Raw genomic sequence first — 115,343 nt, 5'->3', positions numbered from 1 at the left:
TACAACAAGCAGAAAGTCTTAACGTAGCTACCGCTACCGCTATTTTATTAAGTGAATTGAAACGAAATTCTTAATTTTTTGTAAAATTTAAAAATATCTCCTATTTCGATTATGATTGAATCAAAAATAATAATTACATTTGCAGTATAAACAAAAAAAGAAAAAAATTATGGCAAATCAAACAGACAATACGCCTCCTATTTTTGTAGATCCAAATTCAACAGAAATGCCAAATAAAACAGAATCTTTTTATGGAGATGAAGGCGAAGAACCTAAAAAATCAAGTGGAATTGTCTCAAAAGTTATTATTGGAATTTTAGTGGTTTTGGCTGGTGGTTTAGGTTATTTTTCTTATAACTTGAATGAGGAAAAAAAGAGAAATGAAGCAGAACTTAATCAACAAAAAGAACAGATTATCAAAGAATTAAGTGTTCTCAAAACAAGTTATGATAAAGCGGTGGAGGACAATAAAGCGGTAAATCAAGATTTGGTAGATGCTCGTGACAAAATTACGCTTTATATTGATTCTTTACAAAAAATGAAAGTTTCTATATCTTCATTGGTAAAGTATAAAAACCAAGTAATTACCTTGAAAAAAGAGCGGGAGCGTTTGCTATCTATCAACGATTCACTACGTCGTTCTAATGCTTTAATGAAACAACAACGTGACAGTATTTCTGTAGCCTTGCAAAATGTGTCTTCTTATTTAGATTCACTTGTCCAGCAAAATACAAAACTCAAAGAAGTTGTTGAAAGTGGTGAAGATTTGCAAATCAGCAAATTAACTACTGAAGGAGTTAAAGTGCGTTCAAGTGGTAAGTTGGTTCAGACAGCTCGTGCAAGAGCCACTGACAGAATCAAAATATGTTTCACAGTCGTAGCTAATAAAATAGCAAAAAGTGGTGGCAGAACATTTTACGTTCAAGTGATTTCTCCTGACGGAGTTACTTTAGGAAAAAACAATACCGAGTCCAATGAACAAACTACCGTTAATTATAGCCTTGCAACCAAGTTTATCTATGATAATAGAAATATTGATGTTTGTGATTTCTTATCAGCTCCTAAAAATGATTTTGATAAGGGTAAGTACCGAGTGGTTGTTTTTGACGACAAATTAAGTGCTGTTGGAGAAACAGAGTTCATATTGAAATAACATATTACTTATAAAATTTAAAATTAATATTTGAAAAAGGCTATTTCTTAAGGGAGTAGCCTTTTTTGTAAGAACTGTAATTCATGGAAATCTATAATGTCATCGGACTGATGTCTGGCACTTCGTTAGATGGATTAGATATTGCTTATTGTCAATTTTCGTACAACGGACAGTGGCGTTTTAAAATACTTAAAACCAAGCATGTAGTATATGAAGATAAACAAAAAAATGAATTAAAAGAGGCTGTAAAGCTATCTGCAATTGATTTATTAGCTTTACACCATTCCTACGGGCAATGGCTTGGCGAACAAGTCAAACAGTTCATAGATGATGAGCAATTAATCGTAGATTTTATCGCGAGTCATGGACATACGGTTCATCATCAACCACAGCGAGGTATTTCTTGTCAAATTGGTTGTGGACAATATCTGAGTAATATTTCTGGTTTACCTGTGGTCAATGATTTTCGTTCCGGAGATTTGGCTCTAGGTGGGCAAGGAGCCCCGTTGGTACCTATTGGGGACAGATATTTATTCGGGGAATACGATTTTTGCTTAAATTTGGGTGGTATTTCAAATATTTCATTCGAAGAAAATGGTCTACGTATTGCTTATGACATTGGGATTGCGAATATGTTATTGAATTATCTTTCGCAAAAGATTGGCAAACCATATGATAAAAACGGAGAAATAGCTCGTCATGGAACCGTAAATAACGTAATTTTTGAACAATTAAATTCGCTAGAATATTACAAATTAACTTATCCAAAATCAACAGGTTACGAATGGTTTCAAGCTAAAATACGTCCTGTAATAGACAGTTCTGATGATAGTATTGAAAATCTACTATGTACCTCGGTTCATCATATTGCGTATTCTATATGCCAAGAGGTAACCTCTTATTCAAAAAACACTGATAATCAACGTTTATTAGTTACAGGAGGAGGTGCTCTAAACACCTTTTTGATAGAAACCATGCGTGACTATATGAACAAATCTGTTCGAATTGTGATTCCTGAACGTGCTATTATCGACTATAAAGAAGCTTTGATTTTTGGCTTTTTGGGAGTTCTAAGAAAACGACATGAAATTAACATTCTCCGTTCAGTAACAGGAGCTACAGATGATTCCTGTGGAGGCGTTTTCTACTTTCCAAATAAGAAATAAAATTTAACCCGTAAAGCCTTATCCCATCAAATAGAATATAATCATAACCACACCAGAAGCCCCTAATGCTAAAGGTAATATATTTTTACTATATTTAATATTTTTCCCTTTTTTCAAATATATCCAAAAACTTACAAGGATCATGGCTCCAAGCGCACTCATTTTATACTCCCAAGCTATTTGGCTTTTATAGATGAAAAAATAGTAAAATATCAACAAAATAAACGGAAATGAATTTAATAATTTTTTGTTTGCCATAACGTTGATTTTATGTCATCACAAAGATATTATTTTATTTTATATTCTCAAAATAAAACAAAACAACTCCGAACACAAAAAATGTATTCGGAGTTGTTTATTTTACTTATTTTTTAGCTTCTGAAAACGTTTATTTTCTTTCGTACATCGTTTTGCGAAGCTCTTGAATGTTTTTATCGTCCATATATTCGTCAAAAGTCATATAGCGGTCGATAACTCCGTTCGGGGTAAGCTCAATAATTCGGTTTGCAACGGTTTGAGCAAATTCGTGGTCGTGTGTGGTAAACAAAACATTCCCTTTAAAATTCTTCAACGAGTTGTTAAAAGCCGTAATACTCTCCAAATCAAGGTGATTGGTAGGTTCGTTAAGCATCAAAACGTTAGCACGAAGCATCATCATACGGCTGAGCATACAACGCACTTTCTCTCCTCCCGATAACACTGATGATTTTTTCAACGCTTCCTCTCCGCTAAACAACATTTTACCCAAAAATCCGCGGATATACACCTCTTCGCGTTCTTCTTCCGTTTTTGCCCACTGACGAAGCCAATCCACCAATGAATAATCGTTATTGAAATATTCCGAATTATCCACCGGAAGATATGATTGTGAGGTAGTTACGCCCCATTGGAATTTTCCGCTGTCGGGTTGTTGTTTTTCGTTCAGAATTTGGTAAAAAGCTGTCGTAGCTCGCGAATCTTTTGAAATGACAGCCACTTTATCGTCTTTCGCCAAGTTAATATCTACATTTTGGAACAAAATTTCATCATCAATAGAAGCCGAAAGGTTTTCCACGTGCAAAATTTGGTCGCCCGCCTCACGTTCTTTATCGAAAATAATGGCAGGATAACGACGCGATGAAGGTTTTATTTCGGCAATATTGAGTTTTTCCAACATTTTTTTACGCGAAGTAGCCTGTTTTGACTTTGCCACGTTGGCACTGAATCGGGCGATAAATTCCTGCAATTCTTTGGCTTTTTCCTCCGCTTTTTTGTTCTGTTGAGCACGCTGACGAGCGGCTAACTGGCTACTTTCATACCAAAAAGTATAGTTCCCCGAATAGTGGTTAATCTTTCCAAAATCAATGTCAGAAATGTGGGTACACACAGCATCTAAAAAGTGTCGGTCGTGCGAAACGACAATTACCGTGTTATCGTAATTTGCCAAGAAGTTTTCCAGCCAACCGATAGTTTCAAAATCGAGGTCGTTGGTAGGCTCGTCCATAATAAGCACGTCAGGATTTCCGAAAAGAGCCTGAGCCAAAAGTACACGAACCTTTAACTTTCCGTCCATTTCGCTCATTAAAGTGTAATGATCGCTTTCTGAAATACCAAGGTTAGAAAGTAAAGTAGCGGCATCACTTTCAGCGTTCCACCCATTCATTTCGTCAAATTGATGTTGCAACTCACCAATACGGTCGGCTTTTTCATCCGTATAGTCGGCATACAGTGCATCCATCTCCTGCTTAATCGCAGAAAGCACTTTATTTCCAAGAATAACGGTTTCCAAAACCGTAAATTCATCATAAGCATAGTGGTCTTGCTCCAAAACGGACATTCGTTTGCCAGGTTCAAGGATAACACGCCCACTGGTAGGCTCTATTTTTCCAGAAAGGATTTTTAAAAAAGTGGATTTTCCTGCTCCGTTTGCTCCGATAATCCCGTAGCAATTGCCCTGTGTAAAGGTTACATTTACCTCATCGAACAAAACTCTTTTCCCAAACTGAACCGATAAATTTGAAACTGTTAGCATTGTCTTTAAAAATTAAATCGGGTGCAAAGATATTACTAAAAATTGAATCTTTACTTGAAAAATGATATAAAATTTCGTGTTTTTCCATCGTTGAGATATGGTGCTTCCTGCAAAAAAATAATTAGAATTTATAAAAAATAACCTACCAATATATCTTTCATATCCTAAATTCAAAATATATTCACAGCTTATATTTTTATTTTTTCTATAAAAACACAAAATGTATATTATTAAAGAGGAATTTATTGTGCAAAAATAGTAAATAAATTATCTCTTAACAAGTTTATTTTCTTTTGACTCAAAGAAGTCGTACGAAAACTATGAGTCGTGTTGTTTTCTTCGGTAATGTTTAATGTCCAAGCATTATTTGTGAAAATTTCTTTCAGATGTGGAGTTTCTAGTTCAAACGAAAAACGTGATTCAAATTTGTCTTTCTTTTTTTCGATAAACATAAATTCTTTATTTGTCAAAGAAAAATTATTTCCATTTACAACTATTTGACAATTAATGATTTTGTGTATAGGTTTATCAGTATGAAAGCTAATATTTACTCGAGTATTTCCCTCTAAAGTTTGTTTACTTTTGAATGTAAAATCCATGAAGGCTTTTTCTTCGTTTCCTGTTAATTCAATGGGTTTTATAAAGTATAAAATTCCTTGTTCAGCAAAGAAAGATGCGTACAAATTTTTCCCTCCTTTACCCAAAGAGGAACAGCTAACCATCAGAATTACAGAAAAAAAGGCAAGAATGATTTTTTTTCTTTGCATAGCTTTATTGGTTTATGAGTATTTTTTTATCAATGTTATTTTTATCGGCTTCTTTTCGAAAAGACTCTTCTTCTTGTCCCGACACGATAATACAAAAAGTATTATTTTGGAGTTTTCTCAAATAAATAGCTGTGTAGGTTTTGTCACATCTGTAAGCAATGTATTTTACGTCTGTCGTTTCTTGAGTTTGCAGAATTTCACAATTTTCCGGAGTATCAATAAGTTTTTTTTCATCAAAAACAATTCCCGTAGGAATAGTTAAATATATTTTATTTGTACCAGATTCAATAGTTCGGAAAATAGGTAATTGTTCCTCTTTAAAATATGTTGAAAGCACTTGTCTATGTATTTCGTTATCAGGAACATTTTTAACGATGCGTTGATTGAATTCCAACGAATATTGAGCTATTCCAAAGAGATCGATAGATGATTTATTAGTTGATTTACAACCAATAAATATTAAAAATAAACCTACGAAAATCTTTTTCATTTCTTAAATAACTTTGAATTAATAAAAATAAAAAACTACCTGAAATCTTTCAGATAGTTTTAATGATTTTTTTTCGGCGATTACTCTCCTGTAACGATTGTTTCAAAAGTAACGATAAGCCCTAAAATGTTTTTTTGTTTAATATCAACAGTTGAAATTTTTGTGATACCTGCATTTTTAGCCGCTGTTTTGATACTTGCGTCAGCATCGAAGAAAAGTACTCCCAAATATCCAGTAGCTGTAGATGTTCCTGTTTTACTACCTACTGAATTACTTGTAGCGTTTACTGGTAATGTTAAAGAACAACTTGTTAAAGCTAATGCAAGTACTGAAGCTGTGATAAATTTTTTAAGCATAATTATTAAAATTTTAATAGTGAATCTTACTCTTTTGGATTTTCAGTTCCTCCCTGTTTTTAGTTTTCAGCTCTACGTGGGGGCAAATATATAAAAACAAATCAGAAACTTCAAAAAAAATTAACAAATTTAAGGTAATAACTTAACAAAGAATAGGATTATTAGTTAGTGTAAAATTTCACTACCCTACGAATGGCTCGTTCACAAACTGGACAAAATCCTTTAGGTACGTTTGATTTCATTCGGCAATCTTGTACTGGACTAAAAATTCCTTTCGAAACATAACCACCTCCCTCAAAAACGCCTATAACATCTCTATATTCAGCTGTTCGAGGTGTAGGAACAGGTGTTTTTTCGTGAACCATATCCTTCCATTTCTTATCAAAATTAATCATTGAAGTAATGTTTTCCTCCCACGGCTCTACATTGAGATTATAGTAGGAATCAAACGCTGTAGAAGTATAATATTCATCCGCTAAGCCTACTAATCCGTGTCCAAACTCGTGAACAAATACTTTATCAGACAAATCATGATCGGACGTAGCTAAATTCAAGTGATTGTAAAATCCACCTCCTCCGTAGGTTTTTGTATTTACCAAAATGTATATCTGATCATAGGGTACAAGTGAAGCCGCATCAGCTATAGCTGTCATATTATTGGTTGTTAAATATCGTTCCATATCAAATGTATAAAACGATGCATCGAAAGCCGTTTTTTTAAAAATATATTTCCCAGGAATGTCTGTTCCTGATTCTTGCGAAGGAACTCCTATCGCATAAACATTAAAATCTTTTTTGAGAACATCAAATGGCGGGATAGTAAACATATAATCGGTCATACGTTTTGCATCAGCATAGAATTTTTGCATTTCATCGGCTGTATATCCCTCTGCCAATATCACCAAATCAACTTTTTTAGATGGCTCACCGTTTTTGAGGATCTCTATCACAGGGTGTGTTGCTACTTTCTCTTTTTTGATGAAATAATCGGTACGTTTTATGGTTTTTTCAAGAATTTTATCAAAATTCCCTTCAGAATTTCGCTTATCAATATGTAATTTTAAGTTTTTTACAGGAAAAGGCACTTGAATAGCATGTGAGAATATTTTTTTTTCCGTTTTTGCAGCTTCTACGTGTAACCATTCACTAAAAAGGGAGTTAAACCCTTTTGAAAAAACTACTTTTTTAGTATCAATATCAATTAATTGTAATCGAAATGTTCCATAATTTGGGAATATTAGATTCTTTTTTGAGCCTCCCCAAAAAGGTTCTTGTTTGAGTTGCGTGACTATTACATCTAAGTTTTCTGAATCACCAATTAATTGAAAATCAACACGAAGACTTTTACTAAAGTCAAATACACTTTTGGATTGTGAATAGGATTGCACAAAAAATAAAAATCCGAAAATAAATAAAAAACGTCTCATCTAATAAAACTTTAATATATTTGTACCTCTATCTTTAGAAAAGAGCATGTCGAGATTTTTTAATGCGTTGTGCCACTCCTCTCTAAAGAGGAGCTGATAGTTCGCAGAAAAAAGATTTTTAAACAAACTCTTTTTTAAAGAAAACATCGTGTCAAATGTACTAATTAATTTCAAAAAAATCAAAAATATGACGAAACATATCGCTGTAATTCGAATGTCTGCTATGGGTGATGTTGCCATTAGTGTTCCTGTGCTTACTGCCTTTGCAGAGCAATATCCACAGATAGAACTTACCGTGGTTACGCGTCCTCTTTTTGCTCCGATATTTTCACATATACCTAATTGTAAGATATTTACTCCTGATCTGAAAGGAAAGCACAAAGGTGTTGTTGGTCTGTTTCGCCTGTACAAGGATTTAAAAAAGCAAGGGATTAACGTTGTTGCAGACATACATAATGTATTAAGAACCAATATATTAAAATTATTCTTCTGCCTATCTGGAACTCCTTTTGAACAGATTAAAAAGGGTAGAAAAGAGAAGAAAAACTTAATACGAAGTAAAAATAAAATTTTTAAACAGTTAAAACCTTCTTATGAACGTTATGCAGACGTATTTGCAGCCTTAGGCATGCCCATTTCGTTAGAGAAAAAATATTTTGCTCCTCAACCTAAATTGTCAAATTCTGTAAAAAATATACTTTCTAATGGAAAAAGAATAGGAATAGCACCTTTTGCGGCTCATTTAGGAAAGCAATATCCATTTGAAAGAATGAAAAAAGTGATTTTTGAGTTATCACAAAGCTATCCAAATGGTAAAATATACGTTTTTGGTGGGGGAAATCATGAAAAAGAAAAAATAAACGAGCTTATCGAACTAAAAAATGTAGAAAATATAGTTGGAAAATATAATTTTTCAGAAGAATTACAACTAATCTCCCGACTTGGTGTGATGGTTGCAATGGATAGTGGCAATGCACACCTGTCGGCTATGTACGGTGTACCCACCATTACACTTTGGGGTGTAACTCACCCTTATGCAGGATTTTATCCGTATCAACAACCAGTTGAAAATGCCCTTTTAGCAGATAGAAAACTCTATCCACTTCTCCCAACATCCATCTATGGGAATAAACATCCGAAAGGCTATGAAAACGCCATCACGACCATACAAATTGAAGATATTTTGAGAAAAGTAAAAGAGATTCTTGGGGAATAAAGGCTATATATTGGACTGATAAATATGGTTATATTCATTTGCTTACTCTGATATTTTTACTTTTATCAGTTCTGTATTCCCTTGATCGTCATCTGTAATAAGCACCAATTCAGAATCCTTTGCTGAAGTCGAAATGACCGCAACCGACTCTACTTTCAAGTTTTTTTCCAAGTTAGATATATTTCTAAATTTCAGCACTTTAGGTTTTTCAAAATCAGAAAAATCTAACAATCCGATAAGACTTCCCATGATTTCCCCATCATTGTAAGCATCATCCGTAGCTTCTACTGAAGCTGTGAAAACGAATGTTTGGTCTCTCAAAATAGTAGCTCCCGAAAAACCTGCTTCTACCCCTTCAATGGAAGGCAAAGGTACTCGTACGTAACTCAGATTTGGTTTTTCTTGAGTTTTTAAACTCTCCAAAAAATCCTGATAAAAGACTTTAATGATAACATTATTACTTCTGTTAAACAGGTACAAAAAACCATTAGCAAAGGCTGTAGCTTCGATGTTAAGTTCTTCATTTTTCAGTAAATCACTATTTCTAATAAGGTCATAAAAATCTGAAATTGAGTATTTTTCGACGATGATATTTTTATCTAAAAGCACTCGAAAAAACATATCACGCTGAGGAGACTTGGATCCCGAACCAAAAATTACTAATTCCTTTTCCGAAATTACTTCTAAAGTTTCGAAATCCATTTTTCTTTTCTTTTTAATACGATTTCCTTTGAAGTTTTCTTGATTTTCTTCATATAAAAGAATCTTTTTATCTAACTTAAAATCAGAATTAATAACGTATAAGTAGGGAGAGTCGTCACCTATGGCATATATTTTATTATTTATATATGCTACTCCCGAACCACTCGGGAAGTCAACTATTGTTTGGATGTTTTCTATGGAAATATTCATGTTTTTGGGTGTAAATGTACAGTTTATAAAAAAAAGAAATAAACTCAAAACAATTCGCATAATTCTAATTATTAATGTAAAACAAATCAATTTAAGGCTCTTAGGTTCTATTCCTAGATTCAGCTTACAAGAAGTAATGCTTTCGGAAATTACAAACAAGAATAGTTATCGATAGTATCAATTACTTTTTTCATCCGTTGCTCGTGGTTTCCTTCTAAAAGTATATACGATTTTTTATGTTGGTTGAGCATTTGTTTGAATTGCTGAAACATATATTCCCTTTCGTTGGGTTTGTCACGTAAATCATCGGGCAACCAAGGAACATCAATATAGGTTAGAAAAATGAAATCATATTGATTATCAATGGCATACTTCTCAATTAAAGGATCACATTTTCCGTAATAAATATAGGAATAGGTCATCAACTCAAACAAGTTAGTATCACAAAAAATAAATTCGTTTGCTTTTTTGATCAATTCATTTTCCATAACCATCTGTCCTTTTGCAATAGGAAGTAAATCCTCCCAATCACAACCTTCTCGTTTTTCGTCCCATTTTTGTTGTAAATATGTACGCATAAACTCAGGTACCCATTCCGTTTGGTACTTTTGAGCCAAAGCCTGACTGATAGTTGTTTTCCCCGTTGATTCAGGCCCTACGAATGTAACTCGACAGATGTTCGTTGCTGTTTGTTTAAGTTTTTTTTCCATTCAATGTATCCAAAAATAGCTATTACTGTGAATAATAAATACTGAAACGAAGTGAAAAACAGCCCTTTATATGCGTAAACAGGAACAGAAATTACATCGCCAATTATCCAAAAAATCCAGTTTTCTAACTTGCGTTTCGCCATGAGCCACATTCCTACTAAAAATATCGCCGTAGTAAAAATATCTACGCACTCTACCCAACTAAAATACTGAAAACCCATGACAATATTTTTTGTTGAAAATCCATTTTGGATATAGGGTTTTAGGTAATACACCGTTGTGACTAGTACGAAACTGAATAGAGCTAACAGAGAACAAACAAGTACATCATACCGAGTAGTTTTAGAAACATCCACATGAATGTGATCTTTACTGCTTTTTGTCCACAGTATCCATCCGTAAATACTCATTATGGTATAGTAAAAATTGATAAGCATATCTCCCCATAGAGTAAAAACAGCAAGTAAGTACGTGAATATCAATGTGCTAATAATCCCAGTAGGATATACCCAAATATTTCCTCTTTTGGCAAACCACACGCTGAGAAATCCAAAAATTACCCCAATAATCTCTAATGCAATCAAATGGGTATCAATACCTTTATACTGAGAAAAAAACCAATCAAAAATGAGGTTCATAGTCATGTCTGTCGGTCTTAACTATTTTCATATACATCAGTCCTATATCTACGAGTTCCATCGCTTCTTTAATTTCTACCATAAGTACCCTCATCACCTGATCATAGTCTCCATAAACTTGTGTACTTAGCGGATTTTCAAGTATTGTTAATCCTGAAGCTCGTAGTTTCTTGATAAAATGAATTATTGGTAGTTCAAAATCGTTCTGTAGTGGACTGAATGTTAGTTCTACTGATATTTTCATTTTTTCTCTTCTGTTTATGACTTTGTTATATTATAAATCTTTCTGATTGTTAAATATTTTTTCACTTACTGAGACTCTCGGCTTCGTATAGTTTTCTCGTATAATTCTTCATAGATAGGTATAATTTTTCGTTCATCGAAACGAGAGGCTGATATCTTAGCTTGTTGTTTAAACCGTTGTAAGCGTTCTTCATCTTCCAAAATATAAATAGCGTTTTTACTCATATCATCGACATCACCAATTGGACTTAAGAATCCTGAAAAACCGTTTTCATTCACCTCATGTAACCCACCTGCATTGGAGGAAATTACAGGTACGCCCGATACCATTGCTTCTAATGCTGAAAGTCCAAAACTCTCTGATTCTGAGGGAAGTAAAAATAAATCGGACATACATAAAATACGGTCTATGTCAAGTGTATTTCCTAAAAAAAGTACTTTGTCTTTAATTCCGAGTTGTTTACATTGATACTCCGCATGTTCCTTTTCAGGGCCGTCTCCCACCATGATAAGTTTGGCTGGTATTTTTCGCTGGATACGATAGAAAACATTTACCACGTCCGAAATACGTTTCACAGGGCGAAAGTTGCTAATATGCGTGATGATACGCTCTTCTTTTTTTGCCATAATAGAGCGTTTACACGGGATAATATTAGTTTCTTTTTCTACACTAATAAAATTCGGAATCACAACTATATCTTTTTCTATCTCAAAAAGTCGTAATGTATCTTGCTTCAAACTTTCTGAAACCGAAGTTACTACATCCGAAGCATTAATACTAAATGTAACAGCGTGTTTATAGTTTGGATGATTTCCTACTAAGGTAATGTCTGTACCATGAAGCGTGGTGACCATCGGAATATCAATACCTTCTTTTTTAAGCATCTGCTTTGCCATATATCCTGCGTAAGCATGCGGAATAGCATAATGTACATGTAGAATATCTATATCATAATTTTTAATTACATAAGCCATTTTGCTTGACAATGCTAATTCGTACGGTTGATAAAGAAACAACGGATACTCCTCCACATGCACTTCGTGAAAGTGAATATTTGCCTCTAAAAAATCCAAACGCACAGGAGAACTGTACGTTATAAAATGCACTTGATGTCCTTTACGAGCCAATACTAATCCCAATTCAGTAGCTACTACCCCACTCCCTCCAAAGGTTGGGTAACATACGATTGCTATATTCATTTTGAATGTTTTTATTCCAAAGCGTAAAAGTAGAAAAAAATGTCGATATAGCAGAAATTTTTCTTAGTATTTTATTTTTCCGTATGGCTAAAAGCAAAGTATCTAGGTTTCTTATTAGTTTCTTCAAGTGTAATTTAAAAAATTAAATGTAAGTTTAGAAGTCTTGTCTTTCTTTCGAGAGTTTATGTTTTCATAATTTCTAAATTCCATAAAATATTCAAAATTTCGGTAACCAAATGAATTTCAACCTTAGAAGTATTCAGTTGTTCTGTAGATAGAGATTTATAGAAAAATCCTGCTGTGAAAAAAAGAGCATGAGTTTTTTTGTTACACAAAAAAGGGATATTTTTGTCGCTCAATTTAATATAGTTTTAAGCAATGAAAAAGAATATTTTTTGTTTTATTTTAGGAGGAATGACTTTCTTCTTAGGGACGGCTCAAACTCAAAATCCTTCCCCTGATTTATACACAGCAAATAACAAAGGGAAATTTTTTATTTTTTGGGGAGGAAATCGCGGTTATTATTCCAAATCTGACATTCAATTTAAAGGAGAAAATTATGATTTTACAATTAAGGATGTAGCTGCCATTGACCGTCCAAAAGGTTGGCACATTGATTATATCAATCCACTTCGGATGACTATTCCTCAAACCAATGCTCGTATTGGGTACTTTATAAATAATAATTATGCCATTTCAGCAGGGGTTGACCACATGAAGTATGTTATGAAACAAGATCAAACTGTAAAAATGAATGGGTACATTAGAAACTCAGGTACAATTCATGACGGCGTTTATAACAATGTTGATAAACAACTTACAGAGGATTTTCTTACATTTGAACATACAGACGGACTGAATTATGTAACAATTGAAGCCTCTCGTGTTGATGATATTTCACGTTGGTTTGGTATTCGCAACACTGATTTTTTTCAAGCAAATCTGACCGAAGGAATTGGCATAGGAGCATTGTACCCTCGTTCCAATACCAAATTGATGAACAAGGAGCGTTATGATCAATTCCATATTGCAGGGGTTGGAGTAAGTGCTAAAGCAGGATTACATTTAGTGTTTTTTAAACATTTTATGATTATTGGAGAGTTAAAAGGAGGATACATCAACATGTACGATATTCGAACAACTTATGATATAGCCGATAAAGCTAATCAGACCTTTTATTTCTTTGAAACAATCATTGCTTTTGGAGGAATATTCAGATTGTAGTTTCCGGAAAAGAAAAAAGTTGTCCGAAAAATAAGAATCATAAAGATTCTACTTTCGGACAACTTCAATTATTATAGCAGAAAATTACAAGGTGTTTACATTATTCAAATCCTCAAACGCTTTTTTCAAACGAGCTACAAACGTTTTTTCGCCTTCTCTAAGCCATACGCGTGGATCGTAATATTTTTTATTAGGTACTTCCTCACCTTCTGGATTTCCAATTTGGCTCATTAGATAATCCTTTTTAGCTAAAACGTAGTCTCTAACTCCTTCTGTAAAAGCATATTGCAAGTCAGTGTCAATATTCATTTTAATTACTCCGTAAGAAATTGCCTCACGAATTTCCTCTACTGATGAACCAGAACCTCCGTGGAAAACGAAATCAACTGTGTTGTGAGGAACGTTATAATTTTTAGAGATGTATTCTTGAGAGTTTTTCAAAATTTTTGGTGTCAATTTTACGTTTCCTGGTTTGTAAACTCCATGAACATTTCCGAAAGCAGCTGCTATGGTAAACTGTGGGCTTACTTTCAATAACTCTTCGTAGGCAAAAGCTACCTCTTCAGGTTGCGTATAAAGTTTTGAAGATTCTACATCCGAGTTATCCACACCGTCCTCTTCACCACCTGTAATTCCTAATTCAATTTCCAATGTCATACCCATCTTACTCATTCTTTCAAGGTATTTTTTGCAAATTTCGATATTTTCATTCAGAGGCTCTTCCGAAAGATCAATCATATGCGAACTGAATAAAGGTTTACCCGTTTCTGCAAAGTGCTTTTCAGAAGCATCCAACAACCCATCAATCCAAGGGAGTAATTTTTTAGCACAATGGTCCGTGTGAAGAATAACGCTAACTCCGTAAATTTCCGCTAATTGGTGAATATGTTTTGCTCCTGCAACTGCACCAGCAATGGCTGCTTTTTGGTTTTCATTTGACAAACTTTTTCCTGCCATAAAAATAGCTCCTCCATTTGAAAACTGGATGATTACAGGTGCATTCATTTCTTTTGCTGTTTCCATTACAGCGTTAATTGTACTTGAGTTTACCACATTGACAGCTGGTAAAGCAAATCCTTTTTCTTTGGCATATTGAAAAACTTCTTGTACTTGTTTTCCAACGATTACGCCTGGTTTAATGTTATGTGCCATCTGTTATATAAAAAATTAATATTATAGTACTGTTTTCAAAAATCGTAACAAAGATATGAATTTTTGATTATATAATCAAACACAAATTCTATTTTCCTTTTTAAGCAGATTTATAAAAATAAACATGTCTAATTTTTTGTGTAAAATTCATTTTCTCTAACGTATTCAATACCAAAGGAATTTATAGAGCCTAGTATGCGTTTTGTACGCAAGTATCGGTTGGTATTAAAAGCGTCGTACAAAGGGTCATGTGGATAAAAACTTGCTATTTTGACATAATCCGAAGCATGTATGAATCTACCGTTTCCGAGATATATTCCTACGTGAGTTACACGCTCTTGAGGTTGTGACTCATCGGCTTTTGTTCCGAAAAATACCAAATCACCCACTTGAAGTTTAGAAAAATCACCCTTTTCATCGACCAATTTTCCTGTTTTTACTTGTTGTGATGAATCTCGTAAAAGGATTACCCCATGCATAAAGTAAATCAATTTGGTAAATCCACTACAGTCCAATCCTTTGGAAGAAGTACCTCCCCAAACATACGGAATACCCGCCATTTGTTGAGCTAATGACGCAATGCTTTGTTCTGTTAACTTTATATTATTCAGCCATTTATCAAAATGCACAGCATCATTCTTTTTGATGTATGCTTCTCTTCCATCAGGATATATTACTTTGAAAAAATTTCCTTTACGACCTTTCACTTCTAATATATTTCCCATCACTAAATCTGAAATAATAGCCGATTTCAATGAATTTTCTTTATAAGAATGGGTGTAGAGACTGGTAACGATAATTTTCCTCTTTTGATTATATTCTTTTAGTTCCGAGTGCGTCATTTCAACAATAGATTCTGAAATCCAACCTACATACCCCTCAGAGGTTTTGATTTTTCGCCAACCTTTATCTCTATTCAAAACCATTACTGGCATTCCTAATAGCACTTCAGTAACTATTTCGCTACGATGATTACTTTCAGCATGTATTTTCCCTACAGAATTATAGACTACACCCCATGTTTTCCCTTCAATAGGTTCGCAGTTTTCTGAAGAATTTTGTGCCGTAAGAAAACTAAATTTTATAGCACATATCATGCAGAATAGTATTATTTGTTTATTCATTTTCAGTTGTTTCGGATAATTGTCAAAATTACTGGTTAAAACCTACATTTTCAAAAAATAGATAGGCATCGTATTCCCTAAAAAGGACATAGTATAGAAAATTTAATGTTTTATATAGCCTCTTCGTAGTTATTTTTTACTTTTTTGACTGTAATAAATTCGTCAGATGAGCAAACGTACTCATTGAATTATCTCCGTAATGAATTGCTTGTTTAAAAGCATATTCCGATGATTTTGAGTCATTTAAAATTACGCATATTTCACCCATACGCCTCCAATAATGAAAATTATCATCCTCAATCAGTAGCGCTTTGTTGATATATTTTAGAGCCTTTTCATAATTTTTCTGTTTATAGTAAAAATCTGATAACGTAACCCATGCCTTACTCAATTGAGGATCTTCGTGAACGGCTTTCAGATAATAGCGTTCTGCCATTGAACAATCATTCATCTTTTCATAGCAACGACCTATGTGCAAGTATGTCAAAGGCGAAGCATCATCCAAGGTAAGTGTAATTTTGTAATTTTCAATAGCTTGGGTGTAGTTTTGTATTTTTTCCAATACCTTAGCTTTTTCGAAATATGCTCCTGTAAAAGTGTCATCACTTGCGATAGCAAAATTGAAGCAATTTAAGGCTTCCGTAAAATTTTCTTTGATAAGATGTTGCTTTCCAAGATAATGCCAAGCTACTTCACAATATGGATTTCTGTCTAAGTAGGCATTTAAAAAAGAAATTGCTTCATCATTTTCTTCCAAGATATCATAGCAGAATAGCAGTTGCTGCAATGACATATAATCTTCAATATCCTCCGTTAAACATTTTCTAAAGTATTTTTTGGCCTTTTCATAATTTTCAATGAATAAGTATTCCATAGCTATTAAAGCATAAATATCCACCAAATCATCTGTCAGAGGCAAGGCGAATTTCAAGAGTTCAATAGCTTTTTCATGGTCATTAAGTTTGGAATAAAGATTCGCTTTCTGCACATAAACCTCTGAATTATAAGGTTCTACTGCTTCGAGTTCGGCAAGTAAATGAGATGCTTGTTGCAAATTATCTTCAAAAATCATTACTTCAATCTCAAAGAGTTTTAACGAACTTGCTGACGGGTGTTGATTTCGACCAATTTGCAAAGCATGTTTTGCCTTAGTCATCTTACCTAATTCTAAATAATATTCTACAATTTCTTCAAATTCATCAACATCAAAGAAAGAAATATGATTTTTTTTCAACATTGACTCGAATTTCGATACAGAATAGTTTTCTTCTTCTGAGAAATGATGCATAAAATACTGCTTTATTTTAAATTTTATGGGTAAAGGTAAGAAAGTTAGTCTGAATAGTCAATTTTTTAGAGAATTATTTATTAACAGAAGTTTACAGCGAGAATATACAACCAAGAGTTAATAATAATACATCTTGTGATTTACTAACATTAAATTCAAAAAGAGGTGCTTAAAAAGTTGGATTTTTGCTCTAACTTTCTAAGCACCTCGTGTTTACTAAGAATTTAAAATTCCGGATTATTATTTTTCTTTCGTTTCGTTACCTCCGATTGGCTTTGCATCTTCAGGATTTTCACCTTTCAAATAAGTAGGTAGATTCAACCCTGCCATATTGAACAAGTCATTTAAAGGAGGAACAGTTTTCATCATCCCTGATACGAAATTAGCTGTTGAATTAGCTCCATTTTCGTTATTACCTGAATCCCAAACGGTAATTTTATCAATTTTGATATTTTTAACCGCTTCCACTTGTGTTTTAACCAATTCAGGAAGTTTTTCAATTAATAGTAATTGGAAAGCTTTTGTAGGATCACCACCAGCAGCTCCAACCACATCTCTATATCCTTCAGCTTGTTTGGTTAAAATTTCGAACAAACCTTTAGCTTCGGCTTCCATTTTAGCATAAATCGCATCGGCTTCCCCTTTAGCTTTCTCACGAATACGTTCAGCTTCAGCTTGAGCTTCTATAATAGCTTGTTGTTTAGCAATTTCCGTTGGAACGATGATATTTGCAATTTGCGTTGAGCGTTCTCTTTCCGAACGGGCTAACTCTGCTTTTTGTTCTGCTACATATGCTTCCTCTAAAGCTTTTGCTTGTTGCACTTTCTCTGCAGTAATTGCAATACGTAACGATTCAGCTTCTTTTTCACGTCGCAACGCTTCTGAGTTTGCAATGGCTATTTTAGCTTCATTTTCCCCTTTTATGGCTACCGCATTTGCTTCTGAAATTTTAATACGACTATCTCTTTGAGCTTCAGCTCTACCTATTGATTCAAACTTTTCAGCCTCGGCAATACCAATTGATTCATCTTTTTTGGCCTCTGCAATGCTGATTTCTTTATCTTTTTGGGTGATAGCGATTCTTACGTCTCTATCTCTGTGGGTTTCAGCAATTTGAGTGTCTTTTTCTCGATCAGCGATTGCTTTTCCTGTTTCCCCTATTTTTTCTTGTTCAGCAACACTAATTTTTGCCTCGTTGATGGCTTTTGCAGCAGCTTCTTTCCCTAATGCTTCAATATATCCCGACTCATCTTTGATGTCCGTAACGTTTACGTTTATGAGCTTCAAACCTATCTTTTTAAGCTCACTATCAATATTTTTAGAAATATTATCTAAGAATTTATCACGGTCTGAATTGATTTCTTCGATAGTCATGGTAGCAATTACCAAACGCAACTGACCAAATAAAATATCTTTTGCTAACTCTTGAATTTGCTCAGGCAACAATCCTAACAAACGTTCCGCAGCAGCATTCATATTTTCGGTTTCAGTTGAGATTGCAATCGTAAAACGACAAGGTACATCCACGCGAATATTCTGACGTGAAAGAGCGTTCGTTAAATTCGCTTCGATGGAAAGTGGACGTAAGTCTAAATACGCAAAGTCTTGAATTACAGGCCAAACGAAAGCTCCTCCTCCGTGGATACACTTGGCTGAACTACCTCCTGTTTTTCCATAAATCACGAGAATTTTATCAGACGGACAACGTTTGTAACGTGCCACTAATGACGAAATTGTCACGAAAATGACAATTGCAAAAATTACAATCAGCGTAATGGGAGTTAATGTTTCCATAATGGTATAGTTTTATTATTCATTATTACGATTTTATGACTTCCATTTTTGTATTATCATTACTTTATTATAGCAAATTCAATATTTATTATTGATTTCAGCCGTGGGAGAATTCTTTACTATAAATTTTAAAATATTATTTTTCAGTATCTCCTTTTAGCTTTAAGAAATTCGCCATAAATAATAATAATCTCTAAAAAAGAGATTATTAAATCTTGAATGACATCAAAAAATATCACATTCTTACATAATCTCATATTTTATTGCGAAAACGAAAAGTCGAAAGCCGAAAATCAAATACTTTTGATATTTTAAATTGAAAAATCTTCATGGGTCCGATTCTTCTAAGCCTTCTTTTAATTTGCTTAGTAAGGGCTATTTTCAAGCCCTTACCTCATAAACTATTTATTATCAGTTATTCTATAGTGAAAAATGTTTTGAATGTGAGATAACTTTTGGAAAATCAATTATTTATTGTTTAATACTTTCGAATAGAGCATTCATTTTTTCTTTTTCCTCTTCAGCGAGAGCTGCATCTACTAAAATTCGTCCGCTGTGTTCATCGGTGATGATTTTTTTACGAGTAGCTATCTCAACCTGTACCTGCGGAGGAATCGTAAAAAATGAACCTCCCGAAGCTCCACGCTCCACAGGAACTACAGCCAAGCGGTTCACAACGCTACCTCTAATGCGTTGGTACGCTTTTAGTAGACGTTCTTCAATTTGTTCCGCAAATTCAACTGCTTTTTCACGTAGAATAGCCTCTTCTTTCTCTGTTTCAGCTAAAATGGAATTTAATTCTTCTTTTTTATGTTTCAGGTGAGTTTCTCGTTCTGATTTTTTGTTCTCGATTTGTTTGATACTTTCTTTTTTCAAATCCACTTGAGCCTTGAACTCTTTGATGCGTTTTTCGGCTAATTGAATTTCTAATTCTTGATATTCAATTTCTTTTGTGATTGAGTTGTATTCACGGTTGTTGCGTACGTTTTTCTGTTGAGCAACATATTTTTTTATCAAAATTTTAGCCTCTTCAATTACATTTTTCTTTTGGGTAATGCCCGATTGTAATTGCTCTAACTCTTCTTTGAATTTTACTAAGCGACTTTTGAGACCCTCCACTTCGTCTTCTAAATCAGAAACTTCTAACGGAAGTTGTCCACGAACGTTCTGTAACTCATCAATTTGTGAGTCGATTAGTTGTAAATCATACAACATTCTTAGTTTTTCTTCTACTGTAATCTCGGCTTTTTTTGTCATATCTATTTAGTAATACTTGATGGGATTTGTGTTTATCTTGGATAAAATAATGGCAAAGTTAGGAATTTTTTTTGTAAGATAATCAAATAAAAGTAATTTTGTGTATTGTTCACTTTCAAAATGTCCTATATCGGCCAGTAATAGTTGTTTTTCTGCTTTGAAGAAATCGTGATATTTGAAATCGGCACTTACAAAAGCATCAACTTTTGCAGCTTTTGCAGCATCGATGGCAAACGCTCCGCTACCTCCTAAAACGGCTACTTTTTGAATCATTTTGCCCGTTAGTTCGCTATAGCGTACACAACTTGTTTGCATTTTATCTTTTAAGTGGTAAAGAAAATCGTTTTCGGTCATCGGTTTTGAAAACTCGCCAACAACTCCCAATCCAATATGTTGATGAGCATTTTCCAATACATATACTTCATAGGCAATTTCCTCGTACGGATGGCTTTCACGCAAAGCATTTAGTACCTTGCTTTGTAGATGTTTTGGGAAGATAACCCCAATTTGGGTTTCATCTTCTTTGTGTAGTATATTTCGCTCTCCAACAGTCGGGTTTGAGGAATCATTGCCTTGAAACGTACCTTTTCCTTCTAAATTGAAACTACAATGGCTGTAATTTCCAATATTTCCAGCACCTGCGTCAAATAAAGCTTCTCGCACGATATCGGATTGATTTTTAGGAACATATGTTATTAATTTACGTATTGTATGCTTCTGTGGAATCAATATACGAGTGTTTCGTAGTCCTAAAGCTTCACAAATAGCTTCATTTACTCCAAAAAGAGTATTATCCAAAGCTGTATGCATACTATAAATAGCAATATTATGTTGAATAGCTTTGATGACCACACGTTCAACATACGTTTTTCCTGTCAAACTTTTTAGCCCATTAAAAATGATTGGATGAAAGCTAACTATAAAGTTACATTCTCTGCTAATAGCTTCATCAACAACCTCTTCGGTAGTATCTAAGGTTATCAAAACTCCTGTAACATTCATTTCAGCATCCCCTACCAATAATCCGACATTGTCAAAATTTTCGGCATAGTCAAGAGGGGCTAACTGTTCCAACCGTTGGATGATATGCTTTACTTTCATAATTTTTATATAGATAATAGGACTGTCCAAAAAATTAATACTGAATATAAATCAGATTTTACCAACTTATTTTTATTATGTTATAAAAGACTGATAAAATCTGACTTTTCGGACAGTTTTTAGACATGTTTAAAAATTTCACACATTGTATAAAGGCGAAGTTTTAAAGGTGAGAAACAATGTCTTTCATAAATTTATAAATTGTCACATAGAAACTTAGGAGAAGTTCTGTACTATCAGAAGTCAAACACCTTAGTATGAGTAACTATACGTTGAAACGGAAATGCATTATGTCTCCATCTTTAACGATGTATTCCTTCCCTTCTACACGCATTTTTCCTGCTTCTTTGACCTTACTTTCGCTTCCATAATGTATAAAATCATCGTAGGCAATTACTTCAGCACGAATAAATCCGCGTTCAAAATCAGAGTGAATCACACCCGCTGCCTGTGGAGCAGTATCCCCTTTATGGATAGTCCACGCTCTTACTTCTTTCACTCCTGCCGTGAAATAGGTTTGTAAATTTAGTAATTTGTATGCTGCACGGATAAGTTTTGACGCTCCTGGTTCGTCCAATCCTAAATCTTCCAAAAACATTTGACGCTCTTCATAACTTTCTAGCTCTGTGATATCAGCTTCAGTAGCCACTGCTAATACGATTACTTCTGCATTTTCGTTTTTAATAGCATCACGAACCTGTTCCACATATGCATTTCCAGATTTAGCAGAGGCTTCATCTACATTACATACGTATAGTATTGGTTTGGCAGTCAAAAGCTGAAACGAATCCATCAGTTCTCGTTCATCATCAGATACCTGTACAGCACGAGCTGAATTTCCAGATTCTAATGTTGTTTTGATACGATTTAACAATTCTTGTTCTTTGGCAGCTTTTTTGTCACCAGCTTTAGCAGCTCGGTTTACTTTATCAAGGCGTTTTTCTACAGTTTCTAAATCTTTGAGTTGTAGCTCTACATCAATGGTGCCTTTATCGCGGATTGGATTTACACTTCCATCTACGTGAACGATGTTGTCGTTCTCAAAGCAACGCAACACGTGAATGATAGCATTACACTCACGAATATTTCCTAAAAACTGATTTCCTAAGCCCTCGCCCTTACTAGCTCCTTTCACTAACCCTGCAATATCTACAATTTCAACTGTAGCGGGTTGCACACGCTCAGGATTTACGAGTTCTTCCAATTTCTGCAAACGTGGGTCGGGAACATTCACCACACCTAAGTTAGGTTCGATGGTGCAAAATGGAAAATTTGCACTCTGTGCTTTTGCATTTGATAAACAATTAAATAAGGTGGATTTGCCTACATTTGGTAATCCTACAATTCCTGCTTTCATCTGTGTTATATTTAATTAGGGGTAAGTGAATAGTTAATGTTTCTATACACTGCTACTAAACGCTTTTTTTCAAGTTTGCAAAAGTAATAAAAAATATGGTACAACAAAACAATAAAATTTTAACATTTTATATACGTGTGAATCAAGGGAATATAAAAGACAAAAAAATTACTCTTTCAGTAATTCAAATGAAATATTGACATTAGCTCTAATTTCAATCACACCAACAGCTATTGTACTGTTGATAACATCGTTTTTTGCAAACATAGCAACGTTTTCAAAACGCGGTGCATTAGAATTCAATTCGCTTATAAACAACGCTTTACCAATGTTTTGTTCTAAACTAACGGCATAAAATAACGCTTTTTGACGTGCATTGTAAATTGCTAATGATTGTGCTTCACGTATGAATTTTTCTCTATCTTTAACATCAAACGTTACGCTGTTTATTTCATTAACTCCTGCTTCAAATAAACATTCCATCAACCATTCGTACTTAGAAATATCTTCCAATTTAATATTTATGCCTTGGGAGATGTAATATTTATTTATATGTTTCTCATAATTATAATGTTTTCTCAAGGATACATGACTAGTTTGGAAGTTAGATTTGGGTAATTCATCGGCTAAAGTGTGTAGAACTTTGGCTACGGCTTCTTCGTTTACTTTTTTTAGATGTTTTACATTATCTCCTTCATTTTCAACGTTTAAAGATATGTATACAATATCAGGAGATACAGTCACAACACCTTCACCCACAACGGTTACGCTTGGAACAGATTGTGCTATCATAGTCAAAGGAATAAAAAATAATATTAGCAAAAATGATTTCATATTTGTATGTTTCAAATTATTTGTTTCACGTAAGAAATATTCTATTTTGATACGGATTGTATTTGCTACATCAATCGTTTTCTAAACACAAACAATAAGACGATAGGTACTAACATACCTATAATCAATAGAGGTTGAGTTGTAATCAAATGAGGTTTGAGTATTAATGCATAAAGTAATCCACCAACAGCGCCTCCAAAATGAGCCGAATGACCGATGTTTCCTGACCTTGTTTTCATACCATAGATGGAATAAAGCAAATACCCAATTCCAAAAATATAGGCAGGCATTGGGATGAAAAATACAAAAATCAACATATTGGGAGCAAACAAGATGGAGGCATACAAAATTCCCGTAACCGCTCCACTGGCACCAACGGCAGAGTAATAAGGTTCATTTTTATGAAAATATAAGGCAAAAATATTACCCAAGAGTAGCGCGAGAAGATATGTTATCACAAATGACAATACTCCCACATTGTAAATAACTACATTGGCAAAGAAAAAAAGTGTTAGCATATTGAAAATCAAATGTTGCCAATCGGCATGTAGGAATCCACTGGAAAACATCCGAACATATTCTCCTCGTTGAACATCACGGACATTGAATTTGTATTTTTCAAAAAAAGTATAGTTCTTAAACCCTTGCATTGAGAAGAGGGCGTTTGCTCCTATGATAATAAGAGTGATTAAATGTAAATCTCGCATATTGATTTTGATTTTTTCGGTCAAATATAACTATATTTGCGGAAATTTCCACATCTGATGAATTTATTGATATTTATTTTGGCATTTCCCTTAATATGGTTAGTCTCTGTTTTGCCATTCCGATTATTGTACGTTTTGTCTGATTTTTTTTACATTGTTATATATAAAATTCTGAAATTCAGGGTTAAAGTAGTTCGTAAGAATTTATCCATTGCCTTTCCTTTTAAGAGCGAATCGGAACGATTATCCATAGAAAAAAAATTCTACAAACATTTCTGTGATATATTTTTAGAAATGGTAAAATCTTACGGAATGTCGGAAAAAGAGATGAAAAAACGGATGATTTATTCCAATCTGGAAATTCTCAAAAAATACGAAACTGAAAATCGAAGCATTATTTTCATATGTGGGCATTATGCGAGTTACGAGTGGTTGTTGTCGTTGGCGTATTCTTTAAAACATACGTCATATGCGCTTTATAGTCCGTTGAGCAACAAGTACTTCGATAAACTAATCCAGAAAATCCGCATGAAACATAAAAGTTTTTTGATGTCGCGTTACAAGGCTTCTGCGGAAATGAAACGACATAAAGACGAAGGGCTTATTTGCTGTTACGGATTTGCCGCTGACCAGGTTCCTAACAGTTCCAAAAGCTATCGTCGTCCGTTTTTAGGATTACGAGTACCAGTCTTCACAGGAGCGGAACGCATTAGTAAACAGTTAAATACGGTAGTTGTATTCGCTAACATTGAGAAAATAAAACGAGGGTACTATCGGACTACTTTTGAAGTTCTTTCCGAAAATCCGATCGAAATGCCTGATTATCAAATTACAGATATGTTTTTTGAACGTCTCAACCAACAGATTTATTCACAACCTGAATACTATCTGTGGACTCATAACCGTTTTAAACGCATGTAAAATTGTTCTCGAATCATCCCTTTATAGCAAAAGAAAACATCTTTTTATCACCCAAAAAACCTTCTAAAATATCGTTTGCAAGTACTTGTCCTACGTTAGCAGGGGTTCCCGTAAAAATCAAATCCCCTTTGCGTAGCGTGAAATACTTTGAACATTCGGAAACTATTTGGTCAAAGTTCCATAGCATTTGATTTGAACTACCCTGTTGTACCGTTTGTCCGTTTTTCTCTAATCGAAATGAAATGTTAGTCAAATCCAATGTTGATTTTTGTACAAAATCTCCTATAATAGCAGAACCGTCAAAAGATTTGGCTTTTTCCCAGGATAGTCCGTCCTTTTTTAGAGATGATTGTATGTCTCGAGCCGTAAAATCAATCCCCAAACCAATTTCATCATAGTACTTGTGAGCGAATTTTTCGGAAATAAATTTACCATTCTGATTAATTTTCAATACCAACTCTACTTCGTGATGCAAATTGGAAGTGAACTCAGGAATATAATAGGGTAATTCGGTGTTATGAATCGCCGTGTCGGGTTTCATAAACAATACTATTGATTCGGGATGTTTTCCGTCAAATTCTTTAATATGGTCAATATAGTTTTTACCTACACAAATGATTTTCATAATTTTATGTATATTTAATTGTTTTCAAGTATTCGTAAATCTGTTGTGTTTTCAATGGGCTTATCGTTATAAACTACCGTCCAACCGACCGAGCGTGTCAAGAAAATAATGTTTGATAGTTCGGATATTAATCGGTTTTTCGCGTTGCTTTTCAGCGTTGAATTTGCTACTTTTTTCTCTAATTCAGTTTGTATTTTTTTCTGAATTTTGTTTACATCATCTGCATTAAAAGGATTTACTTGACTTTGACTTATGTCGTAATATTTTAAATTTGGATATATTTTTATTTCCTCTTCAGGAATATATTTGATATTCACTATCTTATTTACTTCATCGATGTCGTAAGTAATTTTTGTAAGATCATATGCTACTGTTACATCGGCATTGACTACAATTAGTATTTTTTTGTCGAATGAAAATAAATCTAAAAAATATTTCTGACTATCTGTATATGAAATTACCTCTGAAAAATGACCTTCAGTAACGATAAGTTTGCTGACATTCGCAATTTGGGTCTGAATTAATGCTGTGTCGGCTTCCAAAACTGCCTTTTCTTCTTTTTTATCGAAAATGTATTTCAATCCTAAAAGAAGTACTACCGCAGTGAGCATACCTATGAAAAATCGTTTCATCCTATGAATTAAATTTACGTAACTTAATGGCTGTCAGTACTTTTTTAGTGTATAAAGGAAAATCAGCATTTAGAATCCATCCGAAATAGCCAGGTTCTTCGGCTAAAATATCTTCCACACGTCGCCCTTTGTGTTTTCCAAATGAAAAAATTTCTTCATTTTTATCGTTCATCACGATAAAACCTGCAAAATCAACACTTTGCTTACGTGTTGTAAATTCACTGATTTTTTTAATATCGGTTCCCAAATCATCATATCGTTCAAGTTGGGATTTGAAAATCTCGTACGTAGCATTAGTATCGGCTTCTGCTGAGTGGGCATCATCTAAAATTTTATCACAGTAAAACTTATAGGCGGCACTCAAGGTTCGTTGTTCCATTTTGTGAAAAATGGTTTGTACATCGACTGTAACGCGGTTTCCTAAATCAAAATCTATTTCGGCACGTAACATTTCTTCTGCCAGAAGAGGAATATCGAATCGATCTGAATTAAATCCCGCTAAATCAGAATCTTTAATCATGTTGTGGATTGTTTTTGCTAACTCTTTGAAAGTAGGTTCATTAGCAACTCTCTCATCGGTAATTCCATGGATATCACTTGCTTCTTTTGGAATAGGCACTGTCGGATTTACCAACCAGGTTTTACTTTCTTTATTCCCGTTTGGAAAAACTTTTAAAATAGAAATCTCTACGATACGATCTTTGGTAATATCTGTTCCTGTGGTTTCTAAATCAAAAAAACAAATAGGTTTTGATAATTTTAATTTCATATTCTTTTATTTGATGTGTCTTATCTTATTATAAAGTTTCAAACAGTTGAATTACATTGTATTATATATTTTAATGCAAATTTCTTGTTTTGAATGCTCGACAAAGATACGACAGAAAAACAAATTATGATTCATTTAATCAAAATAAAACAGATTTTGCCTCAAATTAGTCTTCATGATTTTTTTGTATGACTTACGCTTATAATAGAATTACAGAAAAACTTTTTTTCAATATTTTTTATATCTTTGTGGAATTATTAATCAATTTTTTTTATATTATGACAAAAAAAATAAATCAAAAAAAATTCGCTATTGTTGCCGTTTCGCTTATTTTTGCAACTTCTTGTAAAAATAATACCGAAACGATGAAAAAGACAGAATATCCAGATATTCAGCCACCTGTGGCGAAGAAAGTTCCTCACAAATTGGAAAAATTTGGTGATGTACGTACCGATGATTATTTTTGGTTAAATCAACGTGAGAACCAAGAAGTTATCGACTATCTGAATGCCGAAAATGAGTATTACCAAAAAATGACGGCTCACACTAAGGATTTTCAAAATTCGCTTTTCGAGGAAATGAAATCTCGAATTAAAGAAGATGATTCGTCCGTACCATATTTCCGCAACGGATATTGGTACATTACCCGTTACGAAACAGGAAAAGATTACCCGATTTATGCGCGTAAAAAAGGAACTTTGGACGCTCCCGAAGAAATTATGTTCGACTGTAACGAAATGGCAAAAGGACACGCCTATTTCCAACTTGCGGGAATTTCTGTAAGTGATGATAATAAATGGGCTGTTTTTGGTGTGGATACCGTTTCTCGTCGCCAATACGTGTTGCAAATCAAAAACTTAGAAACAGGTGAAATTCTTTCTGAAAAAATTGAAAACACCACAGGTTCAGCAGCTTGGGCAAGTGATAACAAAACGCTATTTTATACCCAAAAGGACCCACAAACCCTTCGTTCTGATAAAATTTATCGTCACGAATTGGGTACAGATACCAAAAAAGATGTACTTATTTTCCACGAAAAAGACGATACTTTCTACACGTATGTATATCGTGAAAAATCAAGAAAATACATCGTTATCGGTTCAGGAAGTACGCTTACATCGGAATATCAAATCTTAAAAGCGGACAATCCTACGGGCGATTTTAAAGTATTTCAGAAACGTACACGAGGTTTGGAGTATGATATTTCACACTATGGTGATGCTTTCTACATCGTTACCAATAAAGACAATGCAACGAACTTCAAGTTGATGAAAACCGCTGAAAATGCGACTTCTGCCGAGAATTGGAAAGAACTTATTCCGCATCGTGAAGACGTATTTTTAGAAGGAATCGAAATTTTCAAGAATTTCTTAGTGGTGGAAGAAACGTTCAATGGTTTAAATAGAATTGAAATTCGTACTTGGAGTGGTGGGCAGTCGTATTATTTGCCTTTCGAAAGTGAAACTTATACGGCATATACTACACAAAATGTTGATTTTGATACAGATGTATTGCGTTACGGATATCAGTCGATGGCAACACCTGCTTCGGTAATTGACTTTAATATGGTTACCAAAGCAAAAACGGTGCTAAAAGAGCAACAAGTTTTGGGTGGAAATTTCGACAAAAATAACTACGTAGAAGAACGAATTTGGGCAACGGCACAAGATGGAACAAAAATTCCGATGTCGATGGTTTATCGTAAGGGAATGAAAAAGGACGGCAAAAATCCGTTGTTGTTGTACGCTTATGGTTCGTATGGACATACAGTAAGTCCGTATTTTTCCTCTTCTCGATTGAGTTTGCTTGATAGAGGTTTCATTTATGTGATTGCTCACATTCGTGGAGGGCAATATTTGGGCAGAAAATGGTACGAAAACGGCAAAATGCTACACAAAAAGAATACATTTACCGATTTTGTTGATTGTTCTAAACACTTGATAGCTGAAAAATACACTTCAAACGAACATTTGTATGCCGAAGGAGGTTCAGCAGGAGGTTTATTGATGGGAGCTGTGGTAAATATGGCTCCAGAGCTTTACAATGGTGTGATTGCGGCTGTTCCGTTTGTTGATGTGATAACTACGATGCTTGATGATACAATCCCTTTAACAACAGGAGAATATGATGAGTGGGGAAATCCGAATGAAAAAGAGTATTATGATTATATGCTTTCTTATTCGCCTTATGACCAAGTAAAAGCACAGAATTATCCGAATATGTATGTTTCTACAGGATTGCACGATTCGCAAGTACAATACTGGGAACCAGCTAAATGGGTGGCTAAATTACGTCAGATGAAAACCAATAATAATTTGCTGTTCCTCGACACGAATATGGATGCAGGGCACGGCGGAGCCTCTGGTCGTTTTGAAGCCCTGAAAGAAACCGCCAAAGAATACGCATTTATGCTGGATTTGGAAGGAATAACTAAATAATCTTATAAAAGAAAAAGCTATCCGAAAAGGACAGCCTCTTCTGAATAAATTTTCCTTAGAAAAGCATCTTCCAAAAATAGGGAGATGCTTTTTCTTTGGAAATTCGTTTGATAACCAAATTTCCCTTTCTGCTACTTTGTACAACTATTCTCTTTATTTCATTCATTTTCAAATATATTTTTACTTTGTCTATAAATCTCATCAACCAAATTCGCCATCATCATGGGTGGAACGCTCATTCCAAGTACGTACTGCACGAATGAATACGTGGAAGTTACGCCAAAATCATTACGTTTGCGTAAAATCTACCTAAACGAAAACGACCGCAAACGCTACGAAAAAGAGTTTAAATAATTGTAAGATTCTTTTAAAGAAGTAACAAAAAAGCCGAAAGTATTACACTTTCGGTTTTTTTGTTAATCTAAAACGTTGTTTCTTAGGGCTTAGGTAATAAGCTTATCCCATTAGTAGCTAAATCTTTCCAGCCCTTTGCATTTTGATAAGCACTTAAACTACTTGCAGGTACATAAATGGTTTTTACTTTAGTGAGTTTAGGGCTACTATTATGATTATTTTCATCATTTTGGTCAACAAAAAGCCCAATATAGTTTTCTATTTGCGGAGGCGTAGTTGCCTCTAAGGTAACCGAAGTTAAACCATTCTCCCAAAAAGCACCCTTTTCAATGGTAGTTATATTGGCAGGTATGGTAAGTGTGGTAAGGGCTTTGCAATTGTAAAATGTAGCATTTTGGTCATAGTAATACTCTGCTCCTTTGATTATAGTCATTTGATTGGAAAGCGTAACGGAAGTTAATTTTTCACAATTAGCAAAAGTACCTTTCCCTAATTCGGTTACACTATTGGGCAATACTACTGATACCAGCCCAGAACCATCAAAAGTTCTGTCTGCTATACGGGTTACTCCATTGGGAATATTTATGGTACTAAGAGATTCACAACCTTCAAAAATTCCATCATATCCTCCATCATTTCCAATGTTTGTAATGCCATCGGATAAAGTAACATCTTTAAGGTTTTTACAATCCTGAAAAGCTTGTTTCCAATATTCTACTCCATTTCCAATAATAGCTGTTTTTAATTCCTTACATTTTACAAAAGCTCCCTCTATATTTACAATGCTATTAGGAATTGTTATACTACTTAATTTCGAACAACCTACAAAAGCTCCCTCAATATCGGTTACCCCCTCTTCTAAAATAACCGATGTTAAATCAGTACAATTTCTGAAAGCTCCACTTATGTCTTTCAATTGCTTGGGTATTGTAATGGTTTTTAAACTTGTACAATTATGAAAAACTCCTGATTTTATTGTATCGTGTTCGTAAAAGTTATATTCTTTATTTATCGATGCTATATTTTGAACACCTCTACCCAATTCCACAGAGCTCAAACGACGTAAATTAGTAAAAGCCTTGGGTTTTATCACTTTCACACTATTGGAAATGATAATAGAATTTAAGTTGTTACAATCTACAAAAGCTTCTCGCCCAATGGTGGTTACCTGACTTAAATTGGGGTCGGCATTCATATCAATATTGCGAGTGCTAATGTTCATCCATAATACCAAAGTTTTACCGTCAGCACTCAATTTGTAGTCAGAGGCAGAAATACCCTCAGAGTTTCCTCCACTTAGTGAGATACCACTCCCCCAACCTTGTTCGGTTTTTGCCCCATATAGTTTTGCGTTTTTGGTGTCAATATACCAATCGCCTATATTTCCTAAATGGGCTGTGGGGGCGGTGGTTCCGTAAAGAATTCTATTGCCGTCAATACCATTAGCTCCGGTACTTCCCGTTGCTCCTGTATCGCCTTTATCGCCTTTGTCTCCTTGCAAACCTTTCAAGTTTACGGGCATTCCCCAGCCATTGGTTGTTTTAGCCCCATACAGATTGGAAGTGGTGCGGTCAAAATAGTAATCACCCACGTTTCCTAAGGAAGCATCGGGTACACCACTGCCCGTAATGATGGTGCTACCATCTTTTCCGTTAATACCGTCACGCCCATCTTTTCCTGCGGGACCTTCTTTGGTGCAACCACCTATAACCACTGCTATAAGCAGAGTCATTACATACATTATAATTTTCTTCATTCTTCTATAAAATTTTAAATCATTAAAAACTAATTTATTAAAAAACAATACAAACCATCCATTTTATATGTTTCAATAAAGCACTAAATAGGTTTTCAACCTCTAAAAATACGTCTCAGAAACGTATAAAATACCCTTCGGAAATGTATTTTATACACTGAAACAACGTATTTAATACCATTTTAAACCCTATTAAATACATTGATAAAAAGCATTCAATACCCTGATGATATCTATTAAGTATGGTTATAAAACCTATTTAATAGGTTGTTTGATTTTTTACATCCCCCTACCCCCTTTAAAGGGGGATTTTTTAAAAATCTTTTTTCAAAAGGAATTTTATACATCCGCTTTCTTCCGTCCTCCTTTAAAAAATTGCTTCAGTTGCTCATATAGGGTTTTAATTCCAGGAACGTTTTGTCCGCTTAAAAATTTGACATTTCGGTAAAAGGTTATCGAATTGAAATAATTGTCATTATCAAGCAATACTTTAGTATCCGAAAGTTGTTCTGTAATAGTTTTAAGACGAATAAGGCGAGTTTCAATTTGCTGACGAGCTTGATAATCGCGGTCAAATTCCTCCTTATCCAAAAAAGAAGGCACAAACTGAGGATATTGCTCCATAAACTCTTTGCACTTATTTACAAAAAGTTTGTTTTGCTCAGCAATGCTTCCGTACTGTCTACGTTCATCAGGAGTAAGGTTAAATGTTTTTCCTTTTAGCACATTTTCAATGTTTTGCAAGGCTTCATCTAACTTTTGTAATTCTTCGGCAGTAAAAACTACACTGGCTAAATTTTTGTCTGTCATCGTATTAAAGTTTTATAGTTAAAATTTCTATTTTCCCAATTTACACAAAAATGCAAAAAACCGATTACGAGCCATATGCCCATAATCGGTCTGTTTGCTATATATTGTTAGCAAATTTGTATTATGTTGTAAAAAATAAGTTATGAAATGTTGTATATATGCAGAAAAAGTATATACACACGCGAAGGAACTTTTAGTTAAAGCATAAGAAAGGCGTTGCGTTGCGTTGCGTTGCGTTGCGTTGCGTTGCGTTGCGTTGCGTTGCGTTGCGTTGCGTTGCGTTGCGTTGCGTTGCGTTGCGTTGCGTTGCGTTGCGTTGCTATATCAATTTGCAATGCAAATATACAGAAATTCAATGAGTTATGCAAGTATTTTGTAATGAAATTCATAAAGTTTTGAGTAGTTAAATGCTTTGTATCAGGTTGCAAATATATGCTAATTTTTCATATCTGAATAGATTTAAATGTTAAAATATTTTGTGATTTTCACATAACACCCAAATAAGTATTTTTTTAAGTTTAATAAAAGTCAATTCATTGTACAAAGGTGAAAAGATAAAAAAAAAAAACTACCATACAAAAAAAGTTGCCCAATATTGTGGACAACTTTCTTTAACTTCGTTTGAGACAATCAATGACTACTCTCCTAATAAAGATTTAATTCTTTGGAAATTGCTGTGATCCCCTAAGGCACCATAGATACTTTTCAATTGCTCTAAAATATCCTTAGTATTACCTTGTTTTTTTACATAATCTTCCAAAACATCTGCTCCTTTTTTGAAGAAATCATCTTTTTTCACTCTCAATTCTTCGTATTTTTTAACATCTGCTTTTGAGTTACCCAAAGCATTCATCTCCTCAATCAAGGCATTACCCTCAGTAATGTATGATGTTGAGATGTTTAACGCAGCTGCTGCATAGTCTGGTTTTAGTCTTAATGCTTCCTCAAATGATTTACGAGCTTCAACTACATTATTTTGTTGTAAATTGATTACTCCTATATTGTAATGCAAATCAGGATTATTAGGTTCAATTCTGATAGCTTCTTGCATCAATTCTTTAAATTTATCTTTATTATCCAATTGGAAATAAATCATCGCCTCTTGTACCACGATGTTGGCATCGTTTGGAAATCTCTTACGAGCTTCTTCAAAAGCTTGTAATGCTTCATCGTTTTTGCCTTGCTCTACATAAATGTAAGCTATATTTTTTACGATTTCAGCGCGTTTTGATGGGGTTTTCTCGGTTCTTGGATTCGTGTGCGTTCCTCCTTTAACCATCAAATCTCGTTGATTTTTGCTTCCAAATAACTGTTCCTCTCCTGACTGCTTGTCTTTTGCGTAGTAAAGAACCTCTGAACCATCGTAGTTCATATCTTTTAATTCTTTGTAATATTGCAAAGCCAAATCATAATCTTTATCTTGAACAGCCATTGAAGCAGCATAGTATAGATTGACCGTATCCTTTGGGCTGAAGCGGTATACCTGTTCAAAAGCTGTAGTAGCTGTTTTGAAATCTTGCTTTGTGTACGCTTCTTGCCCTTTATTCGATGCAATTTTAGCGGCTACTTCACTTAAAGCAGGTAGTTGAGCTGTAAATTTCCCTTTTCCTCCCTCTATTTCTCTCACTTTGGCAAATGCTTGTGAAGCATCTTTCAATGAGGCAAGTAAATTAGCATTTTTCTTTGCATTTTCCAAACCTACTGTCCCTTCCAAAAAATAGTATTGAGCCGCAAAATCACCACTTGAGGCTATGCTTTTCACCTGAGAAAGCATCGTTTTTGCTCCTGCTAAATCTCCTTTTTTGATTAGCTTTTCAACTTCTCTGAGTTCTTTTTTCTGTCCAAATGCAGTTGCCGAAACTAATAAAGCAGCTGCTATCACTAATGGTTTTTTCATTTGTTTCTGGTAATTAATTCTACAATATTTTTTTGTTTCTATTCTGTACTCTCAATTTCTGTACCATTTTCTTGATTTTCATCCGTTGAAGATTCCTGCTCATCCTCCTTCATAACTTTCGCAACAGCTGCTATAGAGTCATTTCCTTTAATATTGATGAGCCTAACCCCTTGTGTTGCACGTCCCATAATTCGTAAATCGTCTATTGGTAAACGGATAGCTATTCCAGATTTGTTAATAATCATCAAATCTTCACCACTAAGTACACTCTTAATAGCCACTAAGTTACCTGTTTTTTCAGTGATTGAAATGGTTTTTACTCCTTTTCCTCCTCGATTGGTAATTCGGTAAACTGCTTCTCCAGTTTCAGGTTCATCAATGTAAGAACGTTTTCCGTAGCCGTTTTCTGAAACCACCAAAACGGTTTCTTCCTGCGGATTTTCAATAGCGATCATTCCAACTACTTCGTCTGTTTCCACGTCCAAATCAATACCTCGAACCCCTTGTGAGTTACGTCCTACTGCACGTACTTTTTCCTCTTCGAAACGAATAGCTCGTCCTGATTTCACTGCCAACATTAGTTGACTTTTTCCTGAAGTAAGTTTTGCTTCTAACAACTCATCACCATCTTTAATGGTAATAGCGTTTATTCCATTTTGACGTGGACGGGAGTATTCCTCCAATAACGTTTTCTTGACGATTCCTTGTTTTGTCGCCATAATCAAAAAGTTGTTATTGATGTATTCCTCATCTTTCAAATCTTTTACGCTGATAAAGGCTTTAACCTTATCATCTTGTTCAATATTGATAAGATTTTGAATGGCTCTTCCTTTCGATGTTTTTGTTCCTTCAGGAATTTCATACACGCGCATCCAAAAACATTTTCCTTTTTGGGTAAAGAACAACATGTATTGGTGATTCGAGCTTACGAACAGATGTTCTAAGAAATCTTGGTCACGCGTATTGGACGCTTTCTGCCCCACACCTCCCCTATTCTGGGTTTTGTATTCGTTCAACGATGTACGTTTAATGTATCCAGCATGTGTAATTGTGATGACCATTGTTTCATCAGGAATCATATCCTCAACACTAAACTCTCCTCCTGCATATTCAATTTGTGAACGACGTTCATCACCATATTTTGCCTTCACCTCAAGCAATTCTTCTTTGATAATTTCAGTACGACGCTCTTTCCGTGCGATGATGTCTTCCAAATCTTTAATAAGAGCCATAACCTCCTCATATTCAATACGCAACTTATCTTGCTCCAGACCTGTTAGCTGACGCAAACGCATCTCAACAATGGCTCGTGATTGAATCTCAGATAATTCAAAACGCTCCATCAATCTGGTACGAGCTTCGTTCGCATTTTCCGACGAACGGATAATGGCAATTACCTCGTCAATGTTATCAGAAGCAATGATTAATCCTTCTAAAATATGTGCTCTTTCCTGTGCTTTTTTCAGTTCGAACTGAGTTCTGCGATAAACCACATCATAGCGGTGTTCCACAAAATAGTGAATTAAATCCTTCAAATTTAACAATTGTGGACGACCGTCAACTAAAGCAATGTTATTTACACTGAACGATGTTTGTAGAGCAGTATGTTTGAATAAATTATTTAATACTACATTAGCTACAGCATCTCGTTTCAAAACATAAACAACACGCATTCCTCCCCTTCCAGACGATTCGTCTCGCACCTCAGAAATTCCTTCAATTCTCTTCTCATTGATCAAATCCACCGTCTTTTTAATCATTTCAGCTTTATTGACCTGATATGGAATTTCGGTAACTATGATGCATTCTTTTCCATTTACTTCTTCGATATTAGTTTTCGCACGTACAACAACTCGACCACGTCCCGTTTTGAATGCCTCTCGAACGCCTTCATAACCATAAATGATACCTCCTGTAGGGAAATCAGGAGCTTTGACATATTTTATTAGCTCTTCAATATCTATTTCAGGATTTTCAATGTAGGCTACCGTTCCATCAATGACTTCCGTCAAATTATGAGGAGCCATATTAGTTGCCATACCTACAGCAATTCCCGAAGATCCATTAACTAATAAACTGGGGATACGCGTTGGCAAAACCTTGGGTTCCAACAAAGTATCATCGAAGTTATACTGATGGTCGACCGTGTCTTTGTCAATATCAACCAACATATCTTCGGAAATTTTACGCATACGAGCCTCTGTGTAACGCATTGCCGCAGGAGGATCGCCATCAACCGAACCGTAGTTTCCTTTTCCATCAACAAGCATGTAACGTAAGCTCCAATCTTGAGCCATACGTACCATAGTATCATATACTGAGGAATCTCCATGGGGGTGGTACTTACCAAGAACTTCTCCCACAATCCTTGCTGATTTTTTGTGTTGACTATTGCTAAAAACTCCTAATTCATTCATCCCGAACAACACCCTACGATGCACTGGCTTCAAACCATCACGCACATCGGGCAATGCTCGCGAAACAATTACCGACATTGAGTAGTCAATGTAAGCGGATTTCATCTCATCACCAATGTCCACTGGAATGAGTTTTTCTCCTTCTGCCATATTATTTCTTACTATTTTTTATGTTTTGTATTCAATTAACGTGCTAATGTACGAAGAATATTTGTACTGGACTAATAAAAAAAAGATTTTTTTTGTTATATGAAAAGTGTACATAAATTAAACAACTTATAATCAATCATATATAAAATATATTTTTTGACATCTTTTTTAGAAAACAAGATGTTAAAAAATAATATTAGCTTTCAATTCTGTTTTTTTTCAAATGAAACTTTCTTTTTTTCCACTTTTTGTTGTACCTTTGTTACCTTGTAACTTTGTGAACAAAAAGAATGAGTAAAATAGAATCTTTTAAGGAGCATATCCTTTCGGGATATACCTGTAAGGGCGACTACATTACATTAGGAGGTGCGATATTCGATGGAGAACCTATTGAAAATCTGTTAGTTAATTTACCTCTAAAAACTTTGAATCGTCATGGACTCATCGCAGGTGCGACTGGTACAGGAAAAACCAAAACTTTGCAGGTCATTGCAGAGAATTTATCCAAAAATGGTGTTCCTGTACTTTTAATGGACTTGAAGGGTGATTTAAGCGGATTGGCAGAAGCAGGTGAAGAAAAATCTTTCATTACAGAGCGTCATAGAAAGATAGGGCTTCCTTTTGAAAATCAATCGTTCCCTGTGGAGCTTTTAACCATTTCAGAACAAAAAGGGGTTCGTTTACGTGCTACAGTTTCTGAGTTCGGGTCGGTATTACTTTCCCGTATTTTAGATTTGAGCGATGTACAAGAAGGCGTGTTAGCTGTTATCTTTAAGTATTGTGATGATCACAATTACCCGCTGTTGGACTTAAAAGATTTGAAAAAAATACTCCAATTTGCTACAGAAGAAGGTAAAACTGATTTTGAAAAAGAATACGGAGCTATAGCTAAAACATCAACAAGTGCTATTCTCCGAAAAATAGTGGAATTGGAACACCAAGGAGGAGAATTATTCTTCGGCGAACGTAGTTTTGAACCCTCTGATTTACTAAGAACTAACAATAAAGGTGAAGGGTATGTAAATATTATCCGATTGACAGACATTCAAGATCGTCCAAAGATGTTTTCTACTTTCATGCTCAGTTTGTTAGCAGAAATCTACTCAACTTTCCCAGAGGAAGGAGACCTTAAAAAACCTAAATTGGTGATTTTTATTGATGAAGCTCACTTAATTTTCAGTGAAGCATCAAAAACCTTGTTGAATCAATTAGAAAATATCGTTAAATTAATCCGTTCCAAAGGCGTCGGTTTGATTTTCTGCACACAAAATCCAACAGATGTACCTGATGCTGTACTTTCGCAATTAGGAATGAAAGTGCAACACGCTCTGAGAGCCTTCACTGCCAAAGATCGAAAAGCCATCAAACTAACGGCTGAAAATTACCCAATCACAGAATACTACAACACTGCAGAAGTACTGACCTCTTTAGGAACAGGAGAAGCTTTCGTGACAATTTTGAACGAAAAAGGAATCCCTACCCCATTGGTTGCTACCATGCTTAGAGCCCCGATGAGTCGTATGGATATTCTTTCTGATACCGAAATAAATGGTTTAGTAAATCGGTCGGAATTAGCTAAAAAATACAACGAAACCATTGACCGAGAAAGTGCTTACGAGTTATTAAACAAAAAAATAGCTGAAATTCAAGCCAGTGCAACCAAAGAAAAAGAACGTGAGTTAGCTGAAAAACAGCAATCGCGTCAATCACAATCCCCTACAACACGCAAAACATCTCGAACAACTCGCTCAACCGCTCAAAATCCGCTGTTGAAAATGGTGACAAGTGCTACTTTTGTGCGTGGAGTGTTGGGAATACTAAATAAAGTTATTAAAAAATAATAGGAAGTGTTGTAAAAAGTATGATACCTTTAATAAAGTGGATATTTCTGTCAGGCTGAGCGTAGTCGAAGCCTTGTAATTACAGGGCTTCGACTACGCTCAGCCTGACAATCAGAACTAACATCATACTTTTTATAACACTACCAAATAATATATAAAATCAATAGTTATAACATGAGAAAAATAATTGGATTAACATTTTTGGCTTTATCAATAGTTGCTTGTAAATCAGAGGATAACACCTATTTAATAACTAAAGAAAATATAGGCGTACTACAAAAAAATGTGGCTGTACAAAAATTGGATTCCATCTATGCCAAAGATTCGTTGGTGAACAGCACCTATGATGGAGAACTCCGATATGCGAATACGGAGCGTATTCTAATCTTTGAAAAAGGAGGAAAAGAATTACTGGAAATTACACCTGCTATTAGTGGAAAAACAAATGAAAAAGTCGTGGAAAGCGTACGTATATTAGATCCGCGTTTTACTACAGAAAAAGGAATCTCTTTGGCAAGTACTTACAAAGATATTAAATCAAAATACACTGATTTTGAAATAGAACAGACCTTTAAAAGTATTTTAATTACCCCGAAAGGTGAAAACGTTTATTTTACGTTTGATAAATCGGCTTTAAAAAATAAAAATTTTGGACTTTCATCTGATGTAACCAAAGATGACATCGAAGAAGATGCTAAAATCGACCGAATGGTGGTAGATTGGAGCATATATTAATATAAAAATCGATGAAAAAAACATTGACGATTACAATTATTGGAGGAGGAAACGTAGCTTTTCATTTGGTTGATACTTTCCTGAAATTAACAGATGTGGAAGTGAAGCAACTTTACAATAGAAGTTGCTTCACTTCTGATTTTGATAAATTTGAAATTAAGAAAACGACTCATATCGCCGAATTAAAACCCACTGATTTGACCATCATTGCTGTGAAAGACGATGCGATTGCTGATGTTTCAGCACGGTTGCCTTACACCAACTCATTAGTGGTTCATACTTCAGGAAATACGGACATTGACTTACTGAATGACAAAAATAGAAAAGGTATTTTTTATCCATTGCAATCGTTTTCAAAAGCTAAACCCGTAGATTTTAGGAAAATTCCATTATGCTTAGAAGCTAAAAGAGCAGAAGATTTGAACATTTTACGTCATTTAGCTGAATCTATTTCTGAAAACATCTATGAAATTAATAGTTTTCAACGAAAAATACTCCATATTTCAGCAGTTTTTGTAAATAATTTTACTAACCATCTGGTAGGGATTGGTCAAAAACTGTGCGATGAACATAAAATTCCTTTCGAAATACTCAAACCTTTATTAACCGAGACCTTTGAAAAGTTACAAAATATTTCAGCCATAGAAGCCCAAACGGGACCTGCCCGACGCGATGACCAACAAACAATCAAAAATCACATGGCTATGCTAAATGGAGTTGAAAAAGAGATATACAAAACAATTACAAATTCAATATTAACCACATATGGAAAAGAAAAGTTATAAAGAATTTTTAAAAGACGTAACCACATTTGTTTTTGATGTGGATGGCGTACTAACCAATGCTCAAGTATTAGTAACCAATGAAGGAGAATTACTTCGAAGCATGAGCGTTAAGGATGGTTTCGTAATGAAATACGCTATTGAAAAAGGATATAACATTTGCATCATTACGGGCGGAAATAACCAAGGAACTAAAAAACGTTTTGAAGATTTGGGAATTACGGATGTATTCATGAAAAGACACCAAAAATTAGATACTTTTCTTGAATACCAAAAAAATAAAGGCTTAAAAAAGGAACAAATTCTTTATATGGGAGACGATTTACCGGACATTCCTCCAATGAAACACGCTGGATTAGCTACCTGTCCACAAGATGCTGCTCCTGAAGTAAAAGCTGTAGCCGACTATATTTCCCACTTGGAAGGGGGTAAAGGTTGTGTTCGGGATGTAATCACACAGGTACTCAAAGTACGCGGTGATTGGGAGTTTTAAGATTTTCAATATTTTCTTATATTTGCACCCGTTTTCAAAAACGGGTTGCAATACTCGTAAGGAACGATTTCCATTACAATCATTGTATGTGATAAAAAACTAAACCTAAAAATACGTATCTTAACACATATTATTTCGTCTTTAGGTTATTTGAATATAGCGTTGAGAAAAAAAAATGTACATATCCGCCTGTTGAACTTTTTGCTACTCGTTAGTATGCTTAAAGTCGCTTTTCCTGTAGGGGAATTTTTTCACGAACACCATGAGCATCATTCGGCGGAAGAAATCTGTACACACGCTACCAACAAAAAGTGTCAGCATGAAGCTCACTTCTCGGACTCGCACCAGCATCCAATCGACTGTATTTTCTTTCAATTGCACAACTTTTTTGTGCAACCTTACTTTATTTATACGTTACTTGAACAAAACAATTCTACACGTTTTGTAGATCAAGAAAAAAACTACATAGCGTATCATTTATACACTTCAACCAGAGCTCCACCGAGTGTTGTACTCTCTTAAAATGAACATCTTTTTCGAAGATGTATTCTAAATAATGTTCTGAGGAAGAATTCTTCCTTACAGAATCATTACACTATTTTTTCAAACAAACATATCAAAAGATTTATATGCGAAATATTCTTTATCTTTTGACTTTCAGCTGTATGGCTATTGGTTTCGGACAAGAAAAATTACATCTGAAAGTTGAAGATAGTAAAGAAAAACAACCTTTGGTAGGTGCTGTAATTCATTTTTTAGGAAAACATTACGTCACTAACCTTGAAGGAGAAGTTGCCATACTTAACTTAAAAAAAGGAACATTCCCTATTAGAGTTACGTATTTAGGATTTGAGGAGTATCAAGGTAAAGTGACCTTTCCTACAACTAATTCGCTGGTGGTTATATCCATGATAGAAAGCCTGAATGAACTCTCGGAGGTTATCATATCTTCCTCTTATCAGGGAGTACATCGCAATACAGTCACGGGAGTATTGACCAAGAATGATTTAGAGAAACAATCTGGAGAGTCACTTGCCAAAATGCTCAGTTCTGTGCAAGGTGTTTCGATGATACAAAGCGGAGCTACCATCGCAAAACCCGTAATCCATGGGCTACATAGCAATCGCGTACTGATACTTAATAATGGTATTCGGCAAGAAGGACAGCAATGGGGAGCAGATCATGCTCCTGAAATTGATCCTTCAATGGCAAATCGGATAACTGTTGTTAAGGGCGCGGATGCTGTTCGTTATGGTTCGGATGCTTTGGGAGGAGTTATTTTGCTATCCTCAAGTAAACTTCCGTATGGAGATAATCTGCATGGAGAAGTATCTCCTTCGTTTTCATCTAACGGACGACGAACAACAACTTCCGCAAAGTTAGAAGGAACTGTTCCAAAGGTTCCGCTATGGGCATGGCGAGTACAGGGAACATTAAAACGTGCTGGGGATATTAAAACCGCTGATTATTATCTTAATAATACAGGAGTTCGTGAAGAAAATTTTTCTCTGGAAACAGGATGGGAGAAGGAACTATGGGGAATAGAGGCTTTTTATAGTCAATATAATAATGAGTCTGGTGTATTCTATGGTTCTCACATTGGAAACTTAGAAGATTTACAAACGCGTTTTCAAGTGGGTCGTCCTTTGACTACTTATCCATTTTCCTATGAGGTAAATGCTCCAAAACAAAAGGTAATACATCATTTGGCAAAGGCAAAAGCTTATGTTTTTCTTCCTTTTGGAGGTAAATTAACAGCTCAGTATGCTTTCCAAGATAATATCCGACATGAATACAGTGTCCGGCGATTGGAACGCAGTCGTATTCCTGCTTTGGACATGCACTTAGCAACTCACTCGCTTGATATTTCTTGGGAAAACATGTACGGGAAGTGGAAAAGTCAGTTAGGATTAACTGCTTTAAGTCAAGAGAATTATAACAAACCAGGTACGGGAATTACCCCCGTTATTCCTAATTTTGCTTCTGTTGGATATGGAGCTTTTGCTATTCAAAAGTATGTTGAAAAGCGTTGGGAAGCAGAAACAGGAGTTCGGTATGATTATAAAACATTGAATGCTGATGGTTACGGATTGTTCGGGCAACGTTATGGAGGGAATCGTACATTTAATAACTTGACGTATCTTATAGGAGGAAGTTATAAACCAACTGACTTTTGGTCTGTAACATCTAATATAGGAGTTGCTTGGCGTTCCCCTCATGTTAGTGAGCTTTACAGTAATGGGCTTCATCACGGAGCAGGAACTTTTGATATCGGAGATGGTTCACTTACATCCGAAAGAGGTGGAAAGTGGATTACTTCGGTAAAATATCAAAAAGAAAAATTCTCTGCCGAAGTTGATTTGTTTGTTCAGTTAATTCAAAATTACATCTATGATGCTCCAACGGGAAAAACACGAACTTTATTTTCGGGAGTATTTCCTATCTTTCAATATCAGCAATCCGATGCTTTTTTCAGAGGAGCTGATTTGGAAATTGGATACCAATTTTTACCTTCATGGAAATATCGTTTAAAGGCTTCGGTAGTTTACGCTAATGAAATTAAAACAGGCCGATACTTTCCGTTTATTCCTTCAGAGCGTTTTTCACAAGAAGTTTCATTTGAGTTACCTGACACAGGCATTTGGAAAAATGTATATTTTTCTGCAAAACATCAATTTGTTAATAAACAAACTCGTTTTGACCCATCACAAGAATTGGTAAGCTCTACGCCTGATGCTTATAACCTATTTGATATTGGTTTTGGCGTTAAACTACCTTTAGGAAATCAATCGCTTGATGTACATATGTCTGCTGAAAATATATTGAACCAACTATATAAAGAATACACGAATAGATTTCGATACTATGCACATGATTTAGGTAGAAATATTCAATTACGTATAGTATATTCTTTTTAGTAAGATATAACTAAAAGCAAAAAATGTACAAGAGAAAATTTATTATATGAAATAAATTATTTCCCTAAAGGGATGAAGCGTTTCCTTAAAAGAATGAAGTATTTCCCTAAAGGGACGAAGTATTTCCCTAAAGGGACGAAGCATTTCCCTAAAGGAACGAAGCATTTCCCTAAAGGGATGAAGAATTTCCCTAAAGGGATGAAGCATTTCCCTAAAGGAATAAAGAATTTATATAATGATTTAATATGTTTTATATATTGAAAAAATAAAATTTCATATAGATAACAGTTTATTTAAAGTAAAAAGACAAAAAAATAATTTAATAACAAATAAAAAAAAGATTAAATAATGAAAAATATATTTAGAATAAGTTTTTTATCAACTATTTTAATTATTATGTCATCTTGTACAAAAGATGAACAACTTCAAAAACCTGATTTAGAAAAAGAGTTTGATATAACGGAACATTTCATAGCAGGTACCATTGGTGATAAGAATAAATCGGTATATGTGATAAACTTTTTAGAAAAAGGGAAAGCCGTATTTTTAAATTCCTCACAAGAGTTAATTGGTAATTATACTCTCACAAAAGACAGTCTTATTTTTGAGATAAAAAGTGATTCAAATTATCGAATTGCAAAATTTGCTCTGAATGATAAGAAACAAGTTACTTCAGCATACTATCGAGCTTTGAAAAAAGTCTACCCTGCTACTGCAACTTTAGTTTCTATTCCTGAAGAAAACCAATTGGTCGGAAAAGTTTTTAAAGGAGAAGAGTATAAGTTTGGGGAATCTTTCCGTCCTGTTTTTCATTACAAGTTTGATGAAAAAGGTACTCATTATGGTTCCGGAGTTGATGTAAATGCTGTTACACCTAATAAGAAACTAGAACTTATTAATAATTGTGTTTTCCGATTTAAAGATACAGGAATTTCAGAAATAGGATATTTTGTAGGAAATACTCTTACAGTTTTCAGATATCAAGGACTATACTATTTCGGAGAATATGAACTACAAAAATAATTATTTATTAACCCTAAAAATCAATTTAAAATGAAGAAAATAAAAAATATACTATCAGTAACAACTTTAATTGCTTTACAAATACTTTTTGTTAGTTGCCAAAAAGACAATAAAGATTTACCTGTGGCCGAACCAAAAGTAGAAAACCTTGAAATAGGTTACGAAAATGGTAAGAAAGCATATACAGAAAGTGATCTACATTTGGAAGCTAACATCACAGCTGAAGGAACAATTAAAAGTGTTCGAGTACAAATCACTCCAAAAGAAGCAGGAGGTTCTTGGTTTGTAGACAGAACTTATACAAAAGGATTTACAGGAAATAAAGAAGCAAATTTACACGAACATTATGACGTTCCTAAAAGAGCAAAAGAAGGAACATATGATGTAGTTATCATCGTAACGGATGCAAAAGGAAATAAAACCGTTGTAGAAGATGTTTTGACCATCGAACGTGATCCTTCTTTGCCGATAGTTACTGAAAAAAGTAGTTCATATGATAATGACGTACTGAATATTAAGGCAAAGGTTTCTGCACCTAACAAATTAGCCAGTATTCATGTACGAGTGAGAGGTATTGAAGAAACCTACACAGATGAAGAATTGGTAGGAAAGACTTCGTATGATCTTAATAAGGATATTAATGTATCATCACTTGCCAAAGGTCACTATCACTTTTTTGTAACTATTACTGATCAAGTAGGAAAAAAGTTTACATACGAAGGTCATTTTGATAAAAAATAGTCACATTTTAAAAACTTCGTCAAAATACGCTGAAAGTTTTGGCGAAGTTTTACAAACAAAAAGAGAAAAGATATTCAATTAGAAATATCTTGAAAAAAGAAAATAACATAATATAATACAAAAATAATGAAACACTTTTTAAAGTTTAGCATAGCATCGTTTCTGGTTATAGTAGGAACGTCTTGCTCAAAAAATGCCCCAGAACCTCATCCAGAAGGAGAACACGAGGCAACAGCTAAGATGGAAGTTATTTTTACTGAAGGACACACCCATCATGGAAATAAATTTTATGGAGATGAAGAAATAAAGGAGCTGAAATATCTAAAAAAAATACAAAAGATAACCTTTATCCTTGAGGAAAATAAATTGAATATGGAAGGAGCGCCAGTACGATTAAAAAAAGGAAAACACTATGGCGTTGAAATAATACATTACAATGCTGAAGGAAAACGTATCAACAGTGAATTTATTTCGGATACAGAAGCTCGTATCCATCAACATTTTTTTATGATGGAAGAAGCTAAAACTACAGATGGACGCCCTACTCCAACAATGAATCAGGTGTTAGAATATACTTATCGTGACACTAATCCTGAAGACAAATACATCAATGAAAAGGGAGTAAAACTATTGAAAAGAACGTGGGACGCTAAAAATCCAACAGAAAATGATCCAATAGGTTTAAAGGGATTTTTTTATGTTAAGGAAAACTACATGACTTTTATGTTGAGAATCACGTTAGCTCATTTCACGGGCATTGGTAAAACAAAACTCAAAGAGGATGGAAGCTTGTATGCTTTTAATGAATTACCGAGCGGTAGTCGATTCTATGAAGCGGACGTAAATGTAAGAATTCCTGTCCGTATTTACACCGAAGAACAGTCTCCTGATTCAGTTTTCAAGGCAGATGCTGCCAAAGAATTTGGCGTTACGGAAGATGAAATTCAGAAAGATTTAGACCATATTGCAAGGCACAAACACGAAGAGGGGCATTCCCACCGAGGAATTCACTTATAAAATGGTTTTAAACAGATAAAAAATAGGCTGTCCGAAAAGGACAGCCTATTTGCTTTGTTTATATCTTCTTCAATTGTTGTTGCATCATTTTGATCTGCTCCGTCATCATGTTTTGCTTGTCGAGCTTTTTAGCCTCGGTTAGTAATTCTTGAGCTTCTCGTTTTCTGCGTTTCTGCATCATAATTCCCGCCAAACTTAATTTTGCCATGGCTACATCATAACTCATATTCAATCCTAATTGTAAGGCTTTTCGGAAATATTTTTCAGCCTGAGAAAGATTGATTTGGGAGTAAATAATCCCATGTAAATAATGGTAGTAACCTTGTTGTTTTCTGATTAAAGCTGTCTCAGGGTCTACAATCTTGCTTAGCCATTTTTGAGTTCCTTGAAAGTCTTGCTTACGCAATCTGAAAAACGCCAATAGTAAAAACTCATTACGGAAGTAGAGCAACACAGGAATTGCAGCTAAAAAAATTAAAGCGATACCATTCCCAATATTTCCTTGCGTAAACTGATAGATAGCATAAGCGAAAATTAATACGGCCAAAATTATTTTGACATATCGATGTTGTATGTATTTCATTATAAATATTTTTTTAAGGTTTGCAAAAGTAGTAATTTATTGTGGTATAATAAAATTTATTTCCCATCTCTATCGACTTTGATTCGCTCCGAACGATTTGCCAGTTCCCATGCCAAGGCAAAAATGAGTTTGGTTCGTTGAGTCATTGCAGGAAAGTCAATTTTATCAATGGTATCTGTAGGTTGATGATAATCAGGATGTACACCATTGAAAAAGAAGACAGAAGGGATTCCGTTTTTAGCAAAATTGTAGTGATCAGAGCGATAGTAAATCTGCCAAGGGTCGTTACGGTCATCGTACTTATAATCTAAGTTCAATTGAGTATATTTTTTGTTTACAGCCTCATTAATTTTATGTAAATCAGAGCTAAGTCTGTCAGCACCGATTACATAAATGTAATTGTTATCGGTATGCAAATCATCGACACGTCCAATCATATCAATATTAATGTTAGCCACAGTATTTTCAAGCGGATACAATGGATTTTTAGCGTAATAGCTTGAACCAAAAAGCCCAATTTCTTCGGCAGTAACTAACAAAAAGAGTATGGAACGTTTGGGAGCGTGTCCTTTTTTCTTAGCCTCATTAAATACCCTTGCAATTTCCATCACAGCAATCGTTCCAGAACCATTGTCGTCAGCTCCGTTAAAAATATTACCTTTTTGTGTTCCTATGTGGTCATAATGTGCTGATACAACGATGATTTCCTCAGGTTTTTCGCTTCCTTCAATGAATGCCCAAATGTTATCGGAATCCCCAAAACGATTTTTAATAAATGATTTCGGTACGGTTTGAAACCATCCTTTTGCTTTGGGTGGATAGTTAATACCTTCTTTTTCAAAGTATTTTACAATATAGTCGGCAGCCTTCTTCTGCCCCTCACTACCCGTCATACGCCCTTCCATTTCATCAGAAGCAATGACTTCCAAGGTTTCACGTAAGCGTCGTTCTGAGATTTCATTGATTTGACTGTCAATTGATAATTTGCTCAAATTATTCGAAATTTCCTTTTGAGCAGTACACCCGAATGCTAAAATCGAAATAAATGCGATGCACGTTTTTTTCATTTTTTATAGATTTTTTTTGTAAGGGACAAAAGTAACGATTCTTATGCTGAAAATCAAACTTTTTGTTTATGAACGAAAAAATAGTAATTTTGTGGGTTGAACCTACAGTTGAGCAATAACGTTTCGATATCAAAATGAAATCAAGAATTATTTTTAAAATTATATTAGGATACGTACTGTTAATCAGTGTTTCGTTCATCACGGGATACATTATTTACAATCAAATTCAAAAGCTAACTTTTTTGGAAGAAGAAGGCATTTATGAACGACGTAAAGTTCTAAAAATAAGCAAAATACTCACTTTAATGAACGAAACTGAAAGTGCTGGAAAAATTGCTATCCGAACCGATGATGAAGAGGCTTTGAACTTTTTTTTAGACCGAAATTATGCCTTGCAAGACTCCATCATAAAATTTAAAAAAGAAGTTAAAAACAGTTCGTATGTTTCTTTGTTTGATTCAGTGCAAATTTTATTGGAATTAAAAAGCGAAAATTTGCAAGAACTTAAAATTTTACAAAGCAGTGATAGTTCATCCGTAATCATCCGCAATGCTATTGAAAAATTATCAAGTTTGGAACCCACATTGGGATATTTCCTATTGAACGACAATGCAATAGCCAAAAAAAAACGGACAGCATCGAAGTCACAACAAACCTTATCAACAGGAACCTCTTACGCCTCTATCATTCAGAAATATAAAAACATTAAAATTCCTCCAACACGCAGTCAGCAAAAATTTGACAACACGGTGTTAGAAACCTTACAGTTACTCAACAAAGTACATGAAGAAACCATCAAATATAAAGATCAACAAAGTGAAAAAATTCATACACTTTGGCATACTGACAATCTTTTATCGGATAAATTACATCAGTTACTTTCTGATATTGAAGATAATATACTCAAAAGTGCTCAAGAGTTCAACGAACAACGACAGGCTGTTTTTGAAAAAAGCCGTTCTTTTTTAACAATATCATACGTTATAGCTCTTTTACTAATGGTGGTATTTTCATTCATCGTTATCAATGATTTTTGGAAAATACAACGTATACGTCAGAAATTAGAGGTAGCAAACTTAAAAAATAAACGACTTTTAAAAAGCCGCGAACAACTCATCTCAATGGTAAGTCATGATCTTCGTACTCCGTTGAGTTCCATTATAGGATACACTGAATTACTTGATAATCAAAGTACAAATGAAAAAACAAAAAATTATCTGTCAAATATCAAACATGCCTCTGATTATATCACTAAATTGGTAGATGAATTATTAGACTATTCCAAAATTGAAGCAGGGAAAATTAGCTTAGAAAAAGTCCCGTTGAACGTTTCAGAACTCATTGAAGAAGTTGCGACAAATATATATTCCATCCATAAATCAAAGCCTGTTGAACTAATATTTAATTTTTCTGAAAACGTTCAATATCAATGGTTTTCAAGCGACCCTTATCGTATTAAACAAATCCTTTACAACTTGATTTCAAATGCTTTCAAATTTACTAATAAAGGACAAATACGCATTACAACCACTGAAAAACAGATAGATAACAGCAAATTCGAAATTTCAATTTCAGTATCGGATACAGGAATAGGTATCAAAAAAGAACAACAAGCACATATTTTCGACGAATTTACACAAGCCAATCAAGAGGTATCAAAACAATATGGCGGATCTGGTTTAGGATTACATATTTCTCAAAAATTGGCACAACTCTTAAAAGGAAATATCACACTCGAAAGTCAAGAAAACAAAGGAAGTACATTCACATTGACGTTCGTTACCAGTAAAATTTCAGAACAATCTTTACAAGCAGACACTGTTGTTGAAATGTCTGAAAAAGCAATTGATGATATCAACATTGTTATTATTGACGATGACACGAATATTTTGTCACTTATGAAAGAACTTTGCAAACAGAAAAATATTGGGGTTTTTGTGTTTGACAACAGTAAAGACGCCATTACTAACATGGAAACCCTAAATTTTGACTTGGTGATTACAGATATTCAATTACCAGAAATGAATGGGTTTCACTTTGTTACACTTTTCAATGAAAAGTACGGTAAGAGCATCCCTGTACTTGCCATTACAGGACGTAAAGATGTGCCAAATGACTTCTATGTACAAAGTGGATTCTCAGGAGTGTTACACAAACCTTTTTCACCTACCCAGTTCTACGAAAAGCTGCAAGAGTTCTTTCCAAGGATAAACACACAAACATCTCCATCTATCCTTACAAATGATAAAACATACAAAATCAATTCATTAGAAGATTTTATGGGAGATGATAAAGAGCAAATTATTACCATCTACAAAAATTTTTGTAAGGATACTTTTGAAAATATAGCGACTCTAAAATCTTGTTCCGATACTCAGGATTACGAAAAAATACGAGCCATTGCTCACAAAATGTTGACTATGTTCGGACAAATCCAAGCGACTCGCGAGGTGATATTGCTACGACAATTGGAAGAAATTTTCGAAGAAAATCCTGCAGAAATAAATCTCAAAATACAGGAAATAGAACGTTTATTTATTCATGATTGTAAACCTGCCATTGACCAATATTGCGAACAGTTGTTGCAAGATTCATAAAAAGATAAAAGCATAATTGTATAATTCGAGCCAAAATTTTATTTTTGCACATCGAACATCCAGATATTCCCTACAAGGAATGAAGTTAATACGCATATCGAAATGAATATTTTACTAAAATCAGCCGTTGTCATTGACCCAAAGAGTGTTTTTCACCAAAAAACAAATGATATCCTAATTACTAACGGAGTTATTACCCGAATAGCTCCTAACTTATCTACTGAAAAAGTGGATACTGTCATCGAAAATGTATATGTTTCATCGGGATGGGCAGACAGCAGTGTTTGTTTTGGAGAGCCAGGCTATGAGGAGCGTGAAACTTTAACAAACGGAATGCAAACAGCTGCAAAAAGTGGTTTTACACATGTGCTAATAAACCCTGCAACAAATCCTATAACTGATACAAAGTCAGCTGTTTTATATCTGAAAAATGAAACAAAAAACGAGTTAACTACAGCACATCCCATCGGTGCTTTAACACAAGGAAGCAAAGGAGAAGTACTCGCCGAATTGTTCGATATGAAAAACGGAGGGGCGGTAGCATTTGGGGACTACAAAAAAGCTATTAGTAATAACAATCTATTGAAAATAGCGTTGCAATACACACAAGTCTTTGACGGAATTGTAATTTCATTTCCGAATGACAGCAAAATAATGGGAAAAGGTGTTGTGAATGAACACATTTCAGCCACTAAACTTGGTTTAAAAGGCATTCCTGCATTGGCAGAGGAATTATGCGTGGCTCGTGACTTAGCAGTATTAGAGTATGCAGGTGGAAAATTACATATACCGACGATATCATCCAAAAAATCAGTGGTAATGATTCGGGAAGCTAAGTCCAAAGGATTAGACGTAACTTGCAGTGTAGCAATTCATAACATTCATTTTGATGATAGTGTACTGACTAGTTTTGACACGAACTTTAAGGTGTTACCTCCATTGCGAGATATGGAAACGGTAGTCGCTTTGCGAGAAGCTCTCAACGATGGAACTATCGATTTTATAACCTCAGACCATTTTCCATTAGACATTGAATGTAAATTTAAAGAGTTTGATCATGCTTCCTATGGAACAATTGGCTTGGAGACGATTTTCGGAATTTTAAATCAATACGTCCCTTTAGAAAAAGCTGTTGAACTACTTACCGCTGCTCGTCAACGATTTGGAATTGAAACCCAGCCCATTGCAGAAAACCAACAAGCTGACATCACAATATTTAGAACAGATGAAACTTATCTATTTGAAAATAAGCATATTTTATCAAGTTCTCATAATTCCGCTTTCTTAGGAGAAACCCTTCAAGGAAAAGTTATTGGATGTATTGCTAATGGCAAAGCAGTGATCAACGAGGTTAATTAGATTCCTTATTGTTACAATAATGACCTAAATTAGCATGAACAATCCAGAAGTTTTACATACACCCATTGCTTATCTGAAAGGAGTTGGTTCACAACGAGCTGATTTATTGTCAAGTGAACTAGGAATATTTCAATTTCAGGATTTACTTAATTTATTTCCTTATCGATATATAGACCGTACTAAATTCTACAAAATCAACGAACTTTACGTTAATAATACTACTGAAGTACAAATAATTGGAAAAATTGTACATATAAAAACAGTAAGCTCAAACGCCTCAAAAAATGCAGATCGTTTGGTGGCAACCTTTGTGGACGACACAGGAAGCATAGAATTAGTTTGGTTCAAAGGTGTAAAATGGATTCGGGACTCCCTGAAAATCAATGAGCCTTACGTAATTTTCGGGAAAACAAATGTTTTCAATGGAGCGTTTTCGATGCCACATCCTGAAATGGATTTGGTAACCGATTATAACAAAACTATGGGAAACAGTATTCAACCTGTCTACCCTTCTACCGAAAAATTAGTAAAGCGAGGCATAACAAACAAGGTCATCCGTCAGCTGATTTTACATATTTTTGAACAAGTAGGTGATGTTTTTTACGAAAATTTACCCGAAAATATCCTTAACTCCTTGAATTTAATATCCAAAAAAGAGGCTCTACACAATATTCACTTTCCAAAAAACCAAGAATTACTAAGTAGGGCTACCTTACGACTCAAGTTTGAAGAACTATTTTATATTCAAATACAACTGGTTCAGAAAAATTTTCTACACAAACAAAAAATAAAAGGATTTCCATTTGAAAAGGTAGGAAAATATTTTATGGACTTCTATAATAACCATCTACCATTTCCTCTAACCAACGCACAAAAGAGAGTTTTAAAAGAAATTCGAAAAGATATGGGTTCCTACTCACAGATGAATCGACTGTTGCAAGGTGATGTAGGATCAGGAAAAACCATTGTTGCCCTAATGTCAATGTTGTTAGCTGTGGATAATGGTTTTCAAGCGTGTTTAGTAGCTCCAACTGAAATTTTAGCAAATCAACACTATCTGGGAATCAGCGAATTATTAAAGAAAACGAACATTAAAGTAGCTCTATTGACAGGTTCGTCGAAAACTTCAGAGCGTAAAACCATAACCGAAACATTGAGAAACGGCGAACTCTCTATATTAATAGGTACACATGCTATTTTTGAAGATAAGGTAATTTTCAATAACTTAGGATTAGCAATCATCGATGAGCAACATCGTTTTGGAGTGGCACAACGTTCCAAAGTATGGCAAAAAAATTACATACCTCCTCATATTTTGGTAATGACAGCTACTCCAATTCCACGTACATTAGCTATGAGTGTATATGGTGATTTAGACATATCCGTAATTGATGAACTCCCACCAGGACGAAAGCCGATTAAAACTATACACTACTATGAAAATAAACGGGCTGAAGTGTACGAATTCATCAAAAAGGAAATCGATAAAGGACGACAGGTTTACATTGTTTATCCTCTTATTGAAGAATCAGAATCTGTTGATTTTAAAAATCTTACAGAAGGATATGAACTAATTTCATCCATATTTCCTTTGCCAAAATACAAAGTTTCTATCGTCCATGGAAAATTGAAGCCTTCTGAAAAGGATGCAGAAATGGAGCGTTTCGTTCGAGGTGAAACTCAACTAATGGTAGCAACAACAGTAATCGAAGTGGGGGTAAATGTACCAAACGCTTCCGTAATGGTCATTGAAAGTGCGGAGCGTTTTGGACTATCGCAGTTACATCAGCTACGTGGACGTGTCGGACGTGGTAGCGAACATAGTTTTTGTATCTTAATGACAGGAGAAAAGTTAAGTAGTGATTCTAAAACACGTATGCAAACGATGGTGAACACCAATGATGGATTTGAAATTGCCGAAGTAGATCTACGATTACGAGGACCAGGTGATTTGATGGGGACTCAACAAAGTGGTGTACTTAACCTAAAAATCGCAGACATTGTAAAGGATCAATCCATCTTGAAAGCTTCTCGTTATCAAGCAATCGATTTACTCAGGAGCGACCCTTACATTCAAAAAAACGAAAATAGAATGGTAGCATACACGCTGACACAATTACACAAGTACAAAAATATTTGGACGCATATCAGTTAGAGAAATAGTTTTAAAATAGACAATGTGATGAAAGGCAATGTGGTAAAAAAGCAGTATTTTTTACCACATTGCCTTTTTTTAAGAATATCCAATCTTGAAGATATAACAAAAAAAGGAGAACTTCTCTTTGAAATTCTCCTTTTTTCGAATAATATGAACACTTACTTGGAAGTCAAACGAACATCTACACGTCTGTTTTTTGCTTTACACTCAGGTGTGTCATTTTCAGGACAAATAGGATGTTCTGAACCATAACCTGCAGAACTAAGTTGTGAAGGATTTACCCCCAAAGCTATCAATTTAGCTTTTACAACCTCAGCTCTTTTAGCTGATAGTTCTATATTTTTTTCATTATTTCCTGAATTGTCAGTGTACCCACCTATACGAAGTCCTGCTTTATGGAAAGTATTGAAAATCATAGCGATATTTTTCAATTGCTCTTCCGATTCTTCGATAAGTTCATCACTTCCTGATTTAAAAAAAACACGATCCAACGTAATCCAGTTTTGTTTTGAGTCTCTTTCTACATCGAAATTTTCATCCAATAAAAGATTTACGATTTTTCTCTCTGAAGAATTTATTCCTACATTTATTGCTGAAATTTCAGACAACTGCAAAGGAGTGATTTCCCCTACGTTGTATTTGTAATTTCCGTAAGCATCTAACAAGCCTTCGTCCAAATTACTTGTAGTAACATCTTGCTTATTTTCGATTTCAGTTACAGGAACATTTTTTTCCATAACTTTATTTTCAGCTACTACAGTAGTAGTGTGTCCCCCCAGTATAGGAGCAATAACCAAACCTACCAGACATGTTAGTTTTATTAAAATATTCATCGAAGGTCCTGAGGTATCTTTGAAAGGGTCTCCTACAGTATCTCCCGTAACGGCTGCTTTATGAGCATCTGAACCTTTTTTCTCAATTTTCCCATTGATTTCAACACCTGCTTCGAATGATTTTTTAGCGTTATCCCAAGCTCCTCCAGCATTATTTTGGAAAATAGCCCAAAGCACCCCTGAAACAGCTACTCCTGCCATATATGCCCCTAAGGCCTCTGCCCCCATTACAAATCCTATAACGATAGGTGTGATAATTGTAATAGCTCCAGGAAGCATCATTTCACGAAGAGCTGCTTTGGTTGATATATCCACGCATTTTCCGTATTCAGGTGTTCCTGTTCCTTCCATAATTCCTGGAATTTCACGGAACTGACGGCGAACTTCTTGTACCATATCCATTGCAGCCTTTCCTACTGATTGCATAGCTAAAGCGGAGAATACTACTGGAATCATACCTCCAATAAACAAAGCTGCCAATACATCTGCCTTAAATATATTAATTCCGTCGATTCCTGTAAAAGTTACGTAAGCTGCAAACAACGCCAATGCCGTAAGTGCAGCTGAAGCAATAGCAAATCCTTTACCAACCGCAGCTGTAGTATTTCCTACTGAGTCTAAAATATCAGTGCGTTGGCGTACTTCTTTTGGTAATTCACTCATTTCAGCAATACCTCCTGCATTGTCTGCAATAGGCCCAAAAGCATCAATAGCCAACTGCATAGCCGTAGTAGCCATCATTGCTGAGGCTGCAATCGCAACACCATAGAAACCAGCTAATTCATATGACCCCCAAATTGCCACAGCAAACAATAGCACTGATGAAAAAGTAGATTTCATACCCGTGGCCAAACCTGCGATGATGTTGGTAGCCGCTCCAGTTGAAGAGTTTTGAACTATATTCAAAACAGGTTTTTTACCTAATGCCGTAAAATGTTCAGTAAAGGCAGAAATCAACAATCCTACAGCCAAACCTACTACGGTTGCAAAAAACACATTACTACTTGCAATTTCCTTAACCCCTTCTCCAAAGAATTTCATTTGAATAGTATCTGGAAGCATTATATCAATCAAAAACCAACAAGATATGAGGGTCAATGCTAATGCTACATAGTTCCCCATGTTCAACGATTGCTGTACTTGTTTTTCTTTCGCCTCATTATTTTTAATACTTACGAAGAATGTTCCAATGATAGAAGCTATGATTCCAACTCCTGCAATCACAAGAGGGAGTAAAATAGGCCCTAATCCATTGAAATTATCAGTATAAGCTATGCCAGTAGCTTCTGAAATATCCTTGATAATGTAGTTACCAAGTACCATTGAAGCCAAAACAGTTGCAACATAGGAACCAAAGAGGTCAGCTCCCATACCTGCCACATCACCTACGTTATCACCTACGTTATCAGCAATAGTAGCTGGGTTTCGAGGATCATCTTCGGGAATTCCAGCTTCTACTTTACCCACAAGGTCAGCCCCTACGTCCGCCGCTTTAGTGTAGATACCTCCACCCACACGAGCAAATAACGCAATAGACTCAGCTCCTAATGAAAATCCAGCTAAAGCCTCTAAAACGATAGTCATTTCATTGTAGAAATTACCTCCTTCGGTGATGAATATGTTTATAAAAATCAAGAAGAACAAACTAAGCCCCAAAACAGCTAAACCTGCTACTCCTAAGCCCATTACTGTTCCTCCGCCGAAAGAAATTTTTAATGCTTTTGGCAAACTGGTACGAGCAGCTTCTGTAGTGCGTACGTTGGATTTAGTAGCTATTCGCATACCTATGTTTCCCGCTAAAGCAGAAAATAACGCTCCAAAAACAAAAGCAACCACAATGAGCCAGTGCGAAGTTTCAACCATTCGGGAAACCACAAAAAGAGCTACAGATGCAATGATAACGAAAATAGCCAAAATACGATACTCCGCATTCAAGAAAGCCATTGCTCCTTCTTGAATTTTTTCAGAAATACTTTTCATTCGTTCCGTGCCTGTGGTTTGCTTGTTAATCCACAATGACTTGGAAATCATAAACAACAGCCCTACAATTGCCAGAGCTAAAGGAAGATAAATTATGTATTTTTCCATATAAAAATAAATTACTAAAAAATTGATTGTTTATGGGGGTAAAAATACTATTTTAAAATCAAATTGAAAAGAAAATCTTAAATTTTAACATTATCTCGAAAGTATATAGAAAGCATTTCAGAATCTTTTATCTAACATCTACCAGTGTAAATCTTATCTAATAATTTGATTATTAATAAATTCTTATTTTAATTTTCAATAAAATATATTCACTTATATTAGCAAAAAGAAATAAAAATAGAAGGTTATAAAGCAAAGATTGGAAAATAATTTTCAAAAAAAACATACATTCATTTTGAAATTTTCATTATGTAACTTGATACAAGCTATTATAAAAATACAAATATCAAATAATTCTATGAAATGAAAGTAAATAAAGAAAAGGCTATTAGGAAAAAACCTAACAACCTTTTCGTTCAATGAGTATGGATAATTTTAATTTGCTGCAAACAAACGAGCGAAGAAACTTTTACGTTTCGATAGTTCACCTCGTTCTTCACTGAAAATATCATCAGAAATTTCTTCAGTGGTAATGCTCTTATCGCCTCCTTCATGTTCAAAACGAATGTCTTTATTATTTTCATCCATGATGTCCATAATAAATTCTATGTATGATTTGCCATGCTTTTCTAGGAATCCTTTGAAGTAACGGTTACTCAATTCCATACCTCCGATCTTCTCTAACTTTAATAAAGTCTGATAAAGAGGCTCTATATGTTCCTTAATCACATGTTCAGGTACAGATCTTCGTCTTGCCATGATGCTAACAACCTCACCTAAGATATTTCTTCCTACCTCAAAATCTGTAATCACCCAATAGTATTTTCCTGTTTTGGTCAAATTTTTGATAATAGCGTGAAAATTTCTACCCGCATTAATATTATCCCAAGTGATTTTAAAAATGATTTTAGGCATATCAGGATGGCGAATAATGTTGTGTGGTTTACCCAACAGCTCAGAAGGAGTATATTCGCAAACATCCAAAAACGTTTGATTCACATCGGTAATAGTACCGAATTTATCAGTGGTGCTGACAATCGTCCTTGTTTTATCCCAAGCAATCTCCTCATTAACAGGAGTTGGTCTATTTACTTGCTCTGACATAATTTTTTCTTTTATAATCCGATACAAATGTACAAAAATATATTCAGAATATAAAAAATTAAATTACTAAAAAACGAAAGAGAAAAATATTTTTTTGTTGCAACATATTTTTTTGAATTATTCAACTGATTATCAGTAAACAAAAAAAACTATCTAAAAAGTTTTTTTAGATAGTTTTTATAATTTTACGCATTGATGTAAGCTCTTAACATCCAAATCGTTTTCTCTTGCTCAGGAATAAATCCACCTACCAAACCTATGGTTCCTTCATCTTCTGCTTCATTACAAGTTTCTAACAAACCTCGTTCAAACTTCAATAATTCAGCTAAGTTATTGATAACCAATTTAACTGCCTCAACATCATCGGAAACATCTTTTCCAACAGTAATTGTTGAATGTTTAACGTATGCCTCCAATGTATGTAAAGGTGTAAATCCTAAGGTTAAAATGCGCTCTGCAATCTCATCGATTTGGGATTGCACTCCATCATAGAGTTCCTCAAATTTCTCGTGAAGTACAAAAAAATTCTTTCCTTTGATATTCCAATGCAAACCTCTCAAATTTTGATAATAAGTTTGGAAATTTGCTAATAAAACGTTCAATTCATTGGCTACTTTTTCTGCTTTTGACTTTTCAAGTCCTAATACATTATAATTCATAATCCTTTTTATTTACATTTTGATTTCTTTTGCAAAGGTAGTGTTATTTATTTTTGAAAACATACTTTCTCTATTGATTTTTTTTATATTGATATAGAGGAACCCATATTAGATAATATGTGATTTGATTGTTTCTATTGCTTTTTGTACTCCTGAAGATGCTTTCTGTGCTATTACTGTCAGCTGTTTATTAGACTGAATCTGTGGAAATGGATCTACATAGTACACGGGAGTTTTTGGTTGCGTATAGTGTATCAATCCTGCGGCGGGATAGACTTGCAGTGAGGTTCCTACAATCAGGAAAATATCAGCAGTTTCCACCTGCTCAATCGCTTTTGTTATTAAAGGAACATCTTCTCCAAACCAAACAATATGCGGACGCAATTGCACTCCCGATGGACTCAAATCTCCGAGAAGAATATCATCCTGACAGTCGAAAATCTCTGCATCATTATCTACGCCTCTTGATTTTAATAGTTCTCCATGGAGATGTATGACATTGGAACTTCCTGCTCGTTCGTGCAAATCATCTACGTTTTGTGTAATAATTACAACATCATACTCATTTTCTAACTGAACTAACAACTGATGTGCTTTGTTAGGTTTAACTTCTTTAAGCTGTCGTCTACGTTGGTTATAAAACTCCAATACCAATGAAGGATTTTTAGAAAAACCCTCGGGAGATGCTACTTCCATCACATCATGTCCTTCCCATAAACCATTGGCATCACGAAACGTTCTGATACCGCTTTCCTCGCTGATACCTGCTCCTGTGAGTACGACAATTTTCTTCTTCATTATAAAAATTACTGATTTTTTTCTTTTACCTTATTGATGTATTCCTTCAATTCCTTGCCGTATTTTGCGGCTGTAATCTCTGGGGTAAGTGAATTATATACTGAATCTAAGTATTTTACGTTCGTATCAGGCACATCTGTCAGTACAATATAGGGAGCGACGTGTGAGTCGCCATGGGTTATCGCAAAATTCAACGCATACAAATGTCTTCTTAACTGATTCTTTTCTATGATTTTAGCTAATGAATCTGCCTTTGGTTGATATCCCTCCTTAATTGATTTTAATTGTATCTCCAACAATTCCAAGTTGCGTATATTAAATTTACGAATGTTCTTTGAATACTCTTCCCATAATTTTTGACTTTCCGAACCTTCAATTTTAGCATGAATGTCAAAAAGTTCATGTTTACTATTAATTGTAATGGTAGTTGGTTCTCCAAAAAAGGCCAAACGATCACCAAAAGTCTGGTCTTGGTTTTTTCCTAAATCTAAAAAAATATAAAATATTTCAGGAGATAATATTTCTTTTTTAAATGTAAATTCTCCGCTTCCTTTGGCTTCGACAGAATCTATATTTACGAGTTTCTCACCATCAAATTGTTGTAAGAAAATTGTTCCCTTTTTGAGTCCTTCAACATTTCCTTGAACAATCATTGTTTTTTCGTTACCTCCTGAATTTGAGCAACCTATAGCTAACAGCACACCAATTAAAAAGATTATTTTTTTCATATACATATAAAATTTAAACACTTATTATTAACCCATAAAACCTTGTGTAACAGATACATACTCCATCAAGAAAGCAGAAAGCATTGCAGCGTACGTCCCTACAATATATCCTAAAACAGCTAAAAGTACGCCTACCGTTGCCAACGAAGGATGAAATGCTGATGCCACTACAGGAGCCGAAGCAGCCCCTCCTATATTTGCTTTACTTCCCACAGCCAAGAAAAAAAGTGGAGCTCGAATAATTTTCGCTACAATGAACATCAACCCTACATGAACCGCCATCCAAATTATTCCAACAAGAAGCAATCCTAAGTTATCAAAAATTTTAGTCAGATCCATTTTCATACCGATGGTTGCCACCAGAATATAGATGAATACGCTACCTAACTTACTTGCTCCTGCTCCTTCGTAATTCTTTGCTTTTGTGAAAGATAATGCTAAACCAATTAAAGTAGCAAAGGTTATCATCCAAAAGAATTTATCTCCAAAAAAAGAAAGAGCACTGGTTTTATCTCCAATCACATGAAATTTATTTTTTAAAAAATCGGTAAGAAAATCAGCTCCAAAATGCGAAAGACCTACTCCTCCAAAAGTAATTCCTAACATGATTTTATAGTCAGTCAACATTGGTATTTTCTTTGTCTTCTCACTAAAAGTGATTACTTTTTGTTTTAACTCTTCAATAGACGAATTATCGGCCTTAAGCCATTTATCTATTTTTTGAGAACGAGCAATGAAAAACAATAGAAAAGCCATCCAAATGTTAGCCACTACAATATCCACAAGCACCATAGCTCCGTATTTTTCAGGATTATATTGGTATATTTCAAGCATAGCAGCCTGATTAGCACCACCTCCAATCCAACTCCCTGCCAAGGTGGACAATCCTCTCCAAACAGCATCAAAACCCGCACCACCAACAGCCTCGGGCATGATCAATGACACTATCAAAATAGCGATAGGCCCTCCAATAACAACTCCTATCGTTCCTGCAAAAAACATAACGAGAGCCTTAGATCCCAAACGAAAAACTGATTTTAAATCAACACTTAGGGTCATCAAGATTAAAGCCGCAGGTAACAGATATCGACTTGAAACAAAATAAAGATTCGAATTCTTGCTGGAAATGATTCCTACAGAATTAACTATAGCGGGAAGCATGTAACACATCAATAAGGCTGGAAAAATAGTATAAAATATTTTCCAAAACCTTGTTTTTAAAGAAGATGTGTAAAAAACTATTCCCAAACATACCATTAGCACACCTAAAACAATAGCGTCATTTTGAAAAGGTAATTCCATCGGCTTTTTATTTTTGTGGCGAAGATACCATTTTTTTGGTTTTTGACAAACTTTCTCACAACTATCCAGAAGTAAAGTCTCTTTTACGATGTTTTTTGAGCAAAATCCTGTAAAAACTGAGCTGTAAAACTTTTCGTATCTTTAGCTACTTCTTCGGGAGTTCCAAAGGCTACTAATTGACCGCCACCTTTACCACCCTCATAACCAATATCAATGATATAATCAACTTTCTTGATAACATCTATGTTATGTTCAATAACCAAAACGGTATTTCCTTTATCAACCAATTTATCAAGAACTTGCAAAAGCACGTTTACATCCTCAAAATGCAATCCTGTGGTAGGTTCATCTAATATATAGAAGGTGTTTCCAGTATCTTTTTTGGATAGTTCGGTTGCTAATTTTACTCGCTGTGCCTCACCTCCGGAGAGGGTAGTTGATTGCTGTCCTAAGGTGATATATCCCAAGCCAACCTCTTCAATGGTTTTTAGTTTTCGGTAAATTTTGGGAATATTTTCAAAGAAAATGACAGCTTCGGCAATGGTCATATCCAATACATCGGCTATGGATTTCCCTTTGTAACGTACTTCTAAAGTTTCGCGATTGAAACGCTTTCCTTTACAAGTCTCGCACTCAACATATACGTCGGGAAGAAAATTCATTTCAATAACTTTAAGTCCTGATCCTTCACAGGTTTCACAACGTCCTCCTTTAACGTTAAAACTAAAACGCCCTGGTTTATAACCACGAATCATCGCTTCGGGGGTTTGTGTGAAGAGAGTACGTATTTCACTAAAAACTCCTGTGTAAGTCGCTGGATTGGAACGAGGTGTGCGTCCAATGGGCGACTGATCAATGGCAATTACCTTATCAATATGTTCCAAGCCTTCTATTTTTTTGTAAGGCATCGGTTTTTTTACGGCATTGAAAAAATGAGCGTTCAAAATCGGGTAAAGTGTTTCATTAATTAGGGTTGATTTACCACTTCCCGAAACTCCTGTAACACCAATCATCATCCCCAAAGGAAAAGTTACCGTAATATTTTTTAAGTTATTCCCTGAACATTCACTTAAAATCAATGACTTGCCATTTCCTTTACGTCGTTTTTCTGGGATATGAATTTGTTTTCGGCGACTGATATAATCGGCGGTGGTGGTTTTGGCATCCATCATCTGCTGAGGAGTTCCTTCAAAAATGATCTGTCCGCCGTCTTTTCCTGCTTTTGGCCCAATATCAACCACATAGTCGGCTTCTAAAATCATCTCTTCGTCATGCTCAACCACAATGACTGAGTTTCCAATGTCGCGTAGAGATTTTAATGAATTAATTAGCCGCTGATTATCTCGCTGATGTAGACCGATGCTTGGCTCGTCCAAAATGTACAAAACTCCCGTAAGTTGCGACCCTATTTGTGTTGCTAAACGAATGCGTTGCGATTCTCCTCCTGACAAGGATTTGGAACTGCGATTGAGTGACAAATAGGTCAAACCGACATCTACTAAAAACTGTAACCTATTTGAAATTTCCTTAATGATTTCTGAGGCTATCTGCAACTGCCTTTTAGTTAATTTTTTAGGAAGATTCTCGAACCATGCCAACAACTCTAAAATGTCCATTGCGGACAGTTCAGCTATGTTTTTTTCATTGACTTTGAAGAACAAGGCTTCCTTTCGGATACGCGTTCCGTTACACTCTCCACAGGGGAGTGTATCCATAAATTCAAATGCCCAACGTTTAATCGAAACGGAATCTGAATTTTCATACTGATCGGCAATGAATTTCACAATCCCCTCAAAATCAAACTCAAACTCACGAGTGATACCCAACACATCTGACTTTATAGCATATTTATCCTTTCCACCATTAAGGATAATATCCATCGCCTCTTGAGGTAAACTCTCGACAGCATCGGACATTTTCGCTCCAAATTTCTGTAAAATGAGTTCTAACTGCTTAAAAATCCACGTATTTTTTTGTTCCCCAATAGCGACAATAGCTCCATTTTTTATGGATATTTTTGGATCTGGGATAATTTTTCGTTGATTTACCTCATGGACTTCACCCAAACCATTGCAATGTGGACACATTCCCTTGGGAGAATTGAACGAAAAAGTATTCGGCTCGGGCATGGGATAGGAAACTCCCGTTGTAGGACACATCAAATTACGGCTAAAGTACTGTATTTTATTATCTTGATGTTCTAAAACCATCAATACGCCATCTCCGTAGTGCATGGCAGTCTTTATGGTTTCTTGGAGTCTTTTCTCGGTAGTTTCATCATTGCTTATGGAAAGCCTATCTATCACGATTTCAATATCATGAGTTTTGTAACGATCAAGTTTCATTCCCTTTTGAAGGTCAAGAATCTCGCCATTAACACGCACCTTTACGAATCCTTGTTTGGCGATTTGCTCAAAAAGTTCACGATAATGCCCTTTTCGGGATTGTACCACAGGAGATAAAATACTGATTTTGTTTCCTTTATAATGTTCAATAATCAGTTCCTGAATCTGAGCGTCGCTGTAGCTGACCATTTTTTCACCCGTAGCATAGCTATACGCATCAGAAGCTCTGGCGAAAAGTAATCGCAAAAAATCATATATCTCAGTGATTGTTCCAACAGTGGAACGTGGTGATTTTGAAGTAGTTTTCTGTTCAATGGCAATCACAGGCGAAAGTCCATCAATCTTATCAACATCGGGACGTTCCAACCCTCCCAAAAACTGACGCGCATATGCAGAAAAGGTTTCGATATACCTACGTTGTCCCTCCGCATAAATAGTATCAAACGCCAATGAGGATTTCCCACTACCTGAAAGCCCTGTAATGACAACTAATTGCTCACGAGGAATGCTGATGTCTATATTTTTAAGGTTATGCACCCTCGCTCCTTTTACTTCTATTTTATCTTCCATTCACCGAAAAAATTAAGGGGACAAAGATAGTGATTTTTTCTGTTATGACAGATGGTAAAATTCTTAATATTTGGCTATTTTTTTTCATATACAACTCTTAGATTATAAATGTATAAAAACATTTTTTTTGAAAACTATCTCGGAAAGTTAAAAGCATAAAGCAGTCATTGATTTTCTATATTAAACACCTTTTTAAACACAAATTTTAACATATTATTTTTGTTTAACACAAATAAACAGCTAAATTTGCATTAGGCTAAAATAGATAGTATTGCGAAGTTTTTTTAGATTTGCTTATTAGCTATTAGGATAACAATTCTAAAAAGTTATGCCAAATTAAGCAGAAGAGAAGCTACTGAAACTTCAGAAATTAATTAACATTTACCAAGAGGAGCTGATTATTTACTTGAATCATCGTAAACTATATGTTTTGAAAGTTCACAATTTTCATCTCCTCTTTTTTGGAAAAACACAATGAGTATGAGATATTTACTATTCCTATCCCTTTTATTATTATTCGGTTGCCAATCAACATCGGAGGGCAATGAACCTAATTCACGAGAATTTTATAATACGGTGGATATTTCAAAGAAAGAAGATATTCAATATCATTCTTTTACGTTAGACACACTGAAAATGAACCCCGAAGGAACATCCTATGTCGGAAAATTTTTGATGTGGAAAGATACACTCTATTTCGTAGACGAACGCTTTTCCTATATTTTTCAATTTACGAATGAAGGGGAGTTTGTACAGCGACACGCGGGAAAAGGAAAAGGACCTAATGAAGTACTTAACATTGATTATCTGACATTTGGTAAAGACGAATTTGTAACTCTTAATGGCAATAATAATTCTTTTGATGTGTTTGACACACGATTTGAAAAAAAGGAATTTATGCGTATCGATGAAAGTATCACAAGAAGTTATGAAGAAATGTTAAACAATCCCATCCCTTCATTAAATGATGTGTATGAATATGATTATGCTTTACCAAAAATACTAAAGAAATGGGGAAAAGAACATATCTCTATCATAATAACAGCCTCTCATCCTAAATTCAATGGCTATTTCGATTCTGATTTATATTACAACCAAGCTCGTTGCTTCGGAATTGTTAATTTAAAAACAGGAAAATTAGAAAAAATTTTAGGCAGACGTTCTCCCATATATCTATCCCAACAAAATATTCCGAATTTCGATCATTTAAACTATGACACCTACGAGGAATCAGATGAGGTATATCTTAATTTTTGGGCAGATTCTGATATTTATCTTTACAGTAAACAAGAGAATAAAATCAAAGGAAAGTTTGGAAAGGCAGGACGGGATATGAAAACAGATTATCGCCGTACCAACACGTTTGAAGATGCTGAAAACAATTGGAAAAGCGATTATGCAACGTATGGTTACTACACGTTTTTAAAATATTTCCCTGAAAAACAGCTGATTTTCAGAGGTTATTCTAAAGGTAAAGGTGCAACAAACCATGGATTGCAAATTTACAAAAACCATCAATTGATTGCAGATTTAGACGTACCTAAAGGATTTGAAATTATAGGATATTCCAACGGTATGTTCTACGGCGTCACGCCACAAGACCCTGATGTAGATTTTTTAATGGTTTATAAAATTAAATTTTCGCAATGAGCTACAGATATTTTTTTATTGTATCATTTTTATTAGCCTACTTTGAGGAAAAAATAGTTGTATTTCAGAAAGTATGATAAATTAAATTAATGAAATTCAGAAATTTATAAATAAATGTAACTTATTACTGTTAGATTTTTTCTTTTTATCAAATGTTTGTTCAGATTATATCATAAAATATTGATTATGAAGTATATTTATGTCATATCCGCCGTTTTATTGTTATTCGGTTGCCAATCAACATCGGAGGGTAATGAACCTAATTCACGAGAATTTTATAATACGGTGGATATTTCAAAGAAAGAAGATATTCAATATCATTCTTTTACGTTAGACACACTGAAGATGAACCCCGAAGGGACATCCTATGTCGGAAAATTTTTGATGTGGAAAGATACACTCTATTTCGTAGACGAACGCTTTTCCTATATTTTTCAATTTACGAATGAAGGAGAGTTTGTACAGCGACACGCAGGGAAAGGAAGAGGACCTAATGAAGTATTTTACATTGATTATCTGACATTTGGTGAAAACGAATTCGCTACGATGAATGGAAACAATTGGGCAATTGACATATTCGACACTCAATTTCAAAAAAAGAAATTTTTTAGGATAGACAACAACAGTACAAGAACCTACGAAGAATTATGGCACGAACCTATGGTTACATTGGCAGATTCGTACAGTTTTGACTGCGTTAGACCTAATACCTTCAAACGATGGGATGAGGACAGAGTGGTTTGTTCTATTTTTTCAAAACACGCATTCTTGAATGGATACAGCACATCAGAAAAGTCAGAATTATACTATAACTACGCTCGTTGTTTCGGAATCATCAATTTAAGAACAGGAAAGTTTGAGAAAATTTTAGGTAGACACTCTCCCGTATATTTATCTCAACAAAACATCCCTAATTTTCAATATTTAAACTATGATACCTATGAAAAAATAGATGATGTATATATCAATTTTTGGCCTGATCCTGACATTTATCTTTACAGTAAACAAGAGGATAAAATCAAAGGAAAATTTGGAAAGGCAGGACGGGACATGAAAACAGATTATCGCCGTACCAACACCTCTGAGGAAGGCCATAGGAATTGGAAAAGCGATTATGCAACGTATGGTTACTATACGTTTTTAAAACATTTCCCTGAAAAACAGCTGATTTTCAGAGGTTATTCCAAAGGTAAGGGTGCAACAAGCCATGGATTGCAAATTTACAAAAACCATCAACTGATAGCAGATTTAGACGTACCTAAAGGGTTTGAAATTATCGGACATTCCAACGGAATGTTCTACGGCATTACGCCACAAGACCCTGATGTAGATTTTTTAATAGTTTATAAAGTTAAATTTTCGTAATGAGATACATATATTTTTTTATTATCTTATTTTTATTAATCTCCTGCCAAGAGAAAAAAACAAAAACAGGCCCCGTAAAACAGGCTTCAAGCTCTGTTGAGTATGAGGTATCGGCGGGTGTTTTAGAACCAAAAAGAAATCGGATTAAAATTCAAAACGTCAAAAAAGGAGAGCGTTTGGTTCAAAGATTCATTCTTTCAAACACAGGAACTGAAATGGTTCGCATTTTAAGAAATGATGCTTCATGCAATTGTACAGAAGTGCTAATTTCCAAAAAAGGGAAGTGTTGTAAAAAGTATGATACCTTTAATAAAATGGATATTTCTGTCAGGCTGAGCGTAGTCGAAGCCCTGTAATTACGAGGCTTCGACTACGCTCAGCCTGACAATCAAAACTACCATCATACTTTTTATAACACAACCCAAAAAAGAAATTCAACCAACTGATACGATTTCTGTTCAAATGATTGTTGAAACCTCTGACAAAGAAGTAGGTAACCACAATGTTAATACGGTTTTAACTACCAACGGAAAGCAGAAATTTTATAATTTAGAGATTGATTTTACTGTCGTAACCAATGATTAATATGAAACTTTTTTTTATTATTTTACTATTTGCTTCTCCTCTATTCTCTCAGAATAAATATGGAGGACATGTGTTAGATGCTAAAACCAATGCCCCGATTTATGGGGTGTATATTTCCGTGAATGATAAGGTAGTAGCCTCTACCGATGACGATGGTTTTTTCAGTTTTGAAGGAGATGAAATCACTACCAACGACCGCATTTGTTTCAGTCATATTTCTTACAAAACATTATGCCTTTTTGGAAATGAAATTGGTCATCAATACCATTTAGAACTTGGTGTGAATGAACTAAGTGAAGTAAATATTTATCAGGGAGGTGAAAAAGTTTGGAATGTGTTGGAAAAGGTTAAGGACTTTGAGAAGAAAAAATCTTACTACGTAACTCCCGATTTTTGGGCAAAATCACACGGAACAGCCCGATTTTACAACAAAAAAGGTATGCTTGTGGGTTATTCCGAAATTGTAGGGCAAACTATGTTGCTTGGTGACGTGCGAAAAAATCCTTTTTGTATCGGTTTCAACATCCCACAGCAAATACGCCGTAGCCCCGAAAAAATGCTTTTAGAAACAGATAAAACGCTTAAAAACAATGGTATACTTTTTAAATCTCCTTTGTACTTCTATGGATTTTCTATGTTAAAATTAACGCACCCGCTATTTGAAAAAAACACCTCTAAGTTTGTTTTTGAAAAGGTTGATGATGAGTATCTTACCGAAAATGCTCATACAGTTTTGGAATACAAGCAAGTGAAAGAAATATCGACCATTATGGGAAAATGTTCTAACATGAGCGGAAAAATATGGTTAGATGAAAATAATAAAATATTCAAAGAAACCACTTCATTTGATGAGGATAATGCCTTTCGGCATATTTTAACCGTTGAATATGTAATCATTGGGGAACATCACTACCCTTCCAAAATTTCATACCACCGATTTGCTTTGACAAGAGAAGTGATTAGTCAAAAAATGCACATACAACTGACGCACATCACTCCTGTCAAAAATGAATATGACGGCAGACACGGCTTCCTAAGTGAAATGTATCTGTATCCATCGCTGAAATATGATTCCAAATTTTGGAAGAAATACCCCATCGAAAACACCACAACCTATGATGAATTAAAGAAAATGGCTGAAGGCATGTCGTTAGATGCCTTTTTTAGGAAAGCAACTGATTCCCCCGAAAATTTATTCAACAAACAAGGCGAAAATTACAAATACATAATAGACAGGGTTATCCCTACTATGGAATATTTCAAGAAAATTAGAGATAGAGATATGAAATAGAATATTAATATTACAAATCCCTATCCTGGGCGTAATAGTCGTACATCGCCACTTGCGAACGAACTTTTAAATCGTCATTTCGGCGGTAGGCATTATCTTGTTTTTGTGAGATAATACGTGCTTTCACATTGTCCGACCATCCAATTTCAAAGGTGTCCATCAATTCTTTTTTGATAGCAGCATCATAAATTGGGCAACCGACCTCCACTCGGTGGGAAATATTACGAGTCATAAAATCAGCCGAAGAAATATAAACCTTCGGATTGCCATTATTTCCAAAAATAAACAGACGAGGATGCTCCAAAAACCTGTCCACAATACTGATAACTTCAATGTTTTCGCTCATTCCTGGAACTCCTGGAATCAAACAACAAATACCACGAACAATCATCTGAATTTTAACCCCTGCCCTACTTGCTTCATAAAGTTTGTCAATCATTTTATAGCTGGTTAAACTATTCATTTTCAGCTTTATGAAGGCTTCTTTACCGTTCTTAGCATTGGTAATTTCTTGCTCAATGAGTTTAGTAAGTATTTTCTTTGTATAATGTGGTGACACAATCAAATGCTTATAGCGTTGGATGATATAATTCGTATCAAAGAAGTTAAACACTTTATTAACCTCCTTAAGAATATCTTGATTGGCGGTAAACAGGGTGTAATCGGTATAGATTCGTGCGGTAGATTCATTGAAATTTCCTGTACTGATGAATCCATATCGTTTGAGTTCCTTCCCTTCTTCACGTTCAATAACACATATTTTACTGTGGACTTTCAACCCTCGAACCCCAAAAATAAGTTTTACACCTTCCGCTTTTAACAATTCTGCATATTTTATGTTTGATTCCTCATCAAAACGAGCTTGTAGCTCAATTTGTACGGTTACTTTTTTACCATTCTTAACCGCATTTATTAATGAGTTCACCACTTGTGAATTTTTTGCCAAGCGATAAACGGTAATTTTTACGGATTTCACTTTGGGGTCCAAAGCCGCTTCTCGCAAAAACCAAACAATATTGGAAAAAGTATGATAAGGTGTGAATTGCAAATAATCTTTTTCGGCTATCTTTTTGAGCAAACTTTCTCCTGACGAGAGTCCTTTTACGGGCAGTGGCTGAATGGGCTCATAGGTCAAATCATAGCGTCCCATACTTGGAAAATTCATATAGTCACGTCGGTTGTGATATCTTCCTCCAGGTATGATGCTATCAGTGTCCACAATATCCATCTTCTCAAACAGAAATGCCAAAGTATCCTTGTCTATTCCTTTATCATAAACGAAACGGACTGGCTCTCCACTGCGTCGCCCTTCTACACTTGACGAAATTTTTTCAACAAAACTTTTACTTAAATCATCATCAATATCAAGCTCTGCATCTCGGGTGATTTTAATCATATGTGCCGTAAGTGATTCATAACTGAAGATGTAAAAAATTTGATGCATACAAAAGCGTATGATGTCATCAATCATAATAATATAATGCTTTCCATCCACTTTAGGCAACTCCACAAAACGATCAATAGTAGTAGGTAACTCAATGAGTGCATACTGTATTTTCTCTTTATACGCTTTCGAAGAAAAGAATTTTTGAATACCTTTGGTTTGTCCCTCTTCTTTCAAAATCATTTTGATTGCTAAATACGCCACATCATCCTTCAACTCAGGAAACGCTTCCAGATCATTTAGAATGATAGTAAACAAAGCTGGACGCACTTTGGAAAGAAAATAACTAGTCACAAACTTCTCATGTTCAGGAAGTAGCGTTTTTTCATTCACAATAAAAATCTGTTCTTTTTCCAATTCTTTAGTTACTGAACCTATAATGTTCAGACTCTGTTCCTGCAATTGGATAACCTCTTTGGTGATTTCTTCAAGCAATTCTTTAGCGTGGATGTCACTACTATCGTTCATCACAATACGCTTAATCGTAGCATAACGCACTTTGAAAAATTCATCTAAATTATTTGAAAATATTCCTGCAAAACGCAAACGCTCCAATAGCGGAACGCTTTCATCTGCTGCCTCTTGCAATACTCTCTCGTTGAATTTCAACCAACTAAGTTCCCTGTTTATGTATTTATTCTTTGCCATATTGATGTAATAAGAAAAACTAAAGATGCCTTTTTTGTCAAAATCCGCACTGTAAAGTACACGATTAAATAGAAATATTTTTTAACATTTAATCCACCTTTAAGAATCGTTTCTCAACTGCTTTTAGTACAACTCTTTTTGGACTGCACTGCCACAAAATTACGAAAAAATATTTAACATTCATAGAATTCATTTCACAAAACAAAAAAAGAACCCGAATTTCAATCTTCTCGGAATTTTATTTATATTTGCGTGAAATTAGTGTACATGATGAAGAAAATAATATATATCTGTACGTTGCTTTTCAGCGTTTTAACTTCGGCTCAAGAGTTAAATGCTGTGGTAACGGTAAACACCCAACAGGTGAACCTCTCCAATAGAAATGTTTTCAAAACATTGGAAAAATCTTTGCATGAATTTATCAATAATGCTACATGGACAAGCATAAAAACACATGATAATGAACGTATTAGATGCAATTTTACTTTCGTAATTACCAAGTATGAGAACAATCAGATGGAGGGAAGTTTGCTTGTGCAGTCATCTCGCCCTGTCTTCAATACGGCATATCAATCGCCCGTAGTGAATTTGCAAGACAAAGATGTATCTTTCAGTTATCAAGAGTTTGAAACACTGTCTTTTACCAATAATTCGTTTGAATCGAACTTAACCTCCATCGTGGCATATTATGCTTATTTAATCTTAGGTTTTGATGCCAATACATTCGTGGAATCAGGAGGACACCCCTATTTTGTACAAGCTCAAAGCGTTGTAACAAATGCTCAAAGTAGTGGCTATACAGGTTGGACAGACAATGGGGATAACAATCGTTGGATGCTCATAAAAGAATTATTATCAGAGAATTACACAAATTATCATAAAATTTGGTACACCTATCATCGTTTGGGATTAGACATAATGAATATGGATGAGAAAAATGCAAAGGAGGAAATGCAAAATGCGTTGCTACAAATTGAAAAAATCCCAAGCCTACGACTTAATTCCTACGCTGTGAACATACTATTTGGGGCAAAAACGGACGAAATTGTATCCATCTATTCAGGAGGAACCATGTTCAGCACCAAAACTTTGAAAGAATCACTGCTGAAAGTAGCTCCCTCACAGGCAATTAAATGGAATATGATTAAATAGTTGCAAATTCTGACTATCCAAAACGTAATTCATAATTTCAAATTCTCACGAAAAAAAATAAAAACATGCTAAAAGCACTATCTATAAAAAATTTCGCTTTAATTGATGATTTACACATCAATTTCCCTGAAGGGTTCATCATCATCACAGGAGAAACAGGAGCTGGGAAATCCATACTATTAGACGCACTTTCATTGGTGCTTGGGAAACGAGCCGACATGTCAGCACTCCGAAATAAAGAAGAAAAATGCGTTATTGAAGCCGAATTTTCATTAGAAAAATACAACTTTCTGACTCTTTTTAGTGACTTAGAAATTGACTACGAACCGCAAACCATCATCCGTAGAGAAATTCTACCCTCGAACAAATCAAGAGCGTTCATTAACGATTCACCCGTGACCTTAGATACTCTTAGCCGATTGGGAGAGGTGTTAGTCGACATACATTCGCAACATCAAACACTTTCTATTGGAAATTTAGATTTTCAGTTCGATATCATTGACGCTATTGCTGGTAACAAACACCTAATCTCGGAATATGTATCCCTGTGGGAAAAACTCAAAAAAAACCAGAAAAAACTTCAGGAACTCATTGATTTCCAAAAGAATGCAAATAAAGAATACGACTATAATTTTCATCTACTAAAAGAATTAAAATCCGCTCCTCTGCAAAAAGGTATCCAAGAGGAATTGGAAGAAACCTATGAAGAGGCATCTAATAGCGAGGAAATAAAAGAATATATAAAAGAAAGTTTGCAGTTGTTGAGCGACGAAAATGTAGGTATCGTAAACCAACTGCGTGAATTAAAACGTGTTTTCACAAAACTCACCGACTACAAACAACAGTATCGCGATATTTTCGAACGCATTGAATCAGCCTTCATTGAATTGGATGACTTACAAAATGAGGTCTTTGACATCGACGAAAACATCGAAACTGACCCAGAAACTTTGGAAAAAGTATCACAGCAATTACACTTGATTTACGACCTACAAAAAAAGCACAAGGTCTCAACTGTGGATGAACTTATTGCCATTCAAACCCAATTGGAAGAAGCCGTTTCCCAAACTGAAAACATAGAAAGTTCAATTGAAGAACAACGTAATATTGTTGAAAATCAACAAATTGAAACTATCGAAAAGGCATCGGAACTGCACGAAACACGCAAAAAGGTCATTCCAGAATTAGATACTAAACTAACTAATTTCATGCATGAACTTGGGATGCCAAATGCACGTTTTCAGATAGAATTACAGTCCACACAAACGTATCAAAACAACGGAATGGATCAGCTAACTTTTTTATTTTCAGCTAATAAAGGTGGGAATTTTGGAACTTTAAAAAAAGTAGCTTCTGGCGGAGAATTGTCGCGAATTATGCTTGCGGTGAAAGCTATTATGGCAGAACATACAGCATTACCAACCATTATGTTTGACGAAATTGATACAGGCGTTTCAGGCGAAATATCTCTAAAAATGGGGGAAATAATGAAAAATATGAGTAAAAATCGACAAGTTTTTGCCATAACACACCTACCACAAGTAGCTGCCAAAGGTCATTATCATTTTAAAGTTTTTAAGGAAGATATTGAAGGAAAAACTACCACTCAACTAAAACAACTTTCAGAAAATGAGAGAATTATTGAACTTTCGGAAATGTTAGAAGGAAAAAACAGTGGTGAATCGGCAAAAAATCATGCAATAGAATTACTAAAAAAAGGTTAATAACATATTAAAAATCAGAACTCTATGGAACTATTTAATTCAATGGACATATTCCTAAAAACATTTTGGTATATCGCTATTCCAACATCAGTTATCTTTTTAATCCAAACAGTAATGACTTTCATCGGTATGGGAAGCTCAGATGGCATTGATGCGGACTTTGATGGAGATTTTGAAGGAGAAGATACCCCATTCCAGTTATTTTCATTCCGAAATTTGATTAACTTTCTCTTAGGTTTCAGCTGGACTGGAATTTCATTTTACCAACTTATTGAAAATAAGATTCTTCTAACTTTATTAGGAGTCGTTATCGGCTGTCTATTCATTTACCTATTCTTTTTGGTCATAAGAGCATTAATGAAACTCACCGAAGATAACTCATTTAAAATCAATGAAATAATAAACAAAACTGCAGAAGTTTATTTAACCATTCCACCTCATAAGTCGGGCAAAGGGAAAATAACTCTCAGCGTAAAAGGTTCATTCCGAGAGCTTGAAGCAATGACTGACGGTGATAAGATTCCGTCAAATTCTATCGTAAAAATCGTTGGAATCGAAAACACTGTGGCCATTGTGGAAAAAGTCTAAAAGTGCTAAAACATGTAAAAAGGAAAAATACGATAATTAACCGATAAATGGTGATTTGTCCTATTTTTCAACGATATAACTTAATAAAATTAACTTTTTAAAACAATCACTTAAATTAGTTACATGGCTGAGAACACCAAAAATATGCAATCCCAAAAACAAATCAATCTACAGTCCTACAAAGAGTTAAAACGCTCAAGACTTGATAATAGTGTTCATTATAACATCATCAAGTATACCAAAAAATATATGGATGACTACTACCTTGATGGGATTATCGGACTGATTCCTGTGGTTGGAGATTTTTTTACTCAGTTCTTTAGTTTTTCATTTTTGTATGTATCAATATTCAAAATTCGATCTTATCGATTAACGGTTGCTATTCTTTTCAACTCTCTTTTGGACGTGTTGATTGGGCTTATTCCTTATTTGGGTATGGTATTAGATTTTGTTCATCGTTCGCACAAAGAAAATTTCGATTTAATCATTGGCTTTGTGAACGATGACAAAGAAATCATCAAAAAAGTAAACCGTCGTGCCTTGTGGACAACTATTGGCGTAATTGTGCTTATTGTACTAATTATCATAATGATTGGCTTTGTGCTATCTCTTGTTAAGGATTTATTCGACCAGATTTTTGGGTAGCTAAAAAGGTTGCCAAATTGCTTTGACAACCTTTTGATTTGTTTAATATATATAACTATTGCTCTGCCATGAATGGGATAAAAATTATTCCCATTCAATGGTTGCAGGTGGTTTTGAGCTAATGTCATACACTACTCGGTTGACGCCTTTCACCTTATTGATAATTGCATTTGATATTTTTTGTAGGAAAGTGTACGGCAAATCAACCCAATCAGCGGTCATTCCGTCTACACTTTCTACAGCACGCAAAGCAACAACCTTTTCGTACGTACGCTCATCTCCCATAACACCTACGCTATTGATTGGCAACAAGATGGCTCCTGCTTGCCATACTTTGTCATAGAGATTATGTTCTTTGAGACCGTTGATAAAAATGGCATCTACTTCTTGTAAAATTTGCACTTTTTCAGCGGTAACATCCCCCAAAATACGAATCGCCAATCCTGGACCAGGGAACGGATGTCTGCCTAACAATTCCTCATCAATACCTAAGGTTTTCCCCACACGGCGTACCTCATCTTTGAAGAGCATACGCAAAGGCTCTACTACTTTTAATTTCATAAAATCAGGTAATCCTCCTACATTGTGATGTGATTTTATGGTGGCTGAAGGGCCTTTCACCGATAACGATTCAATAACATCAGGGTAAATCGTCCCCTGCCCTAACCATTTCGCATCTTCAATTTTATGTGACTCATCATCAAACACTTCGATGAAAACACGCCCTATGGTTTTTCTCTTGTCTTCAGGGTCTGACTTTCCTGTCAAAGCAGTCAAAAAACGTTCCGAAGCATCTACTCCTTTTACGTTTAATCCCATCCCTTCATATTGTTTCAGAACATTCTCAAACTCGTTTTTACGAAGTAACCCATTGTTTACAAAAATACAATGAAGTTGATTTCCGATAGCTTTGTTAAGCAGTACTGCTGCCACAGTTGAATCAACGCCTCCTGAAAGCCCTAAAACCACTTTTTCATCACCAACTTGCTCTTTAAGAGACTGTATGGTCATTTCCACGAAATTATCTGGTGTCCATGTTGGAGTAATTTTTGCTATTTTCGTAAGGAAATTTTCTAACAATTTTTTTCCATCAATTGAATGTGATACTTCAGGGTGAAACTGAATAGCATAGGTTTGTTCCCCATCAATCCGATAAGCAGCATTAACCACATCATTAGTACTCGCCAAACACACACCTCGAGTAGGCAATTCTTTAATTGTATCACTGTGACTCATCCACACCTGGCTATCTATTGCAATACCGTCAAATAAGGGTTCATTTTCCTTAATGAACGAAAGATTTGCACGTCCATATTCACGAATATTTGACGGAGCTACGTTTCCTCCATTGAAATGAGCCAAATATTGAGCTCCGTAACAAACAGCTAATAACGGTTTTTTACCTTTGATTTTTGACAAATCGGGTAATAAAGCGTCTTCACTTCGCACCGAATAAGGTGACCCTGAAAGAATTACCGCTGAAAAATCATCTAAATTTTCAGGTAAATGATTAAATGGATGTAACTCACAAAAAAAATTCAGTTCACGTACTCTACGAGCAATCAACTGAGTGTACTGCGAACCGAAATCTAAAATTAAAACACTGTTATTCATTGATTTATGTAATGTATAGTCTAAAAAATAATCCGAATCTCAGGCAGAATTACAAAAAAATGTAAATCGCCGAATATTATGGGTAATAAATGCAAAAAAGACCGCCTGAAAAGTTAATCTCCGTGCTATCCTATCATTCCGATTAAAGGGAGGAACCCTATGAACCTTGTGAATAAAGGTTTCCAAGAAATTAAAGATGGCAAAATGGTGTAAGACAAAACTTTTCGGACAGCCCTCTAAATAAAAAGTGCAACAAAAAATTATTTAAAAAATGAATGTGAAACCACGTCTCTACGTTCGTCATTTCTTTTGTTGTATTTTCTCAATTGTCCCAACCAATAGAACAGGAACACAAACCCAATGAGGATAAATGTCCAAGTCATAAAATTGGCTCCCCACCAACTTTCAAGTTCCAACGTACGCAAAAAATCCAATGGAGCAAACAGAATTTCCTCAAAAAAATATTGGATAGCTTCAAAAAATGCTTTCATATACAGATATGTTTTTTTAAGTATAACTAATTCGGTACAAATATATTAATTCTTTTTTGATAAATAAACTTTTTCATCTTTTTTTAATGGATTCTTATGGTAAAAATAGACAGGTTCGGCATTTGAAACAGCTGTTATTAAAAACATATCTCCTTGATAATAAGAAGATAATATCATTGCTTCCCAATCTGATTTTTCGACAACTTCAATTTCATATGGCTTGAGTAACAAAACGTTATTTTCTCTGCTATATCGAGTAACGTCTCCGAAAAGTGATGCTGTGTAAAAATCCTTATTTTGGCGATAAACATCTAACAAATTTCCGAACATTATTGAAATTCCATCTTTCATTATAAGTACTTTATCAGCAAAAGCAAGAGCCTCACGGCTATCGTGCGTAGCAACAATACAGCTGATATTTTTATCTTTTAAATAAGCAAATAACGTCCGTTGTAGTTTATTACGGCGAAAAGTGTCGATTTGGCTGAAAGGCTCATCAAGTATCAGCAATTCAGGTTCTTGTGCCAAAGCTACAGCAAGTCCCACACGCTGCTTTTCACCTCCACTGAGCAAATGTGCCTTTCTGTCCGAAAAACGTTCCATTTCCACAAGCGAAAGTAACTCGCTTACACGTTGTTTTTTATAATCTAAATCAATGTTAGACAAGAATTTACCAATATTCTCTGCCACAGTATGATACGGACTCAAACCAAAATCTTGTGCTAAATACTTCATTTTTTCATAACCAGGAACCAATTGACGTGAAGGACCTAATACTTTCTTCTCCTTGAAAAAAATGGTTCCTTCTTGTAAATCAAAAAGTCCGTAAATAGCTTTCAGTAACGTACTTTTACCACTGCCACTTTCGCCCATAACAGACAGATGTTTACCTTGTTGCAATTCAAACGAAATATCGCGAAAACCAGCATTGAAGCCGTCGTAGGTATATGATATATTATTAACTTTGAGCATCTTTCAAAAAAAAGCAAATATATAATAAATAACCAAAACTACAATACTTACAGAAAATCAACTATTTAGAAGTAAATTTTCTATTACAATGAAAAATATTTTGAAAAAAGTTGGAGAAAAATTTTTTCTATTTAAAATTTATTTCTACATTTGTAGTGTAAAATCTAAACTTGTAGAAAATGAAAAAATTATCAAATACAGAAGAACAGCTTATGGAATATTTATGGCAGAAACAAACTGCCTATATGAAAGATTTATTGGAGGCTTATCCTGACCCAAAACCGGCAAGTACAACTATCGCTACACTTCTTAAACGAATGATTGACAAGCAGATGGTTGGGTATCATCAAAGGGGAAATTCGCGTGAGTATTATCCGAAAGTTTCCAAAAACAGCTATTTTTCCCGAAAGATGAAAACCATTATCAGCGATTATTTTGAAAATTCAGCTTTTCAGTTTGCTTCCTTTTTTGCAAAAGAAATTTCGATGACGCCCGAGCAATGGGAAGAATTAAAAAAGATAGTAGATTCAAGCCTTAAAAAGGAATAAAATGATACCGTATCTTATCAAAACACTATTGTGTGGTATGTGTTTCTACACATTGTATCACTTGTTGTTATCGCGAGAAAAAATGCTGATATTCAATCGGTTTTTCTTGCTTTCGGCTTTGGTAGCTTCGTTTGTTTTTCCGCTGATTACCATTGAAATGCCTTTTCAACCCATATTTGAAAAAACATTCGAGCAAACAGTCGTTACACAAGAAGTTAACAATTCCTCGATTTACGTAAATCCAACAACAGAGCAATTTATTACAGAAAATAACAACTTTACAAGTTTGATTATCATGTGTTTATATGGAGTGATTACGTTTCTGATGTTATTTCGATTCTTACGTAACTTACTTAAAATCTTCAATAAAATCAAAAAACATCCTAAACAACCTTATCAAGGAGCTTATTTGGTGATTTTGGAAGAAGAATGTGCACCTCATTCGTTTTGGAATTACATTTTTATCAATAAAAAAGACGCCTATGAACAAAAAGTTTTATTACACGAACTGACCCACATTCGGCAAAAACATTCTTTGGATTTACTTTTTGTCGAGTTTTTGAAAATCGTGTTTTGGTTTCACCCTGTGGTGCATTTGTTTGGGAAAGCTATCCGAATCAATCACGAGTTTTTAGCCGATGCTTGTGTGGTTTCTAAACACACAAATATTGCAGAATACCAAATGCTTATACTCAAAAGAGCTGCTTCTGCAAATGTCCCGATTTATAATTATTTCAATTTTTACAACACCAAAAAACGTCTGATTATGTTACAAACAAAAGTAAATCATTTTCGTAATTTATGTAAAATGGCGTTGCTTATCCCAACAAGTGTTCTATTCCTTGTGGTTTTTGCCGAAAAAAGCTACGCCCAAGAAGCGGAAAAACAAAAAGAAGTTTCTCCCTTACAAGCATCTGCCAAATATAAAATAATAAGAGTAGAAGGTGTAAGTCTTAAGGGAAAAGGAGAAAAAACAACTGTTACTCTGACAGATGAAGCAGGTAATGAAATTGTGGAGCAAATTACCAATAAATCAGAAAGAGAGGCTTTTACTAAGAAGTATGGCTTACAATTACCGCCTCCGCCACCACCTCCGCCACCTGCTCCTTCAATACCTACTAAAAAAGTGAGCTATATGGAGTTGCCAATTCCGCCACCTCCTCCAGTACCCGTCAAAGAAAAGTAATGAAATTTACTATAATGACTATTGATGCTTCGACTCCGCTCAGCAAGACAAACTCCGTGTCAGTCTGAGCGAAGTCGAAGACTTTTATATCGGTTATTTTAAATTCAAAATGATATAGCTTTATTTTTCTGTGAAAACATTAACAAAAAAGCAAGTCTTAAAAACTTGCTTTTTTATTGTAAAGTCATTGTATAAACTTTAAGCTATCATAAAATACACTTCTATAAGCAGATTCAACCCAATTAAAGTGTAAATAATTGTCATAACACCTATACCAAGACTAATGAAACCTTTAGTTTTTCGTTTTTTAGTCAGTAAAAAGTAGGATTCCGCCATCAAATACAAAGAAGAAATACCGCTCCACAGAAAAAGACATAAAAACAAAAACTTTTCCATTTTGATGCCATCCATTTTTGAAAAGACATATCTTATGATGAAAAACACCAAAAAGAAACCTAAAAAACGGACAAGAAAATGTATTATGTTCGATTTCATTTATTTTCTGTTAAAAAGAACTTTTGAACTGCTCTAAAAAACGGACATCGTTCTCATAAAACATACGAATATCTCCAATTTGATAAAGCAACATCGCTATACGTTCTACTCCCATTCCGAAAGCAAAACCGCTGTACTCTTCACTATTTATATTGCAGTTTTTCAATACATTAGGGTCAACCATTCCACAACCCATAATTTCGAGCCAACCCGTTCCTTTGGTGATACGATAATCAATTTCATTATTCAAGCCCCAATAAATATCCACTTCCGCAGAAGGCTCTGTAAACGGAAAATACGACGGACGCAAACGAATTTTTGACTTTCCGAACATTTCTTTAGTGAAATAAAGCAATGTTTGCTTCAAATCAGCAAAAGATACGTCTTTGTCAATGTAAAGTCCTTCTACCTGATGGAACAAACAATGCGAACGTGCCGAAATAGCTTCATTTCTGAATACACGTCCTGGAGAAATGGTACGAATTGGCGGTTGGTGGCTTTCCATATACCGAACCTGTACCGAGCTGGTGTGTGTACGGAGCAAAATATCAGGATTGGTTTGAATGAAAAACGTATCTTGCATATCACGAGCAGGGTGATATTCAGGTAAATTCAATGCCGTGAAATTATGCCAATCGTCTTCAATTTCAGGTCCTTCGGAAACGTTAAACCCAATGTTAGAAAAAATTTCAATAATTTGATTCTTCACTAATGAAATTGGATGACGTGCCCCGATTTGAATTGGAGTAGCGGGACGGGACAAATCGCCACAAACACCTTGGCTTTCGTTTTGTTGTTCCAAATTGTCATGCAGAGCCTGTACTTTGGATTCTACCTTGGATTTAAGTTCATTTAGAATTTGTCCGAATGATTTTTTCTCTTCATTAGGAACATTTTTAAACACTGCAAAAAAGTCATTTAAAACACCTTTTTTTCCTAAATACTGGATACGAAATTGTTCTACCTCTTCCTTTGTTGCTCCAACAAAGGCTTCCACTTGAGCGATATGCTCTTTAATTTTATCAATCATTATCCGTTAAGATTTTCTCTCTGTTAGGTGGCAAAAGTAATGTTTTTTTACCAAATTCGAAAATAGTCATATAGAAATTTTACTTCGACAGATTCTATTTGCAAAGGCTCTTGATAAACCATATTGGTAACACTTGAGAACTGATCGTCATTTCAAGTAGCAGTCAGTCAATCTTTACAAATGAACCTACAATAAAAATATTTTCATTCGTTTGTTTTTAATAAGCATCATCTCATCAGTAATTCAAAATATTAATTATCAAATAAATACATAATTTAATACAGGTACATAAACGAGTTCACTTATATATTTCAATATTATTTTGTACATTTGCAGGAAGTTAAAATTTACACAAAACTTATTTCAAAATTTATTCAATATCTTAATCTGATTGTAAATGAAAAACATCACCTACATAGGTTACTTGTCATTTTTACTATTAAGTTGCCAAAGTTCGAACGTAATCGGTCGTTACTCAGAGGAACAAGTTGTTTTATTAGAACTTGAAAATACAAAAATTATTACCCCAAAAACAGAAACTATCAAGAAAATAGACTTAAATCCTTTTCTTGGGAAAAAACAATTTGAGTTTGGAAACTTAGTAAACGAAGTAAAAATTATCCCGTTGGAAACCAATAACAAAAGTCTGGTTGACGGTATTTATAAAATCATAACTACGGAGGAATATATTTATATAATGGATAATTTCAAAGACGGAGGGATTCTGATTTTTGATAGAAATGGAAAATTCATAAAACGATTTTCTCACGGACAAGGGCCTGGAGAACTTTCCCGATTGTACGATATTGATTACGATTTTAAAAATGATGAATTAGTAGCCTATCAACATTCTTTTTTGTTATTCTTTGATAAAGTGGGAAATTTTCTTAGACGGGAGCGATTACCTCTTGGGTTCGATAATTTATTGGTAACTGATGATGGCTATATCTTCAAAACTTATCCATCACAAGGAAATGAACATCTAAAAGAAAATGAAAAATACACTTTCCTTTTTTCTAACAAAACTTTCAAAATAAATTCAGTGGCTGTTTATAGCCCTAAACCAATAAAGGCTCTATCAGCTTACACTTACCTTTACAAAAATGACAATTTGATTAGCTTAACTGGTCATATGACTGATACCATCTACAAATATAATTCCAAAACCAACGAATTAACCTCCGAATTTGTGTTAAATTACGACAAAAAAGTCCCTCGTAAGTATCTTTATGGAGAAACTTTTGAAACGTTTACAAAAGCTACCCGAAATAACGACTACTATTTTAACATAGGAGAATACTTTGAAACTTTTTCGCAAAATGTTTTCTTTTTACATAATAACTATACTGAACTGAAAACCGTTGTATATCGTGATAAAAAAACGGGAAATATGGTAGGAGGTAATAACGCTAATCTTAAACCAAAAGAAATCCCTCCAATAGCTTTTCCCAAAGCCGTGTACAAGGATTATTTTGTTTCTACCTACATTCCAAGTTCAGAAGATTATGAAATCTTAAAAGATAGTAAAACCATCTCAGCAGAAGACAAAGAAAAAATAAAACATTCAAAAGATGATGACAATCCCGTGTTGGTATATTTTAAATTGGAAGAGTTTTAGTTTTTCCTTATTGAGAAGTTTGTTTATAATACTTATCTTCGTTAAACATAATATTTAACTGTTTAGAAAAAGAATCTTTTTAAAATAAACGCCGTATGAAACAAATATGCTTTTTAGTTTGTGTACTTCTTTTTAATAGTTGTCAAAACACACCTGAAAAAACTCGCTATACCCAAGAACAAATAGCTTCCCTACAATTAGAAGAAACAAAAATATTGATCCCTAAAATGGACTCTATCAAGAAAATAGACTTAAATCCTTTTCTTGGAAAAAAACACTTTGAGTTTGGAAATTTAGTAAGCGACGTAAAAATTATCCCGTTGGAAACCAATAACAAAAGTTTAATTGGTGGTATTTATAAAATCATAACTACGGAGGAATATATTTATATAATGGATAAATTCAAAGGTAGGAATATCATCATTTTTGACAAAAGCGGAAAATTTATAAAACGATTTTCTCACGGACAAGGGCCTGGAGAGCTTTCCCGATTGTACGATATTGACTATGACTTTAAAAACGATGAATTAGTAGCCTACCAACATTCTTTTTTATTATTCTTTGATAAAGTAGGAAATTTTCTTAGACAGGAACGACTCCCTTTAGGGTTTAACAATCTAATAGTAACTGATGATGGTTATATTTTTAAAACCTTATCACAACAGGGAGGAAACACACATTTGGAAGAGAAAGAAAAATACACATTATTAGTAACGGATAAAAAATTTGAGTTGAATTTTGTTTCCTTACCTGTAGACCAAGAAACAAGAGCTCTTTCCGCTTACACTTACTTACATAAAAATGATAATTTGTTTAAAATTACAGGTGAATTTACAGATTCTATCTACAGTTATGAACCAAAAACAAACAAATTAACAACAGAATTTGTATTAGATTACGATAGAAAATTACCTCTAAAATATGTTTACGGGAAAACATTCGAAGAGTTTGACCGCATCACTCAAAATAACAACTATTACTTCAATATAGGCGACTATTTTGAAACTTTTTCCCAAAATATTTTCTTTTTAGAAAATTATTATATAGGATCACAAACTGTCATTTACAGGGATAAAAAAACAGGAAATATGGTCGGAGGTACTGATGCTAATTATGATCCAAAAGAAATTCCTCCGATTGCTTTTCCGAAAGCGGTGTATAAGGATTATTTTGTGTCCACATACATTCCTGGTTCCAAAGACTATGATTTTTTAAAAGATAGTAAAATCATCTCAGTAGAAGATAAAGAAAAAATAAAACTATTAGAAGATGAAGACAATCCCGTGTTGGTATACTTTAAATTGAGAGAGTTTTAGGATATGAAAAACAAATTTCTACAATTGTTTTTAACTTGGAAAAATAGTACTCGTTTAATTATTTAGATAAAATTGTATTAGTCGCCATAGAATTAAAAAACAAACCCTAAATACAAACTTAAAACGCTGTATTTAGGGTTAATCATAAAATTTTTGATAGGAAACTAAGCGTATTTCATAACAAAAACTAAACAAGTAAGAGTCATAAAAACTTCAATAAAACCTTAATCAAGTAATGATTTCTAATTAGGCTCATGTGTCTAATGCTTAAAATGGCGTATTCCTGTGAAAACCATTGCCATCTGGTGACTATTGCAATAATCAATACTCAACTGGTCTTTAATCGACCCTCCAGGCTGAATAACATCTGTAATTCCTGCTTTATTAGCAATTTCGACACAGTCAGGAAAAGGGAAAAAAGCATCACTCGCCATTACGGCTCCGTTTAAATCGAATTTAAATTGCTTCGCTTTTTCTATGGCCTGCATCAAAGCATCCACTCTACTTGTTTGTCCAGTACCACTTGCCAACAACTGTTTATTTTTTGCCAAAACAATGGTATTTGATTTGGTATGCTTACATATTTTTGAAGCGAAGAACAAATCTTCCAACGCTCCATCTGTTGGCCTCTGTTCAGTTGCGTATTTCACATCAGCCAAACTATCTGTACTAAGGTCCTTATCTTGTACCAAATAGCCGTTCAAACACGAGCGAACAGAAGTTTCTGGCAGTGTTATATCTTTCTGCACTAATATAATACGATTTTTTTTCTGTTCCAAAATTTCCAAAGCATCATCGCTATAAGAAGGAGCAATGATCACCTCAAAAAACAACGAATTCATGTCATTTGCTGTTGCAGAATCTATTTTGGTGTTTGAAATCAATATGCCTCCAAACGCCGACACTGGGTCACCTGCCAAAGCTGCCGCGTATGCCTCTTGAATGCTTTTACGAGTAGCAACACCACAAGCATTGTTATGCTTCAAAATAGCAAAAGTAGGATCCTCATGTTTGAATTCCAAAATCAGATTCACAGCTGCATCTACATCTAATAAATTATTGTAAGACAATTCTTTACCATGTAACTTTTCGAATAAAGCATCAAAATCACCATAGAAAAATCCTTTCTGATGTGGGTTTTCGCCGTAGCGAAGTACCTGCCCTTGATTTTCACTGATTTTAAGTACAGGAATTTCTTCTGTTTGGTTGAAATAATTGAAAATAGCTGTGTCGTAATGAGAAGATACCTGGAAAGCCTTTGCTGCAAAATTTTTGCGTTGCTCCAAGGTGGTGGCTCCGTGTGAGTTTAGTAAAATATCCAATAAGTCAGGATACTGCTCCACCGAAGCTACACATAATACGTCTTTAAAATTTTTAGCTGCCGCACGAATCAGAGAAATACCTCCAATATCTATCTTTTCAATAATATCACTTTCAATTGCACCACTAGCAACGGTTTTTTCAAATGGATACAAATCTACAATAACAATATCTATTTGAGGAATTGCATACTGAATCATCTCAGCAACATCACTGTCATTATCCTGACGATTAAGAATACCGCCAAAAATCTTAGGGTGTAGTGTTTTTACTCTTCCTCCAAAAATCGAAGGGTAATCCGTTACTGTTTCTACGGGAATCACCTCTACGCCTAAATTTCTGATGAAAGATTCTGTACCACCAGTTGAATACATAGTTATCCCTAAACTATTCATTTTATGAATAATAGGTTCTAATCCTGTTTTGTCGAAAACAGAAATCAAAGCAGATTTAGCTTGTTTTGTGGGTTTCATTAAAAAAAATGTCTTATATTTGGGTGCAAAAATAGTATTTTTACACAAGATAATAAAGCATCTCTATCAAAAAATTATGTTTATATACCTACAGCTACTAAAAGAAAGTTTCCGTTTTGCAACCAAGTCATTACGAGATAATAAGCTACGTACTTTTTTATCTTTATTAGGTGTTAGTGTTGGAATATTTCTGATTATTTTAGTACTTTCAGCAGTGGATTCATTAAATCGAAACATTCAAGAAAATCTTGCAGGATTGGATAAAAACTCTATGTATGTATCGAAGTTTTCATTTGGCCCTACAGATGTTCCTCGTTGGCAACGGCTTAATTTTCCACAGGTTACATATCAGGAGTATGAGTTTTTAAAAAAAGATATTCCCAATGTGGAAGCCATGTCTTATGCAATTTTTGGAGTAAGTTCTTCCATAAAATACGAAGGAAAAACCATTGAAAATGTTCCTGCAAGAGCAGATACTTCGGAAATATCAGAAATTGAGGATATTAAAGTTGAGAAAGGACGATTGATGACTGAATCCGAATCAAGAGTAGGAGCTCCGGTTATCGTTTTGGGACATCAGATAGCCCAACAACTTTTTGAAAACGAAGATCCTATAGGAAAAGAAGTTCGTTATTTAAGCAAAAAGATGGTGGTTATTGGCGTTTTGAAAAAATACGGCTCAGTGAGTGATAATGACGAAAAAGTATTTTTGCTTTCTACTTTTGTTAGAAGTTTTATGAACACAGGCACACAAGGGGTTCCCAGCGGAATTGCCATAAAACCTAAAAAAGGAGTTAATATGCAAGAATTTGAAGATATTCTTGTACAGCGTTTTAGAAAATACAGGGGCTTGAAACCCGAAGAAATCAATAATTTTTTTCTGAATAAAATGTCCTCTTTTACAGATATGATTGACCAAACTATAGGCATGATGAATTTGGTAGGGTGGATTGTTGGTGGATTTTCGATTTTGGTGGGTGGTTTCGGAATTGCTAATATAATGTTTGTAAGCGTTCGAGAAAGAACAAGCCTTATCGGGATACAAAAATCGTTGGGAGCTAAAAAGCATTTCATTCTGTTTCAGTTTTTGTTTGAAGCTGTACTTTTAGCATTGATTGGAGGTTTTTTAGGATTGCTTTTTGTATGGCTTGGAACGATTCTCGCTTCTCAACTAACCGATGAACTCACTTTTGTGTTATCAGTTCAAAATGTAATTATTGGTTTGGGGGTGTCGTTTCTTGTCGGACTGATTTCAGGAATCATTCCCGCGTTGAATGCCTCGCAGTTGAACCCTGTGGAAGCTATCAGAACAGGAATGTAAGTCACTGAATAAAAGTAATTTAAAATGGATAGAAAGCATCTTCGATATAATTGATACTGCATCCAGTTTGGTTCTTTACTATTGAAATGATATCAAATTGCACTTCCGTATCCAAATCGTTTTTTAAAACATACTGATTTGCTGCTTTAACCACTAAGTTAATTTTCGATTTGTTGACAAAACTCTCTGGTTCTCCATAGGCAACGGAGGTTCTGGCTTTAACCTCTGTTATATGTAAAATATTGTTTTTTAAAGATATAATATCTATTTCAGCGTGAGCATAAATGAAATTCTGAGCCAAAATGGTGTGTCCGTTTTCGATGAGAAAATCAACCGCTATTTGCTCGGCTTCCTTTCCAAAATCATTGTGTTGTGCCATAGTTATTTTTGATCTTTTGGTGAGGTTCTCTGAATCATTCGTTTAGAAATAATATTAAATCTCCATAGTAGCCATACAGCAGCAACAGTTAGTCCGAAAAGTAAACCTATCCAAATCCCCATGGTACCTAACTCAGTCTTCAGTCCTAAGTAGTAGCATACAGGAAAACTCAATATCCAGTAGGCAACAAAAGTAATATACATAGGCACTTTAACATCTTGTAGTCCTCGCAATGCCCCCAAAGCGGTCACTTGCAATCCGTCAGAAATTTGAAAAATAGCTGCAATCAGCAAGAGCTTAGCCGCCTCACCAATAACGAAAGCATTCTCCGTTAATTTTTCTAAATTATCCATCTCTAAATATAAGGTCGGCAACCAAGTTCTAAAAACAGTTAACAATAATGCAAAAAAAGATTGAGTGAACAGTACCAATACGAATACGGATAAACCTATGCGACGTAAATTAAAAAAATCCTTAGTGCCTAATTGATTTCCGACACGTATCATGGCCGTTACTCCCAAACCGTTAGCAACCATAAAAGTCATTGATGCTAAATTTAACGCTATTTGATTGGCTGAAAGCTCTTTCTCTCCCAAGATACCACTCATCCAAATAGCTGCCGTAAAAATGCCTACCTCAAAAATCATTTGTAACCCAGAAGGAATCCCTATATTGATTATTTTCTTTATATTTTTCCTATCAAACGTATTCCACTGTAAACCAACAACATACTCTTTTGTCTGTTTTATCTTTTTTAACATCCACCAAAGTAATATGGGCATTAAAAATCGTGAAACAAGTGTCCCAACTCCTGCTCCTATAACTCCTAAGGCAGGCATTCCAAGTTTTCCATAAATGAATATATAATTGAAAATTATATTAATAATATTACCTATAAGAGTGACATACATGGCATATTTAGTCAGGGACAGACCATCAGCAAATTGCTTGTATGCCATAAAAAATCCAAGTGGAATAAGAGAAAAAGCCACCAAAAAAGTGTAAGGAACAGCAAGTTTAACCACATTCTCAGGTTGTCCTGTTAAATACATCAAAGGCTCAGCGAAAAACAAGAGTAAAAATAGGAAAAAACACAAAACACTATTGAGTAAAATACCGTGTTTTAGAGTCGATTTTACTTCCTCTTTATCACCTTCCCCATCAGCTTTCGCAACTAAGGGCGTAAGTGCTGTGGAGAAACCTATCCCAAAAGACATAGCAATGAAAATAGCACTATTTCCCAATGCCACTGCAGCCAACTCTGTAACGCCCACTTTACCGACCATTACATTGTCGATAAATCCAACAAAAACGTGCCCTAACATCCCTAATATAACAGGGTAAGCAATGATTAAATTCTGTTTAAATTCTTTTGTGTAGTTCGAAAGTTTATGGAATATCACAATCTCTATTTTTTTTAACAAGGGACAAAGATACAGAAACTATTTTTATCAACCACGAAAAAAATGTTCTTATGAGTTCGCTATTTCAACAAAAACCTATATCTTTGGCTGAAAATATTTCGAATCAATGAAAAAGAAAATTGCAGTAGTAATGGGAGGATACTCAGGGGAATGCGGTGTTTCTCTCAAAAGTGGGCAACTGATTTTACAGAATTTGGATAAGGAAAAATACGAAGTTTTTGAGGTACATATTCTCAACGAAGGTTGGTTTTTGATAGACAAATCGGGAGGCAAATCATTTTCTATCAACAAGGGAGATTTTTCGGCTACTAAGGACGGTGAAAAAATAACCTTTGACCTTGTTGTCAATACAATCCATGGTACTCCTGGCGAAGATGGACAGCTCCAAGCCTATTGGAAACTGATAGGAATTCCCTACACAGGTTGCGATTTTTATCAATCGGCATTGACATTCAACAAACGCGATACTCTCTCCGTTTTGGCTAAATTCAACATCCCGAAAGCAAAATCAATCTATGCATCGAAAAAAGATAAATTAGATTTCAATCTGATTTCTAAGGAATTAGGACTACCTTTATTTGTAAAAGCAAATCGATCAGGGAGCAGTTTAGGGGTTTCCAAAGTGCGTACCTCCGCTGAATTTGAAGAGGCTTTACTCAATGCTTTTCAGGTAGATGATGAAATCTTGATTGAATCTTTTCTTAGTGGACGCGAAATATCTGTAGGTGTGATGCGTCTAAATGGAAAAACCACCGTTATGGGACATACCGAAATTATCTCTGAAAATGATTTCTTTGATTATGAGGCGAAATATCTTGGAAAATCAAAGGAAATTACCCCTGCTCTACTCAGCAATGAACTTATAGAACGCATTGATGGACTGACTATAAAAATATATGATATTCTGAATATGAAAGGGTTCTCTCGGATTGATTATATTATCATGGATAATATTCCTCATTTTATTGAAATAAACACCAACCCTGGACTATCACCACAGAGTATTTTCCCACAGCAGGTAGCTCACAAAGGATTAAATTTTTCAGACTTATTAGACTCAGAGATTAATTCTGCCTTAAGTAACTGATTAACAAAATATTTCTCTTAGTAACCGAATAAAAATATACTTAAAACGATAACATATAAAGAGCATGAAAAGAGCATTATTCCCTGGATCATTTGACCCGATCACCTTAGGGCATTACGACATTGTTTGCCGTGCGTTGGATCTATTTGATGAGATTGTCGTTGCTATTGGAGTGAATAACGATAAAAATTATATGTTCTCAATAGAGGAACGTAAAACCTTTATCGAAAAAGCCTTTGCTGACAAACCTAAGGTTAAAGTGACTACTTATCAAGGACTTACGGTAGATTATTGTAAAGAAATTGGAGCTTCGTTCATTTTGCGAGGGCTGAGAAATCCAGCTGACTTTGAATTTGAAAAAGCTATAGCTCATACTAATCGTAAGTTATCGAAAATCGAAACCGTTTTTCTACTTACAGCTTCAAGCACGTCCTACATTTCATCATCTATAGTTCGGGATGTGATTCGGAACAATGGAGATTACACCGTTTTAGTACCTAGCAGCGTAGTTGTTAATCCAAAATAGCATTTTCTAGCGCTATCCCATTTTTTCTGCAACTTCCTCTAATACAGCCAAAATCTCCGAAAGAGAATCCAAAGTTACCATCTTTTGACGGTATTCTTTGAAATTAGGAATTCCACGGAAGTAATTAGCATAATGGCGTCTCATTTCTAATACGCCTTGTCGCTCACCTTTCCATTCGGATGCCCATGTAAGATGTTTCTTTACAGCTTGTACTCGATCGATAATAGTAGGAGCTGACAAATTTTTGCCTGTACTAAAATAATGCTTTATCTCATTGAAAATCCAAGGATAACCGATTGCTGCACGACCTATCATGATGCCATCAACTCCAAATTTTTGGCGGTACTCGAGTGCTTTTTCGGGGCTGTCGATATCTCCATTTCCAAAAATAGGAATCTTTACTCGTGAATTCTCTTTAATTCGAGCAATATGAGTCCAATCGGAGTGTCCTTTGTAGAGTTGTGAACGTGTACGAGCATGAATTGAAATTGCCTGAACTCCAACATCTTGTAATCGTTCCACAACTTCATCTATGTTGATAGAGGCTTCATCCCACCCCAAACGAGTTTTCACCGTCACAGGCAATTTTGTACTATTAACAACCGCTTTTGTAAGACGTACCATCAGGTCAATATCCTTCAAAACCCCTGCCCCTGCTCCTTTTGAAACAACTTTTTTCACAGGGCAACCGAAGTTGATATCCAACACATCGGGTTCAACAGCTTCTACAATTTTAGCAGAAAGAGCCATCGCCTCTTCGTCACCTCCAAAAATTTGAATACCTACGGGACGCTCATAGTCAAAAATATCCAATTTTTGTCTGCTTTTAATCGCATCACGAATCAATCCTTCAGAAGAAATGAATTCGCTGTAAAGCATATCTGCTCCGTGAATTTTACATAACCTACGGAATGGTGGATCACTAACATCCTCCATTGGAGCTAACAACAACGGAAATTCTCCTAACTCTATATTGCCAATTTTTACCATAATCCTCTATTTTGCCAATCGTTGTCGTACCACTTCATACAAAAATACTCCACAAGCCACCGAAACATTCAACGAACTTATATCACCCAACATCGGAAGTTTTGCCTTCTCATCGGACAATTTCAACAATGCTGGTGATACTCCTACATCTTCTGCTCCCATAATGATTGCTAATGGCTCGGTCATTGTGACATCATAGATTTGCTGATCTGTTTTCTCAGTAGCTACAACTGTTTTAATACCACTTCCTTGTAGGTAATAAATCGCATCACGGAGGTTATCAACCTTACATATAGGCACTTTGAATACTGCTCCTGCAGAAGTTTTGACCGTATCCGCCGTAACAGAAACGCTTCCTCTCTTAGGAATGATAATCCCTGAAACCCCTGTACATTCAGCAGTTCGGATAATAGCTCCAAAATTACGGACATCAGACAGATGGTCTAATACCAAAAATAATGGTGTTACTCCACTTTCGATGGTATTAATAACTAAATTCTCAAAATCGTGATATTCCACAGGTGACACATTAGCTACCACTCCTTGGTGATTTTTTTTCGTCAAACGATTTAGTTTTTCTACGGGAACATACGAAATCATAATCTGTTCCTTCTGCAATAAAACTTGCAACTCTTGAAACAAACTACCTTTTAAACCCTTCTGTACGAAAACCTTATCAACGGTTTTCCCTGCTGTAATAGCTTCAATCACGGCACGAATGCCAAATATTTGATAGTCTTTGTCCATCATTCTGTGTTCAGAGATTTTTAATTGTTTAAGATTCAAGGTTTAAGGTTTAAGGTTTAAGGTTTAAGGTTCGTTATCGTAATTCGCAATTCGTAATTATTAATTATTCGTTCATTAAAATTGAAAATAGATAAAAGGCTGAAAATCCGAAGAGTAGGCCTGATAACACATAATCACTGTTACAACAGCAATCCCAGCTTTCACAACGATATGACTCTCAGAAAAAATATGCTCTATTTCATCCTTCCAACGATTTGGTAACCAATGAACTATATAGCCTATAAGCATAACCGTAAACACGGATTTATAATGCCACAGTACGTCAAAAGCCATTCCCCATTGCATATCATTAGCTACTTGGCTAAACCATTCTCCAATAGATTGCATATCCTTCCCACGAAAGAAAACCCGTGTGAAAGTAATAAAAGCAAAAGTAAATCCTATTTTCCAAACAGTTGCTAACCAATGGGTAGATTGCTCGTACGGACTTACCTTTCTCCAGTATTTGTATGCCACTACACCCAATCCATTCAAACCTCCCCAAATTACGTACTTCCACGAAGCTCCGTGCCACAACCCCCCGATGAGCATTGTGAGCATTATGTTGATGTTTGTAATTACGTGTCGTTCAAAACTCTTACTGTAAAAGGACAATAAGGAGCCTCCTATAAGCAAGACTCCCATAATGATTGAAAACCAAAAGCTATTCATGGCAACCACCACTCCCACAATGAAAATTAAGGAGATGATAAACGTTCCTACGGAACTTTTTCGGTTTCCTCCTAAAGGAATATACAAATAATCACGCAACCATGTGGACAATGAAATGTGCCAACGTTTCCAGAAATCTCCACAGTTAATAGCCTTGTAAGGCGAATTAAAGTTTACCGGAAGCTGGAAACCCATAAGCAATGCTACTCCTATGGCTATGTCCGTATAACCCGAAAAGTCACCATAAATTTGGAGAGAATAACCTATAATTGCCATTATATTCGTAAAACCTGAATACATGGTTGGATTGTCAAAAATCTGATCCAAAAAATGCAAAGCTATGAAATCGGCAAAAATCATTTTTTTAACAAGACCTTTGAGAATCAAATAAATTCCTCTGTTGAACGCTTCATTGGTGATAACTGTTTTCTTTGTAATTTGAGGTACAAAATTTTCAGCTCTCACGATTGGCCCAGCTACTAATTGTGGAAAAAAACTGACATACAAGCCAAAATCAAGAATGTATTTTAACGGAGCTATTTTCTTTCGGTAAATATCAACGGTATAACTAATTGTCTGAAAGGTATAAAACGAAATTCCGACAGGCAAAATAATGGTACTGACACGGAAGTAACCCTCTGAATCAAAGCCATTTGCCCAATATGCCAGATAGTTAAACACCTCATATTGAGTATTGAAAAGTGTATTATGAGTATCGGTTAAAAAATATGCATACTTGAAATAAGATAAAACGAATAAATTCAAGATTATACTGATGGTAACAGCTATTTTTCGTTTGCGTTCTTGTGTCTGCTGATAGATATAATTTCCTAAATAAAAATCAGTTATGGTACTGAAAACCAACAACAGAACAAATAAACCACTGGCTTTGAAGTAGAAATACATACTTGCGAAGAGCAAAAACAGATTTCTCATTCGTCTTCGGCGGTAAATCACGGTGAAAATAGCATAGACAATAGCAAAAAATATCCAAAAATCAATTCGGACAAAATTTAACGGATGATTTTCATCAAATGTAAATATATTTTGAATAAAATCCATACTAAAATCTATTCAATTGCTAAAATATTCTCATACAAAGAGTTGAAGAATAATTCAGAGATGCGTTGCGTTCCCTTAGGTTTCAAATGTACATAGTCGGACGATGCCAAATTTTCTGATACCCAAATCGGCATTGAGTTTTCACCTCCCATAGCCTCGTAAATACTCCAAAAGGCAACGCCATTTTCTAAGCACTTTTTCTTCATTTCCTCATTCAACTTTGGTAAAAACGGATAAGTCACCATTTTCCCATTTTCGGAAGTAGACATATCACTGGGCCCTATAACTATAAAAATAGCATCCGGATTACTGCGTTTCACCCATTTTATATTTTGAATAAGAGAGTGTGCATAGTCCGTAACCTGTTTATCTTTGCGAATATACGGAATAGTGTTTCCTCCATATTGAAAGATGAATATATCCGCTTTTCGGTCGGCTGACATTTGTTCGAAATTCTCTCGGTTCAATCGAGTAAACACACGTCCAGCTTCGCCACGCATAGCGACATTGTCCATACTAACACCTGTATCCCTATCCAAAGTAATTCCATAAAAATCAGGACTAAACTTGCCTTCTAACTCCACTCTGATTTCCTTTGGAGTATTCGCAAAATTCAGTTGAAAATTATGATATTTTCCATCCGTTTTTAGAAAATCCTCCTTCAACAGTTTCCCATTTTCATAGACAGTAATCTTAACTTCGTGGGTATTGTTTCCGTAATGTAACCCAAACTTAGTGTAGGTTTGTAAGCGTTTGTACACATTTCCAAAAGGTTTGACAACAAAATGTGCTTTTTTGACGCTGGTGGTGTCTGCATCATAACTTGTAAATCTTGAAAAAGTAGCAAACAAACCGTATTTTTCGTGGGGTACTTTTGATTTTCGATTTCGGTCAAACGAGGCAAAGCGCAACCAATTTTCACTCGTACTTATGTTTACACTGGTTTGTGAGTAAACAACCTTAATTGGAATAAAACCTGGCCCTCCTCCACCAAAAGCATTTTGAAATCGATTGCGAACGTATTTAGTAATGCGATCACCTTCAATCTGTGAATCACCATAATGTATAATCCGACAGCTGGATTTATTTAATTTTTCGCGTAGTAGTGTAATAAAATCAGTGACATTATCAGGATAATACATCTTGCCTTCAACATTAGTAATGAGTTCTGGCTTCTCTTTTTTCGGAGTAGTCAAATCACTCGTAGTTTTGGTTTTCACCGCAAGGACTTCTGTATCTTCAACAGAAACAACGCTCTCAATAATATCCTTGGCTTTGCTATTATCACTACGATTGTTGCGAATTAAAATATCTGACGTGGGATATTTAATCATTGTATTTCCTAACACAATTCCTTCTTTTACAGACCCTTGTAACGTCAAATAGCGTTCACTAAAAAAAGTAATCACAAAGAGTGTCATAAGCACTCCTAGTATGAATATGACTATTTTTTTGGGATTCATGTTGTTTCCTTTTTTATTCAAGCCACGAAAATACAATTTTTTAAGAAATTACAAGCAGTTTCCCTTTTTTTTTTGAAAAATATTATCGTAAAACGTTTTTTCATCTAAGAAAAACAAACCGTGCTGAAGCAAAAAACCTCCGATAACAATTTTAGCGATATTCTAATTTCACTGAATTATTTCCTTATTTTAAAAATCTAAAAATGAAAATACCATAAAAAAGACCTTCCTAAAAAAGAAGGTCTCTTTATTATCTTAAGAAGCATTGATATTAATATGTATAAATGAAAAAATCTTAAATAAATGATTATCAGATATGATTCTAATCACACGATCTTTTCCTTCTCATGATTGAACTGTTGAGAAACCTATGCTACAAGTGAAACTTCATGCTTATGACTAATAGGATATCTGTTCAACTATTTCAAGTCCATATCCTGACATTCCAACATAATGAGATTGTTTTGAATTTGTCAATAAACGAAGTTTACGAATATTTAAATCGTGCAGAATTTGTGATCCCATACCAATGTCTTTAGTATCTGCAGATGTTACAGGAGCATAGCTACCACTCTGTTTTTCTTTAATTTCAGTGATACGTTTCAGTAAATTCTGTGAATAACCTTCTTTGTTGATAACAATCACTGCACCTTTCCCTTCTTCGTTGATTTTCTTGAAAATTCGTTCTAAGGGATTCTCTTTTTCAGAAGCTAGTACTTCCAAAATATCATTACTAATGAATGAGGCGTGTACTCGAGTCAAAATAGCTTCATCCGATTCCCAAGTACCTTTGGTAAATGCTAAATGAATTTGTTTGTTTGTTGTTTGTTCGTAAGCACGTAAACGAAATTCACCATAAGGTGTTTGGAGGTGAAAATCCTCTTTTTTCACAATTAAGGTATCTTTTCGCATACGATACGCTATCAAATCTTCAATAGAAATGAGTTTCAAATCAAATTTTTTAGCTACTTCTGCCAATTGAGGCAATCGTGCCATCGTTCCATCCTCATTGAGGATTTCTACCAAAATCCCAGCAGGTTGCATTCCTGCTAACCGAGCCAAATCAATAGCAGCTTCCGTGTGTCCCGTTCTGCGAAGTACGCCTCCTTCCTTAGCTCGAAGTGGGAAAATATGTCCTGGTCGTCCCAAATCAAATGGTCTTGTTTCAGGATTTACGAGTGACAAAATTGTTTTGGCTCTGTCGTGTGTTGAAATACCTGTGGTACAACCATGTCCTTTTAAATCGACCGATACAGTAAATTGAGTTTGGTGGAGTACGGTGTTATTTTGTACCATCATCGGTAGATCCAATTCCTCACAACGTTTTTCGGTAAGTGGAGCACATACCAATCCACGTCCATGAGTGACCATAAAATTAATCATCTCCGGTGTTGCTTTTTCAGCTGCTGCGATAAAATCTCCTTCATTTTCACGATTTTCATCATCCACAACGATGATGACTTTCCCTTTTTTTATGTCTTCAATAGCTTCTTCTATTGTGTTTAATTGAATTTTGCCCATTGTTTGTTTTATAGTTAAAGTGCAAAGATATGATTTTTTTAAACAATAAATAAGATTAGTTCGTATCTTCTTCGGTGTTCTCAAAAAAACTGAACACACTACCACCATATTTTTTGTCATATGAAAAATGAGGTAAGGTTTCCAATTCTACGTGTTTGGAGTGTTCGATGATGAGAATCCCATTTTCATTTAAGAGATTTTTGTTAAAAACAAGCTGTATAATTTCGTTAAACTTATCTTGTTGAAAATCATACGGAGGATCTGCAAAAATTACGTCAAAAGTTTGAGTTGTTTTTTGCAAAAAAGTGTAAACGTCTGATTTTATAGCATTTATACCAAATTTTAATTCATCACTTATTTTATTAATAAACTGTATACAACCGCTGTGACTGTCCACCGAAATAAGGTGTTCACATCCTCTACTGGCAAATTCGTAGCTGATATTTCCTGTTCCTGAAAACAAATCCAACACAGATATTTCATTAAAATAATATAAATTATTCAGTATGTTGAACAAAGCTTCTTTAGCAAAGTCAGTAGTTGGACGAACGGGGAGTTTTTGCGGAGCCACCAATCGTTTGCCTTTGTTTTTTCCTGAAATGATTCTCATTTGTAATCTAAAACTAAAAATTTGTGCAAAGATAAGCTCTTTTCGTCTAAAAGAAAAAATAAGGTTATTCTTTACTATTAAATATTTTATAATTAACAGCTTACATAAAAAAAACGATTGATTTATAAATTTACATTCTGTATTTCTTTAATGGTTATCGGTTTATGATTTATCATACGTAAAATAGTATTGTGAAAAATGTTGATCTTGCTTTGAGAACGATTTATACGATAGCAAAATTCATTAAAATAACGCTCTATATGTTTTTTACTTACGTGTACCATTATCGTTCTAAGCCACGATTTTATCTGATGTATTACAATATGCAACTTTTTAAAATTTTTACCCTTATCACTTTCTATTTGAGTAATGTTATATTTTTTCTTTAAGGGATTATAACCATTCCATTTGTCGGTTGTAATTTGAGCTTTTTCACTAATATGTTCTTCAAAAATAGGCGTTAAACTTTTACAAGAATAATCGTCAATAGACTTCACATAAACTCGTTTAACTCGTTGTTTATCCGTTAGTTCTATTGCTATAGCTGCTTTTTTCTTTTTAGTATCGTAACTTCTTCCTGGTTTGTCGTCTTCCATTCCTCCGATAGTAAACTCGTCTACGTGTACAAGGTCTGAAAGCGGATATTTTTTACTACTTTCCATTGCCGTACGAACCTTGTGCATAAACCCCCAAGTGGAAGTTTGGCTAACTCCATAGCGTTCGCCCATTTGCACACTCGATAGGCTTTTACTACTTGTAGCCATCTCAAAAACCATACAAAAGGCTTTGTGCAAACCAAATTTTACTTTGTGAAAAAGCGTATTGGCGGTGGCTGTCTCCACGTGAGAACATCTGTAACAATGATAGCTAAAATTCTTTTTAAGACAGCCTTTTTCGTGTCCGCATTTGGGACATTTAAAGCCATCAGACCATTTATATTTGGCTAAATAGGCTCTACAGGCATTGTCATCGGGTAGTTCTTTGATAAAGTTTAGTAAGTTTTTGCCTTCAAATTTTTCCATCTCGCTGATTTTAAAATACAAAGATACAGAAAATATATTGATAAATCAAAAAAACGAAATTTATAACCTCATAATTCGTTTATTTGAACCATTTTTTAATCTTGAAACGTTAGTAAAAAACATAAAGCTCCCGTAAATTAAGTTCCAAACCACACAAAAACATACAATAGCTCTAAAAGTACTATTTCATGCGTTTGATCTAAGAAAAAAACTTTGAAATTTGGATTATAACAAAAAAACATTATCTTTGCCCAATTAACTTTTTTTAAAAAAATAACAACTAATATGAAAAAAATGTTTTTACTTTTGGGGCTATTAGCCTCGTTTACAGTTGCTTCTGCACAGAACGATTTAGGAGTTGGCAACTTACAACTGAACGCGGGATTTGGGCTTTCAAGTTGGGGGACTCCTGTTTATTTAGGGGTTGATTATGGAGTTGCAGAAGATTGGACTGTAGGAGGTGAGATTTCCTATCGCTCAACCAACTACGGGGTTGCAGATAGAAATGTTAAGTATACCAATGTAGGTGTGGTTGGTAATGTTAATTATCATTTTAATCGTTTGTTCCAATTACCTTCACAATTTGATTTATATGCAGGAGGAAGTTTGGGATATTATTCTTGGACAAATAATTACAAAGTGGAGGGCTTCAATCATCACTACACATCAGGATTTGGATTTGCACTTCAATTGGGAGGACGTTATTTCTTTACCAACAATTTTGGTGTGAACCTTGAATTAGGAGGAGGCACTGTTTCGGGAGGAAAATTAGGAATCACGTATAAGTTCTAATCTTAAATTTATTTATCAAACAAATTGACTTATTTAATGACAATAAAACTTTAAAGGCTATACTAAAATTTTTGTGAAGATTATTAAATCTGTATTTTTTGATTTTTAAAAACTTGTGGTCATTCTGTACATTTGTGGTCAAATTCAAACCACAAATACACACAAATTTTCACAAATATGCTTTCAATAAACTAAAATCACTAAAATTATAAGGACTATTTTTTTGAAAGGTCACCACAAAAATTTTACTAATGCCACTTTAAATAAGTCAATTTTTTATTTCTAATGAATTATGTATATAGAAAATGCTTACCACGGAAAAAGCCCTAAATGGCTTTATCTCATTTATTCCTTAGGTTTCCTTGGGTTTATGGGACTGAATTTTTTAGTATTGCTTTTTTTTGACTATCAAACGTTGATGCAAAATCAAATTGAGAAAAAAGGCGAGTTGCGTTACTTTGCCGAAGATTTGATGTCAGGTTTTGTGTTGTTTTTAGTAGCATTATTAGTTTGGGTACGCTACGTTCATAGGCAACCTTTACGTGCATTTCATACCTCACGGCCTCGTGTGGATTGGAAGCGATTTTTCTTTGCTTTTACTCTTTGGGGCGGTATCTTGGTATTGACTACTTTTATTGATTATTGGATGAACCCACAGGATTATGTGTGGAATTTTCAAGCAGATAAATTTTTTATACTATTGTTATTATCGGTTTTATTAATTCCTATTCAAGCTGGTTTTGAAGAGTATTTTTTCAGAGGGTATTTGATGCAAGGGATAGGTATTGCTGTTAAAAACCGCTGGATACCGCTATTGGTAACTTCTATTTTGTTCGGACTAATGCACAGCGCAAATCCAGAAATTGAAAAATTAGGTTATGGATTTATTTTCTACTATATAGGAATAGGATTATTTTTAGGTATGATAACCTTATTTGATGAGGGATTGGAGTTGGCATTAGGATTCCATATAGCTAATAACCTCATTACGGGATTATTAGTAACTACCAATTGGGGAGTTTTTAGGCTCCCTGCTCTGTTTGTTAATACGGCTGACCCAACGGATGGAGCTTATTATCAGTTATTGTTTTTGGGAGTTTTTATTTTACTTTGTTTCTACATGTTTTCAAAAAAATATGGCTGGAATCTGAAAGATTGGAAACAAAAACTCTTTGGAAAAGTAATGTCTGAAAAAGAGTTTTTTAATAAAATAACCCCTGAAACACATGCCCAATCAGAAAGAGAGATAGTGAAATAAAGGCAGCTCACTCTTAAATTCTCACAATAGTTTTTAAGGGTAGAAACAGGAAAATATTTACATTAAAATTCAGCTTTTAAAACAAAACCCCGATTTTCAGCTTTTTGCCGAATTTCGGGGTTTGTTTATAGCAGATATTCAAAACATTTATCTGATAATACAACAGTTTGTAGGTTTTCTAAAAAATACAAATTTGATAGTACTACTATGGGAATACACCTCTTTCTTTGTACACCTGTTCTAATTTTTCTAATGCTACTATATAGGCTGCCGTTCTGTAGTCGGTTTTATATCTTTCTGCACAAGAAACTACGTTGTCAAATGCTGTTTCAATTTTATCGTTAAGTTTTTCCAAAACTTCTTCGATTTTCCAAATCTCAGCCCGTTTGTTTTGTAACCACTCAAAGTAAGAACCAATAACTCCTCCACTATTACAAAGGATGTCAGGAATTATGTGAATACCCTTTTTCAAAATAATTTCTTCAGCTGCAGCATCTGTTGGTCCATTGGCTCCCTCAGCAATAAGCGTAGCTTTGATTTCATTGGCATTATCTACTGTGATTTGATTTCCTAATGCTGCAGGAATCAAAATATCACAAGGTGTTTTCCAGAACTCGGCATTCTCAATTTTTTGAGCTTTTTCGAAACCTCCAACGCCTCCTTTGTTAGTTTTTGCGTATGCCGACAATTCCTCGGGATCAATACCATTTGCGTTAGCAATAGAACCTGTATGGTCTTGTACTGCAATCAATTTAGCACCTTCTTTATGCAAGAAATGAGCCGCCCAATATCCTACGTTACCAAAACCTTGAACAATATAGGTCTTGCCTTTCAAATCAACGTTGTTTTTCTTAGCCCATTTTTTAATAGCCGTTACAACTCCAAATCCAGTAGCACGATCTCTTCCTGCTAAACCACCTGAAACTACAGGTTTTCCTGTAACCACGTGTAGATTTACAGATCGATTTGCAGGTGATTTTGCTGAGGCATAGGTATCTGAAATCCAAGCCATTATCTGAGCATTAGTATTTACGTCTGGAGCTGGAATATCATAATCAGGACCAATATTATCACCTAAAGCATAAGTAAAACGACGTGTAATACGCTCTAACTCACCTTTTGAATATTTTGAAGGGTCAATCTGAATCCCTCCTTTTCCACCTCCGTACGGAAGTCCAGCAATTGCAGATTTCCAAGTCATCCAAGTTGCCAGAGCCTTAGCCGCATCAATATCCACGGTTGGATGATAGCGCAACCCTCCTTTGTAAGGTCCCAATGCATTATTGTGCTGTACGCGATAACCTGTAAAAACTTCTATAGAACCATCGTCCATCTTCACAGGAAAGTGAACTACGATTTCATTTTGGGTAGAAGCTAAAATCTTGCGAACCCCAGGATCCAAATTCATTTTATCAGCGGCTTTGTTGAACTCGTGCATCACGTTTTCATACATTCCTGTTCTTTTCTTTTCTGTTTCGTTACTCATATTTTTTATATTTATAATAAAAATGAGCGTAAAAGTATGTACTAAAATTGAATTATCCAAAAAAAAGATAAGTGTTTTTATATGAATTAGCAAAAAACGAAATTTTTAGAAAGATAAAGAAAGTAACTATTTTTAGATTATGTAAAAAGTTATTTAACTTTTTTCAAAATAAGTTGATTTTTATTTCATAATATTGCTTTATTGATGAGTAAAATAAAATGTAAAAAAGTTTTTCTAAAATAGATTTTCTCTCTAATCTGACCTTTCTGTATATACCTCAAAACGCCTTTCAGTTTTTTTTCTTATTCGGTTATTTTCTTTAGCCAAGGAGAATATATGAGTTTCTGTGACGCAATTACTTTAGAAAAATCGCTCTTTTGAAAATTTTAAAACTTTCTTCAATAAAAAGTAAAAAAATCGCTTGTTACCCCTAAAAACTTTATATAATTGCAATTTAACTTTTTTGTACAGAAAATATGGTTTTCAGATTTTATCCTAAATTTTGAGTCTGTTTGTAGTAAAAATGAAAAATATTCTATTGACATGGAGAAGTTTATAGATTTTCCGAAAATATCTGAAAGAAAAAAGAAGCTACCCGATTCGTAAATTTTGAATTTCAGGCAACTTCTTTTTATTTTGCTCATAAACTATAATAATTACTCTGTTACAATTTCAAAATGTTTTAACCGGATTTGAAAAGGAGTATCAGCGTTATTAATAAAACGAACGTATTTCACATTGTGGACATTTTCTGAACTATTCCAACGACTATTGCGGAGGCTTCCTGAAATATCTTTCCAATCAATTCCATTAGTAGAAATCTGTATTCTTCCTTTCTCAAAATGCTTAGCATCTCCAAGATCTACTGAAATAGTTTTAACTGAAGCTACTTTTTCTAGTTCAATACCTAAAAAATCATCTTTTTTCACTGAAATATACTCCAATGCTGGAGAAATGCGTACTCCCCCACCCTTTTGAAGTAATGGTTGATATTCTATCTGTTGAATATTAGTTATCAGTTTATTTGGATTGAAATTTAAAGTCAAAGCTAATTGTTCTCCAGTTTCTTGATTATATTTTCCTACTGAATATTTCAATATTTCAGCAATCAAAGGCTCTACAACCAAAGTCGCCACACGCACCCCAGGTTGGTATGGATTCTGATTATAAGTTTGATCAATGTCAAATTGTTGTTTCTGTAATTTTTGTAATTTTACATATCCTGCCTTGAATTTTGTATGATCTTTTTGATGTAAAGCTTCATATAATTCTATAGCTTGTTTTCCTTGTTGTCCCACAACCTCCAGTTGTAGTAACCATGGGCGTAGTTCTTCTATTAAAAGAGGATTTTCTTTTGTATTTAATAATTGTTTTACGGCCGAAATAATGTCATCAAACTCTTTTTTTACACGTTTTAATTGTGGATTTTGTTCCTTTGTTAGATTTTGTAAAAATTGTTTAGCAAATGGAGCAAATTCAACAGATTCAACTCTTCTGTACTGATGTCCGTTAACTCCTAAATCGGAACTATGCTTAGCAAACGTAAGTAAAGCTTTTTTGTTTTGAGGCATTAATCTTGCCATAGCTTTATGCCAAGCTCGTTCAGAATCGTAGGTTGCTACGTTCCAGGTGTAATCAGCTACGCCATAAATTGCAATCATCGAAGCCTCAGGATGTTCCATCGGATTGGATACAAAACCTGACATATCGTCTTTGATATCATTCGTATTTCCATAGGCAGCTCCTAAAAGCATGTGATTTCGCACATAGTCTGACACAGGAAAATTCCACCAAATGTAGGCTTTACGTTTTATTTTAGCATTTATCCATTCCATGGTGGCTTTGTCGATATCTGCAACGACTGTGTTACCTGTCCACATTATGTGAATAGATGGATGCAGTACTTCTCCTAAAGTTTCTAAATATCTTTTCTCAGGATTTGACCAACCTTTGTTATATTCAGTAGGACACATTATTAAAGGATTAACGTCTTTTTTCTTTTCTACAAACTCGGTATGTAAAAAGTTTAACAATTCAGCTTGTTTCTGTGGATTTGTACCTTCACCCGAAATATCATCAAAAAAAACTGCAAAAGCTCGTACACCTAACTGATACATATCCTCAAATTTACGCAAAAGATGCTGACGGTCAGTATCATTCCATTGGATGTCCTTACCTGGGTGTATAGCCCATACGAAATCCACGTAGTTTTTATTAGCCTCCTGTACCAGCTCTTGCAATTGTTCAGCTTCTTTTGTAGGATAAGGTTTTCGCCAGTTGGGTGAGCTGTGATATGGATCGTCCTTCGGGCCATAGATATAGGTGTTAAGTTTATTCTCACCGTAAAATTCTATTTGGCGCAATCGTTTTTCGTGACTCCAAGGAGTTCCATAGAATCCTTCAACTACCCCACGATATTCCAAATCAGGATAGTCAATAATTTCTCCCAAAGGAATCTTCGAGTTTTTACTAAGCTGTTGAAAGGTACGGAGACCATAGTAGACTCCTCGTGGGTCATTCCCTACGATGTACACTTTATTTTTCTCAATACGCAGATAGTAACCTTCTTTCTTATTGGGTGCTTTATGAGCATGTTTTTTAAACGTTTTATCGTCTTTTTCACTGAGAATAATTCGGAAAGGAATGGATTTTTTAGTAGAAATTTTCTTTCCTGTAAAAATCATTTTCTTGGGTATTGGATTCAGGAGTGAGTCATTAGCACTCATTTGCGTTACGGATAGCAACAGACATGCTAAAAAAAGAATTTTTGTTTTCATCATCATATAATTTTAATTAAGTTGAGTCTTTATTGAGTTGAAATATAATTGTTTATAATAATTTTTTTTTAAGGTGTAGAATTAGAAACCTGTATTATTTTTCCATTAAAAAACGTATATCCCTGTAAAGCAAATTCACTGATATAAACTGCCATCTCTTCGGCTGTGACGTTTGCTTGATAATTAGGAAAGGCCTCTGCTAACATTTCTGTTTGCACTGCTCCCAATGCTAATACGTTGAAAATGATTTCTTTTTCCTTATATTCCTCTGCTAAAAGTTCGGATAAAGTTATTAAGGCTCCTTTCGATGAGGAATAGGCTGATAGTTCTGCAAATTTCATACTTCCTTGTACTCCTCCCATGCTACTGATATTCACAATATGAGCTTTTTTCACCATAAAAGGAATTATCTTTTGGATGAGCATCGCCACACCAAAAACATTTACTTTATACACCTCCATAAAATCAGTAGTAGTAAGCTCTTCGAAAGGTTTTTTGATTAATTTTCCAGCATTATTGATTAAAATATCTACTTTTCCCCATTCCTCTCGAACAAAATCAACCACTTTTTCTAAATCTTCCTCCAATGTAATATCAAAAGGAAAAAAATGAATGTTTTTATGATTCAATTTCAGCAAAGGAAGTGTATTTCGAGACAATGCCAACACCCGATGCCCTTGATCTGCCATTTGTTTGGCTATCTCTAAGCCGATTCCTCTACTTGTGCCTGTGACGATTACGTTTTTCATGCTTATTTACTTTTTTTGTCGTGCAAAAATAAGAATAAAAGAGAGATAAATCAACTGAAAATACTGTTTTTCATTTGACAACATTGCTTTTTTTCATAGATTTGCAAACATAATATTGCTTTGGAATAAAATTGATTGAACATTCTGTTTAAGAATAGAATATTTCCTTTAATTTTAACTTGTAATAGCATAAAAAATATATTCTTAAAGAGAGAAAATTGATATTTAGATCACTTTTTGGGGAAATATCATTTTAAAATAGTAAAATATGTATCAAAAACTTTAAGAATGCTTTATTTGTGGTAAAATTTCAATATTTTTAGAATCTAATTTGTGTAAGTTTTAAAGAAAAATAGAAAAATCAAATGAAAAAAAGATTAATTATGCTTGTTGCAGGGCTTATAGCTAATACTATGGATGCACAACAACCGCTAACACCTGAAAAACTATGGGAATTAGGACGTGTGGGAACGATGGGATTAACTCAAGACAAAAGTTTTGTGCTTTTTAGTGTTGCATACCCTAATGTTAAGGAAAATTCGTTTCGTCGTGAATTGTTCAAATTGTCGGTCAAAGGAGGTGTTCCGATTCCTATTTCAGAGGAGGAACTCAAACGTGAAACTACGAAATTTAATGCAACTAAAGACAAAAAATTAGTTCATAAACCCGTAAAAATCAATAAAGTATTTGCTTCCGATTTTTATAATGACTTAGACAAATCAACTGGACAGAATTATAAAAGTTTAGATCATCGCCATTGGGACAAATGGATGGACGGGGCATACAATCATGTTTTCATTGAGAATATGACTGATGGAAAACAAGTCGACATTATGGAAGGGCTACCCTACTATTGTCCGCAAGAACCTTTTGGAGGAACGAGTGACTACATTTGGAGCAACGATGGAAAGAAAGTACTTTATGTAACTAAGGCTAAAGTAGGTACAGACTATGTAGTAAGCACTAACACAGATATTTACGAATATGATCTTGATACACAAAAAACAAAAAACTTAAGCGAAGGGATGATGGGGTATGACACACATCCATTATACAGCTCAAAGGATGTTTTAGCTTGGTTGAGTATGAAAAACGAAGGCAACGAAGCTGACAAAAATGATTTGGTCATTCTTGAAAATGGACAAAAACGTAACATCACAGCTCACTGGGACAATACGGTAGCAGATTACATATGGAGTAATGATGGCAAAAAAATATATTTTACGGCTGTAGTAAAAGGGACTACACAATTATTTGAAATCAATCCGTTTGAGAAGCATCCGATGCCTAAACAACTCACCAAAGGCATGTTCGACATCACAGGAATCGTAGGTCAGTCAGCTAACTTATTGGTAGTTACTCGTACCGATATGAATCGTGCCGCAGAGATATATACTATTGATTTACAAGTGAATAAAAAGAAAAAAAATATAAAAAATTTCTTAGAAGTTAATCAATTGACTCACGTAAACGACGATGCTTACAAACAAATTGCCAAATGTGAGGTGAAAGAACGCATTGTAAAAACTACTGATGGTAAAGACATGCTTACATGGGTAATCTATCCTCCTAATTTTGACCCAAATAAAAAATACCCAACTTTACTTTACTGCCAAGGAGGGCCACAATCAGCTCTTAGTCAGTTCTATAGTTTTCGTTGGAACTTTCAACTGATGGCTTCTCAGGGGTACATTGTCGTAGCACCAAATCGCCGTGGAATGCCTGGACATGGCGTAGAGTGGAATGCTCAAATCAGTGGTGATTGGGGTGGACAAGTGATGCGTGATTACCTTTCAGCAATCGACGATGTTGCTAAAGAAAAATATGTGGATAACAATCGATTAGGAGCTATTGGAGCAAGCTATGGTGGATATTCGGTATTCTATTTGGCAGGTATTCATAACAAACGTTTCAAATCGTTTATCGCTCATTGTGGAGTATTTAATTTACAAAGTATGTACGGTACTACCGAAGAAATTTTCTTTACTAATAACGAATTAGGCGGAGCATATTGGGAAAAAGACAATCCAAAAGTACAAAAATCTTATACCGAATTTAATCCTATTGAAAAAGTAGCCAATTGGGACACTCCTATTTTGATTATCCATGGAGGTAAAGATTATAGAGTTCCAAAAGAGCAAGGTTTTCAAGCCTTTACGGCAGCTCAACTATTAGGAATCAAAAGTGAATTACTGTATTTTCCCGACGAAACTCACTGGGTTTTACGACCTCAGAATGGAATCTTTTGGCAACGTAATTTTTTCAGATGGTTAGATGAAACATTGAAAAACTAATGATCATAACAATATTTTCAATTATAGCATAATACTGAAAAATAGTTGGTGAAAGCTTTTGAAACATAGTATACCATAGGTTTAGGCAGAAAAAGCTCCCCTTTTCGGAAAGCTTCTAAAACTATCGTTTTACACATTAATCCTATTGCTGAAAAGTTGATCTCCACCAGAGTTTTTTCCTCTTCGGACTAACAAGCGTAATATAATAATTAATTTGTAAAAAAACACCAACTATTTTTCAGTACATTACCTAAAATTGTCGGTATAATAATAAATAAGAAAAGGAGACTGTCTTTTTTGGACAATCTCCTTCTTTCTTTACTTTCTTAATTTTATTTGTGTCCGAAAGGGCATTCCATTTTTTTATGAGCGACAGGACCTAAGTTTAATGCTGGATGTTCGTATTTCAATACTTCTTCCATTGTAAGACCAAGTGCATCAGCCACTCCTTTTGCGTAAGCTGGGTCAGCGTGATAGCAATTTCGAATGTGTCTTATTTGAATGAATTTTTGAGCAGGGCCGATGGCTCTTGCCGTATTTTCAAATAAGGCTTTTTTCTGCTCGTCATTCATCAATTGGAATAATTTGCGTGGTTGTGTGAAGTAATCATCGTCATCTTCACGGAAATCGTAATTGTACGCATCTCCATCAATTCTCAATGCAGGTTCTTGGAACTCTTTTTGTTCTTGCCACACACCAAAGCTATTCGGCTCGTAATGTTTGGTAGAACCATAGTTTCCGTCTACTCGCATAGCTCCATCTCTGTGATATCCGTGTACAGGACATTTAGGAGCGTTTACTGGAATTTGGTTATGATTTACTCCCAAACGATAGCGATGTGAGTCTCCGTAAGAGAACAAGCGACCTTGCAACATTCTATCAGGAGAGAAACCAATTCCAGGAACCACATTAGCAGGGCTGAAAGCAGATTGCTCTACTTCGGCAAAGTAATTTTCAGGGTTTCTGTTAAGTTCAAATTCTCCAACAGGGATTAAAGGGAAATCTTTTTTGTACCAAACTTTGGTCAAATCGAACGGATTATAGTCCAAATTACGAGCTTGTTCTTCGGTCATAATTTGTACGAACATTTTCCATTTCGGGAAGTTGCCATTTTCGATGGCTTCGTACAAATCTTTTTGATGCGACTCTCTGTCCATTCCCACTAATTTAGCAGCTTCTTCATCGGTTAGATTTTCGATGCCTTGTTGTGAAATTAAGTGGAACTTCACCCAATGACGTACACTTTCTTTATTGATGAAAGAAAACGTGTGGCTACCAAATCCGTGCATTGTTCTGTATGATTTTGGAATACCACGGTCACTCATAACGATAGTTACTTGGTGAAGAGCCTCAGGAAGAAGTGTCCAGAAATCCCAGTTATTGTCAGCAGAACGCATATTGGTACGTGGGTCACGTTTTACGGCGTGATTTAAGTCAGGGAATTTCAAAGGGTCACGGAAGAAGAATACAGGTGTGTTATTCCCTACCAAATCCCAGTTTCCTTGGTCAGTATAGAATTTCATTGCAAAACCACGGATATCACGTTCAGCATCAGCTGCTCCACGCTCTCCAGCAACGGTAGAAAAACGTACGAACATTGGTGTTTCTTTCCCGATTTCAGCAAAAATAGATGCTTTTGTGTACTTGGTAATGTCGTGAGTTACTCTAAAAGTTCCGTAAGCTCCTGAACCTTTGGCGTGCATTACACGCTCAGGAATTACTTGGCGGTCAAAATGAGCCAATTTTTCTAAAAACCAAATATCTTGCAAAAGAGCAGGACCTCTCTTACCCGCAGTCATTGTATCTTGATTATTGGCTACGGGAGCTCCCGTTGTAGTTGTCAGTTTATTGTTCATCTTTACTAGTTTTTACTGTTTATGATGCAAAAGTATAATTATAAAACATGCAAAAAGCAATAGCTTTTGCGATATTTTTTATATTATCATAAGTAAAATTTATAACTATTGATAATGAGAAGAATCAGGAGATATTCACATTATAATCTATTCAACTTCTAAGATAAAGATTTATGCAAAAAATAAGACTGTATGAAATCTTTCCATACAGTCTTTTTACTATTTTCTATTATGCGGAGATTATGATTCTGCTTCTTTCATAGTGTGGTAAACATTTTGAACGTCTTCATCTTCTTCAATTTTTTCAAGAAGTTTTTCCACATCAGCTTGTTCTTCAGGAGTGAGTTCTTTGGTTATCTGCGGAATACGTTCAAAACCTGAGGATAGAATCTCAATACCACGTCCTTCCAACTCTTTTTGAATAGCCCCGAAACTCTCAAAAGGAGCATAAATATGAATCCCTTCTTCATCTTGAAAAACTTCCTCAGCTCCGAAATCAATCATCTCAAGTTCAAGTTCTTCTACATCTAAGCCTTCAGCATTGATTCGGAAATTACAAGTATGGTCAAACATAAACTCTACAGAGCCAGATGTTCCTAAAGCTCCATTACATTTATTGAAATAACTTCGGATGTTTGCCACTGTTCGGTTATTATTATCTGTGGCAGTTTCAATTAGAATAGCGATTCCATGAGGTGCGTACCCCTCAAAAATAACTTCTTTATAGTTTGCAGTATCTTTTTCAGAAGCTTTTTTGATAGCACGTTCCACGTTTTCTTTCGGCATATTTGCTGCTTTGGCATTCTGGATTACGGCTCTTAACCGAGAGTTAGACTCAGGATGAGGCCCTCCTTCTTTCACAGCCATTACGATGTCCTTACCTATGCGTGTGAAAGTTTTTGCCATTGCTGCCCAACGCTTAAATTTTCTAGCTTTTCTGAATTCAAATGCTCTTCCCATAAATAATTGATATTCTTTACTTTATGTTTATATTTTAAATATAAATATGTTATTAAAATTAATCTTTTTTCGCCACAATATCAATACCGCCTTTAACTGTTTGTCCCAATTGGACATTGATTTGAGTATCTAACGGCAGATATAAATCCACACGTGAACCGAATTTAATAAATCCAGCATCAGCTCCTTGAATAGCTATATCGCCCTCTTTAGCATAGTTTACAATACGCTTCGCCAAAGCTCCTGCAATTTGACGATATAATATTTTCCCAAAAGTATGATTTTCAACAACAACGGTTGTTCTTTCGTTTTCTTCAGATGCCTTCGGATGCCAAGCAACTAAATATTTTCCAGGATGGTATTTGCTAAACACAACCTCTCCGCCTATAGCATAGCGAGTTACATGCACATTTATTGGCGACATAAAAATTGATACTTGTAAACGTTCATCTTTGAAATATTCTTTTTCGAATACTTTTTCAATAACTACCACTTTTCCATCAACGGGAGCGATGATGTGATTTTCATTTCTTTGCGTATTTCGCTTTGGATTTCTAAAAAATTGTAATACCAAAATCAAAAAAATAAGTGCAATACCTTGAATGAGTTTCTGTAACCAAAAAATATCTACGAAATAATGTGCCAGTAAAGCGATTCCTGCAGTTACTATAAATGTTCCTAAAATAATTTTAAAACCTTCTCTGTGAAACATATTTATAATGTGTTGATTATTAAAAATTTGAATTGATTATCCGCAAAAAAAATAAATCCGTATTTTGATATGGCAAATATATAAATAAAAATGAAAACTAATGTATATTTAATCACTATATAATAACGAATTTATTAAGATTCAAACAATTTCTAACTTCCTATGATGAAGATTGTCGGACGTTTTTGCAAAGAAATATTCATCTTTTTCCATTGCGTGACGGTCTGTGTTTTGATATATTCGGTCGGTAATGTGATTTCAGTTGCTATGCACAACATCGTATCATTTTGCAAAGTTTCTACCAAATCGGATAACATTTTATCATTCCGATAAGGAGTTTCAATAAAAATTTGTGTTTGTTTATATTCCTTAACTTTTCGTTCCAATGCCTTGATTGTTCGTCTTCGTTCAGATTTTTCTATGGGCAGATAACCATTAAATGCAAAATTTTGCCCATTCAAACCGCTTGACATCATGGCTAATAAAATCGATGATGGACCTACCAAAGGAATCACTCGTATGTTCTTTTGGTGTGCTAATTTCACAATCTCAGCACCAGGATCAGCAATACCCGGGCAACCAGCTTCGGAAATAACACCAACAGAAAAACCTGACATACAAGGATTTATAAAAGAATAAATATCATTTTCGAAGGTATGCTTATCAATGGTAAACAGCACCAATTCCTGCTGTGGCTTCTCAGGTGTAATTTGTTTGATAAATTTACGAGCCGATTTTTCATTTTCTACAATAAAATGAGTCAACTCCTTAACTATATTTGTTATCATCGGAGGTAATACATTACCTATTAAGCTATCTCCCAACAAATTAGGAATGAGATAAACGTTTCCTAAGTTACTCATTGCGGATGCTTTGAATTTAACTTTTCAGCAATCACCTCACAAGCCTCGTCAATCATCGTAAAAACAGTTCTAAATCCATTTTTATCTCCATAGTAAGGATCAGGGACTTCTTTCTTTTTCATGGAATCTAACACATCTAATAAAAATGACACTTTTTCTTTATGTTTCTCATTTTCAGCTATGTTACACACATTTGTATAATTACTTCTATCCATTACAAAAATATAGTCAAAGTCTTCAAAATCTGTTTTTTTGAATTGTCGTCCTTTGAGATTTGCAATGTCAATACCATTTTTTCGAGCTACTTCTATCGAACGAGAATCAGGAGCATCCCCAACATGGTAGTTTGATGTTCCTGCCGAATCCACTTCAAATTTTGCAGGATCCAACTTAGCTCGTAAAACTCCCTCCGCCAACGGAGAACGACAAATGTTGCCTAAGCATACCATTAATATTCTTGTTTTCATTTCCTTAGGATAATAGTAATATATAAAAAGAAAAAACTAATTCAATATCAATGAATTAGTTTGAAAATTTTGAGGTTAATTCTTCAACATATCGCTTGAATTCACGGTCTGTTTCCGTTAGATTTTCAACCGTTTTACAAGCATGCAATACGGTTGCATGGTCACGTTGCCCAATTTGTGAACCGATAGCTGTCAATGAATTTTTTGTATATTTTTTTGCGAAAAACATCGCCAACTGACGTGCTTGTACTACGTTTCGTTTACGAGTTTTTGATTGCAATTCCTCCAAACCCACATTAAAATAATCGGAAACGATTTGTTGTATGTGGTCGATGGTAATTTCCTTTCGGTGATTTCGTATGGAGCGTTCGATGATGCTTTGTGCTAATTCAATCGAAAATTCCTTGCGATTAAAGGCTGCTTGAGCAATAAGTGAATTACTTACACCTTCCAATTCTCGCACATTAGTTCTAACATTTTCAGCTAGATATGAAATAATTTCATCTTCTACTTCTGCACCGTCCGTGTAGAATTTATTTTTTAAAATTTTATAGCGAGTCTCATAGTCTGGAGTTTGTAACTCAGCAGACAGCCCCCATTTGAAACGCGACAATAAACGTTGTTCAATATCCTGCATGTCAACTGGAGCTTTGTCCGATGTCAAAATAATTTGCTTATTGTTTTGTTGTAAATGATTGAATATGTGGAAAAACGCATCTTGTGTCTTTAATTTAGATGATAAAAACTGAACATCATCGACAATCAACACATCAATGAGTTGATAGAAATGAATGAAATCATTAAGTGATGTTTTGTCCTTATCTTTTGACATGGTAGCGTTTACGAACTGTTGCGTGAATTTTTCTGCTGACACATAAAGCACTTTCTTTTTAGGATGTTTTTCCTTGATATCCACCCCAATAGCGTGTGCTAAATGTGTTTTTCCCAACCCTACTCCACCAAAAATAAACAGTGGATTAAACGCCGTTCCTCCAGGCTTATTGGCTACTGCCATCCCAGCTGAACGTGCCAATCGGTTCGAATTTCCCTCAACAAAATTATCAAAATTTTGGTTCAAATTGAGCTGTGGGTCTATAGTAATTTCGCGAATACCTGGAATTACAAACGGATTTCGAAGTTCAGGATCCTTATTTTGTATAGGTAAAGTAAGTGATTGCCTTGCTAATTCTGGACGGTTAGTACTTGGCAATTGTTCTCTGGTTAGAGAGTTGATTACATAAGTCAAACGGGCTTTTTCTCCGAGAGAAAAAGTCATGGCAGACTTCAAAAGAGAAATATAATTTTGCTCTAAGTACTCATAGAAAAATTTAGTAGGAACACCTATTTTTAAAGAATTATTTTCCAAACTAATAGGTACAATGGGAGCGAACCAAGTGTTAAATGGTTGCTCTTCAATATTGTCTCTGATGAAATCAAGACATCTCCCCCACGCTTTTTCGGCTAAATCTTTCAT

Annotated in this window: 100 protein-coding genes (1 of these 100 running past the window's edge); 39 read left to right on the top strand and 61 right to left on the bottom strand. The window is 34.7% G+C overall.

What is annotated here, in order from left to right:
* The 3 genes from CGC52_RS00505 to CGC52_RS00495 all read left to right on the top strand — a co-directional run.
* On the top strand, positions 1 to 74 hold the 3' end of the coding sequence (locus CGC52_RS00505; protein ID WP_095893128.1) for an RNA methyltransferase. It extends 655 nt beyond the left edge of the window; the window shows 74 of its 729 coding nt (coding positions 656–729); its start codon lies beyond the left edge, outside the window; it ends in the stop codon at positions 72 to 74.
* Between the two features lie 95 nt (positions 75 to 169).
* Positions 170 to 1,153 carry a hypothetical protein gene (locus tag CGC52_RS00500; protein ID WP_095893127.1) on the top strand — a complete coding sequence of 328 codons (984 nt, stop codon included), beginning with the start codon at positions 170 to 172 and terminating at the stop codon, positions 1,151 to 1,153.
* A gap of 83 nt (positions 1,154 to 1,236) precedes the next feature.
* Positions 1,237 to 2,319 carry an anhydro-N-acetylmuramic acid kinase gene (locus tag CGC52_RS00495; RefSeq protein ID WP_095893126.1) on the top strand — a complete coding sequence of 361 codons (1,083 nt, stop codon included), beginning with the start codon at positions 1,237 to 1,239 and terminating at the stop codon, positions 2,317 to 2,319.
* Between the two features lie 18 nt (positions 2,320 to 2,337).
* Here the strand turns inward: CGC52_RS00495 and CGC52_RS00490 are convergent, their stop codons facing one another.
* The 6 genes from CGC52_RS00490 to CGC52_RS00465 form a co-directional block, all read right to left on the bottom strand.
* Entirely contained in the window at positions 2,338 to 2,577 is a 240-nt protein-coding gene (locus tag CGC52_RS00490; RefSeq protein WP_042345219.1) for a hypothetical protein, read from the bottom strand.
* Between the two features lie 130 nt (positions 2,578 to 2,707).
* A complete protein-coding gene (locus CGC52_RS00485; protein ID WP_095893125.1) occupies positions 2,708 to 4,330 on the bottom strand; it encodes an ABC-F family ATP-binding cassette domain-containing protein in 1,623 nt (540 codons plus the stop codon).
* A gap of 242 nt (positions 4,331 to 4,572) precedes the next feature.
* Positions 4,573 to 5,097, bottom strand: a complete 525-nt coding sequence (locus CGC52_RS00480; RefSeq protein ID WP_095893124.1) for a hypothetical protein — start codon at positions 5,095 to 5,097, stop codon at positions 4,573 to 4,575.
* A gap of 4 nt (positions 5,098 to 5,101) precedes the next feature.
* Positions 5,102 to 5,587 carry a hypothetical protein gene (locus CGC52_RS00475; protein WP_042006628.1) on the bottom strand — a complete coding sequence of 162 codons (486 nt, stop codon included), beginning with the start codon at positions 5,585 to 5,587 and terminating at the stop codon, positions 5,102 to 5,104.
* Positions 5,588 to 5,667: 80 nt separating this feature from the next.
* Positions 5,668 to 5,943: a TRL-like family protein gene (locus CGC52_RS00470; RefSeq protein WP_095893123.1), complete on the bottom strand. Its 276-nt coding sequence runs from the start codon at positions 5,941 to 5,943 to the stop codon at positions 5,668 to 5,670.
* Positions 5,944 to 6,104: 161 nt separating this feature from the next.
* Positions 6,105 to 7,370 (bottom strand): M64 family metallopeptidase, encoded by a 1,266-nt coding sequence (locus tag CGC52_RS00465; RefSeq protein ID WP_095893122.1) that lies wholly within the window; start codon positions 7,368 to 7,370, stop codon positions 6,105 to 6,107.
* Positions 7,371 to 7,557: 187 nt separating this feature from the next.
* Between CGC52_RS00465 and CGC52_RS00460 the strand changes: the two genes are divergently transcribed.
* The gene (locus CGC52_RS00460; RefSeq protein WP_095894407.1) at positions 7,558 to 8,586 is read left to right on the top strand and encodes a glycosyltransferase family 9 protein; all 1,029 of its coding nucleotides are present in this window, start codon (positions 7,558 to 7,560) and stop codon (positions 8,584 to 8,586) included.
* A gap of 42 nt (positions 8,587 to 8,628) precedes the next feature.
* Here the strand turns inward: CGC52_RS00460 and CGC52_RS00455 are convergent, their stop codons facing one another.
* The 5 genes from CGC52_RS00455 to bshA all read right to left on the bottom strand — a co-directional run bounded on the left by CGC52_RS00455 (position 8,629) and on the right by bshA (position 12,289).
* Complete coding sequence (locus CGC52_RS00455; RefSeq protein ID WP_095893121.1) at positions 8,629 to 9,498, bottom strand: hypothetical protein; 870 nt, start codon at positions 9,496 to 9,498, stop codon at positions 8,629 to 8,631.
* A gap of 149 nt (positions 9,499 to 9,647) precedes the next feature.
* On the bottom strand, positions 9,648 to 10,208 hold the full coding sequence (locus CGC52_RS00450) for an AAA family ATPase (RefSeq protein ID WP_095893120.1): 561 nt from the start codon (positions 10,206 to 10,208) through the stop codon (positions 9,648 to 9,650).
* Positions 10,154 to 10,846, bottom strand: a complete 693-nt coding sequence (gene pnuC / locus CGC52_RS00445) for a nicotinamide riboside transporter PnuC (RefSeq protein ID WP_095893119.1) — start codon at positions 10,844 to 10,846, stop codon at positions 10,154 to 10,156. Before pnuC ends, CGC52_RS00450 begins: the two co-directional genes overlap by 55 nt.
* The gene (locus CGC52_RS00440) at positions 10,830 to 11,090 is read right to left on the bottom strand and encodes a hypothetical protein (protein ID WP_095893118.1); all 261 of its coding nucleotides are present in this window, start codon (positions 11,088 to 11,090) and stop codon (positions 10,830 to 10,832) included. The genes pnuC and CGC52_RS00440 overlap by 17 nt, the downstream gene beginning before the upstream one ends.
* A 65-nt stretch (positions 11,091 to 11,155) precedes the next feature.
* A complete protein-coding gene (gene bshA / locus CGC52_RS00435; protein ID WP_042009464.1) occupies positions 11,156 to 12,289 on the bottom strand; it encodes an N-acetyl-alpha-D-glucosaminyl L-malate synthase BshA in 1,134 nt (377 codons plus the stop codon).
* Between the two features lie 378 nt (positions 12,290 to 12,667).
* Here bshA and CGC52_RS00430 point away from each other — a divergent pair, with 378 nt between their 5' ends.
* Positions 12,668 to 13,513: a hypothetical protein gene (locus tag CGC52_RS00430; protein WP_042009465.1), complete on the top strand. Its 846-nt coding sequence runs from the start codon at positions 12,668 to 12,670 to the stop codon at positions 13,511 to 13,513.
* Positions 13,514 to 13,597: 84 nt separating this feature from the next.
* On the opposite strand, the gene fbaA is transcribed toward CGC52_RS00430, so the two are convergent.
* The 9 genes from fbaA to CGC52_RS00385 form a co-directional block, all read right to left on the bottom strand.
* The gene (gene fbaA, locus CGC52_RS00425; RefSeq protein WP_042009466.1) at positions 13,598 to 14,665 is read right to left on the bottom strand and encodes a class II fructose-bisphosphate aldolase; all 1,068 of its coding nucleotides are present in this window, start codon (positions 14,663 to 14,665) and stop codon (positions 13,598 to 13,600) included.
* 128 nt (positions 14,666 to 14,793) lie between these two features.
* Positions 14,794 to 15,789, bottom strand: a complete 996-nt coding sequence (locus CGC52_RS00420) for a C40 family peptidase (RefSeq protein WP_095893117.1) — start codon at positions 15,787 to 15,789, stop codon at positions 14,794 to 14,796.
* A gap of 136 nt (positions 15,790 to 15,925) precedes the next feature.
* A complete protein-coding gene (locus tag CGC52_RS00415; RefSeq protein ID WP_042009485.1) occupies positions 15,926 to 17,077 on the bottom strand; it encodes a tetratricopeptide repeat protein in 1,152 nt (383 codons plus the stop codon).
* 240 nt (positions 17,078 to 17,317) lie between these two features.
* Positions 17,318 to 18,871, bottom strand: a complete 1,554-nt coding sequence (locus CGC52_RS00410) for a flotillin family protein (RefSeq protein WP_042009467.1) — start codon at positions 18,869 to 18,871, stop codon at positions 17,318 to 17,320.
* A gap of 471 nt (positions 18,872 to 19,342) precedes the next feature.
* Positions 19,343 to 20,128 (bottom strand): zinc ribbon domain-containing protein, encoded by a 786-nt coding sequence (locus tag CGC52_RS00405; RefSeq protein WP_042009469.1) that lies wholly within the window; start codon positions 20,126 to 20,128, stop codon positions 19,343 to 19,345.
* A 6-nt stretch (positions 20,129 to 20,134) separates the two neighbouring features.
* Complete coding sequence (locus tag CGC52_RS00400) at positions 20,135 to 21,229, bottom strand: Nif3-like dinuclear metal center hexameric protein (protein ID WP_095893116.1); 1,095 nt, start codon at positions 21,227 to 21,229, stop codon at positions 20,135 to 20,137.
* A 265-nt stretch (positions 21,230 to 21,494) separates the two neighbouring features.
* Positions 21,495 to 22,586 carry a redox-regulated ATPase YchF gene (gene ychF / locus CGC52_RS00395; protein ID WP_095893115.1) on the bottom strand — a complete coding sequence of 364 codons (1,092 nt, stop codon included), beginning with the start codon at positions 22,584 to 22,586 and terminating at the stop codon, positions 21,495 to 21,497.
* A gap of 168 nt (positions 22,587 to 22,754) precedes the next feature.
* The gene (locus tag CGC52_RS00390; RefSeq protein ID WP_232751822.1) at positions 22,755 to 23,378 is read right to left on the bottom strand and encodes an SIMPL domain-containing protein; all 624 of its coding nucleotides are present in this window, start codon (positions 23,376 to 23,378) and stop codon (positions 22,755 to 22,757) included.
* 107 nt (positions 23,379 to 23,485) lie between these two features.
* On the bottom strand, positions 23,486 to 24,127 hold the full coding sequence (locus CGC52_RS00385; RefSeq protein ID WP_095893113.1) for a rhomboid family intramembrane serine protease: 642 nt from the start codon (positions 24,125 to 24,127) through the stop codon (positions 23,486 to 23,488).
* A 57-nt stretch (positions 24,128 to 24,184) separates the two neighbouring features.
* Between CGC52_RS00385 and CGC52_RS00380 the strand changes: the two genes are divergently transcribed.
* Complete coding sequence (locus CGC52_RS00380) at positions 24,185 to 25,048, top strand: lysophospholipid acyltransferase family protein (RefSeq protein ID WP_042009476.1); 864 nt, start codon at positions 24,185 to 24,187, stop codon at positions 25,046 to 25,048.
* A 13-nt stretch (positions 25,049 to 25,061) separates the two neighbouring features.
* On the opposite strand, the gene CGC52_RS00375 is transcribed toward CGC52_RS00380, so the two are convergent.
* From CGC52_RS00375 to CGC52_RS00365, 3 genes are read right to left on the bottom strand one after another with little or no spacing between them, the layout of a single operon-like run.
* The gene (locus CGC52_RS00375; protein ID WP_095893112.1) at positions 25,062 to 25,673 is read right to left on the bottom strand and encodes a fumarylacetoacetate hydrolase family protein; all 612 of its coding nucleotides are present in this window, start codon (positions 25,671 to 25,673) and stop codon (positions 25,062 to 25,064) included.
* A gap of 14 nt (positions 25,674 to 25,687) precedes the next feature.
* On the bottom strand, positions 25,688 to 26,305 hold the full coding sequence (locus CGC52_RS00370) for a DUF4230 domain-containing protein (RefSeq protein ID WP_042009479.1): 618 nt from the start codon (positions 26,303 to 26,305) through the stop codon (positions 25,688 to 25,690).
* Between the two features lies 1 nt (position 26,306).
* Positions 26,307 to 27,074 carry a 3'-5' exonuclease gene (locus tag CGC52_RS00365; RefSeq protein ID WP_042009481.1) on the bottom strand — a complete coding sequence of 256 codons (768 nt, stop codon included), beginning with the start codon at positions 27,072 to 27,074 and terminating at the stop codon, positions 26,307 to 26,309.
* 278 nt (positions 27,075 to 27,352) lie between these two features.
* Here CGC52_RS00365 and CGC52_RS00360 point away from each other — a divergent pair, with 278 nt between their 5' ends.
* Together CGC52_RS00360 and CGC52_RS11385 are read left to right on the top strand one after the other, a co-directional pair.
* The gene (locus CGC52_RS00360) at positions 27,353 to 29,512 is read left to right on the top strand and encodes a S9 family peptidase (protein WP_095894405.1); all 2,160 of its coding nucleotides are present in this window, start codon (positions 27,353 to 27,355) and stop codon (positions 29,510 to 29,512) included.
* Positions 29,513 to 29,734: 222 nt separating this feature from the next.
* A complete protein-coding gene (locus CGC52_RS11385; RefSeq protein WP_255318320.1) occupies positions 29,735 to 29,866 on the top strand; it encodes a hypothetical protein in 132 nt (43 codons plus the stop codon).
* A gap of 82 nt (positions 29,867 to 29,948) precedes the next feature.
* Here the strand turns inward: CGC52_RS11385 and CGC52_RS00350 are convergent, their stop codons facing one another.
* The 5 genes from CGC52_RS00350 to gyrA all read right to left on the bottom strand — a co-directional run bounded on the left by CGC52_RS00350 (position 29,949) and on the right by gyrA (position 36,896).
* Positions 29,949 to 31,622 carry a leucine-rich repeat domain-containing protein gene (locus CGC52_RS00350; RefSeq protein ID WP_095893111.1) on the bottom strand — a complete coding sequence of 558 codons (1,674 nt, stop codon included), beginning with the start codon at positions 31,620 to 31,622 and terminating at the stop codon, positions 29,949 to 29,951.
* A gap of 339 nt (positions 31,623 to 31,961) precedes the next feature.
* Entirely contained in the window at positions 31,962 to 32,432 is a 471-nt protein-coding gene (locus tag CGC52_RS00345; RefSeq protein WP_042345058.1) for a hypothetical protein, read from the bottom strand.
* 197 nt (positions 32,433 to 32,629) lie between these two features.
* Positions 32,630 to 32,821 carry a hypothetical protein gene (locus CGC52_RS11170; protein ID WP_111966930.1) on the bottom strand — a complete coding sequence of 64 codons (192 nt, stop codon included), beginning with the start codon at positions 32,819 to 32,821 and terminating at the stop codon, positions 32,630 to 32,632.
* Between the two features lie 248 nt (positions 32,822 to 33,069).
* Positions 33,070 to 34,329: a lipopolysaccharide assembly protein LapB gene (locus tag CGC52_RS00335; RefSeq protein WP_042346871.1), complete on the bottom strand. Its 1,260-nt coding sequence runs from the start codon at positions 34,327 to 34,329 to the stop codon at positions 33,070 to 33,072.
* 38 nt (positions 34,330 to 34,367) lie between these two features.
* Positions 34,368 to 36,896 (bottom strand): DNA gyrase subunit A, encoded by a 2,529-nt coding sequence (gene gyrA, locus CGC52_RS00330; protein ID WP_042009187.1) that lies wholly within the window; start codon positions 36,894 to 36,896, stop codon positions 34,368 to 34,370.
* Positions 36,897 to 37,186: 290 nt separating this feature from the next.
* Between gyrA and CGC52_RS00325 the strand changes: the two genes are divergently transcribed.
* From CGC52_RS00325 to CGC52_RS00280, 9 genes are all read left to right on the top strand, one after another.
* Complete coding sequence (locus CGC52_RS00325; RefSeq protein ID WP_095893110.1) at positions 37,187 to 38,737, top strand: helicase HerA-like domain-containing protein; 1,551 nt, start codon at positions 37,187 to 37,189, stop codon at positions 38,735 to 38,737.
* Positions 38,738 to 38,911: 174 nt separating this feature from the next.
* The gene (locus tag CGC52_RS00320; RefSeq protein WP_095893109.1) at positions 38,912 to 39,472 is read left to right on the top strand and encodes a hypothetical protein; all 561 of its coding nucleotides are present in this window, start codon (positions 38,912 to 38,914) and stop codon (positions 39,470 to 39,472) included.
* 11 nt (positions 39,473 to 39,483) lie between these two features.
* Positions 39,484 to 40,257 carry a Rossmann-like and DUF2520 domain-containing protein gene (locus tag CGC52_RS00315; protein WP_095893108.1) on the top strand — a complete coding sequence of 258 codons (774 nt, stop codon included), beginning with the start codon at positions 39,484 to 39,486 and terminating at the stop codon, positions 40,255 to 40,257.
* Entirely contained in the window at positions 40,238 to 40,747 is a 510-nt protein-coding gene (locus tag CGC52_RS00310) for an HAD family hydrolase (protein ID WP_095893107.1), read from the top strand. The genes CGC52_RS00315 and CGC52_RS00310 overlap by 20 nt, the downstream gene beginning before the upstream one ends.
* A 162-nt stretch (positions 40,748 to 40,909) precedes the next feature.
* A complete protein-coding gene (locus CGC52_RS00305; RefSeq protein ID WP_231549986.1) occupies positions 40,910 to 41,269 on the top strand; it encodes a hypothetical protein in 360 nt (119 codons plus the stop codon).
* Positions 41,270 to 41,376: 107 nt separating this feature from the next.
* Positions 41,377 to 43,665, top strand: coding sequence for a TonB-dependent receptor domain-containing protein (locus tag CGC52_RS00300; RefSeq protein ID WP_095893106.1), 2,289 nt, complete (start codon positions 41,377 to 41,379; stop codon positions 43,663 to 43,665).
* A gap of 348 nt (positions 43,666 to 44,013) precedes the next feature.
* A complete protein-coding gene (locus CGC52_RS00290; RefSeq protein ID WP_157909089.1) occupies positions 44,014 to 44,688 on the top strand; it encodes a hypothetical protein in 675 nt (224 codons plus the stop codon).
* A gap of 30 nt (positions 44,689 to 44,718) precedes the next feature.
* The gene (locus CGC52_RS00285; protein WP_095893104.1) at positions 44,719 to 45,429 is read left to right on the top strand and encodes a DUF4625 domain-containing protein; all 711 of its coding nucleotides are present in this window, start codon (positions 44,719 to 44,721) and stop codon (positions 45,427 to 45,429) included.
* A 126-nt stretch (positions 45,430 to 45,555) separates the two neighbouring features.
* Entirely contained in the window at positions 45,556 to 46,446 is an 891-nt protein-coding gene (locus CGC52_RS00280; RefSeq protein ID WP_095893103.1) for a hypothetical protein, read from the top strand.
* A gap of 58 nt (positions 46,447 to 46,504) precedes the next feature.
* Here CGC52_RS00280 and CGC52_RS00275 read toward each other — a convergent pair whose 3' ends face one another.
* Together CGC52_RS00275 and CGC52_RS00270 are read right to left on the bottom strand one after the other, a co-directional pair.
* Positions 46,505 to 47,029: a hypothetical protein gene (locus CGC52_RS00275; RefSeq protein ID WP_042009213.1), complete on the bottom strand. Its 525-nt coding sequence runs from the start codon at positions 47,027 to 47,029 to the stop codon at positions 46,505 to 46,507.
* A gap of 56 nt (positions 47,030 to 47,085) precedes the next feature.
* Positions 47,086 to 48,096: a M28 family metallopeptidase gene (locus CGC52_RS00270; protein ID WP_095893102.1), complete on the bottom strand. Its 1,011-nt coding sequence runs from the start codon at positions 48,094 to 48,096 to the stop codon at positions 47,086 to 47,088.
* A gap of 134 nt (positions 48,097 to 48,230) precedes the next feature.
* On the opposite strand from CGC52_RS00270, the gene CGC52_RS00265 reads away from it, so the two are divergent.
* The 3 genes from CGC52_RS00265 to recG all read left to right on the top strand — a co-directional run bounded on the left by CGC52_RS00265 (position 48,231) and on the right by recG (position 54,207).
* Positions 48,231 to 50,693 carry a hybrid sensor histidine kinase/response regulator gene (locus tag CGC52_RS00265; RefSeq protein WP_095893101.1) on the top strand — a complete coding sequence of 821 codons (2,463 nt, stop codon included), beginning with the start codon at positions 48,231 to 48,233 and terminating at the stop codon, positions 50,691 to 50,693.
* Positions 50,694 to 50,795: 102 nt separating this feature from the next.
* A complete protein-coding gene (locus CGC52_RS00260; protein ID WP_095893100.1) occupies positions 50,796 to 52,052 on the top strand; it encodes a dihydroorotase family protein in 1,257 nt (418 codons plus the stop codon).
* 34 nt (positions 52,053 to 52,086) lie between these two features.
* A complete protein-coding gene (gene recG, locus CGC52_RS00255) occupies positions 52,087 to 54,207 on the top strand; it encodes an ATP-dependent DNA helicase RecG (RefSeq protein WP_042009222.1) in 2,121 nt (706 codons plus the stop codon).
* 161 nt (positions 54,208 to 54,368) lie between these two features.
* Here recG and CGC52_RS00250 read toward each other — a convergent pair whose 3' ends face one another.
* From CGC52_RS00250 to uvrA, 7 genes are all read right to left on the bottom strand, one after another.
* Positions 54,369 to 57,131, bottom strand: a complete 2,763-nt coding sequence (locus CGC52_RS00250; protein ID WP_095893099.1) for a sodium-translocating pyrophosphatase — start codon at positions 57,129 to 57,131, stop codon at positions 54,369 to 54,371.
* Between the two features lie 435 nt (positions 57,132 to 57,566).
* Positions 57,567 to 58,235, bottom strand: coding sequence for a PAS domain-containing protein (locus CGC52_RS00245; RefSeq protein ID WP_042005977.1), 669 nt, complete (start codon positions 58,233 to 58,235; stop codon positions 57,567 to 57,569).
* A 185-nt stretch (positions 58,236 to 58,420) separates the two neighbouring features.
* Entirely contained in the window at positions 58,421 to 58,894 is a 474-nt protein-coding gene (locus CGC52_RS00240) for a Dps family protein (protein ID WP_042005975.1), read from the bottom strand.
* Positions 58,895 to 59,002: 108 nt separating this feature from the next.
* Positions 59,003 to 59,695: an NAD-dependent deacylase gene (locus CGC52_RS00235; protein ID WP_095893098.1), complete on the bottom strand. Its 693-nt coding sequence runs from the start codon at positions 59,693 to 59,695 to the stop codon at positions 59,003 to 59,005.
* A gap of 5 nt (positions 59,696 to 59,700) precedes the next feature.
* Positions 59,701 to 60,420 carry a DUF4369 domain-containing protein gene (locus CGC52_RS00230; protein ID WP_095894404.1) on the bottom strand — a complete coding sequence of 240 codons (720 nt, stop codon included), beginning with the start codon at positions 60,418 to 60,420 and terminating at the stop codon, positions 59,701 to 59,703.
* 27 nt (positions 60,421 to 60,447) lie between these two features.
* Positions 60,448 to 61,722: a DUF819 domain-containing protein gene (locus CGC52_RS00225; RefSeq protein WP_095893097.1), complete on the bottom strand. Its 1,275-nt coding sequence runs from the start codon at positions 61,720 to 61,722 to the stop codon at positions 60,448 to 60,450.
* 83 nt (positions 61,723 to 61,805) lie between these two features.
* Positions 61,806 to 64,637, bottom strand: a complete 2,832-nt coding sequence (uvrA, locus tag CGC52_RS00220; protein WP_095893096.1) for an excinuclease ABC subunit UvrA — start codon at positions 64,635 to 64,637, stop codon at positions 61,806 to 61,808.
* Positions 64,638 to 65,117: 480 nt separating this feature from the next.
* Here uvrA and CGC52_RS00215 point away from each other — a divergent pair, with 480 nt between their 5' ends.
* From CGC52_RS00215 to CGC52_RS00200, 5 genes are all read left to right on the top strand, one after another.
* Entirely contained in the window at positions 65,118 to 66,287 is a 1,170-nt protein-coding gene (locus CGC52_RS00215; protein ID WP_157909088.1) for a hypothetical protein, read from the top strand.
* Between the two features lie 186 nt (positions 66,288 to 66,473).
* On the top strand, positions 66,474 to 67,652 hold the full coding sequence (locus tag CGC52_RS00210) for a hypothetical protein (RefSeq protein ID WP_095893094.1): 1,179 nt from the start codon (positions 66,474 to 66,476) through the stop codon (positions 67,650 to 67,652).
* Positions 67,652 to 68,008: a DUF1573 domain-containing protein gene (locus CGC52_RS00205; RefSeq protein ID WP_095893093.1), complete on the top strand. Its 357-nt coding sequence runs from the start codon at positions 67,652 to 67,654 to the stop codon at positions 68,006 to 68,008. Before CGC52_RS00210 ends, CGC52_RS00205 begins: the two co-directional genes overlap by 1 nt.
* 106 nt (positions 68,009 to 68,114) lie before the next feature.
* Positions 68,115 to 68,237, top strand: coding sequence for a hypothetical protein (locus CGC52_RS11380; RefSeq protein ID WP_255395912.1), 123 nt, complete (start codon positions 68,115 to 68,117; stop codon positions 68,235 to 68,237).
* Between the two features lies 1 nt (position 68,238).
* Positions 68,239 to 69,528: a hypothetical protein gene (locus CGC52_RS00200; RefSeq protein ID WP_157909087.1), complete on the top strand. Its 1,290-nt coding sequence runs from the start codon at positions 68,239 to 68,241 to the stop codon at positions 69,526 to 69,528.
* Positions 69,529 to 69,538: 10 nt separating this feature from the next.
* Here CGC52_RS00200 and ppk1 read toward each other — a convergent pair whose 3' ends face one another.
* On the bottom strand, positions 69,539 to 71,620 hold the full coding sequence (gene ppk1 / locus CGC52_RS00195) for a polyphosphate kinase 1 (protein ID WP_095893091.1): 2,082 nt from the start codon (positions 71,618 to 71,620) through the stop codon (positions 69,539 to 69,541).
* A gap of 270 nt (positions 71,621 to 71,890) precedes the next feature.
* Between ppk1 and CGC52_RS00190 the strand changes: the two genes are divergently transcribed.
* The 4 genes from CGC52_RS00190 (at position 71,891) to CGC52_RS00175 (ending at position 75,729) form a co-directional block, all read left to right on the top strand.
* A complete protein-coding gene (locus CGC52_RS00190; RefSeq protein WP_095893090.1) occupies positions 71,891 to 72,772 on the top strand; it encodes a DUF4835 family protein in 882 nt (293 codons plus the stop codon).
* Between the two features lie 65 nt (positions 72,773 to 72,837).
* Positions 72,838 to 74,496 (top strand): DNA repair protein RecN, encoded by a 1,659-nt coding sequence (gene recN / locus CGC52_RS00185; protein WP_095893089.1) that lies wholly within the window; start codon positions 72,838 to 72,840, stop codon positions 74,494 to 74,496.
* A 24-nt stretch (positions 74,497 to 74,520) separates the two neighbouring features.
* A complete protein-coding gene (locus tag CGC52_RS00180) occupies positions 74,521 to 75,084 on the top strand; it encodes an NfeD family protein (protein ID WP_042010335.1) in 564 nt (187 codons plus the stop codon).
* A 123-nt stretch (positions 75,085 to 75,207) separates the two neighbouring features.
* Positions 75,208 to 75,729: a DUF4112 domain-containing protein gene (locus CGC52_RS00175; RefSeq protein WP_232751821.1), complete on the top strand. Its 522-nt coding sequence runs from the start codon at positions 75,208 to 75,210 to the stop codon at positions 75,727 to 75,729.
* A gap of 84 nt (positions 75,730 to 75,813) precedes the next feature.
* Here CGC52_RS00175 and guaA read toward each other — a convergent pair whose 3' ends face one another.
* From guaA to CGC52_RS00160, 3 genes are all read right to left on the bottom strand, one after another.
* Positions 75,814 to 77,343: a glutamine-hydrolyzing GMP synthase gene (guaA, locus tag CGC52_RS00170; RefSeq protein ID WP_095893088.1), complete on the bottom strand. Its 1,530-nt coding sequence runs from the start codon at positions 77,341 to 77,343 to the stop codon at positions 75,814 to 75,816.
* A 260-nt stretch (positions 77,344 to 77,603) separates the two neighbouring features.
* Entirely contained in the window at positions 77,604 to 77,834 is a 231-nt protein-coding gene (locus tag CGC52_RS00165; RefSeq protein WP_042010327.1) for a hypothetical protein, read from the bottom strand.
* A 45-nt stretch (positions 77,835 to 77,879) separates the two neighbouring features.
* Positions 77,880 to 78,806: an ABC transporter ATP-binding protein gene (locus tag CGC52_RS00160; protein ID WP_095893087.1), complete on the bottom strand. Its 927-nt coding sequence runs from the start codon at positions 78,804 to 78,806 to the stop codon at positions 77,880 to 77,882.
* A 179-nt stretch (positions 78,807 to 78,985) separates the two neighbouring features.
* Between CGC52_RS00160 and CGC52_RS00155 the strand changes: the two genes are divergently transcribed.
* Positions 78,986 to 79,354, top strand: a complete 369-nt coding sequence (locus CGC52_RS00155) for a BlaI/MecI/CopY family transcriptional regulator (protein ID WP_095893086.1) — start codon at positions 78,986 to 78,988, stop codon at positions 79,352 to 79,354.
* 82 nt (positions 79,355 to 79,436) lie between these two features.
* On the top strand, positions 79,437 to 80,540 hold the full coding sequence (locus CGC52_RS00150) for a M56 family metallopeptidase (RefSeq protein ID WP_095893085.1): 1,104 nt from the start codon (positions 79,437 to 79,439) through the stop codon (positions 80,538 to 80,540).
* A gap of 505 nt (positions 80,541 to 81,045) precedes the next feature.
* Here the strand turns inward: CGC52_RS00150 and pheS are convergent.
* On the bottom strand, positions 81,046 to 82,065 hold the full coding sequence (pheS, locus tag CGC52_RS00140) for a phenylalanine--tRNA ligase subunit alpha (protein ID WP_198540569.1): 1,020 nt from the start codon (positions 82,063 to 82,065) through the stop codon (positions 81,046 to 81,048).
* 397 nt (positions 82,066 to 82,462) lie between these two features.
* On the opposite strand from pheS, the gene CGC52_RS00135 reads away from it, so the two are divergent.
* Positions 82,463 to 83,683: a 6-bladed beta-propeller gene (locus CGC52_RS00135; protein WP_095893082.1), complete on the top strand. Its 1,221-nt coding sequence runs from the start codon at positions 82,463 to 82,465 to the stop codon at positions 83,681 to 83,683.
* A gap of 95 nt (positions 83,684 to 83,778) precedes the next feature.
* Entirely contained in the window at positions 83,779 to 84,999 is a 1,221-nt protein-coding gene (locus CGC52_RS00130; RefSeq protein WP_095893081.1) for a 6-bladed beta-propeller, read from the top strand.
* A 260-nt stretch (positions 85,000 to 85,259) separates the two neighbouring features.
* Here CGC52_RS00130 and purH read toward each other — a convergent pair whose 3' ends face one another.
* Positions 85,260 to 86,792, bottom strand: a complete 1,533-nt coding sequence (gene purH / locus CGC52_RS00125) for a bifunctional phosphoribosylaminoimidazolecarboxamide formyltransferase/IMP cyclohydrolase (RefSeq protein ID WP_042005533.1) — start codon at positions 86,790 to 86,792, stop codon at positions 85,260 to 85,262.
* 76 nt (positions 86,793 to 86,868) lie between these two features.
* Between purH and CGC52_RS00120 the strand changes: the two genes are divergently transcribed.
* The gene (locus CGC52_RS00120) at positions 86,869 to 88,113 is read left to right on the top strand and encodes an ABC transporter permease (RefSeq protein ID WP_042005541.1); all 1,245 of its coding nucleotides are present in this window, start codon (positions 86,869 to 86,871) and stop codon (positions 88,111 to 88,113) included.
* Positions 88,114 to 88,132: 19 nt separating this feature from the next.
* Here the strand turns inward: CGC52_RS00120 and CGC52_RS00115 are convergent, their stop codons facing one another.
* Both CGC52_RS00115 and CGC52_RS00110 read right to left on the bottom strand, forming a co-directional pair.
* Entirely contained in the window at positions 88,133 to 88,492 is a 360-nt protein-coding gene (locus tag CGC52_RS00115) for a YraN family protein (RefSeq protein WP_042005531.1), read from the bottom strand.
* A 2-nt stretch (positions 88,493 to 88,494) separates the two neighbouring features.
* Positions 88,495 to 89,895, bottom strand: coding sequence for an MATE family efflux transporter (locus CGC52_RS00110; RefSeq protein ID WP_042344595.1), 1,401 nt, complete (start codon positions 89,893 to 89,895; stop codon positions 88,495 to 88,497).
* A 127-nt stretch (positions 89,896 to 90,022) separates the two neighbouring features.
* Between CGC52_RS00110 and CGC52_RS00105 the strand changes: the two genes are divergently transcribed.
* Together CGC52_RS00105 and coaD are read left to right on the top strand one after the other, a co-directional pair.
* Positions 90,023 to 91,003: a D-alanine--D-alanine ligase gene (locus CGC52_RS00105; RefSeq protein ID WP_095893080.1), complete on the top strand. Its 981-nt coding sequence runs from the start codon at positions 90,023 to 90,025 to the stop codon at positions 91,001 to 91,003.
* Between the two features lie 64 nt (positions 91,004 to 91,067).
* Positions 91,068 to 91,529 (top strand): pantetheine-phosphate adenylyltransferase, encoded by a 462-nt coding sequence (coaD, locus tag CGC52_RS00100; RefSeq protein WP_042005529.1) that lies wholly within the window; start codon positions 91,068 to 91,070, stop codon positions 91,527 to 91,529.
* Between the two features lie 12 nt (positions 91,530 to 91,541).
* Here coaD and dusB read toward each other — a convergent pair whose 3' ends face one another.
* From dusB to CGC52_RS00065, 7 genes are all read right to left on the bottom strand, one after another.
* Positions 91,542 to 92,519, bottom strand: coding sequence for a tRNA dihydrouridine synthase DusB (gene dusB / locus CGC52_RS00095; protein WP_095893079.1), 978 nt, complete (start codon positions 92,517 to 92,519; stop codon positions 91,542 to 91,544).
* Positions 92,520 to 92,525: 6 nt separating this feature from the next.
* Entirely contained in the window at positions 92,526 to 93,266 is a 741-nt protein-coding gene (rlmB, locus tag CGC52_RS00090; protein ID WP_198540579.1) for a 23S rRNA (guanosine(2251)-2'-O)-methyltransferase RlmB, read from the bottom strand.
* A 114-nt stretch (positions 93,267 to 93,380) separates the two neighbouring features.
* Positions 93,381 to 95,039, bottom strand: coding sequence for an MBOAT family protein (locus CGC52_RS00085; protein ID WP_095893077.1), 1,659 nt, complete (start codon positions 95,037 to 95,039; stop codon positions 93,381 to 93,383).
* Between the two features lie 8 nt (positions 95,040 to 95,047).
* Positions 95,048 to 96,502, bottom strand: a complete 1,455-nt coding sequence (locus CGC52_RS00080) for a lipase (RefSeq protein WP_042005538.1) — start codon at positions 96,500 to 96,502, stop codon at positions 95,048 to 95,050.
* A 399-nt stretch (positions 96,503 to 96,901) separates the two neighbouring features.
* Positions 96,902 to 98,023: a 3,4-dihydroxy-2-butanone-4-phosphate synthase gene (gene ribB, locus CGC52_RS00075; RefSeq protein WP_095893076.1), complete on the bottom strand. Its 1,122-nt coding sequence runs from the start codon at positions 98,021 to 98,023 to the stop codon at positions 96,902 to 96,904.
* 55 nt (positions 98,024 to 98,078) lie between these two features.
* Complete coding sequence (locus CGC52_RS00070) at positions 98,079 to 98,633, bottom strand: RsmD family RNA methyltransferase (protein WP_042346451.1); 555 nt, start codon at positions 98,631 to 98,633, stop codon at positions 98,079 to 98,081.
* A 122-nt stretch (positions 98,634 to 98,755) separates the two neighbouring features.
* Positions 98,756 to 99,655 carry an IS1595 family transposase gene (locus CGC52_RS00065; RefSeq protein WP_095893075.1) on the bottom strand — a complete coding sequence of 300 codons (900 nt, stop codon included), beginning with the start codon at positions 99,653 to 99,655 and terminating at the stop codon, positions 98,756 to 98,758.
* A gap of 285 nt (positions 99,656 to 99,940) precedes the next feature.
* Here CGC52_RS00065 and CGC52_RS00060 point away from each other — a divergent pair, with 285 nt between their 5' ends.
* On the top strand, positions 99,941 to 100,447 hold the full coding sequence (locus CGC52_RS00060; RefSeq protein ID WP_042005518.1) for an outer membrane beta-barrel protein: 507 nt from the start codon (positions 99,941 to 99,943) through the stop codon (positions 100,445 to 100,447).
* A gap of 292 nt (positions 100,448 to 100,739) precedes the next feature.
* The gene (locus CGC52_RS00055) at positions 100,740 to 101,705 is read left to right on the top strand and encodes a CPBP family intramembrane glutamic endopeptidase (protein ID WP_095893074.1); all 966 of its coding nucleotides are present in this window, start codon (positions 100,740 to 100,742) and stop codon (positions 101,703 to 101,705) included.
* Between the two features lie 205 nt (positions 101,706 to 101,910).
* On the opposite strand, the gene CGC52_RS00050 is transcribed toward CGC52_RS00055, so the two are convergent.
* The 3 genes from CGC52_RS00050 to CGC52_RS00040 form a co-directional block, all read right to left on the bottom strand.
* Positions 101,911 to 103,191 carry a Glu/Leu/Phe/Val dehydrogenase gene (locus CGC52_RS00050; RefSeq protein WP_095893073.1) on the bottom strand — a complete coding sequence of 427 codons (1,281 nt, stop codon included), beginning with the start codon at positions 103,189 to 103,191 and terminating at the stop codon, positions 101,911 to 101,913.
* A gap of 656 nt (positions 103,192 to 103,847) precedes the next feature.
* Positions 103,848 to 105,968 carry a beta-N-acetylglucosaminidase gene (locus CGC52_RS00045; RefSeq protein ID WP_232751820.1) on the bottom strand — a complete coding sequence of 707 codons (2,121 nt, stop codon included), beginning with the start codon at positions 105,966 to 105,968 and terminating at the stop codon, positions 103,848 to 103,850.
* A gap of 68 nt (positions 105,969 to 106,036) precedes the next feature.
* Positions 106,037 to 106,717, bottom strand: coding sequence for an SDR family oxidoreductase (locus tag CGC52_RS00040; protein WP_095893072.1), 681 nt, complete (start codon positions 106,715 to 106,717; stop codon positions 106,037 to 106,039).
* Between the two features lie 365 nt (positions 106,718 to 107,082).
* Here CGC52_RS00040 and CGC52_RS00035 point away from each other — a divergent pair, with 365 nt between their 5' ends.
* Positions 107,083 to 109,011 carry a S9 family peptidase gene (locus CGC52_RS00035; protein WP_095893071.1) on the top strand — a complete coding sequence of 643 codons (1,929 nt, stop codon included), beginning with the start codon at positions 107,083 to 107,085 and terminating at the stop codon, positions 109,009 to 109,011.
* A 332-nt stretch (positions 109,012 to 109,343) separates the two neighbouring features.
* Here CGC52_RS00035 and CGC52_RS00030 read toward each other — a convergent pair whose 3' ends face one another.
* The 6 genes from CGC52_RS00030 to dnaA all read right to left on the bottom strand — a co-directional run bounded on the left by CGC52_RS00030 (position 109,344) and on the right by dnaA (position 115,343).
* Positions 109,344 to 110,867 carry a catalase gene (locus CGC52_RS00030; RefSeq protein WP_095893070.1) on the bottom strand — a complete coding sequence of 508 codons (1,524 nt, stop codon included), beginning with the start codon at positions 110,865 to 110,867 and terminating at the stop codon, positions 109,344 to 109,346.
* A gap of 240 nt (positions 110,868 to 111,107) precedes the next feature.
* Positions 111,108 to 111,827 (bottom strand): YebC/PmpR family DNA-binding transcriptional regulator, encoded by a 720-nt coding sequence (locus CGC52_RS00025; protein ID WP_095893069.1) that lies wholly within the window; start codon positions 111,825 to 111,827, stop codon positions 111,108 to 111,110.
* A 58-nt stretch (positions 111,828 to 111,885) separates the two neighbouring features.
* Positions 111,886 to 112,539, bottom strand: a complete 654-nt coding sequence (locus CGC52_RS00020; RefSeq protein ID WP_042006957.1) for a phosphatidylserine decarboxylase family protein — start codon at positions 112,537 to 112,539, stop codon at positions 111,886 to 111,888.
* 152 nt (positions 112,540 to 112,691) lie between these two features.
* Positions 112,692 to 113,402, bottom strand: coding sequence for an SAM-dependent methyltransferase (locus tag CGC52_RS00015; RefSeq protein ID WP_095893068.1), 711 nt, complete (start codon positions 113,400 to 113,402; stop codon positions 112,692 to 112,694).
* Positions 113,399 to 113,869 (bottom strand): low molecular weight protein-tyrosine-phosphatase, encoded by a 471-nt coding sequence (locus CGC52_RS00010; protein ID WP_095893067.1) that lies wholly within the window; start codon positions 113,867 to 113,869, stop codon positions 113,399 to 113,401. The genes CGC52_RS00015 and CGC52_RS00010 overlap by 4 nt, the downstream gene beginning before the upstream one ends.
* Before the next feature lie 55 nt (positions 113,870 to 113,924).
* The gene (dnaA, locus tag CGC52_RS00005; protein WP_042006962.1) at positions 113,925 to 115,343 is read right to left on the bottom strand and encodes a chromosomal replication initiator protein DnaA; all 1,419 of its coding nucleotides are present in this window, start codon (positions 115,341 to 115,343) and stop codon (positions 113,925 to 113,927) included.

It is taken from the genome of Capnocytophaga sp. H2931, from assembly GCF_002302535.1.
Taxonomy (GTDB): domain Bacteria; phylum Bacteroidota; class Bacteroidia; order Flavobacteriales; family Flavobacteriaceae; genus Capnocytophaga; species Capnocytophaga canis.
The sequence above is the reverse complement of the archived record's forward strand: the minus strand, read 5'-3'. Positions and strand labels throughout refer to the sequence as shown.

What these genes read in the sequence shown, in the direction of transcription:
- CGC52_RS00500 (WP_095893127.1), top strand. Translation starts at nt 170, where the DNA reads ATGGCAAATCAAACAGACAATACGCCTCCTATTTTTGTAGATCCAAAT.
- CGC52_RS00495 (WP_095893126.1), top strand. Translation starts at nt 1,237, where the DNA reads ATGGAAATCTATAATGTCATCGGACTGATGTCTGGCACTTCGTTAGAT.
- CGC52_RS00490 (WP_042345219.1), bottom strand. Translation starts at nt 2,577, where the DNA reads ATGGCAAACAAAAAATTATTAAATTCATTTCCGTTTATTTTGTTGATA.
- CGC52_RS00485 (WP_095893125.1), bottom strand. Translation starts at nt 4,330, where the DNA reads ATGCTAACAGTTTCAAATTTATCGGTTCAGTTTGGGAAAAGAGTTTTG.
- CGC52_RS00480 (WP_095893124.1), bottom strand. Translation starts at nt 5,097, where the DNA reads ATGCAAAGAAAAAAAATCATTCTTGCCTTTTTTTCTGTAATTCTGATG.
- CGC52_RS00475 (WP_042006628.1), bottom strand. Translation starts at nt 5,587, where the DNA reads ATGAAAAAGATTTTCGTAGGTTTATTTTTAATATTTATTGGTTGTAAA.
- CGC52_RS00470 (WP_095893123.1), bottom strand. Translation starts at nt 5,943, where the DNA reads ATGCTTAAAAAATTTATCACAGCTTCAGTACTTGCATTAGCTTTAACA.
- CGC52_RS00465 (WP_095893122.1), bottom strand. Translation starts at nt 7,370, where the DNA reads ATGAGACGTTTTTTATTTATTTTCGGATTTTTATTTTTTGTGCAATCC.
- CGC52_RS00460 (WP_095894407.1), top strand. Translation starts at nt 7,558, where the DNA reads ATGACGAAACATATCGCTGTAATTCGAATGTCTGCTATGGGTGATGTT.
- CGC52_RS00455 (WP_095893121.1), bottom strand. Translation starts at nt 9,498, where the DNA reads ATGAATATTTCCATAGAAAACATCCAAACAATAGTTGACTTCCCGAGT.
- CGC52_RS00450 (WP_095893120.1), bottom strand. Translation starts at nt 10,208, where the DNA reads ATGGAAAAAAAACTTAAACAAACAGCAACGAACATCTGTCGAGTTACA.
- pnuC (WP_095893119.1), bottom strand. Translation starts at nt 10,846, where the DNA reads ATGAACCTCATTTTTGATTGGTTTTTTTCTCAGTATAAAGGTATTGAT.
- CGC52_RS00440 (WP_095893118.1), bottom strand. Translation starts at nt 11,090, where the DNA reads ATGAAAATATCAGTAGAACTAACATTCAGTCCACTACAGAACGATTTT.
- bshA (WP_042009464.1), bottom strand. Translation starts at nt 12,289, where the DNA reads ATGAATATAGCAATCGTATGTTACCCAACCTTTGGAGGGAGTGGGGTA.
- CGC52_RS00430 (WP_042009465.1), top strand. Translation starts at nt 12,668, where the DNA reads ATGAAAAAGAATATTTTTTGTTTTATTTTAGGAGGAATGACTTTCTTC.
- fbaA (WP_042009466.1), bottom strand. Translation starts at nt 14,665, where the DNA reads ATGGCACATAACATTAAACCAGGCGTAATCGTTGGAAAACAAGTACAA.
- CGC52_RS00420 (WP_095893117.1), bottom strand. Translation starts at nt 15,789, where the DNA reads ATGAATAAACAAATAATACTATTCTGCATGATATGTGCTATAAAATTT.
- CGC52_RS00415 (WP_042009485.1), bottom strand. Translation starts at nt 17,077, where the DNA reads ATGCATCATTTCTCAGAAGAAGAAAACTATTCTGTATCGAAATTCGAG.
- CGC52_RS00410 (WP_042009467.1), bottom strand. Translation starts at nt 18,871, where the DNA reads ATGGAAACATTAACTCCCATTACGCTGATTGTAATTTTTGCAATTGTC.
- CGC52_RS00405 (WP_042009469.1), bottom strand. Translation starts at nt 20,128, where the DNA reads ATGACAAAAAAAGCCGAGATTACAGTAGAAGAAAAACTAAGAATGTTG.
- CGC52_RS00400 (WP_095893116.1), bottom strand. Translation starts at nt 21,229, where the DNA reads ATGAAAGTAAAGCATATCATCCAACGGTTGGAACAGTTAGCCCCTCTT.
- ychF (WP_095893115.1), bottom strand. Translation starts at nt 22,586, where the DNA reads ATGAAAGCAGGAATTGTAGGATTACCAAATGTAGGCAAATCCACCTTA.
- CGC52_RS00390 (WP_232751822.1), bottom strand. Translation starts at nt 23,378, where the DNA reads ATGATAGCACAATCTGTTCCAAGCGTAACCGTTGTGGGTGAAGGTGTT.
- CGC52_RS00385 (WP_095893113.1), bottom strand. Translation starts at nt 24,127, where the DNA reads ATGCGAGATTTACATTTAATCACTCTTATTATCATAGGAGCAAACGCC.
- CGC52_RS00380 (WP_042009476.1), top strand. Translation starts at nt 24,185, where the DNA reads ATGAATTTATTGATATTTATTTTGGCATTTCCCTTAATATGGTTAGTC.
- CGC52_RS00375 (WP_095893112.1), bottom strand. Translation starts at nt 25,673, where the DNA reads ATGAAAATCATTTGTGTAGGTAAAAACTATATTGACCATATTAAAGAA.
- CGC52_RS00370 (WP_042009479.1), bottom strand. Translation starts at nt 26,305, where the DNA reads ATGAAACGATTTTTCATAGGTATGCTCACTGCGGTAGTACTTCTTTTA.
- CGC52_RS00365 (WP_042009481.1), bottom strand. Translation starts at nt 27,074, where the DNA reads ATGAAATTAAAATTATCAAAACCTATTTGTTTTTTTGATTTAGAAACC.
- CGC52_RS00360 (WP_095894405.1), top strand. Translation starts at nt 27,353, where the DNA reads ATGACAAAAAAAATAAATCAAAAAAAATTCGCTATTGTTGCCGTTTCG.
- CGC52_RS11385 (WP_255318320.1), top strand. Translation starts at nt 29,735, where the DNA reads ATGGGTGGAACGCTCATTCCAAGTACGTACTGCACGAATGAATACGTG.
- CGC52_RS00350 (WP_095893111.1), bottom strand. Translation starts at nt 31,622, where the DNA reads ATGAAGAAAATTATAATGTATGTAATGACTCTGCTTATAGCAGTGGTT.
- CGC52_RS00345 (WP_042345058.1), bottom strand. Translation starts at nt 32,432, where the DNA reads ATGACAGACAAAAATTTAGCCAGTGTAGTTTTTACTGCCGAAGAATTA.
- CGC52_RS11170 (WP_111966930.1), bottom strand. Translation starts at nt 32,821, where the DNA reads ATGAATTTCATTACAAAATACTTGCATAACTCATTGAATTTCTGTATA.
- CGC52_RS00335 (WP_042346871.1), bottom strand. Translation starts at nt 34,329, where the DNA reads ATGAAAAAACCATTAGTGATAGCAGCTGCTTTATTAGTTTCGGCAACT.
- gyrA (WP_042009187.1), bottom strand. Translation starts at nt 36,896, where the DNA reads ATGGCAGAAGGAGAAAAACTCATTCCAGTGGACATTGGTGATGAGATG.
- CGC52_RS00325 (WP_095893110.1), top strand. Translation starts at nt 37,187, where the DNA reads ATGAGTAAAATAGAATCTTTTAAGGAGCATATCCTTTCGGGATATACC.
- CGC52_RS00320 (WP_095893109.1), top strand. Translation starts at nt 38,912, where the DNA reads ATGAGAAAAATAATTGGATTAACATTTTTGGCTTTATCAATAGTTGCT.
- CGC52_RS00315 (WP_095893108.1), top strand. Translation starts at nt 39,484, where the DNA reads ATGAAAAAAACATTGACGATTACAATTATTGGAGGAGGAAACGTAGCT.
- CGC52_RS00310 (WP_095893107.1), top strand. Translation starts at nt 40,238, where the DNA reads ATGGAAAAGAAAAGTTATAAAGAATTTTTAAAAGACGTAACCACATTT.
- CGC52_RS00300 (WP_095893106.1), top strand. Translation starts at nt 41,377, where the DNA reads ATGCGAAATATTCTTTATCTTTTGACTTTCAGCTGTATGGCTATTGGT.
- CGC52_RS00290 (WP_157909089.1), top strand. Translation starts at nt 44,014, where the DNA reads ATGAAAAATATATTTAGAATAAGTTTTTTATCAACTATTTTAATTATT.
- CGC52_RS00285 (WP_095893104.1), top strand. Translation starts at nt 44,719, where the DNA reads ATGAAGAAAATAAAAAATATACTATCAGTAACAACTTTAATTGCTTTA.
- CGC52_RS00280 (WP_095893103.1), top strand. Translation starts at nt 45,556, where the DNA reads ATGAAACACTTTTTAAAGTTTAGCATAGCATCGTTTCTGGTTATAGTA.
- CGC52_RS00275 (WP_042009213.1), bottom strand. Translation starts at nt 47,029, where the DNA reads ATGAAATACATACAACATCGATATGTCAAAATAATTTTGGCCGTATTA.
- CGC52_RS00270 (WP_095893102.1), bottom strand. Translation starts at nt 48,096, where the DNA reads ATGAAAAAAACGTGCATCGCATTTATTTCGATTTTAGCATTCGGGTGT.
- CGC52_RS00265 (WP_095893101.1), top strand. Translation starts at nt 48,231, where the DNA reads ATGAAATCAAGAATTATTTTTAAAATTATATTAGGATACGTACTGTTA.
- CGC52_RS00260 (WP_095893100.1), top strand. Translation starts at nt 50,796, where the DNA reads ATGAATATTTTACTAAAATCAGCCGTTGTCATTGACCCAAAGAGTGTT.
- recG (WP_042009222.1), top strand. Translation starts at nt 52,087, where the DNA reads ATGAACAATCCAGAAGTTTTACATACACCCATTGCTTATCTGAAAGGA.
- CGC52_RS00250 (WP_095893099.1), bottom strand. Translation starts at nt 57,131, where the DNA reads ATGGAAAAATACATAATTTATCTTCCTTTAGCTCTGGCAATTGTAGGG.
- CGC52_RS00245 (WP_042005977.1), bottom strand. Translation starts at nt 58,235, where the DNA reads ATGTCAGAGCAAGTAAATAGACCAACTCCTGTTAATGAGGAGATTGCT.
- CGC52_RS00240 (WP_042005975.1), bottom strand. Translation starts at nt 58,894, where the DNA reads ATGAATTATAATGTATTAGGACTTGAAAAGTCAAAAGCAGAAAAAGTA.
- CGC52_RS00230 (WP_095894404.1), bottom strand. Translation starts at nt 60,420, where the DNA reads ATGAAAAAAATAATCTTTTTAATTGGTGTGCTGTTAGCTATAGGTTGC.
- CGC52_RS00225 (WP_095893097.1), bottom strand. Translation starts at nt 61,722, where the DNA reads ATGGAATTACCTTTTCAAAATGACGCTATTGTTTTAGGTGTGCTAATG.
- uvrA (WP_095893096.1), bottom strand. Translation starts at nt 64,637, where the DNA reads ATGGAAGATAAAATAGAAGTAAAAGGAGCGAGGGTGCATAACCTTAAA.
- CGC52_RS00215 (WP_157909088.1), top strand. Translation starts at nt 65,118, where the DNA reads ATGAGATATTTACTATTCCTATCCCTTTTATTATTATTCGGTTGCCAA.
- CGC52_RS00210 (WP_095893094.1), top strand. Translation starts at nt 66,474, where the DNA reads ATGAAGTATATTTATGTCATATCCGCCGTTTTATTGTTATTCGGTTGC.
- CGC52_RS00205 (WP_095893093.1), top strand. Translation starts at nt 67,652, where the DNA reads ATGAGATACATATATTTTTTTATTATCTTATTTTTATTAATCTCCTGC.
- CGC52_RS11380 (WP_255395912.1), top strand. Translation starts at nt 68,115, where the DNA reads ATGATTGTTGAAACCTCTGACAAAGAAGTAGGTAACCACAATGTTAAT.
- CGC52_RS00200 (WP_157909087.1), top strand. Translation starts at nt 68,239, where the DNA reads ATGAAACTTTTTTTTATTATTTTACTATTTGCTTCTCCTCTATTCTCT.
- ppk1 (WP_095893091.1), bottom strand. Translation starts at nt 71,620, where the DNA reads ATGGCAAAGAATAAATACATAAACAGGGAACTTAGTTGGTTGAAATTC.
- CGC52_RS00190 (WP_095893090.1), top strand. Translation starts at nt 71,891, where the DNA reads ATGAAGAAAATAATATATATCTGTACGTTGCTTTTCAGCGTTTTAACT.
- recN (WP_095893089.1), top strand. Translation starts at nt 72,838, where the DNA reads ATGCTAAAAGCACTATCTATAAAAAATTTCGCTTTAATTGATGATTTA.
- CGC52_RS00180 (WP_042010335.1), top strand. Translation starts at nt 74,521, where the DNA reads ATGGAACTATTTAATTCAATGGACATATTCCTAAAAACATTTTGGTAT.
- CGC52_RS00175 (WP_232751821.1), top strand. Translation starts at nt 75,208, where the DNA reads ATGGCTGAGAACACCAAAAATATGCAATCCCAAAAACAAATCAATCTA.
- guaA (WP_095893088.1), bottom strand. Translation starts at nt 77,343, where the DNA reads ATGAATAACAGTGTTTTAATTTTAGATTTCGGTTCGCAGTACACTCAG.
- CGC52_RS00165 (WP_042010327.1), bottom strand. Translation starts at nt 77,834, where the DNA reads ATGAAAGCATTTTTTGAAGCTATCCAATATTTTTTTGAGGAAATTCTG.
- CGC52_RS00160 (WP_095893087.1), bottom strand. Translation starts at nt 78,806, where the DNA reads ATGCTCAAAGTTAATAATATATCATATACCTACGACGGCTTCAATGCT.
- CGC52_RS00155 (WP_095893086.1), top strand. Translation starts at nt 78,986, where the DNA reads ATGAAAAAATTATCAAATACAGAAGAACAGCTTATGGAATATTTATGG.
- CGC52_RS00150 (WP_095893085.1), top strand. Translation starts at nt 79,437, where the DNA reads ATGCTGATATTCAATCGGTTTTTCTTGCTTTCGGCTTTGGTAGCTTCG.
- pheS (WP_198540569.1), bottom strand. Translation starts at nt 82,065, where the DNA reads ATGATTGATAAAATTAAAGAGCATATCGCTCAAGTGGAAGCCTTTGTT.
- CGC52_RS00135 (WP_095893082.1), top strand. Translation starts at nt 82,463, where the DNA reads ATGAAAAACATCACCTACATAGGTTACTTGTCATTTTTACTATTAAGT.
- CGC52_RS00130 (WP_095893081.1), top strand. Translation starts at nt 83,779, where the DNA reads ATGAAACAAATATGCTTTTTAGTTTGTGTACTTCTTTTTAATAGTTGT.
- purH (WP_042005533.1), bottom strand. Translation starts at nt 86,792, where the DNA reads ATGAAACCCACAAAACAAGCTAAATCTGCTTTGATTTCTGTTTTCGAC.
- CGC52_RS00120 (WP_042005541.1), top strand. Translation starts at nt 86,869, where the DNA reads ATGTTTATATACCTACAGCTACTAAAAGAAAGTTTCCGTTTTGCAACC.
- CGC52_RS00115 (WP_042005531.1), bottom strand. Translation starts at nt 88,492, where the DNA reads ATGGCACAACACAATGATTTTGGAAAGGAAGCCGAGCAAATAGCGGTT.
- CGC52_RS00105 (WP_095893080.1), top strand. Translation starts at nt 90,023, where the DNA reads ATGAAAAAGAAAATTGCAGTAGTAATGGGAGGATACTCAGGGGAATGC.
- coaD (WP_042005529.1), top strand. Translation starts at nt 91,068, where the DNA reads ATGAAAAGAGCATTATTCCCTGGATCATTTGACCCGATCACCTTAGGG.
- dusB (WP_095893079.1), bottom strand. Translation starts at nt 92,519, where the DNA reads ATGGTAAAAATTGGCAATATAGAGTTAGGAGAATTTCCGTTGTTGTTA.
- rlmB (WP_198540579.1), bottom strand. Translation starts at nt 93,266, where the DNA reads ATGGACAAAGACTATCAAATATTTGGCATTCGTGCCGTGATTGAAGCT.
- CGC52_RS00085 (WP_095893077.1), bottom strand. Translation starts at nt 95,039, where the DNA reads ATGGATTTTATTCAAAATATATTTACATTTGATGAAAATCATCCGTTA.
- CGC52_RS00080 (WP_042005538.1), bottom strand. Translation starts at nt 96,502, where the DNA reads ATGAATCCCAAAAAAATAGTCATATTCATACTAGGAGTGCTTATGACA.
- ribB (WP_095893076.1), bottom strand. Translation starts at nt 98,023, where the DNA reads ATGGGCAAAATTCAATTAAACACAATAGAAGAAGCTATTGAAGACATA.
- CGC52_RS00070 (WP_042346451.1), bottom strand. Translation starts at nt 98,633, where the DNA reads ATGAGAATCATTTCAGGAAAAAACAAAGGCAAACGATTGGTGGCTCCG.
- CGC52_RS00065 (WP_095893075.1), bottom strand. Translation starts at nt 99,655, where the DNA reads ATGGAAAAATTTGAAGGCAAAAACTTACTAAACTTTATCAAAGAACTA.
- CGC52_RS00060 (WP_042005518.1), top strand. Translation starts at nt 99,941, where the DNA reads ATGAAAAAAATGTTTTTACTTTTGGGGCTATTAGCCTCGTTTACAGTT.
- CGC52_RS00055 (WP_095893074.1), top strand. Translation starts at nt 100,740, where the DNA reads ATGTATATAGAAAATGCTTACCACGGAAAAAGCCCTAAATGGCTTTAT.
- CGC52_RS00050 (WP_095893073.1), bottom strand. Translation starts at nt 103,191, where the DNA reads ATGAGTAACGAAACAGAAAAGAAAAGAACAGGAATGTATGAAAACGTG.
- CGC52_RS00045 (WP_232751820.1), bottom strand. Translation starts at nt 105,968, where the DNA reads ATGAAAACAAAAATTCTTTTTTTAGCATGTCTGTTGCTATCCGTAACG.
- CGC52_RS00040 (WP_095893072.1), bottom strand. Translation starts at nt 106,717, where the DNA reads ATGAAAAACGTAATCGTCACAGGCACAAGTAGAGGAATCGGCTTAGAG.
- CGC52_RS00035 (WP_095893071.1), top strand. Translation starts at nt 107,083, where the DNA reads ATGAAAAAAAGATTAATTATGCTTGTTGCAGGGCTTATAGCTAATACT.
- CGC52_RS00030 (WP_095893070.1), bottom strand. Translation starts at nt 110,867, where the DNA reads ATGAACAATAAACTGACAACTACAACGGGAGCTCCCGTAGCCAATAAT.
- CGC52_RS00025 (WP_095893069.1), bottom strand. Translation starts at nt 111,827, where the DNA reads ATGGGAAGAGCATTTGAATTCAGAAAAGCTAGAAAATTTAAGCGTTGG.
- CGC52_RS00020 (WP_042006957.1), bottom strand. Translation starts at nt 112,539, where the DNA reads ATGTTTCACAGAGAAGGTTTTAAAATTATTTTAGGAACATTTATAGTA.
- CGC52_RS00015 (WP_095893068.1), bottom strand. Translation starts at nt 113,402, where the DNA reads ATGAGTAACTTAGGAAACGTTTATCTCATTCCTAATTTGTTGGGAGAT.
- CGC52_RS00010 (WP_095893067.1), bottom strand. Translation starts at nt 113,869, where the DNA reads ATGAAAACAAGAATATTAATGGTATGCTTAGGCAACATTTGTCGTTCT.
- dnaA (WP_042006962.1), bottom strand. Translation starts at nt 115,343, where the DNA reads ATGAAAGATTTAGCCGAAAAAGCGTGGGGGAGATGTCTTGATTTCATC.